The organism is Rhodococcus sp. JCM 9793 (assembly GCF_055380405.1).
In genome coordinates this window covers 744019-857613 of the sequence record NZ_AP043721.1, presented here as the reverse complement: position 1 = coordinate 857613, position 113595 = coordinate 744019, and the positions used below count along the sequence as shown (strand labels likewise).

Annotated in this window: 112 protein-coding genes, 1 tRNA gene and 3 pseudogenes (2 of these 116 cut by a window edge); 65 read left to right on the top strand and 51 right to left on the bottom strand. The window is 65.4% G+C overall.

Features of this window, described 5'->3' with window-relative positions; all coding sequences use genetic code 11:
• Both ACZ46K_RS06175 and ACZ46K_RS06170 read right to left on the bottom strand, forming a co-directional pair.
• On the bottom strand, positions 1-164 hold the start of the coding sequence (locus tag ACZ46K_RS06175; protein WP_054805492.1) for a LutB/LldF family L-lactate oxidation iron-sulfur protein. Its footprint begins 1345 nt before the window's first position; only the first 164 of its 1509 coding nucleotides appear in the window; it begins with the start codon at positions 162-164; its stop codon lies off the left edge, out of view.
• Positions 161-913 (bottom strand): (Fe-S)-binding protein, encoded by a 753-nt coding sequence (locus ACZ46K_RS06170; protein ID WP_054809781.1) that lies wholly within the window; start codon positions 911-913, stop codon positions 161-163. The genes ACZ46K_RS06175 and ACZ46K_RS06170 overlap by 4 nt, the downstream gene beginning before the upstream one ends.
• A gap of 206 nt (positions 914-1119) precedes the next feature.
• Between ACZ46K_RS06170 and ACZ46K_RS06165 the strand changes: the two genes are divergently transcribed.
• The 3 genes from ACZ46K_RS06165 to ACZ46K_RS06155 all read left to right on the top strand — a co-directional run bounded on the left by ACZ46K_RS06165 (position 1120) and on the right by ACZ46K_RS06155 (position 3663).
• Entirely contained in the window at positions 1120-2787 is a 1668-nt protein-coding gene (locus tag ACZ46K_RS06165) for an L-lactate permease (RefSeq protein ID WP_464747216.1), read from the top strand.
• Positions 2788-2821: 34 nt separating this feature from the next.
• The gene (locus tag ACZ46K_RS06160) at positions 2822-3535 is read left to right on the top strand and encodes a FadR/GntR family transcriptional regulator (RefSeq protein ID WP_054809780.1); all 714 of its coding nucleotides are present in this window, start codon (positions 2822-2824) and stop codon (positions 3533-3535) included.
• Between the two features lie 51 nt (positions 3536-3586).
• A tRNA-Met gene (locus ACZ46K_RS06155) sits at positions 3587-3663 on the top strand.
• Positions 3664-3787: 124 nt separating this feature from the next.
• On the opposite strand, the gene ACZ46K_RS06150 is transcribed toward ACZ46K_RS06155, so the two are convergent.
• Positions 3788-4258, bottom strand: coding sequence for a DoxX family protein (locus ACZ46K_RS06150; RefSeq protein WP_054805491.1), 471 nt, complete (start codon positions 4256-4258; stop codon positions 3788-3790).
• 204 nt (positions 4259-4462) lie between these two features.
• On the opposite strand from ACZ46K_RS06150, the gene ACZ46K_RS06145 reads away from it, so the two are divergent.
• The 4 genes from ACZ46K_RS06145 to ACZ46K_RS06130 all read left to right on the top strand — a co-directional run bounded on the left by ACZ46K_RS06145 (position 4463) and on the right by ACZ46K_RS06130 (position 8581).
• Positions 4463-5395 carry a metal-dependent hydrolase gene (locus ACZ46K_RS06145; protein ID WP_464747214.1) on the top strand — a complete coding sequence of 311 codons (933 nt, stop codon included), beginning with the start codon at positions 4463-4465 and terminating at the stop codon, positions 5393-5395.
• Positions 5396-5460: 65 nt separating this feature from the next.
• Positions 5461-6474, top strand: coding sequence for a PDR/VanB family oxidoreductase (locus ACZ46K_RS06140; RefSeq protein ID WP_464749248.1), 1014 nt, complete (start codon positions 5461-5463; stop codon positions 6472-6474).
• Between the two features lie 8 nt (positions 6475-6482).
• Positions 6483-7388 (top strand): alpha/beta fold hydrolase, encoded by a 906-nt coding sequence (locus ACZ46K_RS06135; RefSeq protein ID WP_054806473.1) that lies wholly within the window; start codon positions 6483-6485, stop codon positions 7386-7388.
• Between the two features lie 35 nt (positions 7389-7423).
• A complete protein-coding gene (locus ACZ46K_RS06130; protein WP_464747212.1) occupies positions 7424-8581 on the top strand; it encodes an AI-2E family transporter in 1158 nt (385 codons plus the stop codon).
• A gap of 16 nt (positions 8582-8597) precedes the next feature.
• Here ACZ46K_RS06130 and ACZ46K_RS06125 read toward each other — a convergent pair whose 3' ends face one another.
• Positions 8598-9242, bottom strand: coding sequence for a CoA transferase subunit B (locus ACZ46K_RS06125; protein ID WP_054806474.1), 645 nt, complete (start codon positions 9240-9242; stop codon positions 8598-8600).
• The gene (locus tag ACZ46K_RS06120) at positions 9239-9985 is read right to left on the bottom strand and encodes a CoA transferase subunit A (RefSeq protein WP_054806475.1); all 747 of its coding nucleotides are present in this window, start codon (positions 9983-9985) and stop codon (positions 9239-9241) included. Before ACZ46K_RS06120 ends, ACZ46K_RS06125 begins: the two co-directional genes overlap by 4 nt.
• Positions 9986-10136: 151 nt before the next feature.
• On the opposite strand from ACZ46K_RS06120, the pseudogene pcaD reads away from it, so the two are divergent.
• The 3 genes and pseudogenes from pcaD to ACZ46K_RS06105 all read left to right on the top strand — a co-directional run.
• A pseudogene (pcaD, locus tag ACZ46K_RS06115) lies at positions 10137-10941 on the top strand (3-oxoadipate enol-lactonase); the annotation flags it as partial.
• Positions 10907-11725: an IclR family transcriptional regulator gene (locus ACZ46K_RS06110; protein WP_464747210.1), complete on the top strand. Its 819-nt coding sequence runs from the start codon at positions 10907-10909 to the stop codon at positions 11723-11725. The pseudogene pcaD and the gene ACZ46K_RS06110, both read left to right, overlap by 35 nt.
• Positions 11726-11738: 13 nt before the next feature.
• On the top strand, positions 11739-12950 hold the full coding sequence (locus ACZ46K_RS06105) for an acetyl-CoA C-acetyltransferase (protein WP_464747208.1): 1212 nt from the start codon (positions 11739-11741) through the stop codon (positions 12948-12950).
• A 28-nt stretch (positions 12951-12978) separates the two neighbouring features.
• On the opposite strand, the gene ACZ46K_RS06100 is transcribed toward ACZ46K_RS06105, so the two are convergent.
• Positions 12979-14016 (bottom strand): NADP-dependent oxidoreductase, encoded by a 1038-nt coding sequence (locus tag ACZ46K_RS06100; protein ID WP_054806476.1) that lies wholly within the window; start codon positions 14014-14016, stop codon positions 12979-12981.
• A gap of 398 nt (positions 14017-14414) precedes the next feature.
• Positions 14415-15881 carry an NAD(P)/FAD-dependent oxidoreductase gene (locus ACZ46K_RS06095; RefSeq protein WP_464747206.1) on the bottom strand — a complete coding sequence of 489 codons (1467 nt, stop codon included), beginning with the start codon at positions 15879-15881 and terminating at the stop codon, positions 14415-14417.
• Positions 15882-16005: 124 nt separating this feature from the next.
• On the opposite strand from ACZ46K_RS06095, the gene ACZ46K_RS06090 reads away from it, so the two are divergent.
• From ACZ46K_RS06090 to ACZ46K_RS06080, 3 genes are all read left to right on the top strand, one after another.
• On the top strand, positions 16006-16920 hold the full coding sequence (locus tag ACZ46K_RS06090; protein WP_464747204.1) for a LysR family transcriptional regulator: 915 nt from the start codon (positions 16006-16008) through the stop codon (positions 16918-16920).
• 167 nt (positions 16921-17087) lie between these two features.
• The gene (locus ACZ46K_RS06085; RefSeq protein WP_054806477.1) at positions 17088-17285 is read left to right on the top strand and encodes a type II toxin -antitoxin system TacA 1-like antitoxin; all 198 of its coding nucleotides are present in this window, start codon (positions 17088-17090) and stop codon (positions 17283-17285) included.
• Positions 17282-17659, top strand: a complete 378-nt coding sequence (locus tag ACZ46K_RS06080) for a type II toxin-antitoxin system death-on-curing family toxin (RefSeq protein WP_054806478.1) — start codon at positions 17282-17284, stop codon at positions 17657-17659. The genes ACZ46K_RS06085 and ACZ46K_RS06080 overlap by 4 nt, the downstream gene beginning before the upstream one ends.
• Before the next feature lie 171 nt (positions 17660-17830).
• Here ACZ46K_RS06080 and ACZ46K_RS06075 read toward each other — a convergent pair whose 3' ends face one another.
• Positions 17831-18424 carry an alpha/beta fold hydrolase gene (locus ACZ46K_RS06075; protein WP_054806479.1) on the bottom strand — a complete coding sequence of 198 codons (594 nt, stop codon included), beginning with the start codon at positions 18422-18424 and terminating at the stop codon, positions 17831-17833.
• 244 nt (positions 18425-18668) lie between these two features.
• On the opposite strand from ACZ46K_RS06075, the gene ACZ46K_RS06070 reads away from it, so the two are divergent.
• Positions 18669-19829 carry an iron-containing alcohol dehydrogenase gene (locus ACZ46K_RS06070; protein ID WP_464747202.1) on the top strand — a complete coding sequence of 387 codons (1161 nt, stop codon included), beginning with the start codon at positions 18669-18671 and terminating at the stop codon, positions 19827-19829.
• A 40-nt stretch (positions 19830-19869) separates the two neighbouring features.
• Here the strand turns inward: ACZ46K_RS06070 and ACZ46K_RS06065 are convergent, their stop codons facing one another.
• A complete protein-coding gene (locus tag ACZ46K_RS06065; protein WP_054809610.1) occupies positions 19870-20877 on the bottom strand; it encodes an NADP-dependent oxidoreductase in 1008 nt (335 codons plus the stop codon).
• A gap of 27 nt (positions 20878-20904) precedes the next feature.
• Positions 20905-21291, bottom strand: coding sequence for a DUF1304 domain-containing protein (locus ACZ46K_RS06060; protein ID WP_464747199.1), 387 nt, complete (start codon positions 21289-21291; stop codon positions 20905-20907).
• Between the two features lie 78 nt (positions 21292-21369).
• Here ACZ46K_RS06060 and ACZ46K_RS06055 point away from each other — a divergent pair, with 78 nt between their 5' ends.
• Complete coding sequence (locus ACZ46K_RS06055; RefSeq protein ID WP_464747197.1) at positions 21370-22020, top strand: TetR/AcrR family transcriptional regulator; 651 nt, start codon at positions 21370-21372, stop codon at positions 22018-22020.
• A 36-nt stretch (positions 22021-22056) separates the two neighbouring features.
• Here the strand turns inward: ACZ46K_RS06055 and ACZ46K_RS06050 are convergent, their stop codons facing one another.
• Positions 22057-23715 (bottom strand): ABC-F family ATP-binding cassette domain-containing protein, encoded by a 1659-nt coding sequence (locus ACZ46K_RS06050; RefSeq protein WP_464747195.1) that lies wholly within the window; start codon positions 23713-23715, stop codon positions 22057-22059.
• A gap of 205 nt (positions 23716-23920) precedes the next feature.
• Positions 23921-24655, bottom strand: a complete 735-nt coding sequence (locus ACZ46K_RS06045) for an oxygen-binding di-iron domain-containing protein (RefSeq protein ID WP_054805089.1) — start codon at positions 24653-24655, stop codon at positions 23921-23923.
• 131 nt (positions 24656-24786) lie between these two features.
• Between ACZ46K_RS06045 and ACZ46K_RS06040 the strand changes: the two genes are divergently transcribed.
• Positions 24787-25635 carry an alpha/beta hydrolase gene (locus ACZ46K_RS06040; RefSeq protein ID WP_054805080.1) on the top strand — a complete coding sequence of 283 codons (849 nt, stop codon included), beginning with the start codon at positions 24787-24789 and terminating at the stop codon, positions 25633-25635.
• Positions 25636-25654: 19 nt separating this feature from the next.
• The gene (gene ygiD / locus ACZ46K_RS06035) at positions 25655-26500 is read left to right on the top strand and encodes a 4,5-DOPA-extradiol-dioxygenase (protein ID WP_054809612.1); all 846 of its coding nucleotides are present in this window, start codon (positions 25655-25657) and stop codon (positions 26498-26500) included.
• 4 nt (positions 26501-26504) lie between these two features.
• Here ygiD and ACZ46K_RS06030 read toward each other — a convergent pair whose 3' ends face one another.
• The 6 genes from ACZ46K_RS06030 to catA all read right to left on the bottom strand — a co-directional run bounded on the left by ACZ46K_RS06030 (position 26505) and on the right by catA (position 32577).
• Positions 26505-27488 (bottom strand): alpha/beta hydrolase fold domain-containing protein, encoded by a 984-nt coding sequence (locus ACZ46K_RS06030; protein WP_054805081.1) that lies wholly within the window; start codon positions 27486-27488, stop codon positions 26505-26507.
• A gap of 87 nt (positions 27489-27575) precedes the next feature.
• Complete coding sequence (locus tag ACZ46K_RS06025; RefSeq protein WP_054805090.1) at positions 27576-28712, bottom strand: alkaline phosphatase family protein; 1137 nt, start codon at positions 28710-28712, stop codon at positions 27576-27578.
• 92 nt (positions 28713-28804) lie between these two features.
• On the bottom strand, positions 28805-29896 hold the full coding sequence (locus ACZ46K_RS06020) for an acid phosphatase (protein ID WP_464749247.1): 1092 nt from the start codon (positions 29894-29896) through the stop codon (positions 28805-28807).
• Between the two features lie 267 nt (positions 29897-30163).
• Complete coding sequence (catC, locus tag ACZ46K_RS06015) at positions 30164-30445, bottom strand: muconolactone Delta-isomerase (RefSeq protein ID WP_054805083.1); 282 nt, start codon at positions 30443-30445, stop codon at positions 30164-30166.
• 41 nt (positions 30446-30486) lie between these two features.
• A complete protein-coding gene (locus ACZ46K_RS06010; RefSeq protein WP_054809609.1) occupies positions 30487-31614 on the bottom strand; it encodes a muconate/chloromuconate family cycloisomerase in 1128 nt (375 codons plus the stop codon).
• A 111-nt stretch (positions 31615-31725) separates the two neighbouring features.
• On the bottom strand, positions 31726-32577 hold the full coding sequence (gene catA / locus ACZ46K_RS06005; protein ID WP_054805084.1) for a catechol 1,2-dioxygenase: 852 nt from the start codon (positions 32575-32577) through the stop codon (positions 31726-31728).
• 206 nt (positions 32578-32783) lie between these two features.
• On the opposite strand from catA, the gene ACZ46K_RS06000 reads away from it, so the two are divergent.
• Positions 32784-33581 (top strand): IclR family transcriptional regulator domain-containing protein, encoded by a 798-nt coding sequence (locus ACZ46K_RS06000; protein ID WP_054805085.1) that lies wholly within the window; start codon positions 32784-32786, stop codon positions 33579-33581.
• A 34-nt stretch (positions 33582-33615) separates the two neighbouring features.
• Here the strand turns inward: ACZ46K_RS06000 and ACZ46K_RS05995 are convergent, their stop codons facing one another.
• Positions 33616-34551: an AraC family transcriptional regulator gene (locus tag ACZ46K_RS05995; RefSeq protein WP_464747191.1), complete on the bottom strand. Its 936-nt coding sequence runs from the start codon at positions 34549-34551 to the stop codon at positions 33616-33618.
• A gap of 197 nt (positions 34552-34748) precedes the next feature.
• Between ACZ46K_RS05995 and ACZ46K_RS05990 the strand changes: the two genes are divergently transcribed.
• From ACZ46K_RS05990 to ACZ46K_RS05980, 3 genes are all read left to right on the top strand, one after another.
• Positions 34749-35312: a flavin reductase family protein gene (locus ACZ46K_RS05990; protein ID WP_054809608.1), complete on the top strand. Its 564-nt coding sequence runs from the start codon at positions 34749-34751 to the stop codon at positions 35310-35312.
• A gap of 41 nt (positions 35313-35353) precedes the next feature.
• On the top strand, positions 35354-36967 hold the full coding sequence (locus ACZ46K_RS05985; RefSeq protein ID WP_464747189.1) for a 4-hydroxyphenylacetate 3-hydroxylase family protein: 1614 nt from the start codon (positions 35354-35356) through the stop codon (positions 36965-36967).
• An 84-nt stretch (positions 36968-37051) separates the two neighbouring features.
• Positions 37052-37543, top strand: coding sequence for a hypothetical protein (locus ACZ46K_RS05980; protein ID WP_054805086.1), 492 nt, complete (start codon positions 37052-37054; stop codon positions 37541-37543).
• 82 nt (positions 37544-37625) lie between these two features.
• Here ACZ46K_RS05980 and ACZ46K_RS05975 read toward each other — a convergent pair whose 3' ends face one another.
• Entirely contained in the window at positions 37626-38552 is a 927-nt protein-coding gene (locus ACZ46K_RS05975) for an AraC family transcriptional regulator (protein ID WP_054805091.1), read from the bottom strand.
• A gap of 163 nt (positions 38553-38715) precedes the next feature.
• Here ACZ46K_RS05975 and ACZ46K_RS05970 point away from each other — a divergent pair, with 163 nt between their 5' ends.
• The 10 genes from ACZ46K_RS05970 (at position 38716) to ACZ46K_RS05925 (ending at position 51751) form a co-directional block, all read left to right on the top strand.
• Positions 38716-39927 (top strand): cytochrome P450, encoded by a 1212-nt coding sequence (locus ACZ46K_RS05970; protein ID WP_464747187.1) that lies wholly within the window; start codon positions 38716-38718, stop codon positions 39925-39927.
• A gap of 1 nt (position 39928) precedes the next feature.
• A complete protein-coding gene (locus ACZ46K_RS05965) occupies positions 39929-40921 on the top strand; it encodes a 2Fe-2S iron-sulfur cluster-binding protein (RefSeq protein ID WP_464747185.1) in 993 nt (330 codons plus the stop codon).
• 303 nt (positions 40922-41224) lie between these two features.
• Positions 41225-42607, top strand: a complete 1383-nt coding sequence (gene benA / locus ACZ46K_RS05960) for a benzoate 1,2-dioxygenase large subunit (protein ID WP_054809611.1) — start codon at positions 41225-41227, stop codon at positions 42605-42607.
• Positions 42608-42621: 14 nt separating this feature from the next.
• Positions 42622-43125 (top strand): benzoate 1,2-dioxygenase small subunit, encoded by a 504-nt coding sequence (benB, locus tag ACZ46K_RS05955; protein WP_054805087.1) that lies wholly within the window; start codon positions 42622-42624, stop codon positions 43123-43125.
• A 33-nt stretch (positions 43126-43158) separates the two neighbouring features.
• On the top strand, positions 43159-44778 hold the full coding sequence (benC, locus tag ACZ46K_RS05950) for a benzoate 1,2-dioxygenase electron transfer component BenC (RefSeq protein WP_464747183.1): 1620 nt from the start codon (positions 43159-43161) through the stop codon (positions 44776-44778).
• Positions 44775-45572, top strand: a complete 798-nt coding sequence (locus tag ACZ46K_RS05945; RefSeq protein WP_054809607.1) for a 1,6-dihydroxycyclohexa-2,4-diene-1-carboxylate dehydrogenase — start codon at positions 44775-44777, stop codon at positions 45570-45572. Before benC ends, ACZ46K_RS05945 begins: the two co-directional genes overlap by 4 nt.
• A gap of 121 nt (positions 45573-45693) precedes the next feature.
• Positions 45694-47037 (top strand): MFS transporter, encoded by a 1344-nt coding sequence (locus ACZ46K_RS05940; RefSeq protein WP_054805088.1) that lies wholly within the window; start codon positions 45694-45696, stop codon positions 47035-47037.
• 11 nt (positions 47038-47048) lie between these two features.
• Positions 47049-49736 carry a helix-turn-helix transcriptional regulator gene (locus ACZ46K_RS05935; protein WP_464749246.1) on the top strand — a complete coding sequence of 896 codons (2688 nt, stop codon included), beginning with the start codon at positions 47049-47051 and terminating at the stop codon, positions 49734-49736.
• 14 nt (positions 49737-49750) lie between these two features.
• Complete coding sequence (locus ACZ46K_RS05930) at positions 49751-51013, top strand: benzoate/H(+) symporter BenE family transporter (protein WP_054809606.1); 1263 nt, start codon at positions 49751-49753, stop codon at positions 51011-51013.
• 27 nt (positions 51014-51040) lie between these two features.
• Positions 51041-51751 (top strand): polysaccharide deacetylase family protein, encoded by a 711-nt coding sequence (locus ACZ46K_RS05925; RefSeq protein WP_464747178.1) that lies wholly within the window; start codon positions 51041-51043, stop codon positions 51749-51751.
• 63 nt (positions 51752-51814) lie between these two features.
• Here ACZ46K_RS05925 and ACZ46K_RS05920 read toward each other — a convergent pair whose 3' ends face one another.
• From ACZ46K_RS05920 to ACZ46K_RS05910, 3 genes are all read right to left on the bottom strand, one after another.
• On the bottom strand, positions 51815-52177 hold the full coding sequence (locus ACZ46K_RS05920; RefSeq protein WP_464747177.1) for a hypothetical protein: 363 nt from the start codon (positions 52175-52177) through the stop codon (positions 51815-51817).
• A 208-nt stretch (positions 52178-52385) separates the two neighbouring features.
• A complete protein-coding gene (locus ACZ46K_RS05915) occupies positions 52386-54248 on the bottom strand; it encodes a DEAD/DEAH box helicase (protein ID WP_464747176.1) in 1863 nt (620 codons plus the stop codon).
• A gap of 111 nt (positions 54249-54359) precedes the next feature.
• Positions 54360-55085: a hypothetical protein gene (locus tag ACZ46K_RS05910; RefSeq protein ID WP_054806414.1), complete on the bottom strand. Its 726-nt coding sequence runs from the start codon at positions 55083-55085 to the stop codon at positions 54360-54362.
• Positions 55086-55272: 187 nt separating this feature from the next.
• Between ACZ46K_RS05910 and ACZ46K_RS05905 the strand changes: the two genes are divergently transcribed.
• Positions 55273-56280, top strand: a complete 1008-nt coding sequence (locus tag ACZ46K_RS05905; RefSeq protein WP_464747174.1) for an NAD(P)H-dependent glycerol-3-phosphate dehydrogenase — start codon at positions 55273-55275, stop codon at positions 56278-56280.
• A 10-nt stretch (positions 56281-56290) separates the two neighbouring features.
• Here ACZ46K_RS05905 and ACZ46K_RS05900 read toward each other — a convergent pair whose 3' ends face one another.
• Positions 56291-57130, bottom strand: coding sequence for an arylamine N-acetyltransferase family protein (locus tag ACZ46K_RS05900; RefSeq protein WP_464747173.1), 840 nt, complete (start codon positions 57128-57130; stop codon positions 56291-56293).
• Positions 57131-57339: 209 nt separating this feature from the next.
• Between ACZ46K_RS05900 and ACZ46K_RS05895 the strand changes: the two genes are divergently transcribed.
• Positions 57340-58017, top strand: a complete 678-nt coding sequence (locus ACZ46K_RS05895; RefSeq protein ID WP_054806418.1) for a nitroreductase — start codon at positions 57340-57342, stop codon at positions 58015-58017.
• An 81-nt stretch (positions 58018-58098) separates the two neighbouring features.
• Positions 58099-58683, top strand: a complete 585-nt coding sequence (locus ACZ46K_RS05890; RefSeq protein ID WP_054806419.1) for a sigma-70 family RNA polymerase sigma factor — start codon at positions 58099-58101, stop codon at positions 58681-58683.
• Here the strand turns inward: ACZ46K_RS05890 and ACZ46K_RS05885 are convergent.
• The gene (locus tag ACZ46K_RS05885; protein ID WP_464747171.1) at positions 58637-59824 is read right to left on the bottom strand and encodes an AAA family ATPase; all 1188 of its coding nucleotides are present in this window, start codon (positions 59822-59824) and stop codon (positions 58637-58639) included. The genes ACZ46K_RS05890 and ACZ46K_RS05885 overlap by 47 nt on opposite strands.
• A gap of 125 nt (positions 59825-59949) precedes the next feature.
• On the opposite strand from ACZ46K_RS05885, the gene aztD reads away from it, so the two are divergent.
• A complete protein-coding gene (gene aztD, locus ACZ46K_RS05880) occupies positions 59950-61182 on the top strand; it encodes a zinc metallochaperone AztD (protein ID WP_054806417.1) in 1233 nt (410 codons plus the stop codon).
• Positions 61183-61295: 113 nt separating this feature from the next.
• Here aztD and ACZ46K_RS05875 read toward each other — a convergent pair whose 3' ends face one another.
• Positions 61296-63116: an NAD(P)/FAD-dependent oxidoreductase gene (locus ACZ46K_RS05875; RefSeq protein ID WP_464747166.1), complete on the bottom strand. Its 1821-nt coding sequence runs from the start codon at positions 63114-63116 to the stop codon at positions 61296-61298.
• Positions 63117-63330: 214 nt separating this feature from the next.
• On the opposite strand from ACZ46K_RS05875, the gene ACZ46K_RS05870 reads away from it, so the two are divergent.
• Complete coding sequence (locus ACZ46K_RS05870) at positions 63331-64548, top strand: GAF domain-containing protein (protein ID WP_054806420.1); 1218 nt, start codon at positions 63331-63333, stop codon at positions 64546-64548.
• A 267-nt stretch (positions 64549-64815) separates the two neighbouring features.
• Positions 64816-66039: a glycosyltransferase 87 family protein gene (locus ACZ46K_RS05865; RefSeq protein ID WP_464747164.1), complete on the top strand. Its 1224-nt coding sequence runs from the start codon at positions 64816-64818 to the stop codon at positions 66037-66039.
• On the opposite strand, the gene ACZ46K_RS05860 is transcribed toward ACZ46K_RS05865, so the two are convergent.
• Together ACZ46K_RS05860 and ACZ46K_RS05855 are read right to left on the bottom strand one after the other, a co-directional pair.
• The gene (locus ACZ46K_RS05860) at positions 66009-66338 is read right to left on the bottom strand and encodes a branched-chain amino acid transporter permease (protein WP_054810169.1); all 330 of its coding nucleotides are present in this window, start codon (positions 66336-66338) and stop codon (positions 66009-66011) included. The two genes, ACZ46K_RS05865 and ACZ46K_RS05860, sit on opposite strands and share 31 nt — an antisense overlap.
• On the bottom strand, positions 66331-67029 hold the full coding sequence (locus tag ACZ46K_RS05855) for an AzlC family ABC transporter permease (protein WP_054810170.1): 699 nt from the start codon (positions 67027-67029) through the stop codon (positions 66331-66333). Before ACZ46K_RS05855 ends, ACZ46K_RS05860 begins: the two co-directional genes overlap by 8 nt.
• A 58-nt stretch (positions 67030-67087) precedes the next feature.
• On the opposite strand from ACZ46K_RS05855, the gene ACZ46K_RS05850 reads away from it, so the two are divergent.
• Entirely contained in the window at positions 67088-67828 is a 741-nt protein-coding gene (locus tag ACZ46K_RS05850) for a M50 family metallopeptidase (protein WP_464747162.1), read from the top strand.
• Here ACZ46K_RS05850 and ACZ46K_RS05845 read toward each other — a convergent pair.
• Positions 67825-68478 (bottom strand): cyclase family protein, encoded by a 654-nt coding sequence (locus ACZ46K_RS05845; RefSeq protein WP_464747160.1) that lies wholly within the window; start codon positions 68476-68478, stop codon positions 67825-67827. The two genes, ACZ46K_RS05850 and ACZ46K_RS05845, sit on opposite strands and share 4 nt — an antisense overlap.
• A gap of 103 nt (positions 68479-68581) precedes the next feature.
• Between ACZ46K_RS05845 and ACZ46K_RS05840 the strand changes: the two genes are divergently transcribed.
• Positions 68582-69688, top strand: a complete 1107-nt coding sequence (locus tag ACZ46K_RS05840) for an IS630 family transposase (RefSeq protein ID WP_464747158.1) — start codon at positions 68582-68584, stop codon at positions 69686-69688.
• Positions 69689-69710: 22 nt separating this feature from the next.
• Here ACZ46K_RS05840 and ACZ46K_RS05835 read toward each other — a convergent pair whose 3' ends face one another.
• Entirely contained in the window at positions 69711-70526 is an 816-nt protein-coding gene (locus ACZ46K_RS05835) for an acyl-CoA thioesterase domain-containing protein (RefSeq protein ID WP_464749245.1), read from the bottom strand.
• 66 nt (positions 70527-70592) lie between these two features.
• On the opposite strand from ACZ46K_RS05835, the gene ACZ46K_RS05830 reads away from it, so the two are divergent.
• A complete protein-coding gene (locus ACZ46K_RS05830; RefSeq protein WP_054807752.1) occupies positions 70593-71681 on the top strand; it encodes a nucleoside hydrolase in 1089 nt (362 codons plus the stop codon).
• A 34-nt stretch (positions 71682-71715) separates the two neighbouring features.
• The gene (locus ACZ46K_RS05825; protein ID WP_054807751.1) at positions 71716-72123 is read left to right on the top strand and encodes a histone-like nucleoid-structuring protein Lsr2; all 408 of its coding nucleotides are present in this window, start codon (positions 71716-71718) and stop codon (positions 72121-72123) included.
• Here the strand turns inward: ACZ46K_RS05825 and ACZ46K_RS05820 are convergent.
• A complete protein-coding gene (locus ACZ46K_RS05820) occupies positions 72062-73552 on the bottom strand; it encodes an FUSC family protein (protein WP_464747156.1) in 1491 nt (496 codons plus the stop codon). The two genes, ACZ46K_RS05825 and ACZ46K_RS05820, sit on opposite strands and share 62 nt — an antisense overlap.
• A 70-nt stretch (positions 73553-73622) precedes the next feature.
• On the opposite strand from ACZ46K_RS05820, the gene ACZ46K_RS05815 reads away from it, so the two are divergent.
• On the top strand, positions 73623-74135 hold the full coding sequence (locus ACZ46K_RS05815; protein ID WP_054807314.1) for a MarR family winged helix-turn-helix transcriptional regulator: 513 nt from the start codon (positions 73623-73625) through the stop codon (positions 74133-74135).
• 96 nt (positions 74136-74231) lie between these two features.
• Here ACZ46K_RS05815 and ACZ46K_RS05810 read toward each other — a convergent pair whose 3' ends face one another.
• Together ACZ46K_RS05810 and ACZ46K_RS05805 are read right to left on the bottom strand one after the other, a co-directional pair.
• Positions 74232-74705, bottom strand: a complete 474-nt coding sequence (locus ACZ46K_RS05810; protein WP_054807313.1) for a hypothetical protein — start codon at positions 74703-74705, stop codon at positions 74232-74234.
• Positions 74706-74760: 55 nt separating this feature from the next.
• Positions 74761-75573: pseudogene (locus ACZ46K_RS05805) on the bottom strand (DUF72 domain-containing protein).
• Between the two features lie 121 nt (positions 75574-75694).
• Between ACZ46K_RS05805 and ACZ46K_RS05800 the strand changes: the two are divergent.
• The gene (locus ACZ46K_RS05800) at positions 75695-76282 is read left to right on the top strand and encodes an HdeD family acid-resistance protein (RefSeq protein WP_054810603.1); all 588 of its coding nucleotides are present in this window, start codon (positions 75695-75697) and stop codon (positions 76280-76282) included.
• 23 nt (positions 76283-76305) lie between these two features.
• Here the strand turns inward: ACZ46K_RS05800 and ACZ46K_RS05795 are convergent, their stop codons facing one another.
• Positions 76306-76713: a pyridoxamine 5'-phosphate oxidase family protein gene (locus ACZ46K_RS05795; protein ID WP_054810602.1), complete on the bottom strand. Its 408-nt coding sequence runs from the start codon at positions 76711-76713 to the stop codon at positions 76306-76308.
• Positions 76714-77076: 363 nt separating this feature from the next.
• Between ACZ46K_RS05795 and ACZ46K_RS05790 the strand changes: the two genes are divergently transcribed.
• Positions 77077-77397 carry a GYD domain-containing protein gene (locus ACZ46K_RS05790; RefSeq protein ID WP_054807312.1) on the top strand — a complete coding sequence of 107 codons (321 nt, stop codon included), beginning with the start codon at positions 77077-77079 and terminating at the stop codon, positions 77395-77397.
• Here the strand turns inward: ACZ46K_RS05790 and ACZ46K_RS05785 are convergent.
• The 7 genes from ACZ46K_RS05785 to ACZ46K_RS05755 form a co-directional block, all read right to left on the bottom strand.
• Positions 77376-78530, bottom strand: a complete 1155-nt coding sequence (locus tag ACZ46K_RS05785; protein WP_054810601.1) for a CoA transferase — start codon at positions 78528-78530, stop codon at positions 77376-77378. The genes ACZ46K_RS05790 and ACZ46K_RS05785 overlap by 22 nt on opposite strands.
• Positions 78527-79771 (bottom strand): acetyl-CoA C-acetyltransferase, encoded by a 1245-nt coding sequence (locus ACZ46K_RS05780; RefSeq protein WP_464747152.1) that lies wholly within the window; start codon positions 79769-79771, stop codon positions 78527-78529. Before ACZ46K_RS05780 ends, ACZ46K_RS05785 begins: the two co-directional genes overlap by 4 nt.
• Positions 79764-81458, bottom strand: a complete 1695-nt coding sequence (locus tag ACZ46K_RS05775) for an AMP-binding protein (protein ID WP_464747149.1) — start codon at positions 81456-81458, stop codon at positions 79764-79766. Before ACZ46K_RS05775 ends, ACZ46K_RS05780 begins: the two co-directional genes overlap by 8 nt.
• Positions 81455-82315 carry an alpha/beta fold hydrolase gene (locus ACZ46K_RS05770; RefSeq protein WP_054810114.1) on the bottom strand — a complete coding sequence of 287 codons (861 nt, stop codon included), beginning with the start codon at positions 82313-82315 and terminating at the stop codon, positions 81455-81457. The genes ACZ46K_RS05775 and ACZ46K_RS05770 overlap by 4 nt, the downstream gene beginning before the upstream one ends.
• Entirely contained in the window at positions 82312-83058 is a 747-nt protein-coding gene (locus tag ACZ46K_RS05765; RefSeq protein ID WP_054806087.1) for a hypothetical protein, read from the bottom strand. Before ACZ46K_RS05765 ends, ACZ46K_RS05770 begins: the two co-directional genes overlap by 4 nt.
• The gene (locus tag ACZ46K_RS05760) at positions 83055-84251 is read right to left on the bottom strand and encodes an acyl-CoA dehydrogenase family protein (RefSeq protein WP_464747147.1); all 1197 of its coding nucleotides are present in this window, start codon (positions 84249-84251) and stop codon (positions 83055-83057) included. Before ACZ46K_RS05760 ends, ACZ46K_RS05765 begins: the two co-directional genes overlap by 4 nt.
• 88 nt (positions 84252-84339) lie before the next feature.
• Positions 84340-84942 (bottom strand): TetR family transcriptional regulator, encoded by a 603-nt coding sequence (locus tag ACZ46K_RS05755; protein ID WP_054806086.1) that lies wholly within the window; start codon positions 84940-84942, stop codon positions 84340-84342.
• A 124-nt stretch (positions 84943-85066) separates the two neighbouring features.
• Between ACZ46K_RS05755 and ACZ46K_RS05750 the strand changes: the two genes are divergently transcribed.
• Genes ACZ46K_RS05750 through ACZ46K_RS05740 form a run of 3 tightly spaced genes read left to right on the top strand, consistent with a single transcriptional unit; the run spans position 85067 to position 87545 of the window.
• The gene (locus ACZ46K_RS05750; RefSeq protein ID WP_054806085.1) at positions 85067-85564 is read left to right on the top strand and encodes a nuclear transport factor 2 family protein; all 498 of its coding nucleotides are present in this window, start codon (positions 85067-85069) and stop codon (positions 85562-85564) included.
• Positions 85561-85932, top strand: coding sequence for a DUF485 domain-containing protein (locus ACZ46K_RS05745; RefSeq protein WP_054806084.1), 372 nt, complete (start codon positions 85561-85563; stop codon positions 85930-85932). The genes ACZ46K_RS05750 and ACZ46K_RS05745 overlap by 4 nt, the downstream gene beginning before the upstream one ends.
• Entirely contained in the window at positions 85929-87545 is a 1617-nt protein-coding gene (locus ACZ46K_RS05740; protein WP_054806083.1) for a solute symporter family protein, read from the top strand. The genes ACZ46K_RS05745 and ACZ46K_RS05740 overlap by 4 nt, the downstream gene beginning before the upstream one ends.
• Positions 87546-87583: 38 nt before the next feature.
• On the opposite strand, the gene ACZ46K_RS05735 is transcribed toward ACZ46K_RS05740, so the two are convergent.
• A complete protein-coding gene (locus ACZ46K_RS05735) occupies positions 87584-88114 on the bottom strand; it encodes a DinB family protein (protein WP_054806082.1) in 531 nt (176 codons plus the stop codon).
• Positions 88115-88175: 61 nt separating this feature from the next.
• A complete protein-coding gene (locus ACZ46K_RS05730) occupies positions 88176-88358 on the bottom strand; it encodes a hypothetical protein (RefSeq protein WP_054806081.1) in 183 nt (60 codons plus the stop codon).
• Positions 88359-88476: 118 nt separating this feature from the next.
• On the opposite strand from ACZ46K_RS05730, the gene ACZ46K_RS05725 reads away from it, so the two are divergent.
• Both ACZ46K_RS05725 and ACZ46K_RS05720 read left to right on the top strand, forming a co-directional pair.
• Entirely contained in the window at positions 88477-88935 is a 459-nt protein-coding gene (locus ACZ46K_RS05725; protein WP_054806080.1) for an SRPBCC domain-containing protein, read from the top strand.
• 10 nt (positions 88936-88945) lie between these two features.
• A complete protein-coding gene (locus ACZ46K_RS05720; protein ID WP_464749244.1) occupies positions 88946-89260 on the top strand; it encodes an ArsR/SmtB family transcription factor in 315 nt (104 codons plus the stop codon).
• 15 nt (positions 89261-89275) lie between these two features.
• Here ACZ46K_RS05720 and ACZ46K_RS05715 read toward each other — a convergent pair whose 3' ends face one another.
• Positions 89276-89755: a TspO/MBR family protein gene (locus tag ACZ46K_RS05715; protein ID WP_054806078.1), complete on the bottom strand. Its 480-nt coding sequence runs from the start codon at positions 89753-89755 to the stop codon at positions 89276-89278.
• A gap of 134 nt (positions 89756-89889) precedes the next feature.
• Here ACZ46K_RS05715 and ACZ46K_RS05710 point away from each other — a divergent pair, with 134 nt between their 5' ends.
• Complete coding sequence (locus tag ACZ46K_RS05710) at positions 89890-90885, top strand: MBL fold metallo-hydrolase (RefSeq protein ID WP_464747144.1); 996 nt, start codon at positions 89890-89892, stop codon at positions 90883-90885.
• Here ACZ46K_RS05710 and ACZ46K_RS05705 read toward each other — a convergent pair.
• A complete protein-coding gene (locus ACZ46K_RS05705; protein ID WP_464747142.1) occupies positions 90882-93242 on the bottom strand; it encodes an FdhF/YdeP family oxidoreductase in 2361 nt (786 codons plus the stop codon). The genes ACZ46K_RS05710 and ACZ46K_RS05705 overlap by 4 nt on opposite strands.
• 314 nt (positions 93243-93556) lie before the next feature.
• Between ACZ46K_RS05705 and ACZ46K_RS05700 the strand changes: the two genes are divergently transcribed.
• The gene (locus ACZ46K_RS05700; RefSeq protein ID WP_054806077.1) at positions 93557-94303 is read left to right on the top strand and encodes an SDR family NAD(P)-dependent oxidoreductase; all 747 of its coding nucleotides are present in this window, start codon (positions 93557-93559) and stop codon (positions 94301-94303) included.
• A 195-nt stretch (positions 94304-94498) separates the two neighbouring features.
• On the opposite strand, the gene ACZ46K_RS05695 is transcribed toward ACZ46K_RS05700, so the two are convergent.
• On the bottom strand, positions 94499-95368 hold the full coding sequence (locus ACZ46K_RS05695) for an alpha/beta fold hydrolase (RefSeq protein WP_054806076.1): 870 nt from the start codon (positions 95366-95368) through the stop codon (positions 94499-94501).
• Positions 95369-95458: 90 nt separating this feature from the next.
• Between ACZ46K_RS05695 and ACZ46K_RS05690 the strand changes: the two genes are divergently transcribed.
• Positions 95459-95956 carry a CGNR zinc finger domain-containing protein gene (locus ACZ46K_RS05690; protein WP_054806075.1) on the top strand — a complete coding sequence of 166 codons (498 nt, stop codon included), beginning with the start codon at positions 95459-95461 and terminating at the stop codon, positions 95954-95956.
• A 56-nt stretch (positions 95957-96012) separates the two neighbouring features.
• Here the strand turns inward: ACZ46K_RS05690 and ACZ46K_RS05685 are convergent.
• Positions 96013-96201: pseudogene (locus tag ACZ46K_RS05685) on the bottom strand (winged helix-turn-helix transcriptional regulator); the annotation flags it as partial.
• A gap of 156 nt (positions 96202-96357) precedes the next feature.
• Between ACZ46K_RS05685 and ACZ46K_RS05680 the strand changes: the two are divergent.
• The 5 genes from ACZ46K_RS05680 to ACZ46K_RS05660 all read left to right on the top strand — a co-directional run bounded on the left by ACZ46K_RS05680 (position 96358) and on the right by ACZ46K_RS05660 (position 100255).
• Positions 96358-97050, top strand: a complete 693-nt coding sequence (locus ACZ46K_RS05680) for an oxidoreductase (protein WP_464747136.1) — start codon at positions 96358-96360, stop codon at positions 97048-97050.
• A gap of 23 nt (positions 97051-97073) precedes the next feature.
• Positions 97074-97229 (top strand): aldo/keto reductase, encoded by a 156-nt coding sequence (locus ACZ46K_RS05675; protein WP_464747134.1) that lies wholly within the window; start codon positions 97074-97076, stop codon positions 97227-97229.
• Between the two features lie 65 nt (positions 97230-97294).
• Positions 97295-97897 carry a TetR family transcriptional regulator gene (locus tag ACZ46K_RS05670; protein ID WP_054810222.1) on the top strand — a complete coding sequence of 201 codons (603 nt, stop codon included), beginning with the start codon at positions 97295-97297 and terminating at the stop codon, positions 97895-97897.
• A gap of 85 nt (positions 97898-97982) precedes the next feature.
• Complete coding sequence (locus tag ACZ46K_RS05665) at positions 97983-99176, top strand: MFS transporter (protein WP_054810223.1); 1194 nt, start codon at positions 97983-97985, stop codon at positions 99174-99176.
• Positions 99177-99715: 539 nt separating this feature from the next.
• On the top strand, positions 99716-100255 hold the full coding sequence (locus ACZ46K_RS05660; RefSeq protein WP_054810224.1) for an HNH endonuclease: 540 nt from the start codon (positions 99716-99718) through the stop codon (positions 100253-100255).
• A gap of 169 nt (positions 100256-100424) precedes the next feature.
• Here ACZ46K_RS05660 and ACZ46K_RS05655 read toward each other — a convergent pair whose 3' ends face one another.
• The 3 genes from ACZ46K_RS05655 to ACZ46K_RS05645 form a co-directional block, all read right to left on the bottom strand.
• Complete coding sequence (locus ACZ46K_RS05655; protein WP_464747130.1) at positions 100425-101084, bottom strand: TerD family protein; 660 nt, start codon at positions 101082-101084, stop codon at positions 100425-100427.
• Positions 101085-101175: 91 nt separating this feature from the next.
• Entirely contained in the window at positions 101176-102261 is a 1086-nt protein-coding gene (locus ACZ46K_RS05650) for a DUF475 domain-containing protein (RefSeq protein ID WP_054806576.1), read from the bottom strand.
• A gap of 116 nt (positions 102262-102377) precedes the next feature.
• On the bottom strand, positions 102378-102953 hold the full coding sequence (locus ACZ46K_RS05645) for a TerD family protein (RefSeq protein ID WP_132476222.1): 576 nt from the start codon (positions 102951-102953) through the stop codon (positions 102378-102380).
• 241 nt (positions 102954-103194) lie between these two features.
• On the opposite strand from ACZ46K_RS05645, the gene ACZ46K_RS05640 reads away from it, so the two are divergent.
• The 8 genes from ACZ46K_RS05640 to ACZ46K_RS05605 all read left to right on the top strand — a co-directional run bounded on the left by ACZ46K_RS05640 (position 103195) and on the right by ACZ46K_RS05605 (position 112552).
• Entirely contained in the window at positions 103195-104316 is a 1122-nt protein-coding gene (locus ACZ46K_RS05640; RefSeq protein ID WP_464749243.1) for a hypothetical protein, read from the top strand.
• Positions 104317-104345: 29 nt separating this feature from the next.
• Positions 104346-105503, top strand: coding sequence for an HpcH/HpaI aldolase/citrate lyase family protein (locus ACZ46K_RS05635; RefSeq protein ID WP_054810225.1), 1158 nt, complete (start codon positions 104346-104348; stop codon positions 105501-105503).
• A gap of 17 nt (positions 105504-105520) precedes the next feature.
• On the top strand, positions 105521-106810 hold the full coding sequence (locus ACZ46K_RS05630) for a phosphoribosyltransferase family protein (RefSeq protein ID WP_464749242.1): 1290 nt from the start codon (positions 105521-105523) through the stop codon (positions 106808-106810).
• A complete protein-coding gene (locus ACZ46K_RS05625; RefSeq protein ID WP_054806574.1) occupies positions 106807-107913 on the top strand; it encodes a cysteine protease StiP family protein in 1107 nt (368 codons plus the stop codon). The genes ACZ46K_RS05630 and ACZ46K_RS05625 overlap by 4 nt, the downstream gene beginning before the upstream one ends.
• A gap of 56 nt (positions 107914-107969) precedes the next feature.
• Complete coding sequence (locus tag ACZ46K_RS05620; protein ID WP_464749241.1) at positions 107970-108767, top strand: HAD family hydrolase; 798 nt, start codon at positions 107970-107972, stop codon at positions 108765-108767.
• A gap of 48 nt (positions 108768-108815) precedes the next feature.
• Entirely contained in the window at positions 108816-110039 is a 1224-nt protein-coding gene (locus tag ACZ46K_RS05615; RefSeq protein ID WP_464747128.1) for a TerD family protein, read from the top strand.
• A gap of 11 nt (positions 110040-110050) precedes the next feature.
• The gene (locus ACZ46K_RS05610) at positions 110051-111562 is read left to right on the top strand and encodes a TerD family protein (RefSeq protein ID WP_464747126.1); all 1512 of its coding nucleotides are present in this window, start codon (positions 110051-110053) and stop codon (positions 111560-111562) included.
• An 87-nt stretch (positions 111563-111649) separates the two neighbouring features.
• Positions 111650-112552, top strand: a complete 903-nt coding sequence (locus tag ACZ46K_RS05605; RefSeq protein ID WP_464747124.1) for a metallophosphoesterase — start codon at positions 111650-111652, stop codon at positions 112550-112552.
• On the opposite strand, the gene ACZ46K_RS05600 is transcribed toward ACZ46K_RS05605, so the two are convergent.
• Positions 112549-113595: the 3' portion of a helix-turn-helix domain-containing protein gene (locus tag ACZ46K_RS05600; protein ID WP_054810748.1), read on the bottom strand. It continues 579 nt past the right edge of the window; the window shows 1047 of its 1626 coding nt (coding positions 580-1626); the start codon falls outside the window, past its right edge — the gene reads right to left on this strand; its stop codon occupies positions 112549-112551. The two genes, ACZ46K_RS05605 and ACZ46K_RS05600, sit on opposite strands and share 4 nt — an antisense overlap.

Here is a 113595-nt window from a genome sequence, read left to right as displayed (position 1 = left end):
TTGAGCCGCTTTGTGCGGATGGTATGGGTCGCTTTGCCGATGTTGCGCCGCAGCTGCCCGTTCGCGAGCTCGTGATGTGCTGCGGCCGGGAAGGTTTCGGTTCCGCGCAGATTACCGAACCCGCGCGGCGGGATCGACGGCAATCCGAGTGCCGTGGATGTCATACCGGAACCACCTTCGACTCGGTGGCGCAGAGTATCTCGGCGAGATGGATTGTCCGGGTTCCCGTCTGCAACCGCGACATACCGCCGCCGATGTGCATCAGACAGGACGAATCGCTCGCACTGCAGAACTCGGCGCCCGTGGTCGATACGTTACGGATCTTGTCGGCCAGCATCGCGGTGGAGGTCTCCGCATTCTTGAGTGCAAATGTGCCGCCGAAGCCGCAGCACGAGTCGGCTTCGGGGAGTTCGACCAGGTCGATTTCCCGGACCGCGCGCAGCAGCTGGAGGGGTTTGTCGCCGACACGCAGCATCCGCAGTGAGTGACACGTGGGGTGGTAGGTCACGCGATGCGGGAAGTAGGCACCGACATCGGTGACGCCGAGGACGTCGACGAGGAATTCCGACAATTCGTAGGTCTTGGCCTTGACCGTGTCCACGCGACCACACAGGCTCGGGCTGCCGTATCGCGACGCGACGATCTCGTGCTGGTGCCGAACCGAACCGACGCAGGACCCGGACGGTACGACCACGGCATCGATGGAGGCGTCACCGAACGTGTCGGCGTAGTTCTCGACGAGGGGCAGCGCGTCGGGCTGATAACCGGTGTTGACGTGCATCTGGCCGCAGCACGTCTGAGATTCGGGGAAGACGACCTCGTGCCCGAGCCTGGCAAGCAGGAGGGCGGTGGCTTTGACTGCATTCGGGAACAACGTGTCGCCCAGACACGTGGCGAACAGCGCGACTCGCATGGGGAACTCCGCATCGGCTTGTGTGGTCTGACCACACCCTAGCCGATCCCCGTGGACGCCGTCACAAGATTTCGAAATTTCCCGATTTCGTACCGGGGACTCGATTGTGACCCGCATCATGGTGTAGCTTCCCTGTGGTCTGACCACGTGGTCAGACCACACAGCCAGTCGCCGCACACTGCGGCCGCGACCTCAGGAGCCCTCTTGTGGAAACCGACCTGCTCGCGGTGACCTTCACACCGTCGACGACCGCCGTCGCCGGTAGCCTCACTGCCTCCGCACTGCTCGGCCTGGTGCCGCTGCTGACCTTCTTCGTCCTACTTGCCGGGTTCAAGCTCAAGGCCTGGTATTCCGGACTCGGCGCGCTCGCCGTTGCTCTGATCATCGCGGTGGTCGGATTCGGAATGCCTGCACCGCTCGCCGGGCTGTCGGCACTGCAAGGCATCGCGTTCGGTCTGTTCCCCGTGATGTGGATCGTGGTCACCGCGATCTGGTTCTACGAACTCACCGTCGTCAGCGGCCGGTTCGAAGACCTGCGGCAGGTGTTCAACTCGGTCGGCCGCGGCGACATGCGCGTACAGGCGATGCTCATCGCATTCTGCTTCGGCGGCATGCTCGAGGCCCTCGCCGGATTCGGTGCACCCGTAGCCATCACCGGCGCCATGCTGATCGCGATCGGAATGCCCCCCATCCGCGCCGCCGTCACCGTCCTGGTCGCGAACACCGCACCGGTCGCCTTCGGCGCCATGGCAATTCCGATCACCACCGCCGGCAACCTCACCGGCATCCCCGCCACCGAGATCGCGGCCGTCGTCGGACGCCAGACCCCGTTGCTGGCACTGTTCGTGCCGATGCTGTTGCTGTTCCTCGTAGACGGTCGTCGCGGCTTCCGCCAGGTATGGCCGATCGCGCTCGTCACCGGTGCCGCGTTCGCGCTTGCCCAGTTCTGGTGCTCGAGTCACTTCTCGTACGAGCTGACCGACGTCGTCGCCTCCCTCGTGGGTCTGGCCGCCGCAGTGATCATGCTGCGCTTCTGGGGTCCTCGCACCCCGGACGACCAGCTCTCGCAGGCGTCGGCCGAAGCCATCGGCCCCACCCGCACGATGTTCGCCCTGTTCCCGTACCTGCTCGTCATCGTCGTGTTCGGCATCGCCAAGCTGTGGACGATCGGAGTCGACATCCCGAAGTGGCTGGCATCCACCGACATCAAGATCGAATGGCCGGGCCTGTACGGAAACCTGCTCAACGAGGACGGCTCGGCGTCGACTGGCGCGATCTACACCCTGCCGTGGCTGTCCACTCCGGGCACGCTCCTGCTCATCTCGGGCGCCATCGTCACCCTCGTCTACGCGGTGTGGACCCACGCCGGCAAGTTCCCGATGACCGCACGTCTCGCCGTGGTCACCTTCGGCAGCACCACATGGAAGATGCGCCTGGCCATCGCCACGGTGGCGACGGTGCTGGGACTGTCGTACGTGATGAACCAGTCCGGACAGACCGTCGCGATCGGCACCTGGCTCGCCGGCACCGGCGCGATCTTCGCGCTGTTCTCACCGATCCTCGGCTGGCTGGGTACCGCCGTCACCGGGTCCGACACCTCGGCCAATGCGCTGTTCGCTCGCCTACAGCAGGCCGCGGGTCAGACCGCCGGTATCGACCCGACGCTGCTGGTCGCGGCGAACACCTCCGGTGGCGTGGTCGGCAAGTTGATCAGTCCGCAGAACCTCACGATCGCGGCGACCGCCGTCGACCGGCCCGGCAGTGAGCCGGAACTGTTGCGCAAGGTCGTCTGGTACAGCGTCGGCATGCTCGCGATCCTGTGTGTGCTGGTGTACCTGCAGTCGACGCCGGTGCTGTCCTGGATGCTGCCCTGACCTGCCCCGACGCAGAAGCATAGGCTGTCGAGTCATGTCGCCACAGTCCGAACCACGCGCGTGGGAACACGTGCTGAACCATCTCGAGCAGATGCTGGTATCCGGGGAGCTCTCCCCGGGCCAGCGCCTGCCCGGCGAACGTGTGCTCGCCGCCGAGCTCGGAGTCGGACGGTCGTCGGTGCGGGAAGCACTGCGCGTGATGGAAGCGATGGGTCTGCTCAAATCTCAGACCGGGTCGGGACCCACCTCCGGCGCGATGATCGTGTCGCGGCCCACGGGCGGGATGGCGATGCTCATGAGGATGCAGGTCGCGGCCCAGAGCTTCCCGGTCTCCGATGTCGTACAGACGCGCCTCGTCCTCGAAACCGAGGTGATGCAGTTGCTCGCCACTCGCAACCCCACACCGGATCTGGGCAATGCGGAGGAGTTGCTCGACGCGATGGACGACACCGAGCTGGCGGCGAACGAGTTCCTGGTGCTCGACTCGCAGTTCCACATCGCGATGGCAGACGCCGCAGGCAACCAGGTGATCGCGGCGATGATGGCCGGGTTGCGTGAGTCGATCGAGGGCTACGTTCTCGCCGGGGCGCCACTCGCGATCTGGCCGACGACGTGCGGGCGGCTGCGGCACGAACACCGTGGGCTGGTCGAGGCGGTGCGTGCCGGTGATCCTGATCTCGCACGGTGTCGGATCGAGTCCCATATCCGCGGGTACTACTCCGAAACGATCGGCTCTCCGCGCCGGTAGAACCGCCCTGGTAATCGCACCCCGAAACATCGTGTACTGTTAGCAATGCAACGCGGGGTGGAGCAGCTCGGTAGCTCGCTGGGCTCATAACCCAGAGGTCGCAGGTTCAAATCCTGTCCCCGCTACCACCACCGGCCCGGACTCATTCGAGTCCGGGCCGGTTTGCTGTCGGAGCCCACCGGTGCGGGCGCACACTACCGCCCGATCCGGCGGAACGGCACTGAGCGTCACCTATTATTTCAGCAGCTGCGGTCAGCGAGCGGGCCGGCCGCTTCGGCGGCGTCCGGCGATCAGATGATCGATCCCCACTCGACCGGAGCCGAAGGCGGCGAGCATGAGCGAGAGCAGACCGAGCGCGATGACCAGCTCCGGGCCGTTGTGATCAGTCGCGTAGAGCCCGCTGGTATGCACGAAAATCCATGCTCCCGCCATATTCACCGCCATCAGGACCCCGACGAGGCGCACAGCCAGCCCGAGGATCATGGCGACACCGCCGACGAATTCGAACAGCACGTTCGCCGGTCCGGTGATCGCCGCGAGAGGGATATTCGATTGCTCGAACAGCTCCCCTACACCGGTGATGCTGCCGCCGGCGAAGTCGTATTCGAGCTTCGCGTGCGCGATCATCAAGATTCCCAAACCGATACGTGCAGCCAGCAATATCCCATCGCGAGCGACGAGGGCGGCCGTGTCGGTGGACGGCACCGATGTGTTCGTGTTCATCGTGGACGGCCCCCTTCTCTCTCTTCACCATCCGTCGTCATCGTCATGCACATTGAGACTCCTGCATGAACCGGAACTCATCGCCGCCCCGGGTGAACTTCCCCTTCGCCTCGGCGAACGCGGGCGGGCCACGGCTGTCCGGTCAATGTCGGCCCGCCGGAACCCACTTATATATGACTTCGAGTTACGGTAACCTTCGCTCACATGAACACCTGCAGCCGCGTGCACGGTCCTGCTTCCTCCGTGAGCACTGTGACGTCCACCGCACCAGATCGAGTTCTCCTGCACGCCCGCGACGTCCATTTCGACTGGAGCACGCTGCCCGCGCATTGGGTCCCCGGTGATCCGTTCAGCACCCACGTGCTCAACGTGCTGCATCTACTCCTCCCCGCCGGGGAGGAGTGGTTCGTCGAGACCTTCGAAGAAGCACTCCCCCACATCCACGACGAGGAACTCCGCGAAGACGTCCTCGGCTTCATCGGGCAGGAAGCGGTCCACGCCAACGCGCACCGAGGTGTTCTCGAGCACCTCCACGCTCGAGGCCTCGACCCCACGCCGTTCACCGACCAGATCCACTGGATGTTCGGGCGACTCCTCGGACCGCGACCCCTGACCGGTCTGCGCGCGGAGAACTACCTCGTCGAGCGTCTCGCCATCATCGCGGCGATCGAGCACGTCACGGCGTTCCTCGGCGACTGGGTGCTCAACGCGCAAGGACTCGACGCAGCGGGAACGGATCCCACGATGCTCGATCTGCTGCGTTGGCACGGCGCGGAAGAAGTCGAGCACCGCAGCGTCGCGTACGACGTGATGCGCTATTTCGACCCTGGTGAAGCGCGACGCCTGCGGACGCAGATAATCGTCGCCCCCGTTCTCACCTGGTTGTGGATTCGCGGCACCCGGTTCCTCATGGCAAGCGACCCACAACTCGCTGATGGTTCCGGGCGTACGCGCACACCGCACGTCTCCGACTGGCTCGCCGCAAGCCGGCGCGGCACCATGCCCGGGCCGCTCGACCTCGCCAAGCGACTGTCGCGGTACTTCCACCGCACGTATGCCCCGAGCCACGAGGGCTCGACCGCTCAGGCCGTCCGCTACCTCGCGACCTCCCCCGCCGCCCGGGGAGCAAACCGGTGACGCGCCTCCTGGACCGCCGGGACGGTCCGCGCGACCTCCGCGGACGTAGCCGTCCCGACCGTGGGATGAGCGTGCTGAAGGTGCTGGTCGACCGGTACATCGGCGTGGTCGCCCCGCTGGGCACCGGGACCGACAACGTTGCACGGCCAGACCCGGAGATTCGACTCATTGTGTCGCACAAGGAGGTCGTGGCTGCCGACGAGGATGTGGTGCGGCTGACGCTACAGGCGCCGGACGGCACCGCGCTACCGTCGTGGCACCCTGGTGCGCACATCGACGTGCACCTGGAGTCCGGACGGCGCCGGCAGTACTCGCTGTGCGGAGACCCCGCAGACGCCGGCAGCTACGTCGTGGCGGTGCGCCGTGTGCCCGACGGCGGTGGCGGCTCACTCGAAATGCACGCGCTCCAACCCGGTGACACAGTGACGGTGCGGGGACCTCGCAATGGATTTCCGTTCGTCGCGGATGGGCCGGCACTCTTCGTCGCGGGCGGCATCGGGATCACGCCGATCCTCGCGATGACGCGCGCTGCCGAACTCGCCGGAACCGACTGGCTCCTCGTGTACACAGGCCGGAGTCGCAGCGCGATGCCGTTCGTCCGTGAGCTCGAACAGCGCTACGGCGCCCGGGTTTTCATCCGCCCCGACGACGAATACGGCATCCCCACCGCCGCCGACCTCCTGGCCGCCGCACCCATCGGAGGCGCCGTCTACTGCTGCGGTCCTACATCGATGCTCGATGCCGTGCGAACCGGATTCGACGACACCGACGCCCGCGCACTGCATTTCGAACGGTTCGGCGCACCACCCATCGTCGACGGCCGTCCGTTCGAGGTGCAGCTGGCGAGCACCGGCGAGGTCCTTCCAGTGTCCGCCGACGAATCGGCACTCGACGTGATCCGCCGACACCGCACCGATGTCGCCTACTCCTGCCGGCAAGGGTTCTGCGGCACATGCCGCACACGCGTCCTGTCCGGCAACCCCGACCACCGCGACAACCGCCTCACCGACGACGAACGCCGCGAGGAGATGCTCGTCTGCGTCTCCCGCGCCGACGGCCGCCTCGTACTCGACCTCTGAGGAACCACATGCGCACACGTACCGTCACCAACGGACCTATCCGCCTTCACACCGTCGAAGAAGGAAACCCCGACGGTCCGACATTGATCCTCGTGCACGGCTGGCCCGACACCCATGCCCTGTGGGACAGGGTCGTGCCGCACCTGACCGACGAATTCCGCATCATCCGGTTCGACAACCGCGGCGCGGGGGCCTCCACCGTTCCCCGCAGTGTCGCGGACTACCGTCTGGCACATCTCGCGTCCGACCTGTTCGCGGTGATCGATGCGGTGAGCCCCGACGAACCCGTTCACCTCCTCGGACACGACTGGGGCGCGGTGCTGTGCTGGGAGGCGGTATGCGAACCGGGCGCCGCCGCGCGGATCGCGTCGTACACCTCGGTGTCCGGTCCCAACCTCGACCATCTGGGAATGTGGATGCGACGACGGCTCAGGGAGTTGCGCCCCCTGGGGCCGCTCGAGCAGGCGCTGGCGTCGGCGTACACGGTTCTCTTCCAGATACCCGGACTTCCGGTGCCCGCGCTGCGGTGGTGGTTCTCGCGGCACTGGCCCGGCTTCGTCGGTGCCTTCGACCGAACCGACCCCTCCGTGATCGGGCCGGTTGCGCCGACCGTCGCCGACGACATGGTGCACGGCATGAAGTTGTACCGGGCGAATGTGCGGCGTCATCTGCTGCGGCCGCGAGAACGCCGAACCGATATTGCCGTGCAGCTCGTCCAGAATCTCCGCGACCTGGCCGTACGACCCGTCGGATACGAGGACACCGACCGGTGGGTGTCCGATCTTCATCGCGTACCCCTCGACGCCGGGCATTGGTCGCCACGGTCGCATGCCGATGAACTGGCCGCTCTCACAGCTCGGTTCATTCGGGCCACCGAGGTCGGTACCGCCGCGCCGCGGGTGACCACCGGGTAGATTCCGCGTCATAGCCGATCGCCCGGGGAGGTGCGATGAGCAACGACGTGACCGCAACCGATCGTCCGCGCGCGCCCCGCTGGGTGCGCCCGACGATCATCGCGGTGCTCTTCGCAGTCGCGTTCTACCAGATGTCGGGGTGGCTGTTCCACAACTTGAAAGGCTTTCTCGGCCTGCTGTTCCTGGCATGGCTGTTCAGCGTCACGATCGAGCCGATCGTCGACTTGCTCGAGCGGCGCGGCCTACGACGAGGTGCGGGCACCGGGATCGTGCTGGTCAGCCTCTTCATCCTCGTGGTCGGGTTCTTTGCGCTGTTCGGTGCGCTCCTCGCCGAACAGGTAGCGCAGCTGCTCACCACCCTTCCGGACGCATTGTCCCGCGTGACGGACTGGGCGAACCAGACATTCGATACCAACTTCAAGACCGGCGACGATCTACTCCACATCACGCCCGATACGATCCGCGATCTCGCGCAGCGATTCACACCGGGTGTGCTCGGCGTCGTCAGCACCCTCGTCGGCGCGCTCTTCCAGCTGTTGACGATGCTTCTGTTCGTCTTCTACATGTCCGCGCAGGGACCGCAGATGCGGCGGATGATCTCGAGCTGGTTTCCCGCAAGGCAGCAGAAGGTGATTGCGCAGGTATGGGAAACGTCGGTCGACAAAGCCGGCGGTTACGTGGTCTCACGGCTTATTCTCGCCGCGTTCAGCACCTTCTTCACGGGCATCTTCCTGCTGATCATCGGTGTGCCGTACTGGTTGCCACTCGCAATCTGGACCGGCGTGGTCTCACAGTTCATCCCCACTCTCGGTACATATCTGGCCATCGCTCTACCCGCGATCATTGCTGCCGCAGCGCAACCACTGGACGGGGTGTGGGTGATCGTGTTCGGCACGCTCTACCAACAGGTGGAGAACTATGTGCTGCACCCGCGCATCACAGCGCGTACGGTGGCGATCCATCCCGCCGTGGCTTTCGGATCGGTGATAGCCGGGGCGACACTGTTCGGACCGATCGGAGCGCTCGTCTCCGTCCCGGTGGTGGCAATTCTGCAAGCGCTCGTCGAATCCTATGGAACGCGCTACACACTCGTCGAGCACTCCCCCGAGTCGGAGAAGCCGGACGAGTCGGAGAAGCCGGACAAGTCGAAGAGCGCAGTGCCTCCGGACCCAGAGGATCCGGAGGCACACTGACGCCGAAGCGGCAGAGTCAGACGATGAGCTTCGCGGCCGTATTGGCAACCACTTCTTCGGTGGTGACGCCCGGCGCGGTCTCGACGAGCTTCAGTCCCTCGTCGGTGACATCGATGACGGCGAGATCGGTGATGATCCGCTGCACGCAACGCCTACCCGTGAGGGGAAGTGCACACTCCTCGAGAATTTTCGGCTCACCCTTCTTCGTCACGTGATCCATCATCACGATGACGCGTTTGGCGCCGTGCACGAGGTCCATCGCGCCGCCCATGCCCTTGACCATGGCACCCGGAATCATCCAGTTGGCGATGTCACCCTTGGCCGACACCTGCATCGCGCCGAGCACTGCGACGTCGATCTGACCACCGCGGATCATGCCGAACGACTGCGACGAGTCGAAGTACGAAGCACCGGGAATCGCGGTGATCGTCTCCTTACCCGCGTTGATGAGTTCGGGATCGAGCTCATCCTCGGTGGGGTACGGGCCTACACCGAGCACTCCGTTCTCTGCGTGCAGGATGACCTCGATGCCGGGCTCGATGAAGTTCGGCACCAGCGTCGGCATCCCGATACCGAGGTTGACGTACTGGCCGTCGCGCAGTTCCGCGGCGACCCGCGAGGCCATCTGTTCGCGGGTCATGCCCTTGGCGGTCTGTGTCATGAGCGCACCGTCCGATTCTCGATTCCGACCTCGACCTTGCCGACGGGCACGACCCTCTGCACATGGATGCCGGGAGTGTGGATCTCGTTGGGATCCAGTTCGCCCGGCTCGACGAGATGCTCGACCTGCGCGATCGTGACCCGGCCCGAGGCCGCGGCGGGCGGGTTGAAGTTGCGGGCCGAGGCCCGGTAGACGAGGTTGCCGTGCCGGTCGCCCTTCCAGGCGTGCACGAGTGCGTAGTCGGCGGCGATGCCTCGTTCCATCACGTAGGTCTGGCCGTCGAACTCGCGGGTTTCTTTCGGCTTCGACGCGAGCTTGATGCCGCCGTGTCCGTCGTAGCGCAGCGGCAGGCCGCCCTCTTCGACGGCAGTGCCGACACCCGCGGGGGTGAAGAACGCGGGGATGCCCGCGCCGCCGGCACGCATCCGCTCGGCGAGTGTGCCCTGCGGCGTGAGCTCTACTTCGAGTTCACCCGAGAGGTACTGGCGGGCGAACTCCTTGTTGGCACCGACGTACGACGAGATGGTGCGTCGGATTCGGCCCTTCTCGAGAAGCAGGCCGAGACCGAAACCGTCGGTACCGCAGTTGTTGCTGACAGTCTCCAGGTCGGTCGCGCCCTGTTCGAGAAGCGCGTTGATGAGGATCTCGGGGATGCCGACCAGGCCGAATCCGCCGACGGCGATGGTCACACCGTCGGGAATGTCGGCTACGGCCTCGGCGGCGGAGGCAACGACTTTGTCCATGCATGCCAGAATAACCGGTGACGTGCGTAATGTGAACCCTCGTCCGCTATGCGAACAGATCCGATTCGAACCGTTGCCTCACGCGCCGGTCCGTTCTAGCCTTGTCCGCATAGCGTCCATCCGTCCTCATTGCGAACAAATGGAGCATGAATTGACTGTCACGCTGCACTACGAACAGCACGGAGACCCGTCGGCGCCGTCGGTGCTCTTCCTCGGCTCGCTCGGATCCGACCTGTCCATGTGGCAGCCGCAGATCGATGAACTGTCCGCGAACTGGCACGTCATCGCCGTCGACCACCGCGGTCACGGCTCCTCGCCCACACCGCAGGGCCCCTACACGATGGGCGAACTGGGCGCCGACATCATCGCGGTACTCGACTCCCTGAACGTGCAGAGCGCGCACTACGTCGGGCTCTCCCTCGGTGGTGCCGTGGGCCAGTGGCTCGCAGCCCATCACCCCGACCGCATCCTCTCGCTGACACTGCTGTGCACGTCGTCGGCATTCCTGCCCGCGCAGCCGTGGCTCGATCGCGCCCAGACCGTGCGCGCCGACGGACTGGCGTCCATCGCCGAGTCCATCGTGTCGCGCTGGTTCAGCCCCGGCCGCCTGGAATCCGACCAGGAACTCGTCGACCGGCACGTTGCGATGGTGAAGAGCACCACCGACGAGGGCTACGCCGCATGCTGTGAAGCCCTCGCGACCTGGGACGGACGCGACGACCTCGCCCGCATCACCGCCCCCACCCTCGTGATCGCCGGCGAAGAAGACCCCGCCACCCCACCCGCAACGATGCAGACCCTGGCCGAGGGCATCGCCACCTCCGAGTTCCACGTCGTCGCGCCCGGCGCGCACCTGGCAAACGTCGAACAGGCCGACAAGGTCACGCAGCTGATCACCGACCACCTGAAGAAGAACCAGTCGTGACAGACATCGACGCGCGGTCTTCCGTGAAGGACCTCCCTGCCAAGGACGCCTCTCCGGACTACGTCCAGTCGCTTGCCCGCGGCCTCTCCGTCATCAAGGCGTTCGGCGTCGAGAATCCGCGTCGTACCCTGTCCGACGTCGCGCGCGCGACCGGCCTCACTCGCGCGACCGCGCGCCGTTTCCTTCTCACGTTGACCGAACTCGGCTACGTGCGCACCGACGGATCCCAATTCTGGCTCACCCCAAGGGTCCTCGAACTGGGATACAGCTATCTGTCGGCGCTGTCACTGCCCGAGGTCGCGCGTCCGCATCTCGAGGCGTTGGCCCAGAAGATCCACGAGTCGACGTCGGTGTCGGTGCTCGATCACGACGACGTCGTCTATGTCGCCCGTGTTCCCGTCAATCGCATCATGACCGTCACGATCACACTCGGCACACGGTTCCCCGCCTACGCCACGTCGATGGGTCGCGTCCTGCTCGCCGGTCTGCCCGAAAGCGAACTCGCCGACTACCTTGCTCGCGCCGACCTGGCACCCATCACCGGTACCACCGTGCAGACCCGCGACACGTTGCGCGCCGAGCTCGACAAGGTGCGACACGACGGATTCTGCATCGTCGACCAGGAACTCGAAGAGGGATTGCGGTCGCTGGCTGCACCGATCCGCGACGCATCCGGCACCGTGGTCGCCGCGGTGAACATCTCCACCCACGCTGCCCGCTACCCCATCGAAACCCTCCACGACCGGCTGGTCCCCGCCCTCGTTTCCACCGCGGACGAGATCTCGTCGGATTACGCCCGCACCCAGACCAATTGATCGGAGAGAATCAATGACCGACGTAGTGATCTGCGAACCGCTTCGCACCCCGGTGGGCCGCTTCGGCGGTGTCCTGAAAGACATCGCACCGGAAGACCTCGCCGCCACCGTCATCCGCGAGATCGTGTCGCGCAGCGGCATCTCGGGATCCGACATCGACGACGTCATCCTCGGACAGGCTTCCCCGAGCGGGGAGAACCCGGCGATCGGACGCATCGCCGCACTCAATGCCGGTCTCGGCGTCGAGGTTCCGGGAATCCAGGTGGATCGACGCTGCGGCTCCGGTCTCCAGGCGATCCTGCAGGCCGTCATGCAGGTACAGACCGGCGGCAGCGACCTGATCCTCGCCGGCGGCGCAGAGTCCATGAGCCAGGCGGAGTTCTACGCGACCGGGATGCGCTGGGGCGTCAAGGGTGAGGCAGTCGCCCTCAACGACCGGCTCGCGCGTGCCCGTGTCACTGCCGGTGGCCGCGACTTCCCCGTCCCCGGCGGCATGATCGAGACCGCCGAGAACCTGCGCGCCGAATTCTCCATCAGCCGTGAGGATCAGGATGCGCTCGCGGTGCAGTCGCACCAGCGTGCCGTCGCCGCTCAGAAGAACGGTGTGTTCGCGCAGGAGATCGTGCCCGTGACGGTGCCGCAACGTAAGGGTGAAGCGCTGGTCGTCGACACCGACGAGCATCCCCGCGCCGACACCACCCTCGAGACACTCGCAAAACTGCGTCCGATCCGCGGCAAGGTCGATCCCGAGTCCACCGTGACTGCCGGGAACGCGAGCGGCCAGAACGACGGAGCTGCCCTGAGCATCGTCACCACCGCAGACAAGGCCGCAAAGCTCGGCCTGCGTCCCCTCGCCCGGCTCGCGAGCTGGGCTGTGGCCGGAGTTCCGCCGCGCACCATGGGAATCGGCCCGGTCCCCGCCACCGAGAAGGCGCTCGGCCGGCTCGGCCTGACACTCGCCGACATGGATGTCATCGAACTCAACGAAGCGTTCGCCGCGCAGGCCCTCGCGGTGATCCGCACCTGGGGTATCGATGCGGACGACGCCCGCCTCAACCCCAACGGTTCCGGCATCTCACTCGGTCACCCCGTCGGCGCGACCGGCGGCCGTATCCTCGCGACGCTGCTGCGCGAATTGGACCGTCGCGAGGGCCGTTACGGTCTCGAGACGATGTGCATCGGCGGCGGACAGGGCCTCGCTGCGGTATTCGAGCGCATCGCCTGATCGGTGCCAGGTCGCGCCGGCGCGGACATCACCGCTCCGGCGCGACCTGTACCAGCAGCTTCCCGAAGTTCTTCCCTTCGAGCAGACCGATGAACGCCTCGGGGGCATTCTCCAGACCGTCGACGATGTCCTCGCGGTACTTCAATTTGCCGCTACGCACCCAACCCGACGCGTCGCGCAGGAAGTCGCGGTACATCTCGGATACGAACTCCGATTGGATGAACCCCCGGATCGTGAGGCTCTTGACGAGCACGAGCGAGAAGAATCCGGGCAGCCGGTCGCGGCGTTCGAGGTCGGCGCCGTTGTACTGGGCTACCAGACCGCACACCGGAATCCGCGCATAGAGATTCAGCAGCGGCATCACCGCGTCGGCCACGTGCCCGCCGACGTTCTCGAAGTACACGTCGATACCTTCGGGTACCGCGTCTGCAAGCTTCTGCGCGAAGTCGGGGTCGCGGTGGTCGATGGCGGCGTCGAACCCGAATTCGTCGATCAGGGCTCTGCATTTCTCCGGCCCACCCGCGATACCCACTGCGCGAGCACCCTTCAGTTTCGCGATCTGACCGACCGCAGATCCGACAGGCCCGGTCGCAGCCGCGACGACGACCGTCTCGCCTTCCTTGGGCTGCCCGATCTTCAACAGTCCCGAGTAGGCCGTGAAGCCCGGCATCCCCAGCACGCCGACTGCCGTGGACAGCGGCGCGGCGTCGGGGTCGAGCTTGCGCACCTCATCACCATTGATGACGGCGTGCGATTGCCAGCCTGCGCCCGCGAGGACATAGTCGCCCACGGCAAGGCCCGGGTATCGCGATTCGACGACCTGGCAGACCGTGCCACCGACCATCACGTCGTCGAGTTCCACTGGCTCGGCATACGACTTCGCGGTACTCATGCGGCCGCGCATGTAGGGATCGAGAGAGAGGTAGACGGTCCGCAGCAGGACCTGCCCGTCGGCCACGGCGGGAAGGTCGACGACCTCGGTACGGAAGTTGTCGGCGGTAGGTGTTCCGTCGGGGCGAGACGCCAGGACGATTCGTGTGCTCTGGTTCTTCGACGATGCACTCATACTCCGGCAGTCTGCCTTACCACCGGGTCGACGTCAGGCAGCTCCGGGTCGATCGCCCCGCGGCGGCTCGTAGTTCGAGAACAGGCGAGAATGGATGGCCTCGGTGAACGATGGACCGTCGTGCTCGACGGTGCGGTGTGGACGCGGCTGCTGAGGCTGGGACCTGGCCGCAGTACTGGACGTGGATCGGATCGACACATCGACTCCTCTCGGATGCTGGGAGGAGAGTGCTGACCACCGAACACCGTGCGTGACCTGGTGCGCGCCCCCCCCTTTGCATACATATACCCGGTCGGGTCCCAGGGCGCACACATCAGTCCCGGGCGTCGCGCGCAACGAGGCCCGACCTGTGTGGTCGGGCCTCGTTGCGTGAAAACTTTCGTTCAGATACCGGACTCCTACGAGACCGGGACAGGCACGCGCGCGGCGGCCGCGGCCTTCCTCTTCGCCCGCTTGCTCGGGTGCTTGGTCGCGTCTGCCTTGGGCGCCCCGGTCTTCGATACCCCGGCCTTCGCTGCGTCCGTCTTCGGCGCGTCGGCCGGCTTCTCCGCCTCGGCAGGGGCTACCGGTTCGAGTTCCTGCGCGTAGTAGAAGTGCGGACGACGGTGGCCGAGGAACGATCCGCACCACGACATCACTGCGATGTACCGGTTGCGGAATCCCACGAGGTACACCAGGTGCACGGCGAGCCACAGCACCCACGCGATGAATCCGGTGAGTTCGATCTTGCCGACGCGGGTGATCGCGCGGAAGCGGTTGATGATCGCCATGCTGCCCTTGTCGCGATACTGGAACGCGGTTCCCGCGGGCACCTTGCCGAGGATCATCTTCGCAACGTGCCGGCCGCCTTGCATCGCGAACGGCGACTGCGCCGGCAGGTTGTCGAGCGTGACCATGTCGCCGATGGCGTAGATGTTGTCGGCGCGTCCGACGGTGAAGTCGTTGTCGACGAGAAGTCGCCCGCTCCGGACGGTCTCGCAGCCCGTCCGCTCGGCGAGCACGTCGGCGAAATCGTTGGCCTGGATTCCGGCCGACCAGATGATCGTCTCGGCCGTGAGGCGACGGGTCTCGCCGGTGTTCGCCGTCTTCAGGGTGGCGCCGTGTTCGTCGATGTCGGTGACCATGGTGCCGACGACAACGTCGACGCCGGCCTTCTCGAGAGACACCTTCGAGTACTCGCTGAGCTTTCCACCGAACGGCGGGAGAACCTTGTCGGCACCCTCGACGAGCGTGACGGTGACGTCCTCGCCCTTGATGTTGCCGATCGACTCCGCGAAGTAACGCTGAGCGAGTTCCTTGATCTGTCCGGCCAGCTCGACGCCCGTGGGGCCCGCGCCTACGACAATGAAGCTGAGCAAGTTCTTACGCAGTTCGGGGTCGGCGGTGATGTGCGCTTCCTCGAAGCAGCGGATGATCTGGCGACGCAGGCGCTCCGCGTCGTCCACGGTCTTGAGGGCGAACGTCAGGTCGGCGAACTCGTCGCGGCCGAAATACGCCTGTCGCGCTCCGGTAGCGGCGACCAGGTGCTCGTAGCCGAGGGTGTGCCGTTTCCCCGCCGCCTCGTACACGACGGTGTTGTCGTCGGGGTTCACGTCGACAACGCGGCCGAGCCGTACGTCGGCGTTCGGGTACTTCGCGAGAATCGCGCGGACGGACGGCGCGATCTCGCCGGGCGAGATGACACCCGTCGCCACTTGGTAGAGCAAGGGCTGGAACAGGTGCTCGGTGGTCTCCGAGATGAGGACGAACGGCGTGCCTGCCTTGCCCAGCTTCTTCGCTACGGCAAGAGCTCCGAATCCGGAACCGACGATCACTACCTCGGTCCGGTCGACGACGGTCGTCTCTCCCTTGTCTGCACCACCCATGCTGCCGATACCTCCACATTGAAGTTCTTGTATGACTTCAAACCTAGGTATCTACATCCCTTGGAATCCAGTAACCTGGGATATTCGAAAAACTGTTATCTGTTTCGCTCATAAATGGGGTTTGATGGACTTCCGGCAACTACGCTACTTCCTCGCAGTCGGTGAGGAGTCCAGCTTCTCCCGTGCAGCCGAGCGGTGCTTCATCTCGCAGTCCGCGATCAGCCACCAGATCGCGAAACTGGAGCATGAGCTGGGCACGAGTCTGTTCGACCGGTCCACCCGATCGGTCAAGCTCACCGCCGCCGGCCTGCGGCTGATGCCGATCGCCTCGGAAGTGCTCGGCCTCGAAGCGCGCGCGTTCGAAGTGGCGACCGAACCCCGCGACAGCATCCGGATCACCGCGAACATGAGCTTCGCGACGCAGAGCCTCGACGCGATCTCCCAGGTCCGCGAGCGATACCCCCACATCGACGTCGAGTTCGTCATCAAGGACTTCACCGACCGCGTCAACGCCGTCGCCTCCGGCGAAGCCGACCTCGCCCTCATCCGCGGGGAGGTGGACCGGCCGGGGCTCGAGACCGTGAGGCTCGGGATCGAGGATCTGGTTGTGGTCACCTCGAGTCAGCATCCGCTGTCGGCGTTCTCGACCGTCGACCTGGGCGAGCTGGCCCACTATCCGCTACTGCTCCCTCCTCGCAGCAGCCAGGTTCTGTTGCACCGTGTCATCGAGGATGCGTTCGTCGAGGTGGGCAGACGTGCACGCTTCGGTCCGTCGATCGCGAGCGATCACACAGCAACCCTCGAGGTCCTCACCAACCCGCGCGCCTGGACGGTGCTCTACGCCAGTACCGCCGCCGAGACTCCGAGCAAAGGGCTCAAGTTCATGCGCGAGAAACGACACCTGCTTCGGGTGCCCGTGTGTGGAGTGGTGCGCACCGGAACGGTCCCGACACCCGAGCTCGAGTTCCTCGTCCAGGCCCTCGCGCACTCGATCGTGCCGGCGGTCGACACGCCGCCCGTGCGGGGTTCCGGGAACTGACGTCTCAGACACTGCCCATCGTGTCCTACCACAGTGACAACGTCGGGCACAGGTGTCGGGTGCATCCTCTTCGTCGGTCACCGACGCGCAACGACAGACGAGGTCGGCGTGGTGCCGATACTCCCGCGGGTACCGCATCCGGTACCTGAACAGGTACCGTTGGGAGTATGCCCGGACTCAACATCCAGTTCACCGACGACGAGCAGGCATTGATCCGCGACGCCGCCGAACGCGAGGGGGTCTCCCTCAAAGCATTTGTGCACAATGCCTCGCTCGACGCAGCCAGCAGCCGTAAGCACCTGCGCAGTGAACTGCTTGCCGATATATTCGACAAGTCCGCCGAACTCAACGCGCGACTCGCGTGACGTTCTACCTCGATCGCAACGATCTCCTCACGATCGCGGCGCGTGTCAACGGCGGGTCGCCCGCTGTGCGCGAGATCGGCCTGCTGGACGCAGCGATCGCACGCCCACAGAGCACGGTGTTCGGTGTCGATGCATATCCCACACTGTTCGAGAAGGCAGCCGCGCTGCTTCACTCCATCGCCCGAAACCACGCCCTCCTCGATGGCAACAAGCGCACCGCCTGGGCCGCGACATGGCTGTTCCTCGGTTACAACGGTATCCGTCTGCGCCGCGGCTTCGATGTGGATACTGCCGAAGCGCTGATGAATGACATCGCCACGGGCGCTCACGACGTCGCCTCGATCGCTGCAGCTCTCGCGACGTTCGTGGCCTGACCGTCACCGACACGCTGCTTCGGGTGCTGGAAAGTGTTCGCCGTTCACGCGCCGCGGGGCACGGCTTGTCCGGATCGGTTCCCGGGTGCGTGTGGTCGGCCGGGTGTTCCTGGGAAACGGGGTCTACATCCACGTCGGTTGTGTCAGCTATCGGAGTCCACCAACACGTTCTCAGCGACGCGTCAACCGCTCGATCTCGGCGACCACATGCCTGCCGTGCGGCGACTGCGCGGCACGATAGGCATGCGACGCGGTCGCGGATGCGCATGCGCATGCGCATGCAGCAGCATTCATGCCGTCGCCGGTAAGGCCTCCGGAAATCGCGGTGACGGGAATATCGCCGAGTGCGGGTGGATTGTCGCGCCACGCGGCGATCTCGTCGAGAAAGGTGCGAGCCTGCGCTCGTTGAGTACGGAATACCCTGGATTCGAATGCTTCTCGCTCCATGTCCGCGCGGACATCGGCCGGGCATGCGTCGAGGAGGAAACCGAACGTGTGCCTCAGCACGCGCAACCGGGAGAGTCCGATCAGTATCGGGATCGAGATCTTCTCGAACGTCCGGAAACCCCTACCCAGCAGGACGTCGGAGGCTTCGTCGGCCGGGTCCACGGGTGAGCGCCCGAGTCCGGATCGGTCGTACACGATCGCGCGTATGAACCGGGCAACCCGAGATTGCACGGGTGCCCAACTCGACCTGTCCGCGGCCGCGCCGGCTTCGAACACGACCGTCGGTGTGTCGGTCTCATCGGGGGCTGTGCACACCATGCTGAAGAGCCGCCGCCCGTCGCGGGTCTCGACCCACTCCGCGGTGCCCAGAGTGTGTGACCGGCCAGTACCCGTCGCGTCGCCTCCGAATCGGTCGTTGTCACCGCTCGCTCCCCTCAGTCGACCACACCGAACGCAAACGTAAGTTCGCCTCACCGACCGGTCAAGGCCTGCGTTTCGACGATGCACCGCACAAGGCGTGTCCCAGTTCATACTCGTCCGCCTCGGGTGACATGATCCGAGCATGACTGCACCCATCGCACTGCCGCGCACCATGCGCATCGGCGGCGGAGCCGTCCGCGAGATCGGCGAAGTCGTCGCGAGCCTCGGCCTGTCCCGCCCACTCGTGGTCACCGATTCGTTCCAGGTCGGCACCGGCGCGGCCGAGAAGATGCTCGACAACCTCGAGGCCGCCGGCGCCGCCGCGCGCCTGTTCGCCGACGCCGTGCCCGACCCCACCACCGACTCCCTCGAAGCGGGTGTCGCCGCGCTCGCCGAACACGACGCCGATTCCGTCATCGGGTTCGGCGGCGGCAGCCCGATGGACACCGCGAAAGCGCTCGGCATTCTCGGTAGGCAGGGCGGGCAGATGCGTGACTACAAGGCCCCGCGCAACAACATCGGGCCTGCCCTCCCGATCATCGCCGTGCCGACTACAGCCGGAAGCGGTTCGGAAGCAACCCAGTTCACTGTCATCACCGACAGCGCGAACGACGAGAAGATGCTCTGTCCCGGTCTGGCGTTCCTTCCGGTCGCCGCGGTGATCGATTACGAACTGACACTGTCGATGCCGCCTAGACTCACCGCCGACACCGGCGTCGACGCACTCACCCACGCCATCGAGGCGTATGTCAGCCGCAAGGCGAATCCGTTCTCCGACAGCCTCGCTCTCGTCGCCATCGGCACTATCGGTCGCATGCTGCGCCGTGTGTATGCCGACGGCAGCGACGCCGAAGCACGCGAGCAGATGATGCTCGCCGCCACCCAGGCCGGCATCGCGTTCTCCAACTCGTCGGTGGCACTCGTGCACGGCATGAGCAGGCCCATCGGTGCGCATTTCCATGTCGCGCACGGGTTGTCGAACGCGATGCTCTTTCCCGCGGTCACCGCCTTCTCCGTGAGCGCCGCCGAAGTCCGCTACGCCGACTGCGCTCGTGCACTCGGAGTCGCCACACCCGGCGACACCGACGCTACCGCCTCGAACAACCTGGTCGTGGCACTACGCGAGCTGTGCCGCGACGTGCAGGTCCCGACACCGAAGGTATACGGCATCGACAAGGCTCAGTGGGACGAATTGATTCCGCTCATGGCCGAGCAGGCCTTGGCATCAGGGTCGCCGAACAACAATCCGCTGGTCCCCACCGAAGCGGAGATCCGAGACCTCTACGCTCAGGTCTATGGCTGACGGCCTGGCCGGACAACCGACTCCTGAAGCGCACAGGTGACTACGCGACCTTCACCAGCATCTTTCCGACGTTCGCGCCGCGCATGAGCTGAAGGAACGCATCGACAGAATTCTCGATGCCGTCGACAACGGTCTCGTCATGGACCACGGCGCCGGAGGCGAGCCAGGGTCCCATCTTGGCGGCGAACTCGGGGAAGATGTGCGTGTAGTTTCCAAGGGTGAATCCCTCGAGGGTGAGCCCCCGGCTGATGATGTTCATCATATTGTCGGGGCCAGGTGTGCGCTCGGTGGCGTTGTACGCGGAGATGGCACCGCAGAGCGCGGCCCGGCCGCCGTTCCGCATGACGTCGAGTGCGGCTTCGAGGTGGTCGCCGCCGACGTTGTCGAAGTAGACATCGATACCGGCGCAGGCGATCTCGCGCAGTTGCTCGCGCACCGGTGCCTGCTTGTAGTCGAAGGCGGCGCTGTACCCGTACTTGTCGGCGAGTAGCGCGACCTTCTCTGCGGAGCCGGCAGACCCGATGACCTCGGAAGCACCCTCGAGCCGGGCGATCTGCCCGGCCGCAGTCCCCACCGCGCCCGCTGCCCCGGAAATGAACACGGACTCGCCCGGCTGCAGGTGGGCGACATGCACGAGTCCCACGTACGCCGTGAGCCCGGTCAATCCGAGGATCCCCAGGTGTGCCGAGATCGGCACTCCGGGAATCTCTTCGACGACACGGAACGCCGATGCGTCACCCTGTGCGACATCGCGCCACCCGAGGTCATGGACCACGACGGAGCCGACCGGGTGCGTGACGGTGGTGGATTCGACGACCCGACCGACGGCCCCGCCGGTCATCGTCTCGCCCAGCACGAACGGCGGGATGTATGACTTCACATCGTTCATCCGGCCGCGCATGTACGGGTCTACCGAAGTGAATGCGTTGGCCACGCGCACCTGGTCCGGCCCGAGGCCTGGCAACTCGACGGTGACGGAGCGGAAGTCGTCATGAGTGGGCCAACCCACCGGCCGGTTGATCAGCTGAATCTGGGTGCTCGACGTCATCGAGATGTCCTTTCGATATTTCTGCGGTCACAGCGCCAGCCCGAGTGCGAGGAGGAGTACGGCAAGTAGCGGAAGCGTTCCCTGCGTGATCGCCGCGCGAGCCTTATCGGGTGACGACAGCAGGAGCACGAGCGCCGCGAGAAGCATGGATCCCGCGCCGGCGAAGACGAGGGCCGCGCCGAGTGCTGTCGAGCCGATGATCACAGCGACGATGCCGACCACCGTCATGATCGCCAGGAAGAGGTTGTAGAAGCCCTGATTGAAGGCAAGCTCTTTGGTTGCATTTGCCTCTTCTGCACTGGTCCCGAACGTCGCTCGGGTACGCGGTGCGGTCCAGAGGACGGACTCGAGCACAAAAATGTACACGTGAAGCGCACTGGCGAGTGCGGCAAGAACAAGACCCGCGGCGACCATGGAACCCCTCCTCATTCTGAACTGGTCATTTCAATATATACTGAAATGGTCGTTTCATAACCGGGGATGAGGATCGCCATGGCTCGCACGCAGGATTTCGACACGGCCGAAGTAGTCGGCCGCGCTCGCGACCTGTTCTGGGACAAGGGCTTCGAATCCACATCGATACCCGACCTCGAACGCGCCACTGGTTTGAACCGATCGAGCCTGTACAACGCATTCACCAGCAAACGCGGACTGTTCGACGCCGCCGTCGACGACTACCTCGACCGCGTGGTGCGCCCCCGGCTCCGCATTCTGACCGACGAGCCGACCCGCCACGACGCCGCCGCACGCTACTACCGGAGCCTCGCCAATGTGCTCGCGTCCCTCTCCGTCGACGCCCCGAGCCGCGGCTGTCTCCTGCTCAACAGTGCCGCCGGATTCGCCGCGCACGACGATACGCAGCGGGCCGTAGTCAACGCATATCAGCGCGAGCTGACTCGGGCGCTCACCCACGCACTCCGCGCCCACGACCCGGAGGCGTCGACCGCGACGCTGTCCCACAGGGCCCGACTCCTGACGTCGCTGTCCGTCAGCGCACTCCTGCTGTCACGGGTCGACCGGGACGAGGCCGTGGCGGTTGCGAACACCGCCATCGAGCAACTCGAGGAATGGAATCCCTTGCCCGCCGATGCCTCGGCACTGCCGCTGCAGTCGTCCACCTCGGCGAACTCGCCAGGCGAGTGAGACACCCGATGGGGGTAGCGGACGAACTGCAGCCGATCAAGCCCCTCCTTCATGCCGGCCGATCAGCGCGAGATGCGGCCAGTCGGCGATATCTCGTCGCAGCTGCCGATCGTGTGTCGCGAGGACGACCACCGCGTCGGTCGCACCGAGCGCGTCGGTCAGCTCGTCGACCAGCGTGATCGACAGGTGGTTGGTCGGCTCATCGAGAAGCAGGACGTGCGGTCGTGTGGCGAGCACCATCGCGAGGTCGAGCCTCCGTTGCTGCCCCATCGACAGGTCCCGGACTCGTTGACCGAGATCATGTTCGGTGAACAGACCCAGATCTTCGAGTGCCACCGCTTCCTCGCGCGGGACGATGCCTGCAGATTCGAGCGCGCCGACATGCCGCTCGTAGACTTCCCGGACGCGGGCTGCTGGGGGCGCGGGCGATTCCTGAGCCAGGCGTCCGACCCGCACGAGTTCCGCGATGTCCAGGTCCCCGGACGTGGGTGTCAGTTCGCCGGCGAGTACGGCGAGGAACGACGACTTTCCGGCTCCGTTGGGCCCGGTCACGGCGAGCCGTGCGCGCGCACCGAGGGACAGCGAGACCGGGGTGGTGAGGCGCCCCGACACCGTGACGTCCTCCGCTCGGATCAGCGGCTCGTCACGATCGATCCCGTCGAGTTCCGCACCGAGCGCGGGCATGGAGAACCGCAACGGCGGTGGTGGAGTCGTCACCGCATGCTCATCGAGCGCTTCCTGCCGCCGATGCACCGACTGCACGAGCGCCGGTGCGCGGGTCGCGCGCTGATGCTTGCCGGTGCCCTTGTCGGGCCGCCACCCCGTGACGAGCCGGTCCTGGGCTGCTTCGAGGTCGACAGCGAGACGCGCATGCTCGGCCTGTTGACGTGCGTACTCGGCGACCCACCGCTCGTACTCCGCGACACGTCCCTTGCGGTAGCCGGCGTAGCCGCCGCCGTACAGGCGGGGGCGGCCGTCCACACTGGGATCCAGGTCGAGGATCGATGTCGCCACATCCGTGAGCAGTGCACGATCGTGGCTGACGAGGACCACACCGCTGCGCGTCTGCTGCAGCCGTTCGGTCAGATATTCGAGCCCCGACGCGTCCAGGTGGTTGGTCGGCTCGTCGAGGAGCAGGAAATCGTGCTCCGCGCCGAGCAAAGCGGCCAGCCGGACGCGGTAGCGCTGCCCCACCGACATCTCGGCAAGGAGACGCGACCGGTCGGTCACCGCGCCCAGCGCTTCGAGAGCGGTATCGACGCGCCGGTCGGCGTCCCACGCGTCGAGTTGTTCGGCCGCATCGAGGGCGTCGGCATATGCATCCGACGCACCGGGTTCCTCTTCGGCGAGAGCAACTGTTGCCTCGTCGAGCAGGCGCAACACCTCACGGACGTGGACGAGTTCGATGTCGATGAGGTCGCCCACGGTGCGGCTCTCGGTGACGGCCATTTCCTGCTCGGCGACACCGAGCGAGCCGAAACGCCGCACCGTGCCCTGATCGGGTTCGAGCCGGCCGGCAAGCACATTGATCAGCGTCGTCTTGCCGCGACCGTTGTCGCCGACGACCCCGAGCCGCGAACCGGGTGTCACCGCAAGATCGACACCCTGCAGGACGGGACGACCGCCGCGAGCAATGTGCACGTCATGGGCGCCGAGTTGGGCGCGAGCGCGCTGGGGCAAGGTAATGATGGTCATTCTTCCTCCGGTGGAGGCGCACTCGTCCCACGACGGACGGGACATGCGCTTCTGACGAACGGCCATGAGAGCAGGCCGGTGGACACAACTCGACCCGTCGCCTCGGTTACGTCACGAGGTGCGGATCGGTGTCGTCAGTTGAAGAGAAGCGCTTGAATCACGTCGTCCAGGATACCGATCCCCGCGACGACGTCAATCGAATTGCTCACGCAGTCGGGCGAGCGCTGTCGAGCGCAGCGGTGAATCGTTCTTCGTAAGCCGCAGCGAGGTTGCCGAGAGCCTCGTGGCAATCACCCTCGTACGCAGGTGCATGCATCGGGGCGAGCACACGCGGCTGCAGGTCGGCGAGTGCACGGATGGTCGGAGCCAATTCGGGAGTCAGGCACGTCGCGTGTCCCATATCTTCCGCTGCCAATGCGGGGCCGACTATCTCGCTGTCCGTCCGTGCCGGATAACTGCCGAATGCTGTGAACAGGTCGCCGCACAGCAGCGTCGACGTGGTCTCCTCGAACATCAGGCCGGCGTCCCACCCGTGTGGAACATGAGGCGTGTCGATGTGGCGGACTCGGCGCAGGCCTGTATCCAGCACCTCGCCGTCCTGCAGCGGCTGCGGCGGCCGGTCGGCGAGGTCGTTGACCTGAACGAAGCACGCCATTGCGCCGTGCGCGACTTCCGCGGCCGGCGCTACGGCGAGCCACGAGTTCATCGAGCCGCATTCGTCGGCCTCGACGTGGCCGAACGTGATCCACCGCAACCGATTCAGCGGGATCAGTCGTGCGACCGCGTCGGAGACGGAAGGGAACAACGACCGATATCCGGTGTGGAACAACAGCGGCTCGTCTCCACCTATCAGGAATTGGTTCATCGTCAGGTTTGCCTCGTCGACGAACGTGGACAGGCGGTAGACGTCGGGAGCAATTTCGGTGATGACTGTGTCCATCACGATTCCTCTCACTGTGAGGTCCCCTTTCCGAGGTTCCTCCGGTCTCGTCGAGTCCACAAGCCCGGAAGGTGTCCTCGTGGAAGGATGCGTGAGACGGCCATGTGACCACCCCCCGGTAGGAGATACCCATGCAGCGCACCGAGTCCTCGTTCAGCGGGGGCAACTGCACTCGGATCGTGTACGACGTGTGGTCGCCCGACAACGGTGAGGTCACCGGGGTGCTGGTGTTGGCGCACGGACTCGGTGAGCACGCCCGCCGCTACGATCACGTCGCTGAGCGGCTGGGTTCACTGGGCCTGGTCGTGTTCGCGCTCGACCATCACGGTCACGGCCGTTCCGGCGGCAAGCGCCTGCACGCGCGCGAGATGTCGGAGTTCACCGACGACCTCGACCGGCTGTTCGATATCGCGACGCAGGCCTATCCGGGTCTACCGGTCTTCCTGCTCGGGCATTCGATGGGTGGCGCGATCGCGCTGGCGTACGCGCTCGACCACCAGGACCGTCTGACGGCGCTCGCACTGTCCGGACCCGCAGTGGTGGTCACCTCCGGAACGCCCGGCCCGGTTGTGGAAATCGGCAAGGTGATCGGCCGTTTCCTCCCCGATCTGCCGGTGCAGAAGCTCGACAGCAGCGCGGTGTCGCGCGATCCGGCGGTCGTCGCGGCGTACCAGGCCGACCCATTGGTCCACCACGGGCTGGTTCCCGCTGGGATCGCACGGGTATTGATCGATAACGAGCAGAGCCTGGCGCAGCGTTTGCCGTCCCTCACGTTGCCGGTGCTGGTGCAGCACGGCACCGCCGATGCCCTCGCCGATCCCGCGGGCGCTCAGCTGATCGCCGACCGCGCAGGCTCGGAGGATCTGACCCTGAAGCTGTACGACGGGCTGTTCCACGAGGTGTTCAACGAACCCGAGAACGACCGGGTTCTGGGCGATCTCGTCGACTGGTTGCGCCCTCGCATCGCCCCCGGAAGGTGAGACGCTCATGACGACACGCATGCCCGTCGCATTCATCGGCCACGGCAGCCCGCTCAATGCACTCGAATCGAACCGGTACACGCAGGCGTGGGCCGCGTTAGGGGCGTCGATGCCGACACCGCGCGCGATCCTGTCCATCTCGGCGCACTGGTTCATCAACGCCACCGCGGTCACTGCGATGCCGTCGCCGCGCACGATCCACGACTTCTTCGGGTTCCCGCAGGAGTTGTTCGACGTCGAATATCCGGCGCCCGGGCTCCCCGAGCTGACGGAGGAGATCGCGGATCTCGCACGACCGAAATGGGTGGGCGGCGACGTCGATTCGTGGGGTATCGATCACGGTACGTGGTCTGTACTCACCCACATGTTCCCGGATGCGAACGTGCCGGTGGTGCAATTGAGTCTCAACGCGTACAAGCCGCTCGAGTATCACGTCGAGCTCGGAGCTTCGCTGGCGTCACTCCGTGATGCCGGTGTGCTGATCGTCGGCAGCGGCAACATCGTGCACAACCTCCGCAGTATGGATTCGTCGAAGCCGACCGAAGGGTTCGACTGGGCCCAGCGTTTCGACGAGGCAGCCGGCGAAGTGCTGCGCGACCGGCCCGGCGATGCGGCCGTATTGCAGGAGCATCCCGACTTCGCGAAAGCCGTTCCGACGCCGGACCATTTCCTTCCGATGCTGCATTTCGCAGGCCTGCTTGCCGCGTCGGGTGAACAACCGGATGTTCTCGTCGGCGGGGTCGACTACGGGTCATTGTCGATGACGGCGTACACCGCCGGTGCGCAGTGCCCGTCCGGTGCCGAGAACGGCGGGCACGGCGCGAGGCTTTCCGATTCGACGGATCCGCCGAACACGAACCTGTAATGCGTCAGGCGGCGCGACCGTCACCGACTGCGACGACGGCGCGGCGCGCGAACCGCGTGCTCAGCCCGATGAGTTCCATCGCCTCGGGCAATGCTCGCGCAAGGACCGGCCACGCGTGGATCTGCTCGCGCCACAGGTGTGTTTCCACTGTTCTTCCCGCGTCTGCGAGTCGCTCGGTCATGTCCTCGACGTCGGGTCGGGTCAACTCGAATTCGGCTGCACTCAGGAACATCGGAGGGAAAAGCGCCGGGTCGGCGTCGACAGGGTTCATCTCGCCCTCGATCGCCTCCTGCCCCGCCAGCCAGCGCGGCCGCAGCTTTTCGAGTGCCTCGATGGGCAGGTAGGCGTCCTTCTTCATGTATTCGAGGTCGTGGCCGGAGTCGTCGAGATCGAGGCTCAACAGCGGCGAGTAACCGATGACGGCAGCCGGTCGCTGGATGCCGCGGCGAGCGGCGATCTCCGCGACCTTGACGGCGAGGTATCCACCGGCCGAGTCGCCGCCCACGATGATCCTGGTGGGATCGACGGCCGTCTCGAGCAGAGCGGTGTACGCATTCATTGCGTCGTGGACCGATCCCGCGATCGGAACAGCGGGGACCTGCCGGTAGTCCATGGAGTACACCGGCGCTCCCGAATCGAGCGCGAGTTGCACGCACAGCTGCCGATGTGTCGAAGGCCCGCAGAAGATGAAACCCCCGCCGTGGAAGTACAGGATGGTGGCGTCCTCGAGCGGATCGTCGACGGGCTTGGGCGAGATGATGCACTCGCCCGGCACTCCACCGAGATCGGTGTCGACGATCTCCACCGACCGCGGTCTGGGCGTGACCTTGTCGACCACCCACGAGAGCCGGCCGAGGATGCCGATACCGAAGTCGTTGCTCGGCCAGATGCTCAGGATCGGTTTGACGAGGATCCGGACGACCCAGAGCAGGATCAACGCGATCCGACTCGTCCGATCGTGCCAGGTCACAGAAGCACTGGAGCTCATGTGCACACACTATGCGACAAATTCGATTGCGGGTACGCGACGTTGCACACGTCGTGACCCGTTTTGCGGCTCACCGCACCCGGCCTGTCATTGGAGACGCAGAAGTGGCACGAACAGTTCGTCGTCGGTGAGCGCACCGTGTTGCCCGGGCAATTCCGACATCACACGCTCCCCGTCGGTGCGGATCACCGACGACTCCCCTCTCCCGATCGCGACGATGTCGCCGATGCGGCCGACCAGCGACGGCGTGGGCTCGGGACCGAACAGACCGGCAGCGAGCACGTCGTCGCGGGTGCCGACCCACATGTCGTCGCCGAGTTCGTTCCGCCAGCGTTCGAGCACCGTGTCGACGCTGCCGGTGTAGACGTGCCGGCAGCGAGGTTCACCGGCGATGACGCTCACCTCCTCACCGAGCCCGGGGGTGTGGTCGAAGTCCACGCGGCGTCCGCGGGAGGCATCGACCATGCCGTGATCTGCGGTGACGAGCAGGCGGGCGTCGCGGGGAAGCGCCGCGGCAAGTTGCTCGACGAACCGGTCGACGATGGTCAGCTGCGCGAGCCACGCATCCGATTCGGGCCCGTACACGTGGCCGAGCGTGTCGACCTCGCCGAGGTAGCAGTAGACGAGGCTGCGTTCGTCGGCGCCGATGGCCGACACCACGCGGGCGAGCAGGTCGCCGTAGGCGGAAACCCCGACGAACGCGCCGCCGCGGAGAACTGCGCGGGTCAGGCCACTACCCTCGAAGTGTTTCGGAACGACGGTCGTGACGGCGATCCCCGCGACACTTCCCCGTTCGAACACCGTCGGATGCGGTTGCACCTTCTCGGGGACCAGCTCGTCGCGCTTGTCGATGGCCGTACCCGCGAGCGTCCAGCGCAACCAGTTGACGGGCGCTTCGATCTCGTCGACGTACGACTGGTAGCCGGTGATCCCGTGACGACCCGACGGTAGGCCGGTGCCGAGCGACGCGAGGCTCACCGCGGTGGTGGTGGGGAACCCGGCGCGGATCGAGTGTCCGGGGGCGGAGGTGAGGAACGGTGCAGCCTTCTTGTTCCGTTGCAGTAGTTCCCACCCCATACCGTCGACGAGCAGGACTACGGTCCGGGAGCACTCGGCAAGTCCGAGGCGGTTCATCTCGCCGGCAACACCCGCGGAGGCGAGCACCGACGGCAGGAGGTCTGCGAGGGTGGGCTCGGCGTACACGTCACGAAGCGGCAGGCTCATACCCTGAGTATGGCCTGAACTGCCGCGCCCTGTCCGCATCCGCACATCAGAATCCGTGCGCATGACGGACGTCGACGATCCGAACCGAGTGGTTACAGTGCGCCGTAGGCGGCAGGGAGATCGATGCGAAGCCATCCTCCGTCAGGACCGGCTTGATCGAGTGGGTAGCCCGCGGGAATTGCAGTGCGCCGCAGTATGTCCAGTCGCTGCCCATCGGTCAGGTCAGGCGCGACGCCCCGCATCAGTACAGCAGCTTCGGCGGGGATGTCGTTCACCATTGTCGGGTCGATGAAATCGAAACCGTACGTCATTCGTGCGCGGAAATCGTCGCGTGCCGCATCCGACCGGCGATACGGGGCGTCGGTAGCGATGTAGTCACCGAGCGGGACACCGACGGACCGTTCGAGTTCAGCTCGAAGCTCGGCTTCTGCTTCGTCGACCAACCGCGCGAAGGCGGGATCGTTCAATCGCTGCGCGGCCGCGACCTGCCCCATGATGCGGCCGCCCATCACATCGAGCGGATAATGAACCCCGAGCACGATTCGGCTGTTACCCACCTCCGACGTGCGGGCGAGGATCTGAGGCGCCAGTTCGGGCAGCATGTCTGCGAGCAGGATCCCGTTGAGATACGACCCCGAGGTGTGGCCCGACGGATACGAACTCGTGCCGCCGACCTCGGCATATGGGTCCGCGGCGCCACTGACACCATCACCGAAATAGTATTGGATGCGGTCGGGTGCAAGTTCGAACGGCCTCGGATTGTTCCAATGCTGTTTTTCCAGGAGCGACAGGTTCGTGACGCCTACGGCCCGCCCCACCTCCCCTCCGAGCAACGCTTGCACCTTCGGCAGCCGGCCTTCGGCGAGCGCGTCCCGGAACACTTTGCCGAGTCCTTCACCGAGGCCGTCCGACAACGACAGCAGGCGATCGTGATCGGCATCGAACAGCGCGCGCTGCTGCTCGATCGGCGTCGCGCTGTTGTTGATCTCGACGGTTCGGTCGAGGTTACGTTGCACCAGGTCCGGACGGGTGTCGCGGATCGCGGTGAATCCATCCAGCACCGAGATGTGATTGCCCCGCGCGGGAAAGTCGGACGGGTACGGACCGACCAGTTCCTGGAGAGAGTACGACTCGACCGGGGGCGCGGGATCGGCATATGCGAGCGGCGCCGACACGGTCATCATCGCCGTCACGGCTACTGCACATCGGAGGAACCTCATCGAACTGCCCTTCCCCGTCCTGGACATTCGATCAAGAGAGTACATACAGCGGGCATGTCTGTATATACGTGGCGCACTTGCAGAATCTCTTCGGTCCATCAGCGGCGTAAGGCCCGCTACCCAGCGTGGCCCGAGTCGACCGGTTGAACGGAACTTCCACAGCACAAATAGACATCCGCGCCCACCCGGAAAGAGCGCAGATGTCTATTACGTCGCGAATCCGTCAAACGGCTACTTGACGTCGGATCCGTGTTTCGTCAGCGCCATGACCTCGATGTCCATGTACGGGAACAGCGGAAGGTTGAACAGGATCTCGTGCAACTCGTCGGCCGAGTCCACGTCGAAGATGGAGATGTTGCTGTACTTGCCGACGATGCGCCAGATCTCGGGCCACTTACCGGCCCGCTGGAGTTCCTGGCTGTATGCCTTCTCCTTGGCGATGGTCTCGGCGCGCACCTCGGGGTCGAGGTCGCGCGGAATGTTGACATCCATCCGAACGTGGAACAGTGCCATGGGTTTTCTCCTTCGGCTGTGGCGGAAAAATGGGTACGACGTCAGTCGCGGGCGTACTTCTTCACGACATCCATGTCCAGCTCGACGCCGAGGCCCGGACCCTCGGGCAGGTGCACCTGCCCTTCGGAGTACTCGAGCGGCTTCTTCAGCAGCTCGACGGCGAACAGCTGCGGGCCGAACAGCTCGGTGCCGTAGTTGATCCCGGGCTCGGAGCATGCGAAGTGGATGGACGCGGCGGTTCCGATGGGGCCTTCGATGGACGTCGCACCGTGGCAACGCAGACCGGCGGCCTTCGCAACCGCGACGACCTCCTTGCTCCGCTGCAGGCCACCACATTTGGTGGTCTTGAGGGCGATGACGTCGGCCGCGGCGAGTTTGGCGACCTCGTATGCGTCGTGCGGGGTCTGGACGGATTCGTCGGCCATGACCGGCGCGGAAACGCGGCGGTTGATCTCGGCAAGGACGTCGAGCTGGTCGGCCGGGGTGGGCTGCTCGATGAGTTCGACGCCGCCGTCGACGAGTTGCGGAACGTGTCGCAGTGCGGTGAAGCGATCCCAGCGGGCGTTGACGTCGATGCTGAAACCGACCTTGCCGTCGAACGCTTCCACGATCTTCACGACACGCTCGGTGTCGACAACGGGATCGAGAGCACCCATCTTGAGCTTGAAGGAGAAGTTGAGGCGCTGCTCCATCTTGTGGGTGACCTCCTCGACGATTTCTTCGAGAGGTGCCGCGCCGAGCGCCCAGCGCACGTCGACTCCGGTGCGGAAAGCACCGCCGAGCAGCGACGCGACCGGGATACCGAGGCTGCGACCCCACGCGTCGTGCATGGCCACGTCGACCGCGGCCTTCGCGAAACGTGCGTTCGCGACGATCCGTTCGATATCGAGCATGACGCCGCTGATCTCGTCGACACCGCGACCGATGATGTACGGGCCGATGTAGCGATCGACGATCTGCTTCATCGTCTCGACGGATTCGCCTCCCCACCACGGGCCTCCGGGCACGACGCCTTCGCCGTAGCCGGTGACTCCTCCGGCGGTGGTGACGGCGACGAACAGGATCGGCTGCACTTCCGATGTCGTGGTCGCGAACTTGTGCGGACGAATCAGGGGTACGTCGACGATCGTCGATTCGACGGAGACTATCGCCAGATCGGGGTCGGACATCTTCGGTCAGCTCACAATCAGTTCTGGGTGTGACGGTCGATACGGTGCAGGTGCTCTCGCGGCGAATGCCGGTGCCCATGTAGGACACCGGCATTCGAGTTCAGATGTGGATCACGCTTCGGGATCGAGGGCGAAGTTGTACGTCACCTCTGCGATGCCGTCGGCGTTCGTCTCCGGATCCAGGATCAGCTCCGGCTTGGTCGCGGTCGCGACGTCGTTCTCGACCCACTCGCCACCCTGGAAGTAGAGCTGAGTGGTGACGGCACGCTTGCCCGGGGCCGACACCAGCAGGTGCAGGTGGGCGGGACGCCACGGGTGACCACCGTAGGACTTGATGAACCAGCCGGTCGGGCCGTCGTTCGGAATCTGGTAGGGCGCCGGCTTGAGTGTGGTGATCTCGTAGTTGCCGTCTTCGTCGACCTCGATGGTGCCGCGCAGGTTCCACTCCGGGATCTCGGGGGCGAACTGCGAGTAGAAACCGTCCTCGTCCGCGTGCCACAGTTCGACCGTGGCACCGGGGATGCCGTTGCCTTCGAGGTCGGTCACCTTGCCCTTGAAGATCAGCGGAGGCGCAACCTTGTCCTTCTCGCGCATCGGCATGGTGCACTTCGACGGCAGCTTCGGAGCGTTCGGCACGTAGTACGGGCCTTCGATCGACCCCTTGGTTCCGGTGAAGTGCTTGCGGTTGTAGTGCACTTCCTCGACCTCGTGCTCGAGAAAGACGTCCAGCCACAGCGGCCACTCGCCGTACTCGCCGACGTCGATCATCCACTGCTTGAGCACCCGGTACTCGTCGTACGTCACCTCGTGCTTGTGGACGATGCCGGCGAGAGCCTCGAGCACGTCCTTGTAGATCGCGGCCGCACGCTCGACGGACGTGTCGGACGTAGCCCGCTCGGACTTGAACTTGTCGGTGGCGGCATTGCCGGAACCGTGAGCGGTGGGGTTCTCGGTGGTGGTCATGGACTCTCCTCGTCGGGGCTGAGAACGGTGTGGAAAGCAGGTCGCTAAAGCACTGGTCCGGTCGGTTCCGGGGCTGCGGACTGACCGAAAGTACGCTGTGCGTACTTGTGGATCGCAGTGCGTACACCACATACTGTGCGTGTTGTCACATCGCTTGTCAACACCGAATAGGGCAACATCGACAAGTCCCGCAGGTAGGAGATGCAATGCCGAGCACCGGCCTAGGCAACAACCGGAGTAACGACCGCGACTTCGTTCAGAGCATCGAACGCGGATTTGCGGTATTGCATGCCTTCGACGACAAAGATCCGAAACCGACGTTGGCCGAAGTTGCAACCAAAACCGACCTGTCGCGGCCGGCAGTGCGTCGAATCCTACTGACGCTGCAGCGGCTCGGTTACGTCACTTCGACCGGAACGCGCTGGTCACTGACTCCGCGCGTCCTGAGCATAGGGCAGCACTACACGGCTTCGCACACTCTTGTGGATTCCGCTCTGCCCAAATTGGTGGAGATCGCCGACCACACACACGAATCAGCGTCGCTCGGTGTGCTCGATGGGGCCGAGGTCGTGTACGCGGCACGCGTACCGGTGCGACGGATCATGAGCATCAACGTCTCGGTCGGCACCCGTGTACCCGCATATGCAACCTCGATGGGTCGTGCCCTGCTCGCCTGGTCACCGCGCGAACAGGTCGACGCCGTGATCGCGGAGACCCGATTCGAGAAACTCACCCCCACCACCATCGACAACGCCGACACATTCCGCGTCGAACTCGCGGAGGTGCGCAGCCAGGGTTACGCGATGGCATCCGCCGAGCTCGAAGAGGGGTTGATCTCGCTCGCAGCACCCGTGTTCGACCCTGCCGGCCATGCGGTGGGCGTACTCGCGTGTTCGACGTCGACGGGACGGCACACCCTCGATTCGTTCCGGGATCTGTGCGCGAAGCGAGTGGTCGACTGCGCGGAGACATTGAGCGCGGAACTCGGCTACCGACACCGCTGACCAGTACCGATACCGAATCAGGCGCCTCTCGATTTCAGGAACGCAGCGTGGCGGAAGGCGCTACTCCATACTTGCGCTTGTACGCCGCCGAGAACCGCCCGGTGTGCGTGATTCCCCATTTCAATGCCACATCCGTCACCGACAGGTTTCTACCGGATCCTGCTGAGAGTTCCTCGTGGATGCGCGCCAACCGCAGATCGAGCAGATAATCGCGCGGGCAGATACCGAGGTACTCCTGGAAGCCCTCCTGCAGACGCCGCACGCTCACACCGGCGACCTCGGCCATGTCTGCCGACGTCCAGGGCAAGGACGGGTCGTCGTGCACTCGATCGAGGACCCGCTTGATGATCCGAGGTCGCGCGCCTCCCGTCGGATCGGCGTCGTCGGGCATCGCCGCGAGAATGAACGACGAGGTCAGAGCGCCGGAGAGCTGATCGGCGACCAACGGATTACCCCAGAGCGATTCGTCGGACTTGAGCTGCTCGATGATCGAACGCAGCAACGCCATCCAACTCTTCCCCGCGTCGGTCGACAGGTCGACCTGAGGAGGTAGGTGCAGGTCGGGGCGCCCGAGGATGCGTGCCATCTCGCGGTGCAGGTAGTCGCGCTCGAGCTTGACCCCGACGATCTCGCAGTCGCCACTCCACCGACGGATCGTCGCGTCGATATCCGGCTCGAACACGGTTGCCTGCCCCACACCGGACGCGGTCTCGACGCCGCTGGCAATCGACTCGATCGTGCCCGACAGGGGAATGTTCACGGCATAGGCACCCGGGTGCGAACTGCGCACCGACGCCTCGGCACCCCAGCCGATCCGGGCCAAACGGATCGGGCCCAAAGGCAATGTGCGCAGCTCGAGGCGGGGTTCGACCTTCTCGAGGGGAGTGAGCTCATGCGAGAAGTACGCATGCGACACCACCTCTTCCACCTCGTCCCAGTCGGACGGGTGCCGGGTCGAATCCTCTCTCATCTGCGATCCACCCTCGTTTCGGATATCGGGGACCTTGATTCCAGTGTGATCAGGGACACGGTCCCTGGCAAACAAGGACTTTATACCTACCCGCCGCGTTAGGCGGATAGTGGCCGCGCTCACTGGATCGCACACCCGTTCCGGAATCCATATGGTCTGTGTCACACCAGATCGAACCGGACAGGGAGGACGCAGAAATGGAATCGCGAGACCTGCGAAACATCTTCGGACAGTTCGCAAGTGGCGTCACCGTCATCACCTGCGCCAACCGGGACGGTGAGCCACACGGCGCCACCGTCACCGCCTTCACCGCGGTCTCGCTCGAGCCGCGCCTGTGCCAGGTCACCCTGACACGCAAATCCAAGGCCTGCGGATTCCTATCGGGTGCGCCGTTCGCCGTGAACGTCCTCGCGGCCGACCAGGTCGACACCGCACTGCACTTCGCAGGTAGGCCGCAATCGCCCGAGCCGACATGGGAGGACGGCCCCACCTCTCCCGTCCTAGCCGGCACCGCCGCGACGATCTCGTGCATCCCGTGGCGCGAGTACGACGGCGGCGACCACGTCATCTACATCGGCGAGATCGTCGACGCCTCCAGCCGCGACGTCGATCCTCTCCTCTTCTTCCGCAGCACGTTCCACGATCTCGGCGCTCCCAGCGCATCCGCTGCGTGGAACGGCTCGATGGACGATCCGCACAGCGGATGGTTCGACGCTCAGACACGCTTCACCCCGTTCCACCTGGCTCCGGCCCCGGCCTGACACCCACCCCTTTCTCTGCCCCATCGGACGAGGAGAACTCCATGACCACCACCGAATCCCGCCCCGACGAAAAACTCGACCGCTCCAAGGTCAACGTGGCTGCGCAATGCGAGGCGAACCAGACGCAGAACTTCGCAACACGTCCCATGACGGGCGACGAGTACATCGCGTCGATCGACGACGGCCGGGAGATCTATCTGCACGGCGAGAAGGTCAAGGACTTCACGAACCATCCGGCCTTCCGCAACTCCATCCGGATGACCGCGCGGCTCTACGACGCGATGCACACCGGTGAGCACGTCGACGCGCTCACCACACCGACCGACACCGGCAACGGCGGCGTCACGATGCCGTTCTTCCGCACCCCGAAATCCTCCGCCGACCTGATCAAGGACCGCGATGCCATCGCCACCTGGGCACGCCTGACCTACGGCTGGATGGGCCGCTCCCCCGACTACAAGGCCTCCTTCCTCGGCACGCTCGGCGCGAACGACGAGTTCTACAACCCGTTCCAGGACAACGCGAAGCGCTGGTACCGGGAATCGCAGGAGAAGGTCCTGTACTGGAACCACGCGATCATCAATCCGCCGGTCGACCGCCAGCTGCCCCCGGACCAGGTCGGCGACGTGTTCATGAAGGTCGAGAAGGAGACCGACGCCGGCCTCATCGTCTCGGGCGCGAAGGTCGTCGCGACCGGTTCCGCCATCACCAACTACAACTTCATCGCCCACTACGGCCTGCCGATCAAGAAGAAGGAATTCGCGCTGATCTGCACGGTGCCGATGGACGCACCGGGCATCAAGCTGATCTCCCGCGCCTCGTACTCGCAGAACGCCGCGGTCGTCGGCAGCCCGTTCGACTACCCGATCTCGTCGCGCATGGATGAGAACGACGCGATCTTCATCTTCGACAAGGTCCTGGTGCCCTGGGAGAACGTCTTCATGTACGGGGACGTCGAGAAGATCAACAATTTCCTTCCGGGTTCCGGATTCCTCCAGCGTTTCACCCTGCAGGGCTGCACGCGTCTCGCGGTCAAGCTCGACTTCATCGCCGGCCTGCTCATGAAGGCCCTCGACGCCACCGGCGCCGGCGGCTTCCGAGGAGTGCAGACCCGCGTCGGTGAGGTCATCGGCTGGCGCAACCTGTTCTGGTCTCTGACCGACTCCATGGTCAACAACCCCGAACCGTGGATCGGCGACACCGTCATCCCGAAGCTCGAATACGGCCTGACGTACCGAATGTTCGCGATGCAGGGCTACCCCCGCATCAAGGAGATCATCGAGCAGGACGTCGCCTCGGGCCTGATCTACCTACCGTCGTCTGCAGCCGACTTCAAGAACCCCGACGTACGCCCCTACCTTGACAAGTACGTTCGCGGCTCCGACGGAATCCAGGCCGTCGACCGGGTCAAGGTCATGAAGGCACTGTGGGATTCGATCGGATCCGAGTTCGGTGGCCGCCACGAGCTCTACGAGCGGAACTACGCCGGCAACCACGAGAACGTCAAGGCGGAACTGCTGTTCGCCGCCGAGACCCGCGGTGATGTTGCCTCCATGAAGGGCTTCGCCGAGCAGTTCATGAGCGAGTACGACCTCGACGGTTGGACCGTGCCCGATCTCGTCGGCAACTCGGACGTCTCGGCGTTCTACAAGTAGAAGCCTGACTACCGCGCGCAGGCGGACGACCCCCCTCCCGCCTGCGCGCGGTTCCCACCACCATCACGCGAAGGAGCGTCCGAGATGTCCGCCGCCTCGAATTCCGGTGCCCCCGCCCCCATTCCGGAGTTCGACGCCGTGATCCTCGGGCGCTCCTTCGCATCCCAGCGTGCAGCGGTCCGCCTCCGCGACGACCTGCATCTGTCCGTCCGCGAGTTGGTCAACGCAACCGCTGCAACCTACGACGACATCAACAATCGCTGGGAGATCCATGTCGGAAGGTTCGTCATCGCCCGCGCCAAGTTCGCGATCGACGGCGACGGGAAGATCCACCTGCAGGGTCGCGAAGCCGCCGCCATCGATCCGGCCGCCGTGACCGCGCACGGCTTCCCCAACCTGTTCCGCCCGGCGGGCACCGACCGCAGCGATTCCCTCGGCTACACGGTGGCGTGCATCGAGTACATGCGCACGAACGGCCACGACTACGCGGAACGACGGTTGCGGACACCGGTCGCCGACGACGACTATCCCGAGTTGTCCTTCGACCGCCCGACCCCGACCATGTGGGTCGGGTAACGCAGATACATACCTTTGGGACAGATACACACCGAAATTCGGTGTGTATCTGTCCCATTCGGTTGCCCCTGTCGGCAGACGTTCATCGCTGCCGTAGCGTCTCCGCCGGCGCCGTTCCATACCGCTTGCGGTATGCCGTCGCGAATCGACTCGGGCTGCTGAAACCCCACCGGAACGCGACGTCGGTCACCGTGACGCCGGAGCCCCCGGCCGCGAGTTCTGCGTGCGCGCGGTCCAATCTGATGTCGAGCAAGGTCGCGGACGGACTGCTTCCCACATAGTCGGCGAATGTCTCCTGCATACGCCGCACGCTGGTGCCGGCGATCTCCGCCATGTCCGCAGCGGTCCATGGGCGTGACGGGTCGTCGTGCAACGCGTCGAGGACCCGTCGGACCATCCCCGGCCTCGGCGCCGGAGCTGCCTCTTCGGACGGGGGAGACACCGCCAGCACGAACGCGGTGGTGACGGCACCCGCAAGCTGCTGCGACACAAGGGGGTTGGTAAGCGACCCTGCACCTTCGAGCTGATCCGACAATGCGGCGACCAGACGGCGCCAGTCATCGGCCGACCCCGTGAGATCGATCTGGTCGGGCAGCACGAGCCGGGACCGCAGCGGTGCACCCAGAATCCGGTCGGCCTCGCGTTCGAGATGGTCGCGATCGAACTTGACACCCAGCACCGAACACGTTGCATCCCAACGTGTGATCCGATTCGGTGTGTCTGCACTGAACACCGAGGCCTGACCCCGACCGGAGACAACCGCACCACCGTCGCCCCGAGATTCGAGCACGCCCGCGAGCGGGATGTTGATCTCGTACGCCCCGGGATATTCGCACTCGATGGCCACATCGACACCCCAGGTGAGCCTGCCGATCATCACGGGACCGAAATCCACCGACGACAGCTGCAATTCAGGCCGATCGGTACCGGAGAGAACGGTCAATTCGTGCGGGAAATACACGTCGGCGACCACTCGGGAGGCGTCCTCCCAGTCCTCGAACTCTGCCACCTTCTCACCTCCCGACTCCTGCTCGGCAACATTTCCGCGCGATGCGTACCGACTCCGCGCAATCGGCATAGAACCCCGAGTGACCTGGATCATATGGTCCTCATCACAGCGTACGGAAGGCCCCCACGAGACAGGGCCCACGACCCACCCCGAGGAGCATCCCATGACGAGCACTCTCTCCTGGATCGACGAAGTCACCATGGCCGAACTCGAACGCAACCCGTACCCGGTCTACGAGCGACTGCGGGCCGAAGCACCCATCGCATTCCTGCCTGTGCTCGGGGCATACGTCGCGTCGACAACGGAAGCGTGCCGCACGATCGCGAACAGTGACGACTTCGAAGGGATCATCACTCCGGCCGGTGGCCGCACATTCGGGCATCCGGCGATCATCGGTGTCAACGGCGATATCCACAAGGATCTGCGGTCGATGGTCGAGCCGGCGCTGCAGCCGAGCGAAGTGGACCGGTGGGTCGAGAATCTCGTCCGACCGATCGCCCGCCGCTACCTCGACGCATTCGACGCTACCGGTAGGGCCGACCTGGTCACGCAGTACTGCGAGCCGCTGAGCGTCCGGGCACTCGGAGACCTCCTCGGTCTGAAGGACGTCGGCTCGGACACACTTCGCGAATGGTTCCACAAGCTGTCCGACTCGTTCACGAATGCCGCAGTCGATGCCGACGGCAACTTCACCGATCAGAAACGATTCGACGAGGGTGACGCGGCAAAGGCCGAGATCCAGTCGATCGTCGATCCGCTGATCGACCATTGGATCGAGCATCCGGACGACAGCGCCATTTCGCATTGGCTGCACGACGGCATGCCCGAGGGGAAGACCCGCGACCGTGACTACATCTACCCGACGCTCTACGTGTTCCTCCTCGGCGCCATGCAGGAACCGGGGCACGCCATGTCGTCGACACTGGCCGGCCTGTTCACGCGCCCCGAGCAGTTCGAGGCCGTCGTCGACGAACCCGATCTGATCCCCCGTGCCATCGCCGAGGGAATGCGCTGGACGTCACCGATCTGGTCGGGAACCGCCCGAATCGCCAAGCGCGACACTGCGGTCTCCGGCATCGCGGTCGCCGAAGGATCGGTCGTCATCCTGTCCTACGGATCGGCCAACCACGACGCCGACACGTTCGAAGCTCCCACCGAGTACGACATGACGCGACCGCCGCTACCCCACCTCGCGTTCGGTACCGGCAACCACGCCTGCGCGGGCATCTACTTCGCGAACCACGTCTGTCGTATCGGGCTCGAAGAACTGCTCGAAACCATCCCCAATCTCGAACGTGACACGAGCGAGGACGTCGAGTTCTGGGGCTGGGGCTTCCGTGGTCCCACCTCGCTGCACGCAACCTGGGAGGTCTGACATGTCGTACACCGTCACCACCGGCGCCACATCGGTCGACTGCGGCCCCGATCAGCCCCTTCTGGACGCGTTCCTGCGCAGCGGCGTGTGGATGCCCAACTCGTGCAATCAGGGAACGTGCGGCACGTGCAAGATCAAGGTCCGCTCGGGTTCGGTCGACCACCGGACTTCGCCCGAGAACACACTCCCTCAGCACGAACGCGTCGCAGGATTCGCACTGGCCTGCCAGGCCACGCCCTGCAGCGATACCACGATCGACCCCCCGATCGCAGAGGAGCCCACGTCGACGCACGTGTTGCACGACTTCGTCGCCACGGTCTCCGAGGTGCGCGATATCGCCGCCGATACACGCCGCGTGCTGTTGACCCTCGACGAACCACTCACGTTCTCTGCGGGGCAGTACGTCGATATCACCGTGCCGGGAACCTCGACGAAGCGCCAGTACTCCCTCGCCAACCCGCCGACGGAACCGAAACTGCTCGAACTGCATGTCCGCCGGCAGCCCGGCGGAGTGGCCTCCGAATGGCTGTTCGGACCGATCGAGGTGGGCGACCGTATCGACATGACCGGCCCGTACGGAGATTTCACGTTCGACGAGGAGAACACAGGCCCGATGGCTCTGCTCGGCGGCGGGACCGGACTCGCACCACTCAAGGGCATCGTCCGTCATGCGCTCACGCTGAACCCGGATCGGGAAATCCTGCTCTACCACGGGGTACGCACCTGCGCCGACGTGTACGACGCCGACTTCTTCCGCGAACTCGCGAGCAGGCATTCCGGACTCCGGTACGTCACCTGCGTGAGCCGCGAGAACGGTGGCGATCGGGAAGGCTACGTCACCGACGCCTTCGTGGAGGACGTCGCCTCGGCGAAGGAGTTCACCGGCTACATCTGCGGCTCGGAGAAGTTCGTGGACGCTTCGGTGAAGTCGTTCAAACGGCGCCGGATGTCGCCGCGCCGGATCCGGCGCGAGAAGTTCTCCGCCGCCGGGTAAGGTCCCGCTCCCCAGACGACCGAATGTCGCCTTCATGCTGCTCGAGTGCATGAAGGCGACATTCGGCCATTCTGCTCGTCCAGAGCACTTCGGCCCTCGAGCCTCGGGTCCTAGGTATCACTAGGCATTTACCCGGTGTGACCGTGGACACAGGATGTCAGGGTAGTAACAACGCCGGACACAGCCCGTCCGAGCCGCATCGGACACAGCCAGTCCACAGAGTCCCGCACGACAGCTATGTACGAGCCGGAATCGGACATCAGCCCTGTACGTCCCGGGAACTACGCCGACACTGGAGGACCCATGACCGACATCGTGGAGCACGTGCGCACCCACCTCGACAGAGCACTCGTCGAAGATCCCGACACCGGACGGCACCAGGTCCGTCGCGATGTCTTCACCGACGAAGAGATCTTCGAGCTGGAGATGAAGCACATCTTCGAGGGCAATTGGGTGTACCTCGCGCACGAGAGCCAGATCCCGAATGTCGGCGACTACTTCACCACCAGCATCGGTCGTCAGCCCATCGTCATCAGCCGCGACAAGGAAGGCGAACTGCACGCCCTGATCAACGCGTGCAGCCACCGCGGAGCGATGCTGTGCCGCCGCAAGACCGACAACCGCACGACCTTCACGTGCCCGTTCCACGGCTGGACCTTCCGCAACAACGGCAAGCTGCTCAAGGTCAAGGACCCGCGCGACGCCGGCTACCCGGAACAGTTCAACACCGACGGCAGCCACGACCTGACCAAGGTCGCACGCTTCGAGAGCTACCGCGGATTCCTGTTCGGCAGCCTGAACCCCGACGTCAAGACGCTCGCGGAGCATCTCGGCGACTCCACGAAGATGCTCGACATGCTCATCGATCAGTCCCCCGAGGGCCTCGAGGTGCTGCGCGGATCCTCCACCTACACCTACGACGGCAACTGGAAGTTGCAGGCCGAGAACGGCGCCGACGGTTACCACGTGTCGGCAACGCACTGGAACTACGCGGCCACCACCGCCCGTCGCGGCGCCGGTGAGTCCGCCAACGAGACCAAGGCCATGGACGCAGGCACGTGGGGCAAGCAGGGTGGCGGCTACTACTCGTTCGAGCACGGCCACCTGCTGCTGTGGATGTGGTGGGGCAACCCGGAGGACCGTCCGCTGTACCCCCGCAAGGACGAACTCGCGAAGGAATTCGGCGAGAAGAAAGCCGAGTTCATGGTCGGGGCGTCGCGCAACCTGTGCCTGTACCCGAACGTCTACATCATGGACCAGTTCTCGTCGCAGATCCGGCACCTCCGCCCGATCTCGGTGGACAAGACCGAGGTGACGATCTACTGCATCGCACCCAAGGGCGAGAGCGCCGAGTCGCGCGCCAACCGCATCCGCCAGTACGAGGACTTCTTCAACGCGACCGGAATGGCCACCCCCGACGATCTCGAGGAATTCCGGTCCTGCCAGAAGACCTACCTCGCGACCGCCGCCCCGTGGAACGACATGAGTCGCGGAGCCACCCACGTCCTGAACGGCCCGGACCAGGTCGCGAAGGATCTCGGTATGGACGGCGTCCTGTCCAGCGGAGTGAAGACCGAGGACGAGGGCCTCTACCCGATCCAGCACGGCTACTGGCTCGAGACGATGCGCAAGGCCGTCGACGCCGAAGCCGCGGCAGCCGCCGCCGGCGAGCCCACCGCGCTCTGAGAGGAACCGGAATCATGACTACTGCAACAGAGTTGACGCAGACCGACATCGAACAGTTCCTCTACAAGGAGGCGCGCTACCTCGACGACCGCGAGTTCGAGAAGTGGCTCGAGTGCTACCACCCCGACGCCGAATACTGGATGCCGGCGTGGGACGACAACGGTAAGACCACCGAGGATCCGCAGGCGGAGATCTCGCTGATCTACTACTCCAACCGGGGTGGGCTCGAAGATCGCGTGTTCCGTATCCGCACCGACCGTTCGTCGTCGACGTCGCTGCCCGAACCTCGTACCGGTCACAACATCACCAACGTCGAGATCCTCGAGCGCCGCGGTACCGAGATCGACCTGCGCCACAACTGGTTCTCGCTGTACTTCCGTTACAACACGACGGACACCTACTTCGGCACGACGTTCATCACGCTCGATGTCTCTGGTGACCAGCCGGTGATCAAGAAGAAGAAGATCGTCCTGAAGAACGACTACATCCATCACATCGTCGACGTCTACGTCGTCTAGTACCCCCGAATCACGAAAGGAGGCTTGGACACCATGACGTACCAGGTGGCATTGAGCTTCGAGGACGGGGTCACCCGCTTCATCAAGGTCAAGCCGAACGAGACCGTCGCCGATGCGTCGTACAAGGCGCGGATCAACATCCCCCTCGACTGCCGCGACGGCGCGTGCGGGACCTGCAAGGCGTTCTGCGAATCCGGCACCTTCGACGGTGGCGACTACATCGAGGACGCCCTGACCGACGAGGAAGCCGAAGAGGGCTACTGCCTTCCGTGCCAGATGATGCCGGAGTCGGATCTGGTCGTGCAGATCGCCAGCACGTCGGATGTCGCGAAGACCGCGGCCGCCTCGTACACCGCAACGATCACCGAACTCAACCGCTTCTCCGAGAGCGTCGTCGGGTTCACCGTGGAGATCGAGAACCGGGACGACCTGGTGTTCCTGCCCGGGCAGTACGTCAACATCGGGGTTCCCGGCAGCGACGACGGCACGGGCAAGCAGGCGACGCGCTCGTACTCGTTCAGCACCGGCCCGCACGACAACTCGCTGGCGTTCTTGGTGAAGATCACCGAAGGCGGCCTGATGTCGGAATACCTGCGCGATCGTGCGCAGGTGGGCGACACCCTCGAGTTCACCGGGCCGTTCGGCAGCTTCTTCCTCCGCGAGCGCAAGCGTCCGTCGCTGCTGTTGGCCGGCGGCACCGGGCTCGCCCCGCTGCTGTCGATCCTGTCGAAGGTGAAGACCGAAAGCACCGATCATCCGGTGCACCTGATCTACGGCGTCACGTTCGACCACGATCTCGTCGAGCTCGAGAAGCTTCAGGAGTACACGAAGTCGCTGCCGAACTTCACGTTCGACTACTGCGTCGCGGACAAGAAGTCGTCTGCGCCCAACAAGGGCTACGTCACCGGCCTGTTCGAGCCGCAACACCTCAACGACGGCGACGTCGACATCTACCTGTGCGGCCCGCCGCCCATGGTGGAAGCGGTACGTACTCACTTGTCGGACAACGACATCACGCCCGCGAACTTCTACTTCGAGAAGTTCAACACGTCCGCCACCCCGGGCGGCGCGACCGCATCGGCACCCACCGAAGCGGAGAAGGCCGCCGCTGAGAAGGCGGCCGCGGAAACAGGCCGGCCCGTCGCACTCGAGACCCCCGCATCGCCGGGCAACTACGAGATCGGCGAGGAGCACCCGCCCGTCGCGGAGTCCGACGAGCAATTCGACGCCCGCATGGCACTCGAACTCGGCGTTCTCGAACTCACCATCGGACGGCTCACCCCGGAACAGCTCATCGAGTTCCGGATTCTCGCGGAGGCGTCCGGCGCGTCCGTCGAGGGTGACCACTTCACCGACGCCGAAGCGTTCACCGACACCACCGCCGCATTCCACGAGTTCCTGTTCCGCTGCTGCACCAACCCGGTGCTGCTCGAGGCCTACAACCGTCTCGAGGTGACGCAGCTGATGTACCAGGTCCTGCGTGATGCGCACTGGATCGAAGGGCACATCGTGGACGAGCACCTGCAGCTCGTCCAGGCCTTCGAGAAGGGCGACAAGGCTGCGGCACGCGAGCTGATGATCGCCCACGCCGGCCACGCCAAGGAGACCATGCGACGGGCGATCGCCGAGGGCGCGACAGCAGGTGCGCGATGAGCGAGACGAAGATCTTCCCCGGACGATTCGACGGCAAATGCCTGACGATCACCGGTGCCGCCCAGGGCATCGGTCTCACGGTCGCGACCCGCGTCGCGGCCGAAGGTGGGGAGGTCGTCCTCGTCGACCGCGCCGAACTCGTCCACGAGGTCGCCGAAACCCTGAGTGCCGACGGCGGCAAGGCACATTCGGTGACCGCGGACCTCGAGACCTTCGAGGGCGCCGAGAAGGCACTCGCGTTCGCGGTGCAGGCAGCCGGACGACTCGACGTGCTCATCAACGTGGTCGGCGGCACCATCTGGGCCAAGCCGTACGAGCACTATGCGCCCGACGAGATCGAGAAAGAGATCCGCCGGTCGTTGTTCCCCACCCTGTGGTCGTGCCGCGCGGCAGCGCCGTACCTCATCGACCAGGGGTCCGGGACGATCGTCAACGTGTCGTCCGTGGCTACCTCCGGCGTCAATCGTGTTCCGTACGCCGCAGCGAAGGGCGGCGTCAATGCGATCACCTCGGCGCTCGCGCTCGAGTTGTCCCAGTACGGCATCCGTGTGGTCGCCACCGCCCCCGGCGGTACCGTTGCCCCCGAGCGGCGGGTCGCACGTGGTCCGGCCCCGCAGTCGGAGCAGGAAAAGGCCTGGTACCAGCAGATCGTGGACCAGACCGTCGACTCCTCGCTTCTCAAGCGGTACGGCACGCTCGACGAACAGGCCGCAGCAATCACCTTCCTTGCCTCCGACGAGGCTTCGTACATCACCGGTTCGGTACTCCCCGTTGCCGGAGGCGACCAAGGCTGACAGCCGGAGCAATCCGACTGTCTCCAACATCGACGGGCCTCACCAGTGAGCCTTCCCTGCTGGTGAGGCCCTCCTTCTGCCCGAATTCATTTGTGACCCCCCACACAAACCGGAGCACGTCATGACCCAAACCACACAGACCTGGGCCAGTCCACAGCACAAGCGAAGCGTCATCTGGATCGTCGCCCTCGCCACCCTCGCGATCATCTTCGACGGATACGACCTCGTCGTGTACGGGACAGTTCTTCCCACGCTCATGGCCGATCCGACCCAACTCGGTGAGATCTCGGCGCAGCAGGGTGGTGCTCTCGGCTCCTACGCCCTGATCGGCGTCATGGTCGGCGCTCTCGTCACCGGCGCATTCGGCGACCGGGTCGGCCGCCGCAAGATGATGCTCATCAACATCGTGTGGTTCTCGGTCGGCATGGGTGCCGCAGCGTTCTCCACGAGCATCGCCATGTTCGGTGGTCTCCGGTTCTTCACCGGCATCGGCGTCGGCGGCCTGGTCGCCACCGCGGGTGCCGTGGTCGCGGAGTTCGCCCCTCCCGGCAAGCGCAACCTGTTCAACGCCATCGTCTACAGCGGTGTGCCTGCCGGTGGTGTGCTCGCCTCTCTGCTCGCGATCCTGCTGCGCGACGCCATCGGGTGGCGCGGCCTGTTCCTGATCGGTGCCCTGCCCCTGGTGATCCTGCTGCCGATCGCACTGGTCAAGCTCCCCGAGTCCCCGGCATGGCTGGTATCCCGTGGCCGCGTCGACAAGGCGCAGACCATCTGCGACAAATTCGGATTCCCGATGCCGACGGCCGCACCCTCGCACCCCACCGAGAAGATCGGATTCGCTGCGCTCGCCACCAGGAAGTACGCGCTCGGCACCGGTCTGCTGGGCATGATGAGCTTCGCCGGTCTGCTCCTGACCTACGGCCTGAACACGTGGCTGCCGAAGATCATGGCCGATGCCGGCTACAACGCCGACGGCTCGCTCGCATTCCTGCTCGTCCTCAACGGCGGTGCGATCGTCGGCGGCCTCATCGCCTCGAAGATCGCCGACGGCCGCGGACCGCAGTCCGTCATCGTGACCACCTTCTTCCTCGCTGCTGTAGCCCTGGTGATGCTCACGCTCGGATTCCCGCTGCCCGTGCTCCTCACCGCCGTCGCGATCGCCGGTGTCGGCACGATCGGCACCCAGGTGCTCGTCTACGGGTTCGTCTCCAACTACTACGACACCCCCGCTCGCGCAGCCGGTGTCGCATGGTGCGCCGGATTCGGTCGACTCGGCGGAATCTTCGGCCCGATCATCGGTGGCCTGTTGATCGGCGCAGGATTCGCGAACAACGTGAATTTCTACATCTTCGCGGTGATCGCTCTCGCCGGTGGTCTCGTCACCCTGTTCGTTCCTCGGCCGCTGCAGCACAACACGCGGATCGACGTTCCGGGCACCTCGACCGGGACTACCGTGGATGCGTGACGGACAATTCGATGTTGGTTGGACGTGAGAACGAGCTTTCGCAGCTCGACCGACTCCTCGACGGGGCGCGCGCCGGGTCTCCCGTGCTCGCCCTCGTCGAGGGTCCACCCGGCATCGGAAAAAGTGCTCTCGTCCGGTCTTTCACGAGTAGGCACCGTGATGTCCATGCACAGATCGCTTCCGGGGCACCGTGGGAGTCGAACCATCCGTGGGCGGTGCTCGAACAGTTGACACACGCCCCGGCACCCGAGGCCGACCCCATCGATGCGGCCCATGCGTACTTGGACACGATCCGCGGCACCACGATCATCGTCGTCGACGACGCCCACTGGTCGGATATCGAGTCGTTGCAGTCGCTTTCGTCGATGATCCGCCGCGCACACCAACGCCCGATCCTGATGCTGTGGGTGATCCCCGATGTCCTGCCCGACGGCATCGACGACACCACCGCTCGAATCCTGTCGTCGCATCGGGCCGACACCGTCCATGTCCGCGCACTCACTTCCGGCGATGTCGCCCAGCTCGCACTCCTCCGCGCGGGCGTGGACCTCTCGCCCTGGACGGCTCAACGCCTGCACGAACACACCCTCGGGAGTCCTCGACCGGTATTGCAGCTCCTCGACGAGATCCCGCGCGCCCAATGGCATCGGTGGCAGGCACGGTTCCCGGCACCTGCGCAACACGCCGCGGCAGTACGACGAGCCCTCACCGCCTGCTCACCCGAGACACGCGCCCTCATCGAAGCGGCGGCGATCCTGGGCACCGGATCACCGCTCGCTCCGGCCTCTGCGCTTGCCGAAGTCGACGACCCCACACCGCTGCTCGACGAAGCACACACGGCTGGTCTGCTGACGATGCGGGAACGACAGGGCATCGTCACCCTGTTGTTCCCCGACCCGATGACCAGCGCCGCCGTCACCGACGAGATCGGGCCGGCGCGGTGGCGTGAACTGCACGCACGAGCGGCCACACTTGTCGACGACGAGGGCGACGCCCTGTTCCATCTGGTGTCGGCCACACCCGCCGCCGACGGCACCCTCGCAGACAAACTCGATCGGTTCGCTCGGCAACGCGCTGCGGACGGCGCGTGGGCGCAGGCCGCCGAGGCGCTCATCACCGCAGGCCGCATCACGCCCGAACGAGACCTCCGCACACAGCGTTTGATCCGCGGGGTCGACGCACTCACGGGCGCCGCCGATCTCCCCCAGGCTCAGACCTTCGTTCCCGAGATCGAAAGCGCCCCCGGAGGTCCGATGCGCAACGCGGTCCTCGGCTACCTCGCCATCCAGCGAGGGCGCGCTGCCGAAGCGCACTATCTACTGTCGGAAGCCTGGACCATGGCCAACGAATCGGAGACCGACCCCGAACTGGCAGCGATGATCTGCCAGCGGATGGTCCTGCACTCACTGGCCAGGATGCGTGGCGACGAACTCGTAGCCTGGGCCGATCGCGCCTCGTCGCTGGTCCCGGGCGACGCACCCGCCGTCGTGGAGTCCAACGCCATCCGAGGCCTCGGTCTGGGCATGACCGGACACATCGACGAGGCCCGTGCTTCGTACGCCGGCCTTGCCGACCACGTCCGCCTCGGGGCACAGAGCCAACGCATCCGCATGGCAGAAGGCTGGCTTGCGTTGGCGTTGGATGCGCCCGATCGTGCCCGTACCGAACTGGAAGCCTCCGAACCCACCACGTTCCGCGGTGGCTCCCTCCGGATCTCCCTGTGGGCGCAAGCATGGCTCGCCCGCACACAGTTCACCCTCGGCGCGTGGAGCGATGCCCTGCGCACCGTGGATCGGGCAGCCGCACAACTCGATTCGACCGGACTGGATCTGCTGCGACCGCTCGTTCACTGGACGGGGGCCCAGGTGCATGCACTGCGCGGTAATTGGGATGCCGCGCGCGAACACCTGCGGCACGGCCGCGCCGGCAGCAACGACTACACGCTCATGCTCGTCCCCTCCTGCATCTCCGCAGCCCAGTGCGCAGAAGTAGCAGCAGATTACGACGGGGTGCTCCGCCAACTCGACCCCCTCGTGACCCTGCGGCACAGAGAAGCCCTCGATGAACCCGGGTTCTGGCCCTGGCCCGACCTCTACGGCAACGCGCTGGTGATGACCGGCCGCGTCGACGACGCCGACACCTTCCTGCGCCCCCACGAAGAACGCGCCGCCGAGCGAGGTCACCGTTCCGCGAAGGCACGACTCGGGTACGTGCGCGGACGCATTCACGGCGCGCGCGGCGACATCGACTCGGCCCGCGACTCCTTCGAGAGTGCATTATCCGAAATCGCCACCCTCCCATTGCCGTACGATCGCGCACGCATCAATTTCGCGTACGGACAGACGTTGCGCCGCGCCGGACGGCGACGCGACGCCGACAGCGTGATCCGCACCGCACGGGAGCTGTATGCCGTGCTCGGCGCAGGCTCGATCGTCGCGCGCTGCGACCGCGAGCTCAAAGCAGGCGGGTTGAAGTCCGGTGACGCCGTGAGCACTCGACGTCATACCGACGTGTCCACGTTGACACCGCAGGAACGTGCGGTCGCCACACTCGTCGCGTCGGGCCACACCAACAAAGAGGTGGCGGGAGAACTGTTCCTCTCGGTCAAGACCGTCCAGTACCACCTGACCCGTGTCTACGCGAAGTTCGGCATCCGCTCACGCAGCGAACTCGCCGCACGCTTCCGGCAAGAAGAATAAGGAGACAGGCCCCGATGACTGCCGTCGACGACGCCACGCGCCCCGATTCCGACCTGTTCGAGCGACCTCCTCGACCATGGATCCGGCCCTCGGAAGTATTGCGCGACTTCGGCCCCAAGTACGCGTCGAACGGGCTCATCGGGCTGATCTTCTCGTGCACGGGCCCCGTTGCGGTGATCCTCGCCGCCGGCGCCACCGGCGGACTGTCGCAGGCGGAGCTGGCCTCGTGGATCTTCGGGGTCTTCGTCCTCAACGGCATCCTCACGATCGCCATCAGCCTCGCCTACCGGCAACCACTGGGCTTCTTCTGGACCATCCCCGGCACGATCCTCGTCGGCGGTTCCCTCACCCATCTGAGCTGGGCCGAAGTGGTCGGAGCATTCTTCGTCACTGCCGCGCTGATCACCGTGTTGGGAGTGACCGGCCTCGTCCGCCGCGTCATGGAGGCACTACCCATGCCCATCGTCATGGCGATGGTCGCGGGTGTGTTCCTGTCGTTCGGCACGAACCTGGTGAAAGCCCTCGGCGCCGATTTCGCGATCGCGGTACCGATGATCGTGATATTCCTGCTGCTCAGCACTGTGGGTGCACTCGGTCGGTGGATGCCGCCGATACTCGGTGCCCTTGTCGCCGGTGCCATCGCGGTCGCGTTCTCGGGCCGGTTCGAACCCGAACCGGGTAGCGGAAACGTCCTCGCCGCACCGGTGTTCACCTCGCCGGTCTTCACCTGGTCGGCGATCGTCGAACTGGTGCTCCCCCTAGCGATCACCGTCATCGTCGTGCAGAACGGGCAGGGCGTCGCGGTGCTGCGCTCGGCCGGACACCACCCTCCGATCAACGTCTCAACGATCATGTGTGGCCTGTGGTCGCTCCCGGCGGCGTGTGTCGGCGCGGTGTCGACCTGCCTGACCGGACCGACCAATGCACTCCTGACCTCGTCGGGTGAGCGGTCACGCCAGTACACCGCGGCATTGACGTGCGGAGGGCTGGCAATCGTCTTCGGCATGTTCGCCCCGCTGTTCGTGCGGTGGATGATCGCGGCGCCCGCGGCGTTCGTCGCAGTCCTCGGTGGCCTCGCGATGCTCAAAGCGCTGCAGGGCGCGTTCGTCGCCGGATTCAGTCGCCGCTACACGATGGGCGCGCTCATCGCGTTCATCGTCACCGCGTCCGATGTGATGTTCTTCAACATCGGTGCAGCATTCTGGGGGATCGTCGGCGGTGTGGTGGTGTCATGGCTTCTCGAGCGCCACGATTGGACGGATCCTCACGGCGAATAGGCCCACCCGCTCTGGCACCATGCCCGCATGACACCGCGCGCACGAACCACGACGCTGATCGCGTCGATCGTCGTCCTGGTTCTGATCGTCGCAGCCTTCGCGACCTATCGGCTCATGGACTCACGGACCTACCAATTGTTCGGCACCCTCGTCGACCGTGTGGACACCGAGGAGAAGGTGGTCGCGCTGACGCTCGACGACGGACCGAGCCCCCTCACACCCGAAGTCTTGCAGACGCTCGCGGACGCCGACGTGCCGGCCACGTTCTACGTCACGGGCAGTGAGATGGTCGAGCGGCCCGAGTTGGGTCGCGCGATCGTCGAGGCCGGTCACGAACTCGGGAACCACACCGCGACGCATCGCAGGATGGTGTTCATCGGGGGCGACACCGTTGCGCAGGAGATCGAGAGCACCGACCGCGCGATCCGCGACGCCGGCTACGCCGGCGAGATCACTTTCCGCCCGCCCTACGGAAAGAAACTTGTCGCGCTCCCCCGCTATCTCGACGAACACGACCGGACCACGGTGATGTGGGACGTCGAACCCGACTCGGCCTCCGCCGATACCGACGAGATCGTCCGGATGGCCCTCGACCGGACACACCCGGGCTCGATCATCCTGCTGCACGTGATGTATCCATCGCGGACATCGTCGCTCGAAGCGATCCCTGGGATCGTCGACGGTCTTCGCGCCGAGGGCTACCGGTTCGTGACGGTGTCGGAACTACTCGGTCGGTGACCTCCCGCCCTGGCCCGGACATCACGATCCGACCGGGCACAGCGAAACGGAGCGGCTTCGGTGTCATTCCCCGTAGAACCCGGCCGCGTGGATCTCGGTCAGAGCAATCCAGTCCGGTTCGGTGACAGCCGTCCTGGCCGAACGACCTCTCCCTCCCCCCTCCCGCAGCGCAACCGCAACCGCCGGTTCCTCGTCGACTCTCTGAACCAGGCCGTACAGCACCGCGAGGTGGTGCACGCACGGGCTCCGGCGACCCGAGCACCCGCACGTTGCCGTGCATTCGGCGGTCGGCAATGCCACCATGATGTCCTCGGCCGAGAGATCTGCGACCAGGGCGTCGGGTAGATCACCGACGCCCCCCGGCGGTCCTGGGCACCCGCACGATCCAGTATCCGGCGCACCACCCCGGCCTCCTTCCTCGTCCACACCGGCACCTCGACGGCCACCGGAAACGCTTTGCCGCGCACGGTCACCACTGCCACGATCCGCCCGCCCCTGATGGTCTCCAGGCGCACAGCCCCGCTGCGAGCGAGGGAACGCGCCTGGGGAAGCGCAGGATTCGGGGCAGACGCGGACGGCGACTCGACGGTCCGCAACCACGCCCTGCCCCACGCGGTGACACCGAACTCGGCGCTCATACCCCGATCGCGTCGAGGTCGAGCAGGGCACGCAGCTCGGTGTCCGGCAGATCCGCCAGCTCCACCTCGGTGTTCCCTGTAATCGATTCGGCCAGAGCACGTTTCGATTCGTGCATGGTGGCGATGCGGTCTTCGATGGTGCCCCCGGTGACGAGGGTGTACACGTTGACGGTCCGTCGCTGACCGATCCGGTGCGCACGATCGGTGGCCTGGGCCTCCACGGCCGGATTCCACCACCGGTCGTAGTGCAGCACATGGCCGGCCCGGGTCAGGTTGAGCCCGAACCCGGCCGCCCGCAAGCTGAGGATCAGAACGGGCGCCGCATCCGACCCGGTCTGGAAGTCCTCGACCAGCCGGTCTCTCCGTTCCACACTCAGGCCACCGTGCAGGAACGGGATCGTCCCCGCTCCCAGTTCGGCGGTCAGGTGCGCCGACAGCAATTCACCCATGCCGCGATACTGGGTGAACACCAGTGCCCGGTCGCCGTCTGCGACGATCTCCGCGAGCATTTCGGTTGCACGATCGAACTTTCCGGACCGTCCCGCCAGTTCAGCATCGTCGCCGAAGCCTGCCTGCGCAGGGTGGTTGCACACCTGCTTGAGCGTTGTCAGCAAGGCCAGTACATTGCCGCGTCGGGCGATGCCGTGACACAGACCGGTCGTGAATGCCTCTGCGACAGCAGCGCGGTACAACCGGGTCTGCTCATCGGTCAGCGTGCACGCGACCGTCGAGAACTGTTTCGGTGGAAGCTCGGTCGCGACCTCGGACTTGGTTCGTCGCAACACGTACGGCTCGATGACAGTCGTCAGACGGTCCGCGGCGGTCCGTGAGCGACCCGATTCGATCGGCGTCGCGAACCGCTGCCGGAACCGTGCGCGGGTGCCGAGCACTGCGGGGTTGCTGATGTGGAGGAGCGACCACAGTTCGTCGAGTCGGTTCTCGACCGGGGTTCCGGTCATCACGATCTTCAGCGTCGCAGACAGTCGAGCGGCGGCCTTGGCAGCCAGCGAGGTCGGGTTCTTGACCTGTTGGGCTTCGTCGAACACCACGCAGTCCCACGCGACGGCCGTCAGATCCTCCGTATCGGTACGGAGGACGCTGTAACTGGTGAGCACCACCGGGGCGTCCGAGACGTCATCCGGCAAAGCTCGGCCGGCGCCGTGATACACGACCACACACAGATCGGGAGCGAAGCGGCCGAGTTCGCGCCGCCAGTTCCCGATCACCGAAGTCGGGCACACCACCAGATGTGGTCCGGAGCCCCGCCGGGTCGCCAGCAGCGCGATGGCCTGCAGCGTCTTCCCCAGTCCCATCTCGTCGGCGAGGATCCCCCCACCCTCACTCTCCAACGCACGCAACCACGAGACCCCGTGAATCTGATAGGGACGCAACGTCGCCCGGATATCCGCGACAACCAGCTCACGCCCGGTGCGGGCCACGGCGGCGAATTGACGCAGCGCCGACGACGCTGTCCCGATCGCGGTCTCGTCCTCGCGCAGGCAGGCGTGCGCGGCAGGCGGCATCGACGCCGCCAAGTCCGCCCACACCGCGGCGTCGCCGTCCATCAGCAGCGCGGCCCGGCGCCACGCCCACACTGACGCACCGAGGTCGCCGGAGTCCAGCCTGCTCAACGCGGGTAGCACGGCGGCAAGGTCCGCCACCCGAACCTCGACCGTCTGCGGAGCAACGGTGCCGGCACCCACTGGCACCGCGAGCCGGCACGTGGTGGCGGTCCCCGTCGGGAGGCCCAGCGCGGTCAACGCCGACTCCACGTCCGTGACGCCCCACCACACAAGAGTGGCGAGGGCTGGGACGAAGGTCGCCTGCAGGCGTCCGGGGTACGGACTCGGCTCACTCATATCCGCCGAGAGTAGCCACGCGGTGTCTCCACCGCCAATGAAAATTCGCAGATCAAGTGTGGTTTTTCTGACATTGACGGGTATCGGACCATCTGACCTGCGTCCGCAGATTCACGCGAGTCCGAGCGCGGAGTTGCGTGTGGCGTTCACCGCCTTGTCGGCCACGGCGACGCCCTGCGCAGGCTCGATGAACGGCGCATCGGGATGCGGCGGCGTGTGATATCCGCCGACGATGATGTACCGGTCGTATCGCGCGGTCGTGTAGCTGTCGGAGCCACCGTGCGCGAGATAGTTGCCCGACTGGACGGAGAAGGCATCACCGTCGGTGGGCTCCCCGGGACCACCCCACAGTGTGTTGTTCGGCGACACGGACGGGACCACCAGCCCGTCGACCGGCACCTCGCATCCGTAGGTCAGGTTCTTCACGGTCTCGAATGCCGTGTCGGCGGCCTCAGCCGTGGCGTATTCGAACACCTCGGCGCCGGCCGTTCCTGGTGGGCCGCTCAGTTCGTGCGCGGCGAAACCGTCCACCGCGTAGGTCCGGGCGCGGTGACCGGTCGGGTCGCCGTACTGCGTGTACACCTCGCGTGGTGCGCACAGACTGCCGTACCGAGTCGGTATCCCCACCATCTCGGACTCGATCCGCGGCGTGAGGAATCCTGCATAGCCGAGGACGGCATCGGGCATGGATTCCCGTGGGACGGTACCCGCACCTCCGTCGCGCACGGGCGGTTCCTGCGCAGTCGCAGGTGCCGCACCGATGAGGGCAGACACTGCGATGGCGCCTGCACCGAGCGCGATCCGGGTCAGGGCTCGTCCACGTTGTGCTGTAGCCATATTCGGTACGTCGAAGGTCTCGGCTATCGCGTTACCCGAGAAAATGCCCATTCGAGTCCGGAAACGCACTCTCAGCTGGACTCATAACGATGGGGACACCACGACGAAGTCGGGCAAACACACCTCGTGGTGAGACCGCAACTGCCACTCTGGATTGGCACCACCGTCTACGAACTCGAGGATCACCATGGCACGTCCGGTTCACGTCGTCGTTCTGGGCTCCGGCTCCTGGGGCACCACCGTGGCCGCGCTCGCGGCACACAACACACCGACGCTGTTGTGGGCGCGCGATCCGGACACCGTCACGGAGATCAACGAGCGGCGACGCAACAGCAGATATCTCGGCGACCGTGAGCTTCCGGACGGGTTACGCGCCACAACGGACATTGCCGAAGCTGCCCACGAAGCCGATGTTCTGGTGGTGGGCGTGCCCTCGCACGCGGTGCGCACGACGCTCGAACAGATCGCCGACCGACTGCGCGCGTGGGTGCCGATCCTGTCACTCGCGAAGGGCCTCGAACCTGGAACGCGTCTGCGACCGACCCAGGTGGTATCCGAGTGCCTGCCCGGGCATCCCGTCGGATTGCTGTCCGGACCGAACATCGCCGGTGAGATCGCCGACGGCAAGGCTGCGGCGACGGTCGTCGCGATGCAGGACGACTCCGTGGCCACGGCACTTCAACCGCTGTTCGCGTCCAAGGTATTCCGGGTGTATCGCAACACCGATGTGCTCGGGTGCGAACTCGGTGGCGTACTCAAGAACATCGTTGCGATCGCCGCAGGCATGGCCGAAGGACTCGGGGTGGGCGACAATACACGCGCGATGGTCCTCACTCGCGGTCTCGCAGAGATGACACGTCTCGGGGAGGCGATGGGCGCCGACCCGCGTACGTTCGCGGGCCTGACCGGAATCGGGGACCTGATCGCCACGTGCACGAGCCCGGCATCTCGGAACCGGCGGGTGGGCGAGGCTCTTGCGCGTGGCCTGACCCTGGAGGAAACGCTCGCCGAACTCGGTCAGGTCGCCGAGGGCGTGAAAACCGCACCGACAGTGATGGAACTCGCGCGCGAGTACGACGTCGAGATGCCGATCGCAGCAGAGGTCGAGGCCGTGGTCGCGGGCCGTCGTTCACCCGCCGAGGCGTACCGCGGGCTGCGGAAGGTCGCGGCCGGGCATGAGCAGGACATCGTCTGACGCCGTCGTTTCACGTACCGTTCCGCAGTCGCGTCACGACGGCGGTCAACGCGTCGATCTCCTCCGCGTCCAGCATGATTCCGAGTTCGCGTACGGTGTCGACGACTTCGGCGACCGACAGCTCGGCGTGCTCGGTGGGCTTACCGGGAGCACGGATCGTCCGCGCCTCTTCAGTGAGAGTGACGTGGGCATACGGCATGTGTCGCATCACCATGAGGTGATTCACGAACGGAGAATTCTCCTCACGCGATGTGACGAAGTGCCCGGCCCTGACGTCGGCGGGATGGACCGGACTCTCGTCGGCATAGTGCTCGGCATTTCCGCCGCGCGTGAGCGCCCAGACGGTGTTGCCTTGATCGGTGAGTTCTCGCACACCGAATTCTCGAACTCCCTCGACGCGCGCAGCACCGTCCTTCAACGCGATCGGTCCGGTGATACTGAATCCGAATCCCGGGTCGCACAGCCATCTCTCTCCGTCGACCTCGACGTGGACCGTCATATGGGTACGGGTGTTGGTGAGCTCATGCACCCGCCCCAGCGCCCGACGTAGGGAGAAACCGAGGTACTCCAGCGTCGCCGCGAATATCTGCGAATGCTCGAAGCAGTAGCCGCCTCGACCTCGTCGCACCAACTGATCCTGGACGGCATCGGGTGCAACGCCGGGATGGGTGCCGAGCAACACGTCCACGTTCCCGAAGGGAAAAGTACGCACGTGCTTCCCGTGCAGCTCCTCGAGCAGTTCGAGCGTCGGTTCGGCGGGGTGGACGCCGACAGCGCGCAGATAGGCCGGGATGTCGAAGAGGTCGGTGCGCCACGACTCCCCGAGCAACGGCTGATCGGTCTTTCCCACTCATGCAGTCTCACACGCCGCTGGGCGACAAGCGCGGAGGGTGGCCATCGCGGACTATCTCCATTTCTCGACAATCAGATAGAAAGTATTAGAGAACGCAATCGTGCTCGAACCGGGTCGGCGCACCGGCGTGATGTCCGCCGACGAATGTCGTCGCTGCACCACCCCTGAACGAGCGCTAACTCCTCGCTTGTGCCATCGTGGTCGGCATGACCAGCGATGCCCAGACACTGTCGGCACTCCTCGACTCCCGCTACAGCTGCCGAGGCTTCCTCGACAAGCATGTTCCGCGCGAGGACATCGAACGCATGCTGCAGATGGGTCAGCGCACCGCGTCATGGTGCAACTCCCAGCCGTGGCGTGTGCATCTGGTCGGCGGAAAGGCCGTCGAACGACTCGGGCAGGCCCTCTACGCGCAGGCGACCTCGGGCGAGTTCGATCCCGACATCCCGGGACCGGTCGAGTACCGGGGCGAGTACGCCGAACGGCGCCGCGGCGCCGGATACGCCCTGTACAACGCGCTCGGCATCGCCCGCGACGACTACGCGCGCCGCACCGAGCAGATGCTCGAGAACTACCGGTTCTTCGGTGCACCGCACGTCGCGATCATCACCACCGACAAGGCTCTCGGCGTGTACGGCGCAGTCGATTGCGGTGGATACGTCTCGACTCTGCTGCTCGCCGCAGAGTCCCTCGGCATCGCTGCCGTCCCTCAGGCCGCCGTACCCATGGCCGGTTCCTCGTTGCGGCGCGAACTGAACATCGGCGACGACCGCGACGTCGTCTGCGCCATCTCCTTCGGGTACGCCGACGACGCTCATCCGGCCAATACGTGCCGCACCGATCGGGCATCGCTCGACGACACAGTGGAGTGGGTGGACGAATAACCCACCCGAGGGTCGGTGTTGCGCGGCCACGCCGCGGCGGAAGGTGGTGTGACATCCACACCACCCGAGAGGACCACCGCCGTGGCCGACAAGAAGACCGAACTCCTGCTCCGCCACTGGGTGCCGCGCGCCGTCGCCGGTGAACCGCACGCCGTCGGCACCGTGGTGAGGTGTGTACGCCCGCACGTCCTGAACTTCTGCACCGCCCGCATGGACGAGCAGACCCGGGCTCACACACCCGCTGAAGACGTCGCGCAGGAGACCTGCCTGGCCCTGGTCCGTGCACTCCCCCGATACGACGATCGGGGTGGGTCGGTGTTGCGGTTCGCTTTCGCCATCGCAGCAAACAAGGTCGTCGATGCCCGACGCAATGCATCGCGTCCGGTGGCGCAAGTACACGAGGTGCACGAACCCGCGCCCGACGATGATGTACTCGACAGCGAACTCGCCTCCACTGCACGTCGTTTCGTCGACCTGCTACCGGAACAGCAGCGGCAGATCGTGATTCTGCGGATCTTCCGCGGCTACAGTGCCGAACGCACCGCCCTCATGCTCGGTACCACACCCGGCGCGGTGCGCGTGGCCCAGCATCGCGCACTGACGCGACTACGTGCGCAACTCAGTCTGCTTGAGCACGAAGATACTTCCCGAAGTGCGGCACGGTGAACCCGATGAAGCCTCGTTCGGCGGAATAGATCAAGCCCTTCTTGATGAGACCGTCGCGAGCCGGCGACAGCGACGCCGGCTTACGTCCGAGCTCCACGGCGATCTTCGAGGTGGGGACGGGGCCATCATCGCCGGACAGTTCGGCCATCGCACGCATGTACTCGCGTTCCGCCGGAGTGGCGCGCTCGTAACGGGAACCGAAGAAGCCGACGGCGAGCTCCTCCTCGGCGTCGGGTGAACCGACTCGCACATCGTCGGGGGTGATCGGGCTGGCGGCGGCGACGTCCCACGTGGCCTTCCCGTATGCCTGCACGAAATATGGGTAGCCGTCGGCCATTTCGTACAGGACATCGAGTGCTTCCTGCGTGAACTCGACCTCTTCACGTTCCGCGGGTGCGATCAGTGCATGGTCTGCAGCCTCACGGTCGAGCCTGTCGATGCGGTGATAGGTGAACAACCGCTCGGAGTACGACTTGGACGCCGACAGTACGGCGGGCAGGTGCGGCAGCCCGGCTCCGACGACGATGAGCGGTGCGGCATCCTGACTCAATTCGTGGCACGCGCCGCAGATCGCAGAGACGTCGTCCGGGTCGAGATCCTGCATTTCGTCGATGAACAGGGCGATGCCGACGCCCACGTCGCGGGCGAGTCCGGCGGCGTCGACGAGGAGCTCGACAAGGTCGATCTCGATGTCGCCGGAGTCGGCGCGACCCTTGACCGCGGGCGCGTCGATGCCGGGTTGCCAGCGTTCACGCATGCCCTTGTCTGCGGTGGCGCGCAGCGCGAACGACTTGAGGACGCCGAGGAAGTAGTCGACCGATTCGGGGTCGGGATGCCCCGCGGCGATCTCGCGGACGGCCATGTGGAGCGCAGACGACAGGGGGCGACGCAGACCTTGATCGGGGCGGGCTTCGATCTTGCCGGTGCCCCAGCTCTTTCCTATCGCGAGCGAACGCAGGTGGTTGAGCAACACGGTCTTGCCGACCCCTCGGAGGCCGGTGAGCACGACACTGCGTTCGGGTCTTCCTCGTGCGATGCGTTCGAGCACCACGTCGAAGGCCGTGAGCTGCTTCTCTCGGCCGGCGAGTTCGGGTGGGCGCTGCCCCGCGCCGGGGGCGTACGGGTTGCGGACCGGGTCCATCGGTCGATGGTAACGATGGCGTCGGCGGATTCTGGGTTTCTCTAGCGCGTGTCTTAGATACATGAATGCACAAGTACGCATTATCTACTTTGACATTCATTTTCGTTACTGGCTGAATTCCCGCCATGAAACCGATCCACCACGGCGGCCTCGCGCTGTCAGCAGCGCTCGCAGCCGCACTGGTCGCGGGATGCTCCTCGTCGACCGATCCCGCCGATGCCGCACCGAACAACGCAGCACCGACCGTCGCACCGGCCGTCGAGGTCACCTCACCCGAGCCGCGATTGGCCCTCACCTACGACGGCGGCATCCTCGTCGTCGACGCGACAGAACTCGACGTCGTCGCGAATCTGCCACTCGACGGATTCAACCGACTCGGTCCCGCGGGCGACGACCGCCACGTGTTCGTTTCCACCACCGGAGGCTTTCGCGCCTTGGACACGGGCAGTTGGAGCGACGCCCACGGCGACCACAGCCACCACTTCGCAGGAACACCGGCGCTCACCGACCTGACGTTTCCCGCCGACAAGCCCGGCCACGTCGTCGCCCACGCGGGCACCACCGCACTGTTCGACGACGGCACAGGAAATATCGCACTGTTCGATTCCGACGAACTCGACCCCAGCGGCCCACGCCCCGACACGGATACGTACACGACACCCGACGCCCACCACGGTGTCGCCGTGCCACTCGAAGACGGATCACTCCTCGTCACCGAGGGCGACAGCGAAAGCCGCAGCAGCGTTGTTCTTCTCGACGTCGACCGCAACGAAGTCGCGCGAACCGACGAGTGCGCCGGAGTCCACGGCGAAGCCGTCGCAGCCGACTCGGTCGTGTTCGGATGTGAGGACGGCATGGTGATCTTCCGCGACGGCACCTTCACGAAGGTCACCGCACCCGATCCGTACGGACGGCTCGGCAATCAGGCCGGCTCCGAGGAATCTCCGATCGTCCTGGGCGACTACAAAACCGACCCCGACGCCGAGCTCGAGCGCCCCGAACGGGTCGCGCTCGTGGACACCCGCTCCGCACAGATGCAACTCGTGGATCTAGGGACGAGTTACACCTTCCGGTCGCTGGGACGGGGACCGCACGGCGAGGCACTGGTGCTCGGCACCGACGGCGCGCTGCACGTGATCGATCCTGAGACCGGTGATGTCGTCGAACGCATTACGGTTCTCGACCCGTGGACCGAACCCGATGAGTGGCAGTCGCCGCGACCGGCTTTGACGGTGGAGGGCCACACTGCGTACGTCACCGACCCGGCGAACGACGAGTTGCACGCCGTCGACCTCGAGTCGGGCGGCATCCGCACCGCGACCTTGCCGCACACCCCCAACGAGATCAGCACCTCCTGACCTCCACAGTCGGGGCGAGCGAAGCGACGGGGAAGTGCAACCGCGCGGTGCGGTGGCAGACGCACCCTGTCAACAGGCGGTATCTGCCACCGCACCGCGCGGCTGCGTGTCCGTCAGCTCAAGTGGTGGACTTCCTGGAGCCCGTAGACCGGCGTCGGGATTCCCTCGTACCGTGCCTTGAGCTGGAGGGCGAGATAGAGCGAATAGTGCCGCGACTGATGCAGATTGCCGCCGTGGAACCACAGTCCGTCCTGCTGCGTGGGCTTCCACATGTTGCGCTGCTCGCCCTCCCACGGGCCGGGGTCCTTGGTGGTGTCCGAGCCCAGGCCCCAGCATTTTCCGACCTTGTCGGCGACATCCTGACCGATCAGGTCGGCGACCCAGCCGTTCATCGACCCGTAGCCCGTGGCGTACACGACGAGGTCGGCGTCGAGTTCGGTGCCGTCCTCGAGGATGACGGAGTTCTCCGTGAGCTCACGCACGTTGCCGTGGGCGAGCTTGACGTCGCCGTTCGCCACGAGTTCGGAGGCACCGACGTCGATGTAATAGCCGGAGGCGCGTCGCAGGTACTTCATGAACAGGCCCGACCCGTCGTCGCCCCAGTCGTGGAGGAAGCCGGCCTTTTCCAGACGCTCGTAGAAGTCGGCATCGCGTTCGGCGATCTTCTGGTAGACGGGGATCTGGAACTCGTGCATGATCCGATACGGCAGCGACGCGAACGTCAGATCCGCCTTGTGTGTGGTGACGCCGTTGGCCAGCGCGCGTTCGGAGTAGAGGTCGCCGAGCCCGAGGTCCATGAGTGAATCGGATTTGACGATGTGCGTCGACGAGCGCTGCACCATCGTCACATCGGCACCGACCTCCCACAGTGCGCCGCAGATGTCGTGCGCGGAGTTGTTGGCTCCGATCACCACAGCCTTCTTGCCGGCGTAGGCGTCCGGTCCGGGGTGCGCGCTCGAATGATGCTGGTCGCCCTCGAATCGGTCCATACCGGGAAAATTCGGGATGTTGGCCTTGCCCGACATACCCGTCGCCATCACCAGCTGCTTGGGCCGCAGCACGAGCGGTTCTCCGTCACGCTCGACGTTCACGGTCCACTCGCCGGCCGCATCGTCGTACGACGCCGACGTGCACAGCGTCTTCGACCAGTACGGCACTTCCATGATGCGGGTGTACATCTCGAGCCAGTCGCCGATCTTGTCCTTCGGCGCGAACACCGGCCAGTTCTCCGGGAACGGCAGGTACGGAAGGTGGTCGTACCAGACCGGGTCGTGCAGGCACAGCGACTTGTACCGTCCGCGCCACTGGTCGCCGGGACGGTCGTACTTGTCGAGCACCAGCGCCGGAATCCCGAGCTGACGCATCCGCGCGCCGAGCGCGATGCCGCCCTGACCCCCACCGACGATGACGACGTACGGCTGCGTCTCGTATCCCAGCTCGCGCTCCTCTGCCTCGCGCTGTTCCGACCAGGTGATGCGGTGGCGGTCGGCGCCGTGTTTCGTGCCGCGCGGGCGACGCTCCTTCTTCCCCTCCTCGTGTCCCTTCAGCTCCTGGAGCGTGGTGAGCAGGGTCCACGCGCCCTCGTCGCCCAGACGCAGGTGGCCCTCGCCGCGACCGACGGCGGTCTCGAAGGCGATCCAGGCGCTGACCACTCCGTCGTCTTCCGTGGGTGTGTCCGTGGTGCGGAATCCGCTCGGGTCGGTGTCGTCGAGACGCTCACGCAGCATGCCGGCGACACCGTCGCGTCCCTCGACGGTCTTGAGGTTCCAGGTGAAGGAGACGAGGTCTCGCCAGAAGCTGTCGGTGGCGAACATGCCCGCAGCGACCTCCACGTCACGCGCAGCAAGTGCCGCTTCGAAATCTCGCAGCCACGCATCCACCCGCTGCTGCGGGTCGGTGACGTGATCGGAGGGGTGCTCGAGAATGTCGGTCATGGCCGATCCTTTCCGGTCGTTGATGTGATCCAGCACACTCTCGATGCGACACCGAGGCAAGCGTTGCATCACGTTGCGTGTGGCGTGCAACACAGTGTGGGACCTATGCTGCGGAGACCAGCAGGAATACGGAGGGACCGTGACACCGCAGGACAGGAGCACGTTCAGCGTGATCACACCCGGCACCGATCTGTCCCGATACGCCCGCGATCTGATGCGGATGCACGACACGGTCATCGGTGGCGGTACGCCGACGATGCAACCGCGCAGCGTCGTCGCCCGGTCGTGGTCGCGAGTCCTGCGCACCGGCCTCGATCCGGTGGGCAGCAACGCACGCGTTCCGTACTCCCTCGAGGAAATCGAACAGCGTCGACGTTCCTCGCCGCTCGCCGCCATCATCGGCGACCTCGAACAGGTGATCTCGCCGGTCGCCGACGCATCACAGATGCTGCTCGTCGTGACGGACGCGGATGGCGTCATCCTGTGGCGCAGCGGTTCGGCGCGCGTACGGTCACGAGCCGACACGCTGGGGTTCTGCGTAGGTTCCGTCTGGACGGAAGAGAAGGTGGGCACCAACGCGATCGGCACCGCACTGGCGGAGACCGCGCCGGTACAGCTGTTCTCCGGCGAACATTTCGAGCAGTCGCAACACCCCTGGTACTGCACGGCCGCGCCGATCCACGATCCGATCAGCGGCGACCTGCTGGGCATCGTCGATGTCAGCGGTCCGGCCATGACGCTGCACCCTGCGATCGGGGCGCTGGTCGACACCGCGGTGCGCCTCGCCGAGTCGCAGTTGTGGCGGCAGCACGAGCACCGGCTGGACCGTCTGCGCACCGAGGCCGCACCACTGCTCGCCTCGGTCAGCGGGCCGGTTCTGCTGGTCGACGACCACGGATGGGTCGCGCACGCGTCCGGTGTCGCCGCGACCCGTCGCATCGGGGCTCCCCGCACGGATCGGGCGCTGACGGTCCCCGGTCTCGGACTGTGTGTACCGGAACAGTTGCCGCACGGCTGGTTGATCCGGCCGTCCGAATCCACGGCGACGATCCGTATGACGCTGCAACTGTCGTCGTCGCCGACGGTCGAGGTGACGGGCACCGGACGCCAGTGGCGCAGTGCTGTGACCGTTCGGCACGCCGAGATCCTGCTGCTGTTGCACATTCGTGGCCGCATCGGGATGTCGGTGACGGAATTGAGCCACACGCTGTTCGGCGACGCCGATCACGCCGTCGCCGTGCGCGCCGAGGTGTCCCGGCTGCGTCGCGCGTTGGGTTCGGTGGTGGAGAGCCGGCCGTATCGATTGGCGGAGTCGGTGGAGTTGTCGCTGGATCTCGGCGGTACCGAGCACCTCAGCGAGTGCGCATTCGTGCTGCACTGTGCGGGCGTCGGCGTCCGAGCCGCGATTTCAGAGAGATATTCGGCAATCTAGCGATATACCAATAGATCAGAATATTAATGGGACGAACGCGCTCGATTCGGTTCTCTACGGATGTCTACCGGTCGTGCGAGAAACCGAGATATACCGGATACACACCCATCCACGGCCCTCCTGAAACCCACCAAACGGGATGAACCGACCATCTTATGCGGAAGAAGCGGTCCGGACCCGGCTGCGTCGTACAACGTTTGTGTAACGTGACCACGGGGTCGCCCCGACGGGATCCCGAAACGTCGTCGTCCCCCGGAGGTCTACCCCGTGCTGTTGTCCGAAGTCCGCGCAAGGCCCGTGCACTCCGCACTGATCGCCATCGGACTCCTGGTCACGGCGTACGCGGTGGCCGGATACGTCCAGGACGCGTTCACGGAATACCTCATGGATCTCGATGTCTTCCGCGACGCCGGGTACGCCTTCCTGCACCACACCCCCCTGTACACGGAGGGTTTCTACAGCCACTCCGGCTTCCGATTCATCTACCCGCCGGTCGCTGCTTTCCTGTTCGCGCCGATGGCATTGATCGGCAGCACGACACTGCAAGTGCTGTGGACGGCTCTACTCATCGCCCTCGTGTGGTGGATCCTCAAAGTCGTCTACCAGCGCCTCGACGTCACCCGCGCAAGCCTCGTCGCATCCGCCACCCTCGGTGTGGTGCTGCTGCTCGAACCGTTCCGATCGAACTTCGCGTTCGGCCAGATCAACATCATCCTCATGGCACTCGTCGTCGCCGACGTCCTCGGCGTGATCCCCTCACGCTTCCGCGGCGTCGGTATTGCGTTGGCTGCGGCGATCAAGGTGACGCCCGCAGCCTTCGGCCTGCTGCTCCTGCTCCGCAAGGACATCCCGTCGGTGGTCCGCGCGTTCGGGGCGTTCATCGCGACCGTCGCGTTCGGCTACTGGCTGCGACCGGACTCCTCGATCTACTTCTGGACCGACGAGTTCTTCGCGACCGATCGCGCCGGCGACCAGGAGTACTTCCGCAACCAGGCACTCACCGGCCTGATCGCCCGGTTCGGCCTATCCGAGGACACCAGCAAGATCCTCTGGATCATCGGTGCCGCGCTCATCGTCACCGCGACCGCGTGGGCCGCGCACCGCTTCCTGCGCGCCGGTGAAACTGTGCCCGCCCTCGCGCTGGTCGGTCTCGCGACGCTGCTCGCCGCACCGATCGCCGTCACCCACCACTGGGTGTACTCACTGTTCCTGGTGCCGCTGCTCGTCGCCCCGCGCTACCGCAGCTGGTGGCCCGTACTCGTGCCCGCCACACTGATCTTCCTGTTCGGACCCAACAAGCTACTCACCGACGCGTCGTCGCGCGGCTGGGTCGAACACGTCGTGCTCGAGGCGCTCGGAAACTCGCAGGCCATCATCGCCGTCGTCGTGTTCGTCGCCGCAATCTTCGCTGCGCGCAGCCGACGCGGCGAGATCATGACCCCGATCCCGCCGGTGACAACTCAGCCCCAGACCGTCGACGCCGCCAAGTAGAGCGCGGTTCCCACCACGGTGCTCAGCGCCGCGTTGCGCCGCCACAGGTGCACCGCGACCGTGCCGCACACACCGATCGTCGCGGGAAGCCACGTCGTCTCACCCACGTCACGCAGCGTGTACATGACGAGGATGATCATGACGCCGACCGGCATCGACGTGCCCAGAAACTTGACGACAGCGGAGTCCTTCAACGCCGACAGCGCCAGGAACGGCGCAGCGCGCAGCGCGACCGTCACGACGAACATCACCAGCAGCGCCCCGAGCACGTATCCGACACCGGGTACCGATTCAGGCACCGGCAGTCCTGTTTCGATAGACGAACCGCGCGAGCAGACACGCGACGAACAATCCGAGTCCGACGACAAGCATCTGATCCTTCGCAAGCAGCATCGCCACCAGACCGCACACCACCGCGAGCACCGCGGCGGGCACGTCGCGGTTGGCGCGGAACGCGTCGATCGCGAGCACTGTGAACAGTGCGGTGAGCGCGAATTCGAGGCCGGTGAGGCCGGCGGGCAGCACCGCACCGATGAGCGCGCCGATCGTCCCCGACACCACCCACATCACCTGGCACAACACCTGTACGGTCAGCACACGGGTGCCGGACAGATCCTGACCGGCCTTCGGCGCGACGATCGCGTAGGACTCGTCGGTGAGCGCGTAGACGGCGTAGAGGCGGCCGATCCTGCTGCGAATCGAATGCAGCGGAAACGACAGTCCGTAGAACACGTGCCGGAAGTTGACGAGCAGCGTCGCCGCGGCGATCGATGCGAACGGTGTCACCGCGCTGACGAGACCGATCGCCAGGAATTCCATCGAGCCGGCGTAGATGACGATCGAGAAGATCGGCGCCCACCACCAATCGAAGCCGCCCTGGGTGAGCACCACCCCGAATGCAAGGCCGAGCGGAATCAGTCCGAGTCCGACGGCCCACGAGTCCGCGATGCCCGCGCGGACAGCGGTGGCACGACGGTCAGGCATGCTCATGAGGCTAGCGGGGCCGACAACGTGTCGTGCCTCACCTGCACCCGACGAAAGGTGATCAGTGGCGTCGAGCCTCGACTCGTTCACGAACACGGTGGAATCCGCGTGGCAGGCCGTCTCTGCCGTCGACGAACCCGCGTCGACAGCACTGGTGGTGATCACGGCAGCGATCGCGTTGATCCTCGTGACAGTTCGGCCGCTGTGGCTGAAGACCCGCCACGTGATCACGCAGGCACACGAGGGTTCGCATGCGCTCGTCGCGGCGTTGGTGGGACGCAAGCTGTCGGGCATCCGATTGCACAGCGACACGTCGGGGGTGACAGTGTCGTCGGGGAACCCCCGCGGTCCCGGCATGGTCGCGACAGCGTTCGCCGGGTACACCGGTCCGGCGGTGCTCGGCTTCGCCGCGGCCACACTGCTGACCCTGAACCGACCGGCAGCGGTGTTGTGGTCGATTCTCGCGGCGCTGGCGCTGCTGCTCCTGCTGATCCGCAACCTGTACGGATTCTTCTCCGTCGTGGTCGCGGGTGCGATCGTGGGTGCCGCAGCCTATCTCGGTGATCCGGTCGTGCGATACGCCGCGGCATATCTGATCACCTGGGTGCTGCTGCTCGGCGCGACGCGTCCGGTATTCGAACTCGCCCGTACCCACATGCGAGGCCGTGGCCAAGGCTCGGACGCAGACCAACTGAGGTGGCTGACGAAAATTCCCGCAGGGGTGTGGATCGTCGTGTTCGGTCTGATCACAGCAGGAACCGCGGTGTACGGGACGGCACGTGTCGTGGTGACGCACCTGCCCTAGAACAGCTCGACGTGCATCGCCACCGCACGGACGGGCGCCCCATCGGCGCCCTCGAGCGGAATCGGCAACAGGTTCACAAGCGGATCCGGGAAGTCGATCGCCGCGAGGTTCGTCAGGTTCTCGCAGATCACGCCGCCCGCGGCAGCGAACACGTGGTGCGCGGCAAGCTCCTCGTCGCCCGTGGGGTCGATGCTCGGCGCGTCGATGCCGACGGTGCGCACTCCGCGGTCGAGCAGCCACCGGCACGCGTCCGCGCTCAGCGCCGGATGTCGGAAGTACTCATCGGTGCCGAAATGCTCCGACCAACCGGTGTGCACGAGGGCGATGTCGCCCGAGCGGAATTCGGCCTCACCCCACAGGTCCGGACCGATCAGCTCGCCCGGTCCGACGCGGCCACGTGCGTCGAAAACCACTCCCCTTCCTACGAATGTTGTGGCCGGGAGCAGTTCGACGGAGTCTCCGTCGTCGCGGATGTGTCGCGGTGCGTCGACGTGGGTGCCGGTCTGCGATCCCATCGCGACGTGCAGCAGGTTGTAGCCGTCGCCTGCGATGGTCGCGTGCGGAGTGAACACGGGCGCCGGGTCGCCCGGGTACACCTGTGTGCTCGGTGACACCGGGTGGCTGAGGTCGACGATCCGCACTACTCGCATGGCGCACATGCTAGTGGCTCGACACAGATCGTTGACCGGGTAATCTCCGGCTGACCGACACGTCCACGGCAGACTGTCTCCGAGTCGAGACAAGGAGGTGGTCGTGGCACGCAAACCGAGCGTGTTCGTCCGATCGTTGAGCATGGAAGAAGGCCGACGGCTGCAGAAGATCAGCCGCACCGCCAAGGACCCGATCAAGCTGCGACGCGCCATCGTGGTGCTGATGTCCGCGCAAGGCCAAACGGTCAAGGACATCACCTCGTTGATGCAGGTCAGCGACGATTACGTCCGCGATATCATCCACGCGTTCAACGAGCACGGGTTCGAGGCGTTGCACCCAAAATGGAGAGGGGGACGCCCGAAGACGATCGATGAGCAGACCCGTGAGCGGATCTGCTTGATCGCCCGGACGTCCCCCGCCGATTGGAAGATCACCGCGTTCTCCACGTGGAGTCTGACCAAACTCGCCGAGCATCTGATCGCGCAGAAGGTGGTGCCGGCGATCAGCCGCGAGACGCTGCGCCGCATCCTGCGCGACGGGAAAGTCACCTGGCAGTCCACCACCACGTGGAAGGCCTCCACCGACCCGGACTTTCTGTCGAAGATGCACGCGATCCTCGCCCTCTACGACAATCCGCCAGCCGATGGGCGGGTCGTGTGTGTCGACGAGTTCGGGCCGTTGAATCTGCAGCCGCGTAAAGGGAAATCGTGGCGACCGGCCGCGCATCCGCTGCGGTTGTGGGCGACGTATCACCGCTATGACGGTGTGATGCACATGCTTGCCGCCCTCGATTTGTCCAGCGGCAGAATGTATTACCGGATCCGCCCGCGCAAGCGTGCGGGTGAGTTCCTCGACTTTCTGAAGGTGTTGCGGGCTCGGTGGCCTGGGGAGAAGTTGTATGTGGTGCTCGACAACTTCTCCCCGCACCGGCACCAGAGTGTTCGTCGGTGGGCCGATGACAACGATGTTGAGTTGGTGTTCTTGCCGACCTACGGGTCGTGGCTCAACTGGATCGAATCGGAGTTCGCGGCGTTGCGGTATTTCTCGTTGAACGGCACCGACCATCGCAGCCATGCCGAGCAGAACGCTGCGATCGCGGCATACGTGCGGTGGCGCAACACCCGTGCCGAACCAAAAACCCGCTTCGCCCCGGACTCACCGATCCGGTCGTGGACCGAGTACCCGCATTACACGGCCAAGGTTGCTTGACGAGGCACTAGTTCGGAAAGGTTCATGCCCCGCCGAAATCGACCTGCCGGTGCGCATCAGCGAGTGCGGTCACCGTTCCGGAACCGAAGGGCCCTAGACGATCGAAGAGCACCGAGGTGCCGACCGAGATGCCGGCGGCGCTGATGTGGTGGTCGGCCTCGACACCCACCTCCGGCCCGACGGGCAACCGCGACAGGGTCAGGGTGAGGTCGGCGTTGATGAAGCCGACGCCACGGTCGCTCCAGTTGGTCACCAGGCTGGTCGCTTCCCCGACCGTCGCGGTGCGCACGAACGGCGACATTTCTTCTCCGACGACGACGGGCAGCTGACGTGCCCACAAGCGCTTGCGGCTCGCATTCTGGTGCTCGGATCGGTTCGTCGACCAACCGTCGGGGTGATCGTCGCTACCGAACCAGGTGGGGAAGACGAATCCGGTCTCCGGGTCTGCGGGGGTTTCCGCGGGCGGTTCCGGACGGTCATCGCGGACCCATACCGTGCCCGGCGGCTGCTCCGACGGCCGCAGGAAGACGACGGACGCGCGGGCGGAGACGTCGCCGCCCTGCATCAGCAGCGCATCGGCGACACGGATCCGCTTGCCGTCGCGGATGCGCGTGGTTGTGAATCGGATCTCGTCGTTGCGAACGGGCTTGAACAGGTCGACGGTCAGGCGCGCAGGCAACATCCCGTCGTCTGCGTGCTGGTTCTCGAGTTCGCGGGCGATCAACCCGCACACGCACGGGCCCGCGAGCATCGTGGACGACCATGGGCTCACCGCATACTCGGTGGGCCGATACGCACCGTCGGCATCCGTGAAAAAACCCCAGGCTTTGTTCTGCATCATCGAATGTTCCCAAGCCGAGGTTCGGCAGTCGAGTGGGACCCCGTGGTGCGCGACGCGGACGCGATGTCGCAAGATGTGTGCGTGGGCTCCCCCGACCTCCCGATCACATCGACTCGACTTGTCGTCGACGTGGACACCGGCATAGACGATGCACTCGCGCTGCTGTATCTGCTGGCGAGTCCGGAGGCCGACATCGCCGCGGTGCTGTGCACGGCCGGCAATGTACCAGTCGATCAGGTGACTTCGAATACCCTTGCGGTGCTTGATATGTGCGGTCGAACTGACATCGAGGTCGCGGTCGGGGCGCAAGTCCCGCTGGTTTCACGGCTGATGACCACCGAGGATACCCACGGGCCACTGGGTGTCGGGTATGCCGAGTTTCCGGCGACGTCCCGGTCGCCGTCGTCTCGCACCGCGGCCGAGGCATGGGTCGAGCTCACACGCGAGCATCCGGGCGAGCTGACCGGGCTGGTCACCGGACCGATGACGAATCTCGCGCTGGCCGTGAGGATGGACCCGGAGCTGCCGCAGCGACTGCGGCGCCTGGTCATCATGGGCGGCTGCTTCAACCATCCCGGCAACACGACACCGACGTCCGAGTGGAACGTGGCGGTCGATCCGGAGGCCGCGCGTGAAGTATTCGATGCGTTCTCCGGTCTGCCCGCCGCGCAGCATCCGATCGTGTGTCCGCTGGACATCACCGAGACCATCGAAATGCATCCCGTGCACGTGGACCGCATCGCGGAGGCGGCGGAAAGTACTCCCGCCGAAGCATTGTCACCCGACCACCCGCGAGGGCAACGGTCACGCGCGTCGAATCAGATGGTCCGGCACCTGTCGGATGCACTGCGCTTCTACATGGAGTTCCATCGCGATCAGAATCTCGGTTATCTCGCTCACATCCACGATCCGTTCGCGGCGGCCGTGGCGCTGGGCACCGTTCCGTACACGACGACACCCGCGACGGTGGACGTCGAGCTCGAGGGGCGGCTCACACGGGGCACCACGATCGCAGACTGGACCGGCATCTGGCGGCGTGAACCGAATGCCGCTATCGTCACGGCGACCCATCCTGAAGTGTTCTTCGAACACCTCACTGTCCGGGTTGGTGCATTCGCCCGGAATTTGAAGCTACCCTTCAGTAACAACTAGCGTCTAGTTGAAAGTTCGGGGACAAGGAGACAGTGTGGCACAGCAGGTTCGTGTCGAATATTACGACGACATCGACGGTGAGCCGATCACCGATGGTCTGGCGCAATCGTTCAGGATCACCGTCGACGATATTGAGTACGAAATCGATCTTCGCCCCTCCAACGCGGACAAGTTCTGGGCTGTCCTGCAGCCGTGGCTGAACGAGTCGAAGCGCAACCGGACACCGAAACTGCCGAGCATCCCTCCGACAGCGCATGCAGCCACTGCCACCCCCACTCCGATTCGGACGCGAAAGCCCCGTAACCGCAAGGTGATTCCGGGACGCTCCCCCGAGCAGCTGGCCGCAGTGCGCCACTGGGCGCGAGGTCAGGGATTCGACGTCAGCTCACGCGGACGCATTCCGTCGCACATTCTCGAGAGTTTCGAGGCCGCTCACGCGTGACCTCCGTCAGGTGAGCACGGTCGCCGCGCTGAATGGTCAGCGCGGCGACGACCACACCGACCACCGCACCGATGAGTGTGTCGCCGACACGACTGGCTGCCACACCCGGCCCGATACTGCTACCCAGCCCAGTGAGCATCAATGCCATGGCGGTGACGAATACGGACGCGACCGCGTAATTGCGCGTGACGACCATTTCTGTGGCGGTCTGTAGCACCACGATCACGACGACCAGCGGCCAATAGCCAAGATCGAGAACCAACAGCACCACTGCGAGCACCGCACCGAGCGCGTTGCCGATCAGTCGCTGGATCGCACGCTGAACGGTCTGCCGATAGTTCACACCCTGCAGCGTCGCCATCGCCCCCATCGTCGCCCAGAGCGGATGTGCCATACCCAGTGCCGCGGCGATCCACCCCGCAAGCAACGACGCCGCCACAATCCGCGCGACACCGATCAGAATCAGCCGATCACCGAGCAGCTTCACACCCTCGCCGAAGAATCCGAAGAACCTGTCGGCCCAGCCCACACTCGGAGCTTCGTGGGCGGGCGCTCCGGCCCGGGGAATGTCGATGTCGCGCCGTACCTTGCGTAATTCCGTTTCGAGGTGACGGAAGTCGGCGCTGCGCGCACGCTCGGTGTCGTGCGCACCACTATCGACGACTTTCTCCGCCGCATCGAGCAGCGCGAGGAGTTCGTGACTGTGTGACCGCATCCGGCGATCACCACCGAGCGCGATCACCTCACGTGCGCGGGCGATGTTCTGGCGAGCCGCCGCAACGCCCGCTGCGCCCTGAGACTCGAGCGCGGCGACCGAGGCCAGCGCACGGGCGACCGCGATGCGCGCGGGGCTCTGCGGATGAGACAGCGCGGGAAGCATGGCAACGATCCAGCCGACGACCGACCCGATCGCGGCTGCCGCGGTGACGAGACCCACCTCGGCGGCACTCTCTGCGAAGCCCGCGGCACCGGCCGCGGCGAAGATGAGGATGACGGGGCCCGGTCCAGTGATCCGGAACGCGGTGAGCAGCCAGAACGACACCCCTGCACCCACGGAGAGCAGGAGGATCTGCAGCCACATCGTCAATCCGACGGCACCGAGCAGGGCGCCGAACGCGGTGAAGGCGGTGACACCGAGGCCGACAGCCGCCAGCTTCGTGGCGAGCCGAGGGAACGGTTCGTAGCGCAGAAAGGCCGAGGACAGCGCACCGAGCGCGGCGAATCCCGCGACTTCCTGATGGCCGAGGAGGCCCCCTCCGACCAGCGCGATCAACGTAGCCACGCCGACGCGAACCGCCACGGCGATCGTGGGATCAGCGCGGCGCATCTCGAGAGACTCCCGCCACGCGGTGGCCGACAGCGAATGCGCCAACGCGCCGCCCGAGTAGCGGAGGCGGTTGCGATCAGTGCGGTCAGGCGTTCGTTGCATCCTTCGATTCTAATATTTCGTATGTAAATTATCTATGAACTTGTTGGATTCGGACCGTTAGAATGCACACATGCCCACGTCCTCTGCTCGCTCCGACTACGTCGAACGCATCCGCCACGCGTGGGCGGCCCGCTATCCCGAACTCGATCTCCGGCCGATCGACGTGATCGGCCGGATCACTCGCATCAGCTCGCTCGCTCTCAACCGGCTCGACAGAGAACTCGAATCGAGCGGGATCGGCCGCACCGAATTCGAGGTGCTCAGCGCCCTCGCGCGCAGCGACTTCCCATTGCGCGCGAGCGAGGTCACCTCCGTCACCGGCATCTCCGGGGCGTCCACCACCAAGCACACCGAACGGCTCGTGAAGATCGGTCTGGTCGAACGTCAGCGTCTCGAACGCGACGGACGCGTGGTGCTGCTCTCCCTCACCGATGCGGGCCGTGAACTCGTCGAACGGGCACTTCCGCGACGCATCGAGAGTGAAAGACAGATGCTCGACGGACTCAGCGACGACGAACTCGACGTGCTCACCGAACTGCTGCAACGCATCGCACGCAACGTCGAAGACCGGACGCTACCCTGACCTGCGGCGCGATGAGTTTCCCCCATCTCCACGGGTTTCCGTGAGTCGTCGATCCACGGAAACCCGCAGGAGCCGAGGAACGTTCAGCACGCTACCTCAGGGCATCTCGACGGTTTCGGCCCGCTCGATCTCGGCGACCGCGCGTCGCAGATAAGGGCCCGGAGCGGATGTGCGCGCGGCGAGGAGATCGGCGAGTACCAGCAGACCTGCCGTCAGATAGTCGCCCGGTCGCACCTTCGGGGCCTCGTCGTCGTGTACACCCAATGTGCCGGTGAGCACCGCGACCACCGCGTCGGGTTGCAGCGACGGCAACCAGCGCATGCCGTTCCGAAGCGCTCGCTCGAGCACTGTCTGCACATCCTCGCCCGTCAGCCCATCGGGGTGCAGTTCCTCGAGCAGCTCCCGCAGCATCCCCGCGTGTACCGCGGTGACCTGCTCGTACGGCAACGTGACCAACTCCGCGAGTGCGTCGTCGAACACCGGCACCGTCTCGTCACGAACCGCGGTCAATGCAGTGTCGGTGGACGTCGCGATGCGGCGGGTGATCGTCGGCCAATGATCGGGCCACACGGAAGGCTCCTCGTAATTCTCGGATACAGCAGTAGTTCCAGGTCGGGCACAACAATCACAAGCGACGCTGCAACTCCAGAGCGTCGTGCGGTGCAAATCCTTTCATGTCGTTGTCGAAATACACGTAGACGTCCAGCCCGTCGCCCAGCCATCCCTCGATACGTTCGGACCAACGATCGAGCGCTTCGGATGTATAGCCACTCGCATACAATTCCTTGTCTCCGTGCATCCGCACATACACGAAGTCCCCGGTGACCTCGGTCAGGAACGGATACCGCCCCGCGGTGTCCGCGACGACGAGAGCGATGTCGTGCTTCCGGAACATGTCGATCGCAGCGGACGTCGCGAAGTCGGGGTGGCGCACTTCCACCGCGTGCCGCAACGGCCGGTCGGCATCTGTGTCCACCCAGGCCCGGTCGTCGGGCACCTTGTCGGTGCGACCGCGAGCCAACTAGACGGCGTTCGTCGTCGTCCGCGGCAGCAGGTCGAAGAACCCGGAGAGCCGGGGCTCGTCGAACCCCAATGTGGGCGGCAACTGCCACAGCAGCGGCCCCAATTTCGGTCCGAGAGCCAAAATGCCCGACGCGAAGAAGTTTGCCAGCGCCTCGTCGACGTCGAGAAGTCGTTTCATGTGGGTGACGAACCGGCCGCCCTTGACCGCGAAGACGAAATCGTCAGGCGTCGCGTCGAACCACGCCCGGTAGCTGCTCGGTCGCTGCAGCGAATAGAACGAACCGTTGATCTCGATCGTGCCGAGCCGCTCGGACGCATACTCGAGTTCACGACGCTGTGCCAGGCCCTTCGGATAGAAGTCGCCCCGCCAACCCTGATATCGCCAACCGGAGATTCCGATCCGTGCCGATGCCACGTTCCGAGGATACGACTCATCCACTTACGGGCGAGTGACATCGATTCCCGCGCGAATCAACGTAACCGGTCCTATCCTGTGAAGGCCGTCAAGATCGCGAAGTCATACGCAAGGAGCCGCTATGTCCGCGAACCGAGAGCCTTCGGTCGACCCGTTCCGCTCGTTGTTCAAGACAGTCTGGTGGGTGGTGCTGATCCGCGGCATCCTCGCAGTGCTCTTCGGCATCATCGCCCTGGTGTGGCCCGGAATCACGGTGTGGGCGCTCGTCGTCGTGTTCGCGGTGTACGCCATCGTCGACGGCGCCGTGCTCGTCTGGCATTCCATCCGAGATCGCGCAACCCTGGACGGCTGGGGACTCTGGCTGGCCATGGGCGTCGTGTCCGTCCTGGCAGGCCTGGTCGCGCTGTTCTGGCCCGGGATCACCGCGCTGGTGCTGCTGTACCTGATCGCCTTCTACGCCATCTTGTTCGGCATCATCGGTATCGTCGGTGCCCTGCGGTTCCGGAAGGTCCCGGATTCGGGATGGGTGTGGTCGCTGGTCGCCGGTGTCGTCGCAGTGATCTTCGGCGTGATCCTGCTGATCTTCCCGGGTTCGGGCATCCTCGGTCTGATCGTCCTGCTCGGCATCTACGCGATCCTGTTCGGCATCCTGCTGATCGTCATGTCGTTCCAGGTACGCAGCGCGGCGAAGAAGGCCGGCATCATGTGAGCCGGCCATCTCCGTGCGGCGGGTCAGGCGTTCATCAACCGGCCCCACGCGTGCCAGCGCTCGATCTCGATCCACGCGCTCACACGCTTGCGGTCGCGGACACCGTAGGGCTGCCCGGTGTAGTGACGGGCGATCCGATCGATCTCGGCCAGGTCGGGGTCGTCGACGAATTCGACGACCCTGCCCTGGAGACTCACGTGCGTGACCCAGTCCTCCGGATCCATCGCACTCAGAGCCACACGCGGGTCATTGCGGAGATACTCGAGACGCTTGCGACCCTCGTCCATGTTCACGAGGATCCGGCCGTTCTCGTAGAGGTACCAGGTGGGCACCGACACGGGTTGGCCGCTGGCGCGCAACGAGGTGATCGTCGCGTGGCACGGCCGTGCCAGCAGCTCGGCAACAGCATCGGGGAGCGGGGGCTTCGGCACAGTGAACTCCTTCGGGACGGTGTTCTGTTCGAACTCGAATTCCGAGCGTAGCGAACGTCGGCCGGTAGAATCCTGGACTCGTATCGAGTCTCAGGATGAGGCGAGACGTGCCGAACACGATCTTCGCGTCTGTGGTGATCGAGCGCATCGCCCGAGGGCATGCCCTGGGACGGCACTTCCGAAGAGTTGGTTGACGAAGTATCCGTTTACGCACCGTCTCCTCTGAGAACCCTGTCCAGCGCATTGTCGGTCACAGCGGCGACTTCCGAGAGGCCCGAACATTTACCCGAAAGCACCACGCATCGCTCGGAACCGTCCGACCATGGAAGACGACAGCAACACCGCTCGACGAAAGCAGGAACCATGCCGAAATTTCTGTGGCAGGTCACCTACACGACAGAGGGCGCACAAGGACTGTTGAGCGACGGCGGCAGCGCCCGCCGCGACGCTATCGTCGCGATGGTCGAAAGTGTCGGCGGCAGCGTCGAGTCCGTGCACTTCGCACTGGGCGGACACGACCTGTACGTGCTCGGCGAGGTGCCCGACGAGATCGCCGCCGCCACTTTGGAACTCCGCACCATCGCCTCCGGTGCCGCGCGGTCGAAGCCGATCGTGCTGCTCACCCCGGAGCAGGTCGACGAAGCCGCGCGGCGGGACGCGTCCTATCGAGTACCCGGCAGCTGATCCGCTCCGAGTACCTCGTCGGTGTGCTGCCCGTGCCGAGGTGCAGGTCGCGCGGCGGTGTAGTGACCGTTCCAGCGCAACGGCGAGCGCGCGGTGAGCACCGGACCGATGTCGGGCTGGTCGACGTACTGCACTACCGAATCGGAACGGGCCGCGAGGTCGGCTGCGACCTCGTCCATCCTCCGATACGGCGCCCACAGCACGCGCCTGCCCGCGAGGTCCGCTTCGATCTGCTCGAGGGTCCGCGAGGAGAACCACGGCGCGAGAATCGCGGTGATCGCGTCTCGTGCCGCATAGCGGTCGCCTTCGTTCTCGAAATCGAGACCGCGCTGCGCGGCGAGTGCGGTGAACACGTCGGCGGTGCCGGTGACCTCGACGAGTGCCCGCCACTGCCCACGCGTCAGACCGATAATCATGACGTAACGACCATCGGCAGTGGAGAATTCGGAACCGTAGCTGCCGTACAGCGCATTGCCATGCAGCTCCCGTCCCGATCCTCGCGCCTGGGCCTCGGCCAGCCAACCCATGCTCGCGACTGCGGAGTTCGCGACGTCGTCGAGGGCGAGTTCGAGATACGCACCCTCACCGGTCTGTTCGCGGCGCCGGAGCGCAGTGACGATACCGAGCGCCGCATGCACACCGGTGAGCAGATCCCACGCGGGCAGCACATGGTTGACCGGTGTACCGAGACCGGTCGGGCCTGTCATCAGAGGAATCCCTGCGGCAGCGTTGACGGTGTAGTCGACCGCGGGGCTGCCGTCGGCATTGCCCGAGATGTGGAGGTGGATCAGATCAGCGCGGCGTTCCCTGAGCGTCTCATGGGCAAGCCACGGCGCGTGCGCGGCGTTCTCGAGGACGATGCCGGCATCGGCGATCAACTCGACGACACGGGCACGCCCCTCGTCGCTGCGCAGGTCCGCCGCGACCGAGCGTTTCGCCTGGTTGAGGCCGGTCCAGTACAGGCTCGCCCCGTCATCGGTGAGCGGCCAGCGACCACCGTCGACAGCGCCGCCGATCGGGTCGACGCGGATGACGTCCGCTCCGAGTTCCGCGAGCATCCTGCCCGCGGTGGGTCCGGCGACGAAGCTGGACAGATCGATGACGCGGATTCCGTCCAGCGGACGCCCGGTCACGCGACCCTCTCGAAGATCGCGGTCAGGCCCTGGCCACCGCCGATGCACATCGTCTCGAGGCCGTAACGGGCGCCGCGACGATCGAGTTCACGCAGCATCGTCGCGAGGATCCGCACGCCGGTTGCGCCGACGGGGTGTCCGAGGGAGATCCCGGACCCGTTGACGTTGGTGCGCTCGAAATCCGCTGCGGTGAACTTCCATTCGCGCGTCACGGCGAGGGCCTGTGCAGCGAATGCCTCGTTGAGTTCGATGAGATCGATATCCGACAGGTTCAGTCCCGCACGATCGAGTGCCTTCGCGGTGGACGGCACCGGGCCGATCCCCATCTCGGCGGGCGCCACTCCGGCGGCAGCCCATGTGACGAGCTTGCCGAGCGGGCGCAGACCGAGCCGGTCCGCGGTCACGCGGTTTGTCACGATGCAGGCTGCGGCGCCGTCGTTCTGCCCGCTGGCGTTGCCGGCGGTGACGGTGGCGTCGGGATCCTGCTCGCCCATGATCGGACGGAGTTTCGCGAGCGTCTCGACGGTGGTGTCGGCGCGCGGGTGCTCGTCACGGTCGATCGTCCTCGGGTCGCCCTTGCGCTGCGGCACCTGCACGGGCACGATCTCGTCGGCGAACTTCCCCGACTCGATCGCGGCGACTGCGCGTCGATGCGATTCGACAGCGAGTTCGTCCTGCTCGAGGCGGGAAATATCGTACTTCCGCCGCAGGTTCTCAGCGGTTTCGAGCATGCCGCCGGGCACCGGGTAGTTGCGGCCACCGGCGGTGACGCGGCCACGTGCCAGGCGGTCGTGCAATGCGGCGGGCGCACCCTTGGCTCCCCAGCGCATCGATTCGGTGTAGTACTCGGAGCGGCTCATCGATTCGACACCACCGGCGATGACGATGTCGGCGACACCGGTCTGCACGCGCATCGCCGCGTCGAGCACCGCCTGCAGACCCGAACCGCAGCGACGGTCGAGTTGCAGACCGGGGACGGTGACGGGAAGGCCTGCGTCCAGCGCCGCGACACGGCCGATGGCGGGTGCCTCACCGTTGGGGTAGCACTGGCCGAAGATGACGTCGTCGATACTCGAAGGGTCGATTGCGGTGCGCGACAGCAGCTCGGAGATGACCCGTGCGGCGAGATCGGTGGCAGGCACGTCGATGTACATGCCGCCGTAGCGGCCCACGGGCGTGCGCAGCGGCTCGCAGATGACCACATCGGTGGCGGAAGCGGGAGAAGCGGTGGAATCAGTCACGACGGTAATCCCTTTCACTGTCGGTCCAGTTCTGCGCCCATTCGCGCAGTTCTACGGCCCGGATCTTCGAGCCGTTGCCACCCACGGTGGTCGGCATGCGGTCGATGACATGGATGGCGGACGGCACCTTGAACGCCGCGAGTTCTTCCTTGCACCAGGCCTTCAGAGTCTCGGCGTCGGTGTCGTCAGGTGCGTCGTCGGTGGGGACCACGAACCCGACGGCCTGCGTGTAACCACCGTCGCCGGTGATGCCGACGACCTTCACGATTCCCACACCCGGATGCTGAGCGAGGCGACGCTCGATTTCGGCGGGGTCGACGAGGAACCCGCGTAGACGCAGAACGTCGCCCATGCGGCACACATACCGATAGCCGCCGCCGCCGAGCGACACTGCGAGGTCTCCGCTACGGAACCATCCGTCGTTCGTGAAGGCGCGCGCCGCAGCCTCCGGGTTGCCGAGATACGCGTCGACGACGTTGGGACCGCGGAACTGCAGTTCACCCTGTTCACCATCGGCGATCGGGGTGTCGTCGAGCGGATCCGCGACACGCAGCTCGATCGCGGAGTCCACCGCGCGGCCACCGCCGTTCCAGCGCACCGATTCCGGGTCATCGGCATTCCAGAGCATCGCGAGGGCGAACACCTCGGACGATCCGAACACCCCGGAGGTGTGGGTACCGAACTCGTCGCGGGCCCACCGCGCGATCTCCTTGGACCGGCCCAGGAAGTCGGCGATGCCGAGCCAGCGAAACGACGACAGATCGGCACGCTCGCCGGTATGCCACTCGTCGTACAGGCGGCCGAACAGGTCGTCGGCGCCTACCCCGTGTGTGACCTTCACCTGCTGCATGCGGCGCAGCACAGCTGCGGGATCGAACACCGTCTCCATGAGCAGCGCGCCGCCACCGGCGATCATCGCCATCGCGGCGCTGAACCCGAACACGCCCGAGACCGGGAGGACGCACAATCCCACGTCGCCGCTGCGCACCTGCATGATCGCCGCGTCGGCATGTCCGTGTCGGACGATGGCGCTGTGGCGATGTGCGGCGAGTTTCGGGACGCCGGTCGATCCGGAGGTGGTGAACGCGACGGCGAGGTGATCCTGCGGGTCGTCGTCGATTCCGGCTGCGGTGAGCGTGACCTGGTCGGGTGTCTCGGGGACCTCGACTCCTGTGGTGTCGCCGCTCCCGGCGACCCATGCTCCCCCACCGAGGTCGAATTCTTGTGCAGTCGTATCGGTTTCGGATGGTCCTCGCACCACGGCGACGGCCGGGGCCGCGACATCGGGAACCGAGGCGGCGGCTTCGCTCAGACGGCCGAACAGATCCAGGCCGTGAAAAGCCGCCGGGACGGCAACCACTGCGGGTCGCGCGGCGGTGAGGATATGCGCGACCTCACCGGTGTTGTAACGGGTGTTGACGCCGATCACGTGCGCGCCGACGGAGGCGGCCGCGAACTGCCAGACGAGGGCGTCGGACCAGTTCGGCAGCATCACTGCGAGGCACTGCCCGGGTCGGACCCCGACCGCCTCGAGTTCTGCGCGCAGGGCCTCGGCGCGGTCGCGGATGTCGGACCTACGGCTGACGATCACATCGTCGTCGACCACGTCGTACGTGATCGGTGCTGCGGCGTCGTCGTCGACGAGGGTGTCCAGCAATGCCGACAAAGTTTCGGTTCGTGTTGTCACAGCGCTACCTCCTCGGCCTGTACCGATGCCTTCAGTTCGCCGATCCACGTGTCGACGAGCGTGGCGAAGTCGTCGATCTCCTCCATCGGGTAGTGCCCGATGCCGTCTATCGCCGTGAATCGTGCACGCCCGGGCACGGTCTCGTTGACCGTCTCGGCGATACGGGCGATCTCGTCCACGACGATCCACGGGTCGTCGCGCCCCGCGACCACATGTAACGGGGCAGTGACCTGATGCAGACGATCACGGACGTCGTGGGTTCCCCAGCCGATCAGGTCGGACGACGAGATCTCCGGGTCTTCCCGCTTGTGCATGAGTGCCACGACGTGGGCTTTCGCTTCGGGCACGGAGCGTCCCACCGAGGCGAGTGTGCCGAGGTAGGTGCGCTCTGCCCGGGCCGGGCCGGCGACGTCTTCGAGTTCGCGGCGGAGCCCGTTCACATTGACCCGGCCGGGTCCGGCTTCGGCTTCCATGGCGATTACGCCGGACAGCGTCCGCTCGGGTCGGGTCGCGAGTTCGAGGGCAAGCTTGCCGCCGATCGAGCACCCGATCACGTAGGGGCGCTCGATACCGAGGGTGTCGAGGATGCTGCACAGCCAGTCGCCGTAGTCGACGATACTGGTCACCGGGCCGCAGGGGGCGGGTTCGGAGCGTCCGTGGCCGGGCAGATCGGGCACGATCACTCGGTAGCCCCGGTTCGCGAGATCGCGGGCGACGTGCCGCCACTGCACGCCGCTCTGGCCTGCGGTGTGGATGCACAGGATCGCGGGCAGTGCCTCGACGTCGAGGTGGTCGGGGGTGACGATCTCGACGAATCCGAGCGCTCCCCCGACTTCGAGATAGCGGGCCTCGATCATGAGTTGGCCTTTCGTGCGATGAGTCGCGCGTGCGCGATGATCGTGTTGAGCGGCTTGGTCAGTCTCAGGTACTCGTATCCGTCTCCGGTGGAGGAGAACTCGCCGCTGATGGCGCGTCGCATGAAGTCGTCGGTATCCGACAGGACGAGGTCGACCCAGGTGTGGGCGGGCGCAACGAACGTGAAGGTGGCGCCGTGCGGGGTCCGTCGGCTCACGTCGACGATGTCTCCCTTGTACATGCGCAGATGTAGTTCCCGATCGCCGCACCGCAGTCCGATGGTGCCGTCCCAGGTGGACAGCGACGACGTGAAGCCTCGATCTCCTTCGAGGCTGTCGCTCAGGAGATTGCCCCACTCGACGCTGCAGAAGTCGAGCTCCGGAGCTACCGGTGCGTCTGCCCGGTCGTCGAGACACCAGGTCTCGGTGCCGCTCTCACGGAGAGCGCCATTCGCGTCGCGCAGGGCTACGTGTCGCTCGACACGATCGCCGGTGATGCGGGTGATCACCGTCTCGACGGAGACACTCTCGGTCGATTCGACGAATTGCTCTGCATTCCATCGAGTTCCGATTCGACGTGCGCCCGGAACAGCGGGTGCTGTCACATCCGCGGTGGCAGCACCGATCAGCGCTGAGCGGGCAGGCAGGGACACTCCTGCGGCGGTGAGGGTCTCGGCAACGACCTGCGGCCGAGTCGCAGTTCGGTTTCCGACGGCGACGAGTTCTCGAGTAGCTTCGGTGCTCATGCTTTTTCCGGCCTTCCGAGCAGCTCATCGGAGATGATGCGCATCTGGATCTCGCTGGTGCCTTCGAAGATCTTCGTCAGGCGAGCGTCGCGCCAGTGACGCTCGACCTGGAAATCCGTGGTGTATCCGGCGCCGCCGTGGATCTGCACGGCTTCACTGGTGACCTGCTCGGCCATCTCGGTGGCGACGAGTTTGCACATCGATGCCTCGAGCGAGCAGCGCCGTCCGGTGTCGATGTCTGTGGCGACCGAGTACATGAGCTGACGGGCAGCTTCGATGTCCGCGGCCATCTTCGCAATCTTGAAACGCAGATGCTGGAAATCGCCGATGGGACGGCCGAATTGACGGCGGGTGTGTACATATGCGATCGAGTCCTCGAGGGCGGCGCGGGCCAGGCCGATCGCGCGGGCCGCGGTGTGCGCACGACCCACTTCGAGACCGGACACCGCAAGATAGAAACCCTTGCCTTCCTCGCCCAGCATCTTGCCCGCGGGGATGCGGAAGTTGTCGAACGACAATTCCCAAGTGCTCCAGCCGAAGTAACCGATCTTGCGGATCTTCGTGCCCGAGATTCCCGCGGGGAATCCTCCACGTTCCTTCTCGACGAGGAACGCGCTGATTCCGCGGTGAGGCTTGGCCGGGTCCTTGTTCGGATCGGTGCGGGCGAACAGCACCATGTAGTCGGCTTCGTCGGCGTAGGTGCACCACATCTTGGTGCCGTTGACAACCCATTCGTCGCCGTCGCGCACCGCGCGGCAGGAAATGTTGGCGACGTCGGAGCCGGCTTCGGCCTCGGACAGCGCGTAGGCGCCGAGGTATTCTCCGCGAGCGACCTTCGGGAGCATGGCCGCTTCTTGCTCGGGGGTGAATCCACCGCCCATCCCGTTGCCGCGGGCGAGCAGGCCCGACACGCTCATCCACGCACGGGAGAGTTCCTCGGCGACGAGGCAGTATTCGAAGACGCCGAGGCCGAGGCCGCCATATTCTTCGGGAATCATGATGCCGAAGAAGCCGATCTCGGCCATTTCCTTCTTCAGCGAATCCGGGATGGTGCCCTGGACCGGGTCGAGCTCGTTCGCCACGGGCAGGACCCGGGTCATCGCGAAGTCGCGGGCCAGGTCGCGGATCTCGAGCCGTTCCTCGGTGAGGTAGCGCGGCGAGTCGGTGCGGGGCTGAGACGGGCGGTGAGTCATGGGGGTACTCCCTCTATGGACCGGAGTAGGTCATTAACGCTTGTTCACCAAGTAGACCATGACACCCATCACTCGTCAACGCCCGGACTCAGACTTTCCGGTATCCCACCAGGTTGAGCGCGTAGCGGCCGTAGTCGTCGGCAACCTCCTGCGCGGTCAGCGGCCCGTCCGGACGGAACCACAAGGGGATCCCCGAGCACATCGTCAACACTGCCGTGACCGCCTGATGCACCCTCGGGAGCTCGAATACACCCTGTTCAACGCCATTTTCTGCGATCTCGACGAACAGCTGCTCCTGCGCGTCCCGCGACCCCACGACACGCCTGCGATTCAGATCGTCGAGGTACCGCAACTCGGTGTTCGCAACGAGACAGGCACGCGGATTCCGCGCGGTGAACAGCGCGTGCGCGACGACGGCCACCCGCCAGCGTTCGGCAGGATCGTCACCGGCCTTCCGCAGGGCATTGCGAGTCGCGGTGAACTGCTCGTCGCTCGCGCGACGCAGGATCTCGACCAGCAGTTCGGACTTGTTCTCGAAATGGTTGTAGACGTTCGCAGCGCTACAACCTGCACTGTTGGCGATATTTCGCATCGTCGCCCCGTAGAAACCGGACGCATAGAACTCGTCGAGGGCCGTCTCGAGAATCCGCTCTCGAACGGACGGTAGAGCCGCCGTTGACCGCATGTTCATCTTTCGAAGGGTAGACGCACCTGTACCGACCAGCAATAACTCCATCCTTGACCGCCCCAAATCTCCTTGTTATGGTTCGGGTCACATAAACGCTCGTTAATCTCGCCTTACTCGGAGGCTTCCCGTGACCAATCTCGAATCCGATTGCTCCCTCGCCGAGCGCGTCGCTCGCCTCGAGGATCTGGAGGCAATCCGCACGCTCGACGCCCAGTACTGCCGCCACCTCGACGATGGAAACTGGGATGCGCTGACGGACCTGTTCACCGACGACGGCGAGTTCGACGGACTGTCCCATCCCAAGGGCAAGACCGAGATGAAGACGTTCTTCGCCGGCCTCGCCGACGGCGGACTCACCTCGTTCTGGCACTTCATCACCAACCTCGAGATCGACCTCGACGGCGACCGCGCCACGGTCCGATCGTTCCTGTGGCAGCCATGCGTCACCGACGGCACCGCAAGCATCGCGGCCGGCCGATACACCGACGAAGCCGTCAAGGTCGACGGCCGGTGGTTGTACAAGGTCAAGCAGGTTCGGTTCCACTTCTTCGGCCCGCTCGAGGCCGGGTGGGACCAGAACCTCTTCGCGCTCGACACGGCGCGTCGGGCGGCGGTGCGGGCATGAACGGCACCGTCTCCGACAAGGGCACATTCGCCGCCGACGATCTGATCTGGTCGAGAATGCTCCAACTTCCTGAGGTAACCGAGCTTCGACATCGCCGCAAGATCGTCACCAACACACTCGGCGGCATCACCATCGTGTTGTTCACGAGCTTCCTCGTTGCCTGGATCGGATTCCCCGACCAGCTCGGTTCGACATCCGTCCTGGGAATCCCACTCTCGCTCTGGGTCGTTCTGAGCCAGTTCGCCGGCACCTGGGTGATGGTGTGGGCATATTTCCGGTTGTCCCGCACATACATTCAGCCCGCCGCCGACGCCGCGATCCGCGCCGTCGCCGACAATCGGCCCGACTCCGAGGAGGTCGTCGCATGACCGGCGATGCCGATTACCTGGCCATTGCGATCTGCAGTGCCGTCATCTCGCTGACCCTGTGGGTGACGTTCGCGGCGTCCCGTCGAGCCAAGAGCGCCGACGGCTTCTTCGCGGCAGGTCGCTCGATCTCGAGTTGGCAGAACGGATTCGCCATCGCCGGCGAGTTCATCTCCGCCGGCAGCTTCCTCGGCACCACGGGCCTGATCTTCTCGAAGGGCGTCGACGGCACCGTCATCCTGTTCACGTCCGTCATCTCCTTCCTGCCCGTGCTGTTCCTGCTCGCGGAGAAGATGCGCAACCTCGGCAAATACACCCTCGCCGATGTGCTCGTCTTCCGCACCGAATCGCGCAACGTGCGAGTCGTCGTGGCACTCAGCACGATCACCACCGGCACGTTCGTACTCCTGGCCCAACTGGTCGCGGCAGGTGTCCTGCTCGAATCGGTATCGGGAATTCCCTTCTGGCTGTCGGTGATCGTGGCCGGTTCGCTCATGGGCATCTACGTCTTCGTCGGTGGCATGCTCGCCACGACCTGGGTCCAGGTCATCAAATCGTCGATCCTGTCGGTGCTCGCGCTCATCGTGTGCTTCGGCATCCTCGCTCAGTTCGGCTTCAGCTTCCCCAAGGTCCTCGGTGACGCCACCGATAATGCCGTTGCGGGCGAAGCGATCCTGTCGCCCGGCCTGATCTTCGGCGAGACCAGCGCGATCAACCTCGTCTCATACGCCCTGGCGTTCGCGCTCGGCACCGCAGGCATGGCGCACATCCTCATCCGGTTCTTCACCGTCCCCGAAGCACAGACAGCACGACGCTCGCTCGGCTGGACCGTTGCACTGTGCAGCATGTTCTACCTCATCGTCATCGTGATGGGCTTCGGCGCTGCAGCACTGCTCGGCCCGAACGGCACCGATCTCGTCGGCCCCGGTGGCAACCTCGCCGCCCCGGTCCTCGTCACCGAACTCGGCGGCGGCATCGGCACCACCGGCGGCTCCATCGCGCTCGCGCTCGTCGCAGCGGTTGCCTTCGCGTCCATCATCGCGGTCGTCGCAGGTGTGGTCATCTCCGCCGCAGGCACATTCGCACGCGACGTATGGCCCACCCTGACCCGCAAGGAACCCGTCGAGCACCTCGACGTCGAGGACCGCAACCGCGAGGAGAACGCACAGGCACGCATCGCGCGCTACGGTGCGGTCGCCTTCAGTGTCATCGCCATCGGCCTGACCATGCTGATCGGCGACGACACCAACATCACGTTCTTCATGGGCATGGCGTTCATGGTCGCAGGCAGCGCCCACCTCCCCGCCCTGGTCCTGAGCCTGAACTGGCGACGGTTCAACAGCACCGGCGCGGTGTGGGGCGTCCTCACGGGCCTGGTCTCGACCGTCGTGAGCCTGATGTTCACCGAGGCACTGTGGATGGGCAGCGGCCCCGCGCCGCTGACCATCCAGCTGCCGGTGATCTTCACGATGCCGCTCGGCCTGGCCGCCTGCGTCATCGGCTCGCTCGTCGCAGAGAAACGCCGCGGTCGCGGGGTCCACGACGACGAGAAGTTCGCCGAGATGCTGGTGCGCGCGGAGACCGGTATCGGCGCGGAGGTCGCCGGCGCTCACTGACGCCGACACACCCGCTATCCGTCCCGAGCAAGTGAAGATCAGTCGAAGGTCATGCCGGCATCAGCGCCGCGTTGCATGGTGGTGTTCGCACCATCGAGCGACTCGCGAATGATGTCGGCATGACCGCTGTGGTGGGCTGTTTCGCGGATGATGTGCAGCAGCACCTTTCGCGCACTCCACCATTCCCGCTCCGGCGCCCACGGTGCGGTCGGGAGCGGAACCTGCAGGTCGAGGTCGAGGCCTGCGACGAACTCCTCGGTGGCAGCCGCCACCTTCGAGTACTCGTCCAGCAAGCCGGCGAGGGTCTCGTCGTCGCTCATGTAGTACGACACCATCGCCGAGTCCATATCGAAGACAGCGTTCTCGTCCAGTTCACGAATCCTGTCGATCCAGCCGCTCTCGGTGGCCGATACGTGCTTGATGAGACCACCCAGGGTGAGGTCGCTGGCGGTGCTTCGGGCGCGAGCGCCCGCTTCGTCGAGTTCGCGCACGGTGATGAGGAGCATCTCTCGTTGTTCCGCGAGCATGGCCAGAATATCGGCGGCTTCGACGGTCATGTTTTCGGTCATGCAGACAATGTAAGAACAATCGAGGTCAGTTTCGGTCCGCAATGACGGGATTCGATGAAATTTACGCCGCGAACCCGACCGCGCCGATCACCGGGATGACCGTCATGAACACGATCGCGATGACGAACAGGGCGATCGTCAGCTTCCTGTTCCACTTGGCGCGCGCTCCGCTCGCGGCGGCCAGGAAGAACACGAAGCCCACACAAATGGACGCGATACCGACGATCACGGATGTTTCGAGCATGGCTCCATCATCACCCACCCGCGATTGTTCGGACCCGCGCACCCCAAATGCAACCGAGGGGTTGCGGCAGAGTTCGGTGTCATGCAACTATGGAGTTGCACATCGACAAGGAGGCATCATGACCGACGAACTCGACCGCATCGAACGACAGATCACCATCGACGCACCGGCCGCACGAGTATGGGATCTCGTAGCCGAACCCGGGTGGTACATCAACAACGGCCGGATCATCGAGCACCGACTTGAACACGACGGCGATCTCACTGTCGTCCACGATCCTGTCCACGGCACCTTCACATTCCGCACCGTCGCACTGGACGAACCGAACTACGCAGCATTCCGCTGGTTGTCCGACCACGCTGAACCCGACAGCCCGTCCACGCTCGTCGAGTTCCGCCTCGATGCCGTCTCCGACACGTCGACCGTCCTGAACGTGACGGAAACCGGATTCGCCTCACTCCCCGGCGACGCCGCCGACCGCCGCGCAAAGTACGAGGGGAACGTCGAAGGCTGGACCCTCGAAATGGATCTCGCGAAAACTCACTTGGAGAGGAGGAAAGCGGTTGCCTCACAGTGATCTGAGCGAGGTGGCCGACGTGACCCGCGTGTTCGCTGCCCTCGCCGACGACACGCGATGGCACATCCTGCAGCGCCTCGGACGATCACCCGCATCTGCTTCGGCTCTTGCCTCGGAGTTCACGGTGTCGCGTCAGGCGATCGCCAAGCACCTGGCTGTACTGCAGGCCTGCGACCTGGTGACCTCCGAACGCGTCGGTCGCGAACTCCGGTTCTCCGCCGCGGGTTCGAGATTGAGCACGGTGGGCCGAGCACTCGACGCCGTGGGCTCGGGGTGGGACCGCCGGCTGGAGGCCATCAAGAATGCTGCCGAGCGAAACCGGTGACCTCGCCGCACTGCATCACCGATCGAGTTGTGCTATCCGTCCGCTGAGCAACGTCGCGAACGATGTCCACACCGGGTAGGGCGCCAGCGCCAGCCCGGCGACAGGGTTCGTCGATGCGGTGCGACGCGCGAGATCGACACTACTCGCGGAGAGCAGTGCGGCGACGACCGTCGCAGCCACGGGCCGGTGCCCCTTGAAGAACACCCACGACCACGCCCCGTTCAGCACCAAGTTCGCCACAAGCGCACCGACGTAGTTCCGGCGTTCCTCGGCGGCACCCCGCTCGGTCAACTCGTCGATCGTAATTGCGGACGTGACCGCGATGTCGGCGTACAGGGTCGTCCACACGACCGGAAAAACCGCCGCCGGAGGCTGAAAATCCGGCTTGCGCAACTTGCGGTACCACCGTGAATCGACGTCGCGCGATGCGATCGACCCGATGAGCGCGGTCGCCGCCGTCGCCGCTACGGTCCCCAGAACGGTTGTAAGCTTCATCCCCGGACACACCTCTTCCCGATCCACTGTCAGCGTGTGGGTACCCGGGAGCACGAGTCCGAAACACGGCGCACGCCGGAGGAAACACGGCGCACGCCGGAGGCCGTGAACGTTCAGTAGGCAGCGGGGAGCACATGGAACAGAGCGGACTGACACAGCTGGGCGACGGAGTATGGGCATTCCTGCGCCCGTCGGGAGGCTGGGGCGAAGCAAACACCGGGCTCGTCGTCGCGCCCGGAGCCGCATCGCTTGTGGTGGACACTATGTGGGACGTCGCATGGGCGAAACGTGTCGCCGACGTGCAGCGACCGCTGGTCGCGGACGCACCGGTCACCGAGGCCGTCAACACGCACTCCGACGGCGACCACTGGTGGGGCAACCACACACTGCCCGCAACAGCGCGCATCACGACCAGTGCCGCCGCGTTGGAAGGGATGCACGAGGACCTTCCGCCCGCAGTATTGACGGCGCTGGCGACGGCAGGTGAACTGATCGGCCGCCTCCCCGGACCGGTCGGGGCAGCCGCGACCTACATGTCGCGAGTGCGGGGCGATGCCCGGTTCCCGCGCCGCACACCACGCTTCCCGGACCACACGTTCGACGAGACCCATCGCCTGACGATCGGAGACCGGGCGGTCGACCTCGAGCGGCTCGGACCGTGCCACACCGCGGGCGATCTCGTCGCGCACGTGCCGGACGCGGGCGTAGTGTTCGCCGGCGACATGCTGTTCATCGGAACTACTCCGATCCTCTGGCACGGACCGCTCGAGAATTGGATCGCCGCACTCGACCGGCTCCTCGCATGGGACGCCGACGTCTACGTGCCGGGTCACGGGCCACTGTGCGGCACCGACCAGATCCGCGATCTGCGCGCGTACTGGATCTGGCTACGCGACGCCGGACGCGCACACTACGACCGCGGGACTGAAACCCGGGAGGCAGCACGAGAGCTGGTCCGCAGCAATGAATTCGCGCAATGGAACCACTGGAGCTCACCCGAACGGATCGTACTGAGCCTGAGCACCCTGTTCGACCAGTGGCACGGCAACCCGCCCGGACCACCCGTGGTGACGCGGCGTGCCCGGGCATTCGCCGACGCCGAGACTCTGTTGCGCGAAGGCGTGTTCTAGGAGAGATGCTCCGGCTCCGGATGCGACTTGTGCGACCGGTCCGACCCCACCGGCTGCCGGCTGTGCACGTCAGGGCACGTGTGGTCGCGGGTGCCCGCGGCTGCGAGCGAGATGACGATCGACTTGTACGTCGGGCAATTGCTGTGGAGTGCAGTCGAATCCAGCGGAACAAGCGTGTTGGTCTCCGGGTAGTAGGCAGCGGCCGATCCCCGCGGGACGTCGTATTCGACGATGCGGAAGTTCAGCGCGCATCGCACCCGCTCGTCGCCGTCCCAGCGCGTGAACAGGTCGACCATCGCACCGTTGTCGAACCCGAGGGCGGCGATGTCGTCGCGGTGCAGGAACACCACCCGTCGCCCGCCCTCGATTCCCCGGTACCGATCGCTCAGCCCGTAGATCGTGGTGTTGAACTGGTCGTGACTGCGCAGTGTCTGCAACAACAGGTGCCCCTCGGGCACATGCAGGACCTCGATCGGCGAGACCGCGAATTCTCCTCGTCCCGAATCGGTCTGGAACGTCCTGCTGTCGCGGGGCGGGTGCGGGAGGATGAATCCTCCTGGCCGTCGCACGTTGACCTCGTACCCTTCACAACCGGCGACGACCCGGGAGATGTGGGTGCGGATATTCGCATAGTTGTCGCGCATCGCCGCCCAGTCGATCCCGTGCCGGTCACCCAGGGTTGCCTCGGCGATGCCGGTGAGGATCGCCACCTCGGACCGCAGGTGCGTGCTTGCCGGTTCGAGGGGCCCGCGCGACGCGTGCACCGCGCACGCCGTGTCCTCGACGCTGATGAACTGCTCACCCGACGCTTGGACATCCTTCTCCGTGCGACCGAGCGTGGGCAGGATCAGCGCGGTGTCGCCGCAGACCAGATGCGATCGGTTGATCTTCGTCGAGATGTGCACCGTCATGGAAGTCCCCGACAGCGCTTCGGCGGTGACGGCGGTGTCGGGTGCGGACTGCACGAAGTTCCCCCCGAGCCCCAGGAAGAACCGGGCCTTGCCGTCTCGCATCGCACGAATGGAATCGACCGTATCCCAGCCGTTCTCCCGGGGCGGATCGAAGCCGAACTCACTCTCGATGGAGTCGAGGAAGTGCTGCGGTGCCCGTTCCCAGATACCCATCGTGCGGTCGCCCTGAACATTGGAATGTCCGCGTACCGGCATCAGCCCGGCACCTCGTTTACCGATGTTTCCCTGCGCCAGAGCAAGATTGACAACTTCCTTGATGGTTGCCACCGCATTGCGATGCTGCGTCAGGCCCATCGCCCAGCAGAATACCGTCGCGTTCGACCGCCGCAGCATCTGCGCTGCTTCCGTGATCTGCTTGCGCGACAGGCCGGTCGCCGATGTGACGACGCTCCAGTCCAGGGTTTCGACGTGACGCCTCCATTCGTAGAAACCCTGGGCATGCCTATCGAGGAAGTCGTGGTCGAGCGCATCCCATTCGACGAGCAGCGCACCGAATGCCTGCAGCAGCGCAAGATCACCGTTGATCGCGACAGGCAAGTGCAGATCTGCCAAGTCGGTGCCGCGGCCCAACACTCCCCGCGGGGTCTGCGGGTTGTGGAAATTCATCAGGCCCGCTTCGCGCAAGGGATTGATCGAAAGAATCTTCGCGCCGCGTCGTTTCGCCCTCTCGAGTTCGGTGAGCATGCGCGGATGGTTGGTGCCGGGATTCTGCCCCTGCAACACGATGAGTTCCGCATTGTGGACGTCGTCGAGCGTCACGCTCGCCTTGCCGATTCCGATGGATTCCTGCAGCGCGATGCTGGTGGATTCGTGGCACATGTTCGAACAGTCCGGAAGGTTGTTCGTCCCGTAGGCACGGGCGAACAACTGATAGACGAAGGCGGCCTCGTTCGATGCGCGACCCGACGTGTAGAAGATCGCTTCGTCCGGACTGTCCAGCGACTTCAACTGATCGCCGATGAAGGCGAAGGCCTCATCCCAGTCGATCGCGGAATAGTGCGTCGCACCGGGCCGTTTGATCATCGGATGCGTGATGCGTCCCTGCTGCCCCAGCCACAGTTCGCTGTGATCCGCGAGATCGGCGATGCTGTGCCGGGCGAAGAAGGATGGGTCGGCGCGGTCACGGGTGGCTTCCTCCGCCACGGCCTTGGCACCGTTCTCGCAGAATTCCGCGATCTTCCGGTGTCCCGGATCGGGGTCGGGCCACGCGCAACTCATGCAGTCGAAACCTTCGGTCTGATTCAGCTCGCGTAGTGTCTCAGCGGTCCGGACCAGACCCATGTGTTCGTAGGAACGCTTCAGTGCGACGGCGACACCTGGGACACCGGCCGCCCACTCCTTCGGCTCCCCGACCTTCAGATCACGTTCGTCATAATCGTCGCGCATCGAATGCTCCTCACCGGACCGGCACGCAGTCCACAGACTGCGTACCCATGCGGCCGGTGAGGAAACATCCGTAGGTTCCCATTTACGGTCGGGACTCCACCGGGACATCGGAACGATCGGTCTTGGTGCTTCCGACGATCCTGCCACACAACGCAATCCGGACTCTGCTGGCTGGCGTTTCGATTGGTGGTCGAGTTCGCATGTGGACGTGCCATGGGGCCACGACCCGGGTTCTTTACCGAAAGGTCCATAACCCCTATAGTGGACCGCACGGTCAAGAACGCCGTACCGCAACGACAGGGAAGCAGGAAGCCATGGGAAAGCTGGACGGCAGGGTCGCGATCGTCACGGGCGGATCGCGAGGGATCGGGGCAGCATCGGCACTGGCACTGGCCGACGAAGGAGCCGACGTCGCAATCAGCTACTCGTCGTCGGCAGACCGCGCCAAGGACGTGGTCGCCGACCTGGAGGCGAAGGGAGTGCGCGCGGCGGCATTCCAGGCCGATCAAGCGGACTCGACGCAGTCGGCAGGCTTGATCATCAGCGTGGTCCAGCAGTTCGGAAAGCTGGACATCCTTGTCAACAACGCAGCTGCGGGTGGCGGCAGCCCTGTCGACAGCGAGACCCCCGACCGGGCCGCTATCGAACGGCAACTCGCCGTCAACTACACCGGCGTGGTGGCCGCGATCCAGGCAGCGTCCGCGCTGCTGCCCGATGGCGGGCGGATCGTCAACATCAGCTCGGGTGTCGCTTCACGCGCGGGATTCCCCGGGATGGCGTACTACACAGGAACGAAGTCGGCGCTCGAGGGCTTCAGCCGGGGAGCAGCCCGCGATCTGGCACACCGGGGCATCACCGTGAACGTGATCCAGCCCGGGTTCGTCGACACCGAAGGCAACCCTGCCGACGGTCCCGGCGCATCACTGTTTCTCCCGACAACGGCGATGGGCCGGTACGGGAGGCCGGAGGAAATCGCTGCAGGCGTTGTCTTCCTCACGAGTCCAGAAGCCTCGTACGTCACCGGTGCGGTGCTGAGGATCGATGGCGGGTACGGCGCGTAGCGCGAACGGCCCTGTTGCCCGCGGGTCGCCAAGGTCGCATTCCCCCCGGGGATGCCTCGAGGTAGGGGTACTTTCGCGAATGGAATGACGGGAGATCGGAGCATGCTGCGAACTTCGGAGACCATGCTCCGATCCCCCGTCCGACTGCGCTAAGAGCACTTGGAGCCGTCGCCTCGACTGATTTGTCCGTGCATTTCAGCAGGTAGGAGTCTCACTGCTCCACTCCTCGATGATGCGGACGACGTCATCGAGGTGAGACTCGAGAAGGAAGTGGCCGCCGTTCATCAACTCGACGCGCGCATGAGGTACGTCGTTCCGGAAGGCTTCGGCACCGGCAGAGCCGAAGATCTCGTCATTCTTTCCCCACACTGCGAGTACGGGGATCTGAGTGGTGCGCAGCCAGTCGTGGACCGCGGGGTACAGCCGTCGATTGGTTGTGTAGTCGGCGAACAGGTTCAGCTGAGCGCGGTCGACCCCCGGGCGACCAAGTAGTGCGAGGTCGTGTTCCCAGGCGTCGGGGTCGATGGCCGTCTCGTCGGCGACCCCGTGCTTGTACTGCCATTCCACCGCCTCTCGTTCGAGGGCGGGCCGCAGGGCCTCTTCGTTCTCGACGGACCGGTCGGCTCCGTAGTTCCAGATCGGTTCCCAGAACGCCGGTACGAAGCCTTCCTCGTACGCATTACCGTTCTGTGAGATGACAGCCTCGACGGACTCCGGCTCAGCCAGTGCCAGGCGCCAGGCGATCGGCGCGCCGTAATCCTGCACGTACACGGTGTACTTCGCGATACCGAGCTTCGCAAGGAAGGTGCGTGTCACCTTCGTGAGGGACTCGAAGGTGTAGTCGAAGTCGTCCACTGAGGGAGCCGACGAGCGACCGAACCCGATGTGGTCGGGCGCAACGACGCGGTACCGGTCCGCAAGGGCCGGAATGAGATGTCGAAACATGTGCGAGCTGGTCGGATACCCATGCAGCAGAAGAAGAACGGGCGCATCCGGGGACCCGGACTCGCGGTAGAAGACCTCGAAGTCGCCGACGGCGACGGTGCGGTGGTGCACAGCAGGCATAACTAACCCCTTAACGTAGTTTTAGTGGTTAGTTCGACGGTAGCATGGGACGGATACGGTAGCGATCGAGTGGCCGGCGAAAGGGCGCACATGGTTCAGGACGAGGATCTGCTGTTGGCGTTGCTGAACAGCGCACCGATCGTCGACGGAAAGAAGGTCGACGGCCTGCAAGGTTCGGCCGGTCGCGAGTTTGCCCAGCGGTTCGGCGGAACGGGCTCGAAGACCGAGATCGCGCACCTCCAGCAGATGCGGAGCGCCCTGCACGAGGTGATTCGCGACCGGGGCGACGCCTACGCCGCCCTCGGTTCACTGATCCGCGACGCGATCCTCGCACCCGAGGTCACCCCCACCGGTATCCGATGGGAACTGCACACTCCCCCGGCCGAGAGACTTGCGGTTCGTGCGGCGATGGCCTGGTCGAACGTCACTGAGAGATTGCCCGGCCGGCTTCGCCCCTGCGCCAACACCGAGTGCAATCTCTTCCTCATCGACCACAGTCGCCCCGGCAGCGCCAAGTGGTGCTCCATGACCACTTGCGGGAACCGGATGAAGGTGCGCACCCACGCGCACCGCAGACGGGAACGGTAGCGCCCCTCCGATGGCCGACTCGCCGCCCGGGCCAATGGCAACAATGCCGCCGATGGTCAGACATCGCGCTCGTCGTATGCGGCTCGGTGAGCGAGGACCTGAGGCATGTGGTCTTGTGCCCAACTTCTGAGGCCGCGTGTCATCTCGTGGAGGGCGCGGCCGAGGTCGGTCAGTTCGTAAGAGACGGTGACCGGAACCGTCGGCGTCACGGTGCGCGTGATCATGCCGCCTCGCTCCAACGCTCGCTTCTGAGCCGCACTCGTCGTCGCCACTTCGACCACGCCTTCCCTCGGGTAAGTTACGCACTTCCAGGTGCCTACTTCCCCGGGGGAAGCGGTTCCCCAATGCTGGTCCTGGGTGGCGATAAGCGCCACCCAGGACCAAGGAGTAAAGCGAACACGATGGAAGCATTGAGCACTTCACTTCCCGGCGGAAACTGGACTCTCGGTGACGTTCCCGTCACCAGGTTCGGTTACGGGGCAATGCAGCTTGCAGGCCCGGCCGCCATGGGGCCGCCCGCCGACCAGGCCGGCGCTCTGGCCGTACTGCGCGAGGCCGCCGAGGCTGGGATCACCCATATCGACACCAGCGACGCGTACGGGCCCACGGTCACAAACGAGCTGATCAGCAAAGCCCTCCGCCCCTACCCCGATTCGCTGCTCGTCGCCACCAAGGTCGGGGCGAACCGCGACGCGCAGGGCGGCTGGCCCACCGCTCGGCGGCCCGAAGACCTGCGCAAGCAGGTCCAGGGAAATCTCCGATCCCTCGGGGTCGAAGTCCTCGATCTCGTCAACATGCGGATGGGCGACGCGACCGGACCGCAGCCCGGCTCCCTCGCAGAAGCGTTCGGGACACTCGCCGAGCTTCAGGCGCAGGGTTTGATCCGACACCTCGGGGTCAGCAACGTCACCCCCGAGCAGGTCGCAGAAGCCCAGAACATCGCCCCGATCGTGTGCGTGCAGAACATGTACAACCTTGCGCACCGCTACGACGACGCCCTCATCGACCAACTCGCCATGCAGGGCATCGCCTATGTCCCCTTCTTTCCACTGGGAGGCTTACGCCGCTGCAGTCCGAGACGCTCTCCGCGGTAGCCGAACAGCTCGAGGCAGCGCCGATGTCGGTGGCACTCGCATGGCTTCTGCAGCGTTCCCCGAATATCCTGCTCATCCCCGGCACATCGTCGTCGGCACACTTGCGCGAGAACATCTCCGGCGCCGGCCTTTCCCTCCCGGAAGAGGCCGTGGCCGAACTCGACAGGATCGGTCGCTGACGCCCGACTGCGTGGAGGAGGAGGGTTCTGGACATTTGAGTACATAATTGTGTAGCGTGGCGGTCATGGGCAGGCCGAGAGGGTTCGACGAGGTGGCAGTTCTGGATGCTTCCGTCAAGCAGTTCCGAGTTCACGGGTTCGCGGATACCTCGACCGAGCAGCTGTGCGACGCGGCCGGCGTACGCCGGAGCAGCCTCTACAACACCTTCACCTCGAAGGACGAGCTGTTCGTCCGCTCCCTGGAACGAAGCGTTTCCGTTGCCAGGGAGCAACAGGAAGCGATCCTGACAGATGCGGAACTGTCAGGAATCGAACGCCTGGCGGCGCTCTTCAACCTCGTCCTGGACGAAGAAGACGAAGCCAGAAACAACGGGCACGCCGCGGGCTGCATGATCGTGAGTTCTCGCATGGCGCCCGACCTCGGCGCCCGCGAGCCCCGCGTGAGGAACATCCTCGACCGCTTCCTCCACGACCAGCTCTCGCTCGTGGCCGACGCAGTTCGAGCTGGGCGACTGGATGGCACCCTACGTGCGGAGGTCGCACCGAACGAGGCTGCACTGATGGTGGTGTCGGCGATCTCCGGGATACGTGTTCTCGCGCAGGCGGGCACCATGCCCGCCGAGCTGTGCAAAGTTGCAGATCTACACATCGACTCCTTGAAGGCATAAACGTTGGGGGACAACGTTGTCGATCTGTCTTCGAGTTTTGTACTTTAAAATCTATAATCTGCAGTCGATCATCGAAGGAAGTCCGTTGAAGAAACACCTGTACCTGTTGATGCTGACCATGATCATCGTGGTCTCGAGTGAGCTACAAGTGCCCGCGATGATGTCCGAAATGGCCCAAGACCTTGGGGTGGACACAGGAAAGGTCGGGCTTCTCGTCTCGATCTTCGCGCTGGGTATGGCACTCGGCGGGCCAGTGATTGCTTACGCTTTGCGGCACCGCCCGCCCAAGCAGGCACTGCTCACTGTGGTCGCAGCCTATGCGGTCCCCGAGATACTTGTACCCGTCGTGCACGAGTACTGGTGGGTAGTACTGATGCGAATCTTGACTGGTTGTCTCGCGGGAGCGGCCGTAGGGTTGTCGATCGTCTACGCCACCAGACTTGCGCCGAGCACGGACGAGATCGGCGAGTCCGTCTCAATCGTGCTGAGCGGCATCATGGTCGGCACCGTGGTAGGACTTCCCGTTTCCCATTTCATCGCCGGCCGCTGGAACTGGCAGGCCACTTTCTACATTCTCGGCGCTGCGGCCCTTGCCGTCTTTGTGGTCAGTCTCCTCACGCTCGCTCCGAGGAGCGCAGCCAGTGCTGCCGACAGTGCACAGGACTTGCGCAATCTTCGCCTCCCCACTTTGTGGTCGCGCTACCTCGTGAGCTTCCTGACCATCGGAGCCGCATACGCGGCGTTCTCCTACTTCACTCCTCTCCTGGAAGACAGCGCCGGATTCAGCGCGGATGCGACGACGCTGATACTCCTCGCGTACGGGCTCTGCGCCCTCGTCGGCAATCTGGTCGTCGGAAAGCTCGCAGACAAGCACGCTGTCGGCGTTCTGCGATTCGGCCACGCCTTGCTCTTCGTCTCACTCGGTGTACTCGCACTCGCAGGACAGATCCAACCTCTGGTCCTCACCATGGTGCTTGTCGTCGGGCTCGCTGGGGTCACCATGAACCCGCCGCTGGTGACCCGCGTCGTCGAGATCGGGGGCACGGGAAACCTTGTCAGCACTTTCCACACCTCGGTCATCACTTTGGGCATCACCGCCGGAACCGCGTTGAGCGCCTTTGCAATCAGCACTTTCGGAAACGACCCCGCAGTGGCAATGTGGACCGGCAGTACGTTCGCGCTTCTGGCTGCAGTCACGCTCGCCCTGCAGAGAAACCGCAAGCAGACTCGGAACGACGAACCTGGTCGGCCGACCGACATCAAGGTCCGCGTCAGCTGAACCTTCATGTCGGCCCTCACCGACACCGCATCGGGCAGCGCAGGCCGGCGGTCCAGATCCACGTCCCTCACGGCTACCCGAGACATCCTGCGATGCCGCGGGCTCGACCGTGCCCCACACCGACACTTCAGATGCAGGACAAGAGTGCGGGACGGCTCCACAGCGCCGGACATTACGTTCGGCCTTCACCACGCCATCAGACTGGCGATCGGCAAGAACAACCCGCAGTACTTTCCCGCCGCGGTATGGCACACTGGGCGACCGGTAGCAGCCACCTACGACCAGGAAGGACACTCGAATGCACACCAACTCGTACCCGCAGCGCATCTCGCATCCGACGATCCAGCTCCTGGACCGGCTCGCCGAACACTCCGGAACGACCGCCGGATTCTGCGTCTACTGACGCCCTCCTCTCGGGGCGTGCGCGCCCCGACCTCCAGTCACCCATGGCGACTTCCTGGCCTTCCTCGGCCGTAACGGGACGATCACACCTCGAGAACCCGCCACTCCCCTGTGAGAGAACGAGGTTGTCGATTGTCATGCGCCGCCCACCCACCGCCACTACCGCCCGCACGTGGATGAACACCCGTGTACGGGTTCTCAACGCCACCTACGAGGACTTCGACGTCATACCGGCCGCCAGGGCGGTGGTGCTGCTCGCCGAGGACCTCGCCATCACCCTGGTCGAACACACTCCGCGGTTCGTAGTGCGTTCCCAGCACGTGGCGATCCCGCTGCCGCGCACCATCCAACTGCTCGAGTACGTCCATACGCCACCGCGACCGGTCGTCGACGACGACACCCGCGCGAGCTTCACGGTAGTGCTCGCACGTGACCACCACCGGTGCGCGTACTGCGGCGACGCGGGCGCTACGACGGTAGACCATGTTTACCCACGTAGCCGCGGCGGCGGAGACAATTACGGCAATCTCGTCGCGGCGTGTGCGGACTGCAATGGCCGCAAGGCGGACCGCACCCCGGAGGAGGCCGACATGCCGCTTCTCTGGGTTCCCCGCGCACCCCGAACCGACCATAAGCGCCAGCACGCCATCTGGCGCGAGCTGACCCTGAGCAACTGAGACGCCGTGGGAGTCGTATGCCGATGAGGACCAAGATGACCTCGGCCGATCTGCTCGCTGATCTCCGAGGACACCGCAGATTACAAGTTGCCGCCTGCCGCGGACGTGCGGACCCGAACGCCCGCCACAGCGACATATGCTCTGGCGGGCGGAAAACGGGTGAACGCGCCTACTTGCGGCCTGCCTGCCACTGCATGCCCCAGCCGTACTGACGGTCGAGGTCGGACTGGCTGCCGTTGACGTACTCGACGAGACGCTGCACGGTCACGCCCTGCCCGGTGCTCTGCAGCATCGCGATGGCACAGATGCGGGCACCATTGTTCGGCGAATCGAGACGTACCTCGATCTCCGGTCCCGACGGCTGGGTGAGGGTGACGACACCGTCGACGGCAGCCCAGTTGGGAGCCCCCTCGTAGATCATGGCGAAGATCAGTACCCGCTTGATCAGTTCGGGACGTTCGAAGTTGACGTGCATGTTCTCGCCGCCCTGGGCGGAACCCGTGCGATCGTCGCCGTCCAGGTGAATGTACGGCGGGGTGTTCAGCGCGCCGAAGCTGTTGCCGAGCGCCTGGATGACGCCCTTCGAGCCGTCTGCCAACTCGTACAGGCACCCGAGGTCGAGATCGACTCCGCCGGCTGCGCCGGTGAGCTTGGCGAGGAATCCCTTCTTCTGCTCACCGCGCGACCAGTTGAGATTCACGCGGATCACACCCTGTCCCGCACCGCCCTTGCTGAGGCTGACGGTCGGGGATTCCTTCGTCAGGTTGATCTTGCTGAGGTTGACTCCGCCGGAGCCCTGCTCGGGCTTCTTGTTGTAGTCGATGGCCATGTCATGCCCTTTCGCTAGGTGAATCCCGGATATGCAGATGGGAGCCTCCGGCCCGAGAACTGGGTCGAAGACTCCCATCGGTTCAGCTCGATCAGACGGACACTTCCGCCTGTGCTTCCTTGCGGTTGCGGTAGATGCTCGACCCGAACGCCGCACCGATCAGGACGATGCCGACCAGGCCGGTGATGAGCTCCGGCACGTGCGTACCGATCGAGTACAGCAGGATCAGCGCGAGCGCACCGATCGCCCAGTGCGCGCCATGCTCGAGGTAGACGTACTCGTTCAGGGTGCCCTTGCGGACCAGGAAGATGGTCAGCGAACGGACGAACATGGCACCGATGAAGCCCAGACCCAAAGCGATGATGATCGGGTCGGACGTGATCGCGAATGCGCCGATGACACCGTCGAACGAGAACGATGCGTCGAGGACCTCGAGGTAGAGGAACAGGAAGAACCCGGCCTTACCCGTAGCCTTCGCGAGGCCGCTCGGCCCGCCGCTGGGCTCCTCGCCCTCTTCGGGGATGTGGAACATCTCACCGAGGCCATTGACGGCGATGTACGTGATCATGCCGAGCGCACCGGCGATCATCACAGTCGACACCTCGCCCTCCGGTGCGATGACCGTGGCGGTGACGAGGAGTAGAACGATCGCGATGACGACCTCGAGCTGATCGAGCTTGCCTGCCTTCGCGAGCGGGCGCTCGAGCCACGCAAGCCACTTGATCTCACGCTCTTCGAGGATGAAGTGCAGGAACAGCATCAGCAGGAACATGCCACCGAAGCCGGCGATCTGCGGGTGCGCGTCTGTGATCAGCGTTTCGTAGCTGGGATCACCGTTGGGGAAGTACGCGGCGCCGTCCGGCGGAGGATTCAGCGCCAGGTCGAGTGCGGCGATCGGGCCGAGACCCGACGCAACCCACACAATGGCCAGCGGGAACACCAGGCGCATACCGAAGACGGCGATGAGAATGCCGATGGTGAGGAAGATCTTCTGCCAGAAGTCGCTCATCCGCTGCAACACGGTCGCGTTGATGACCGCGTTGTCGAAGGAGAGCGACACCTCGAGGATGCCGAGGATCACGCAGAGGAAAAGTGCCTGAGGGCCGCCGTAGAGGAACGCGACGACCAGAGAAACGACGGTGACGGCGAACGACGCACCGAATATTCGCAGTACCACGAAGCGTGGCCTTTCTTTTCGAAGTCAGGTCTTTGCAGGGTGGTTACTGCAATACGACAGATGCGGATCCGGTCCCCGGCATCGAAGCCCAGGACCGGATCCGATCCGGATGGTTCTTAGACGTTGACGCCGTAGTCGCGGGCGATACCCGACAGACCCGAGGCGTAGCCCTGGCCGATCGCACGGAACTTCCACTCGGCGCCGTTGCGGTAGAGCTCACCGAACACCATGGCGGTCTCGGTGGAGGCATCCTCGCTCAGGTCGTAGCGGGCAAGCTCGGTGCCGTTGGCGCGGTCGACGACGCGGATGTATGCGTTGCGGACCTGACCGAACGACTGGCTGCGGGCGTCGCCGTCGTAGATCGACACGGGGAAGAAGATGGACTCGATGTTCGCCGGAACGGCAGCCAGGTCGACGTTGATGACCTCGTCGTCGCCTTCACCCTCGCCGGTCTTGTTGTCGCCGGTGTGCTCGATGGATCCGTCGGGCGACTTCATGTTGTTGAAGAAGATGAAGTGCTGGTCGGAGACGACCTTCTTGTCGGCACCGGTGGCGATGGCGCTCGCGTCGAGGTCGAAATCGGTGCCGGTGGTGGTGCGCACGTCCCAGCCGAGGCCGACTGCGACGGCAGTCAGGTTCGGGGCTTCCTTCGTCAGGGAGACGTTTCCACCCTTGGTCAAGCTGACGCCCATGCGGGGTCCTTTCGATCGGTCGTCGACGCACCAGGGAGGTACGTTCGGTTTTCGCGCGTGTTCCACCACAGTAATGGGTGGGAATGAAGTACGCTCCTGTCCACTATGCCCAGTGTTGCGGCCCACGGTGGCGAACACTGAACGACCAGTACCATTCGGTCTTGTGGCGAGCCGATGGACGCGCCGCCTCTTCGGCGGCGGGCACACCGAAGATCCCGCGGCCCGTCGTGCCCATGACACGATGGTGGCCGCTTTCCTCGACATGGACCGACGTCAATCCGTCGCCGAGGCCGGAGTCGCCGAATCGGACGAGATCGCACCCGAGCGAAATCTGCTCCGGCAATGGGAACCGATCCGTCAGACCTGCTACACCGCTGCCGAAGGTTATCTGCAGCTCGCACACACCGAACCCGACCAGGAATTGGCACCCGCGCAAGACTATGAACACGTAATACGCCAGATAGGTGATGCAACAAGAATTCTCGATGAATTCTACGAGAACAATCGCGCGCATCTCGAACACGCGGCCGCGCTCGCCCAGACCGCTCCTCAACTGGCTCACCGTGTTCGGGCGGATGCACAGGTCGCCCTCGAGGCCCTGCATGCACCCGAACGTGCGCCTTTTGCGCACTATCGGTCGGTCCGCACGGCCACCGAGTCGCTCGACGCTGCGCTGCGTTCCCTGGACTCCGCTCGCGGCACCGGCGCCCTTCGCACGGGAGCACACGAGGTCGAGGAAGCCACGAAGGTTCTACGGCAGGCCCTTACCGACGCACCCGGGCGCCAGAGTGAAGCGCGCAACACCGTGGCGTCGGTCACCACCCGGTTGAACGCGGTGCGCACCCGAACAGATGCCCTGCCACCTGCATTTTCGTCGTTGCTGCGCGAGTTCAACGCCGCGAGCTCGGCCGACCTGTCCGGTAACGCTCACCAGGCCGAGGTACTCCTCGAGCGCGCCGGTGCCCGACTCGAGGAAGCACGCCGAGCCGTCGGCGACGCCCGGCCCGAGCTCGCACTCGATCTCGCCAACGAAGTCCGCGTCGACCTTGCTGCCGCCGAAGAACTGGTCGATGCCGTGACCGAACGACTGGCGACATTGCGTGCGGTCCGGAAGAATCCGGGTGCCAAGGTCGACGAAGTCCGGTTCCGCCTGCGAGATGCGCAGCTCCTTGCCGTACAACGCGACCTGACAGCGGAGTGGGGGTCGGTTCTCGACGCCCAACTGAACCGAATCGACAGAGCCGTCGACGCGCTCACCGGCGTCCACCCGGACTACTGGGCCTACGTGCGCGATCTCGATGCGGTATCGGATTTCATCGCCGGAGTGGTGGATCGAATGAGAGGACGGGCCGACAGGCAATGACGGGGGCAACCTTCACCGAGGCGCAGACGATGCGTCATTTTCGTCACTTGGATCGAACGACCCTCGACAGGTTGTTCTTCCAGGTGCCGCAGCCGTTCGGTGACGGCGATGACCGCGACCGCCTCGCGGTCGCACTGGGTGCCACGCTGTACGTGCCCGCGACACGCGGTGACCTGACCGCGACGATCCTGCGTCGAGCCGGCGAGGGCGTCACGTCGATGGTCCTCGATCTCGAAGACGCCGTCGCCGACGACGAAGTCGAGCAGGGCCTGTGCAATGCCGTCGCCACCCTCGACGAACTGGCAGCACAGGGCGACGCCCCGATGCTCCTGTTCGTCCGCGTCCGCACAGCCGACGGCATCGACCGCATCGCGGCCGCCCTCGGCGAAGGTGTGCGGGTGCTCACGGGGTTCGTACTACCGAAGTTCACCTCCGACAGCGGCCGCGAATTCCTCGCTGCGGTGACCCGCGCATCCGAACAGCTCCGTAAGCACCTGTACGCGATGCCGGTGATCGAATCCACCTCGGTCGTGCACCGCGAGACCCGCGACGAAGAACTACGCGCCATCTCGCAGCTTCTCGCCGAGTATCGACCCCAGGTGCTGGCCGTGCGGGTCGGCGCGACCGACATGTGCGCGACCTTCGGCATCCGACGCGACCGCGACCTGACCATCTACGACGTGCGCGTCGTCGTCGACGTCATTGCCACCATCGTCAACTACCTCGGCCGCACAGACGGCACCGGATTCATCATCACTGGCCCTGTCTGGGAGTACTTCGCCGACCACGAACGCATGTTCCGTCCGATGCTGCGCGCCACCCCGTTCGAAGAGCACGACGCCGTGCTGTTCCGGCAGCAACTCGTCAGCCGCGACCTGGACGGACTGCTGCGCGAGATCGCACTCGACCGCGCCAACGGCATCCAGGGCAAAACCGTCATCCATCCGTCGCACGTCGCCGCGGTGCATGCGCTGTCCGCGGTGACCCACGAGGAGTACCACGACGCCGTCGACATCCTCGACGCCGATACCGGTGGGGTGCGCGCGTCTGAGTACGGAAACAAGATGAACGAACGACGACCGCACCGCACGTGGGCACAGCAGACCCTGCTGCGGGCGTCGGTGTTCGGTATCACCAACAAGGGAGTTTCGTTCGTGGACCTGCTGACGGCCCTGGTGGTCCGGTGACCGACACGCTGAAGCCCATGTGGGCAACAGAGGAATTCGGGCTGACCCTGCACCACGACACCACGTCGACCGGGTACACCGTGCCCGAGCTGATCGAACCCGGCCTGCGCCGCAATCCGCGGCGCGCACACCTGTTGGTCTCGACGGTGCTCGGCAAGCACCTGCCCACCGACCCCGCGGTGGTGCTGGCCGCGGGCCACCGTCTCGGACAGCTCGTCGCGGAGACCCTCGGGCCGGACATCGCCGACGCGGTGGTTCTCGGGTTCGCCGAGACCGCAACAGGACTGGGTCATTGCGTCGCCGAGAGTATCGGCGCCGCGTGCTATCTGCACTCCACGCGACGGCACGTGCCCGGTGCCGATGTCTTCGCCGGCTTCGAGGAAGGCCACTCGCACGCGACGTCGCACCTGCTGCAACCCACGTCGCCCGAACTCTTCGCAAACCCGGCGCCGCTGGTGCTCGTGGACGACGAGATCTCCACCGGCGCCACCGCGCTCGACGCGATCCGGGCCCTCCACCGGCAGCAGCCGCGGACACACTACGTCGTGGCATCCCTGGTCGACATGCGTTCGGATGAGCATCGACTGCTCACCGCTACCGCCGTCGACGAACTCGGCGCCCGCATCGACCACGTGAGTCTCGCCGGCGGACACACCGAGATCCCCGACGGGCTGACCGCACGCGTCACGGCACTCCCGGATCCGGAACTGAATCCCGTTGCACGGCAGCGGGGAGAGGTCCGATTCGTGATGCTACCGTGGCCCGACCATGTCCCCGACGGTGGCCGCCACGGGGTGCTGAACTCCGATGTCGCAGGTTTCGATGCCGCCGTCGAGGCCGCCGTCGACGCACTTGCGGACGTACGCGATGCCGCACGTCCGGCGATCGTCATCGGCCACGAGGAACTGATGTACCTGCCGCTGCGACTCGCGGACGCGCTCGCCTCCCGAGGAACACCGGCACGGTTCCAGACCACGACCCGGTCCCCGGCGTACGTCCTCGACGTCCCCGGATACCCCTTGCAGCGCGGATTCACCTTTGCGGCACCGGAATACATCGCAGCCGAGCTCGAGCCCGAGACGCCCAGATTCCTGTACAACGCGCAGTGGACCGGTATGGACACCCGACCCGAGTTGATCCTGACGATCGACAGCCCGGCCGACACCGACCGCTTGCGCGCACCCGGAGGCGTGCTGGACGTCCTCACGGCCGCAGGGGAGGACGTCCTCGTCGCCGTCGTACCGTCCACGAACCCGGTGACACTGCGCGAATCCAGGGCACACCGCCCCAGGGAGGAAAACAAGTGACCACACCGTTGACCGGACCCGAGTTCGGATCGTATGCAGCCGACGAAGTGCGCTGGCTCCTCAAAGACCTCTCACACCTCGACCTCGAAGGCGGCATCGCCGAGCGCGAAGCCCGGATCCAGGCCGGTCTCGCGCACTACGCGGAGTCTCTCCCCGTCGAATACCAACCCGACGCCGCCTACCGGGAACTGTTCGACAAGGCCCTCGCCACCACCGCGCCCCGCCTCGCGCAGGCCGTCGGCACCGTCACCGAGTTGCTGCTCGCCGAACGCGGCACCGATCTCACGCTCGTGTCGCTGGCGCGCGCCGGCACCCCGATCGGGATCCTGATCCGACGCTGGGCCCAGCAACACCACGACCTCGATCTCCCGCACTACGCGGTCTCGATAGTGCGCGGACGCGGAATCGACAGGGCAGCACTCGATTACATAACGGACCACCACGACCCGAAATCCGTGGTGTTCGTCGACGGCTGGACCGGCAAGGGCGCCATCGCACGGGAACTCGCGGCAGCGCTCGCCGAATACAGCGCCTCCGGCGGACCCACCCTGTCGAGTGATCTCGCAGTGCTCGCCGACCCGGGGCACTGCGTACGCACGTACGGCACACGCGACGATTTCCTCATCGCGTCGGCCTGCCTGAACTCGACTGTGTCGGGTCTCGTGTCGCGCACCGTCCTCAACGACGACTTCATCGCACCGGGCGAGTTCCACGGCGCCAAGTTCTACTCCGAACTCGCCGCCGACGATGTCTCCGGAGTCCTCCTCGATACCGTGGCAGCCGAATTCGGTGATCGCCGTACCGCCGTCGCGCAGGCCCGGAAGGTCCTCGACTCCGACCGCGAACCCACATGGGCCGGTTGGGAATCGGTCGAGAAGATCCGTATCCGATTCGGCATCTCGAGCGTCAACTTCGTCAAACCCGGCGTCGGTGAAACCACCCGTGTGCTCCTGCGCCGCGTGCCGTGGAAGGTGCTCGTGCACGACATCCACGCCGACGAACACGCGCACATCCGGATGCTCGCCGCAGCCCGCGATGTTCCCGTCGTGGAAGTGCCCGACCTCGCCTATTCGTGCATGGGCCTGATCAAGGACATGCCTTGACGAATTCTCCGACCTCCCCGGCCACCGCACTCATCGCCACCGATCTCGACCGCACGATGATCTACTCGCGCGGCGCGATGGGTGAGACCCGGTTCGCCGAGGGTGAGCTCCTGTGTGTCGAGTACTACGAGGGCGCGCCGCTGTCGTATGTGTCCGAGGGCGGCGCACGCAGGTTGCGCGACCTCGCCGCGGCGCACCCCGTGGTACCCACCACGACCCGCACTCCCGAGCAGTTCAACCGGATCGACCTGCCCGGTGGGCCGTGGCCGTACGCGATCACGAGCAACGGGGGCGCGATCCTCGTGGACGGCCAGGCCGATATGAGCTGGCGACGCGGCATCGACGCCACCGTGCGCTCTGCCTCCGCGAGCCTCGACGAGGTCACCACCGAACTGCGGCGACGGATCTCGACCGAGTGGGTGTCGAAGTTCCGGATCGCCGAAGACCTGTTCTGCTATCTGGTCGTCGACGTCGACGCACAGCCCCGCGACTTCATGAGCGAGTGGAGCGCGTGGTGCATCGACCACGGATGGAACGCCTCGCAGCAGGGCCGCAAGGTCTATTCGATGCCCGATCCCGTGTGCAAGAGCCGCGCGGTCGCGGAAGTACACCGACGACTGACCGACGCGGGCCTACTCGCTCCGGGCTCCCCGGTGTTCGCGGCCGGCGACGGGGCGCTCGACGCCGAGATGCTTGCGGCCGCCGACGCAGCTATCCGCCCGCGACACGGCGAACTCGAGTCCATCGACTGGCAGCATCCGACGCTCACCATCACGGAACACACAGGCATCGCGGCCGGTGAGGAAATCCTCGACTGGTTCACCCGCTCCGCTTCCCTACCGGTGGCTTCGTAGAGTTGATACCCACCGTCCACCTATCGCCGACACAGTGAGGTCTTCGATTTGTCCAGCTCGCTCGCCAAAGGCCAGAACGGCCCCCTCAGCGCACACGACGTCGTCATTTCCCTGGAGCTGACGACACCGGCAGATCTGTCTGCACTGCTGGTCAAGTCCGACGGCAAAGTACGGTCCGACGCCGACTTCGTGTTCTTCAACCAGCCCACGGGCCCCGGTGTGAACCTCGTGCCCGGCGCACCCGGGCAGGCCGCGTCGCTGGCAGTGTCGCTGGGTGCGGTGCCGGCCGACATCGAGCAGGTGCGCGCGGTCATCACGCTCGACGACGCGTCGAGCAACTTCGGACGCTTCGCTCCACCCACGGCGCGAGTGTCCGACGCGAACGGCACCGTGCTGTACGAGTACCGGGTCGAGGGTCTGAGCAGCGAGTCCATCGTGATCGCCCTCGAGCTGTACCGCCGCCAGGGAGCCTGGAAGGTTCGGGCGGTCGGGCAGGGATATGCCGGCGGGTTCGCGGCGCTCGTGACCGATCACGGCGTCTCCGTCGACGATGCACCGGCACCGGCCGCCCCCGCCGCGCCGCCTGCGCCGCCCCAGCCTGTTGTGCCACCCCAGCCTGTTGCCCCACCGCCGCCCGCGCAACAGTTCAACCAGGCGCCGGCCGGCCCGCCCGAGGTGAACCTGACGAAGAGCCGCCCCGTCAGCCTGGTGAAGGGCCAGAAGGTCACGCTCCGCAAGGACGGCGGTGTCGCGCTCACGTTCCTGCGGATGGGCCTCGGCTGGGATCCGATCAAGAAGAGTGGCCTGTTCGGCAACCGCTCCGCCAACGTCGACCTCGACGCGTCGGCTGTGCTGTTCGCCGACCAGAACATCGTCGACGTCGCGTACTACGGGCAGCTGACGTCGAAGGACGGGTCTGTCCAGCATCAGGGCGACAACCTGACCGGTGAGGGCGCAGGCGACGACGAGGTCGTCCTCGTCGACCTCACGCGTATCCCCCCGCACATCAACACCGTGATGTTCGTCGTCACCTCGTACAAGGGCCACACGTTCGAGCAGATCCAGAACGCCTTCTGCCGACTCGTCGACGGCACCACCAACGACGAGCTCGCCCGCTACACGCTGCAGGGTGGCATGCCGTTCACCGGCATGGTGATGGCGAAGGTGTACCGCCAGGGCAGCGAATGGAAGCTGCAGGCCATCGGTGAAGGCATCCAGGCCAAACACCCGGGCGAAGCTGCACCACAGCTCGGCCGTTTCTTGGTGTCGTAACCGTGAACGGAGTGTTCTCACCGGGGCAGAACGCTCCGCTGACGGCTCAGACCGTCCGCTTCACGACTTCGGCCGCAGTACCGGTCGACCTGTGCGCATTCGTCGTCGACGACCGCCTGCAAGTCGCGTCGTCGGACGACGTGGTGTTCTACAACCAGCCTCGGACGCAGGGTGTTCGACTCGACGGCGACGCGATCGTCGTCGAATTGGCCGCCCTGCGCACCGGCGTTCGCGTGTTGTGCGCGGTGGGAACGGATTCTGTCGTCTCCGTCTCCACCTCGCTGACAGATCCGTCGGGTGCACCGCTCGCGGCATTCGAGGTGGAGCCGTCCGGCGCCGAAACCGCACTGTTGTGCTGGGAGATCTACCCGCACAACGGAAACTGGAAGCTTCGGGCACTCGGCCAGGGCTATGCGGGCGGCTTCGGCGAGATGTTCGCTGCACACGGCGTCGAGGTCGACGACGACCCTGTGCTGGTGGAGCAGCAGCAGCCCGCGACGATACCGAGCGATCTCACACCGTCCTTCGAGTGGTTGTGGAAGATCTTCGAGGACGCCGCCCGATCCGCGACGGCCTACCTGTCGGCGCACGAATACGCACAGCACCGTCTCGACGATGAGCTGTCCGCAGCCGTCGCCGACCCCGCGACCCGCACCGGCCCGGCAGCCGACGCCGCACGCGCTCGCGCACACCAGCGGTGCGAGGAACTCAACGCTGCCGCGGAGCAACGACATCGCGACGACACCGCGCGGCTCACCGACGAACTCCGCGCGATCGACAACCAACTGCCTGCATCGTTGGCGACATGGGCATCTCCCGTCTGGAACACCCTGCGCACACCGAGCGACGGAATCCGAGTCGGGGAACTGTCGTCTCCCGAGCGCGGGCCTCTTCGGGTGCCGCTCTGTGTGCCGTTGCCGATGCGCCGGCCGTTGTGGATCGACAGCCGCGACTCGGAGATGCAGCAGGACTCGGCGACACAGCAGGTCGTCACCGCACTCGCATTGCGCCTGCTCGCCGCGCAACCCGGTACGCGCATCGACATCGTCGATCCTTCCGGAGCGCTCACCGAACTACGGTCGCTGACTACTCCAGTATTTGCCGGCCCTCCCGTCCTCGACACCAGCGGCGTCTCAGCGAAGTTGAAGGGGTTGGCCGACAGCGCGGAGCTGACGACCCTCGCGATGTCCACTGATCCCACTGCGGCACAAGTGGAACCGCGCGTCCTCGTACTCGCCGGCGTACCCCACGGGTACAACAGCGACGATCTCATGCAGGTCGTCCGTCTCACCCGACTTCCCGGCGCGCAGCACATCTCGATCGTGATTGCCGGCGCAGCCGACACGGTGGTGGACGATACGGCGTTTCAGATTCTGTTCGAGCAATCCCAACATCTGCCGACGACGGACGAGGGGCATTTCTCCGACCCGTGGACGGGAAACGACTGGACCTTCACGCCCGAAATTCTTCCTGCCGATGCCGTCCTGCTGCAGCGGGTGGTCTCCACTCTCGGGGCTGTCTGACCACTCAACGGGCAGCTTCGATCTTCCGTCATCTGCACGCAACCCTCTGTATCGCAAGCCGCAGTGTGCGCGACGTTGACTGAACCTATGACAGAGACGTCCCGGATCGCAGAACACCCCCGCCCCACCCACACGCTCGTCCAGATCAGCGACACGCACTTCACCGCTGGGTCCGCGCCGCTGCACGGAGTCGTGGATTGCGAGCAGAAACTCTGCGACGTCCTCGACACCCTCACCGCCACCGGCGTTCCCGTCGATGCGCTGCTGCTGACCGGCGACCTGACGGACGCCGGTGATCCCGGGGCGTACCGACGCCTGCGGGAGCTGGTGGAGCCCACCGCCGCAGCCCTCGGCGCGCCGGTGTTGTGGGCGATGGGCAACCACGACGGCCGCGCCGCGTTCCGGGTGAATCTCCTCGACGCCGAGCCCACCACCGAACCGATCGACGTGGTGCACGACGTGAACGGCCTGCGCGTCATCTGCCTCGACTCCAGCATCCCCGGCGAGTCCCGCGGCGAGGTCACCGCCGAGCAGGCGCAGTGGCTTGCCGACGAACTGTCCGTTCCTGCCGAGCACGGCACGATCCTCGTGATCCATCACCCGCCGCTTCCGGTGACGTCCGAACGGGCAGTGCTGTGGGAATTGTGCGAGCAGTGGCGCCTCGCCGAAGCCGTGTGCGGCACGGATGTGCGCGCGATCGTATCGGGCCACCTGCACTACACGGTGTCCGGGATGTTCGCCGGCATTCCGGTGTCCACCGCGACCTCCGTCGCGTACTCGGGAGACCTGTCGGCGCCGGCCGACGCTCAGCGCGGTGCCGACGGTGGGGGCGGGTACAACCTCATCCAGGTCTACGACGAGACCGTTCTGCACACCGCGGTGCCATTGCTGGGCGAGTTCGCGACGGTCGGACCGGTGCTCACACGCGACGACATCGCAGCCGAGATCGAGCGCAAGGGCGTACGCGAGCGCGAGCGCGAATCGGTCTAGAACACGATCCCGAAATCCCGAACCTTGCGGTAGATCGTCGCGCGCGACATCCCCAGCGAGCGTGCAGCAGCAGCCTTGTCGCCACCATGGAGTGCCAGCGCATCTACGACGGCATCTCGTTCGAGCGCCTCGAGTTGGGTGAGATTGCGGCGCGTCGTCGCGCGACATTCCGGCGGAAGATCCTGCGGTTCGATGACTCCCGAACGCCGTCGGCGGCCGATCTCGTCGAGGATCAGGCGTAAGTGTGCGACGTTGCCGCGCCAGGAAAGCCGCATGAGCTGGTTCGACGCGGCCACCGACATCGACACCTTCCCGTCCGTGACCTTCTCGAGGAGGTGCGCCACCAGTTCGGGGACGTCTTCGAGATGGTGTCGCAACGGCGGAACGACGATGGTCTTGGGGAACAACCGCAGGATCGGGTGGGTGTCCGGCACGCCGTGCGACAGGTGCATCGACAGCGCGACCCACGGCTCGTCGGACGGAGAGTCCAAACTGACGGTCTGGAGCAGTTCGCTCAGCGCACTGAGGCCATCGCTGTCCAGGACGTGTGCGTGCAGCACGGCGACATCGGACCCGGTGTCGAGTGCAGACGCGACCCGCTCCAGCAGTTCGACGACGTCGAGCGCCGCAGCATCGAGCACCGCGAAGTCGTGACCATCGCGCACGTGTGCGTGCGCGGCGCGCAGCAGCGCGGTCTTGCCCACACCCGGCTCACCGTCGAGCACGAGCCATTCGCGGCGCGTACAGACGTCGACGACGCTACGCACCGTGTGCCTCCACTGGGCACTCGAACCGACGATCGAACGCAGCGCAAGCGGCCGCCCCACGTCGAAGGCGTGGGCTTTCTCGACCTGTTCCCGGACCCGGACGATGCCGCCGGCGAGCCGCCCGTCGACGAAGGTCGGTTGGTAGGACAGCCGCGCCGTGATGCCGCTCGGGAGGTCGGCGAGGATGGTGAACGCCTCTGTCCTGCCCCGAGAATCGCGAGTGCGATCGATGATCGCGGCCTGATCGCGAGAATCGAATTTCTGCTGGGTGTGTGC

Coding starts and splice junctions, on each gene's coding strand:
- ACZ46K_RS05655 (WP_464747130.1), bottom strand. CDS start 101,084: ATGGCCATCGACTACAACAAGAAGCCCGAGCAGGGCTCCGGCGGAGTC.
- ACZ46K_RS06000 (WP_054805085.1), top strand. CDS start 32,784: ATGCCGAGCACCGGCCTAGGCAACAACCGGAGTAACGACCGCGACTTC.
- ACZ46K_RS05970 (WP_464747187.1), top strand. CDS start 38,716: ATGACGAGCACTCTCTCCTGGATCGACGAAGTCACCATGGCCGAACTC.
- ACZ46K_RS05695 (WP_054806076.1), bottom strand. CDS start 95,368: ATGCCTGCTGTGCACCACCGCACCGTCGCCGTCGGCGACTTCGAGGTC.
- ACZ46K_RS05620 (WP_464749241.1), top strand. CDS start 107,970: ATGATCTACTCGCGCGGCGCGATGGGTGAGACCCGGTTCGCCGAGGGT.
- ACZ46K_RS06075 (WP_054806479.1), bottom strand. CDS start 18,424: ATGGTGTGCACAGCCCCCGATGAGACCGACACACCGACGGTCGTGTTC.
- ACZ46K_RS06055 (WP_464747197.1), top strand. CDS start 21,370: ATGGCTCGCACGCAGGATTTCGACACGGCCGAAGTAGTCGGCCGCGCT.
- ACZ46K_RS06050 (WP_464747195.1), bottom strand. CDS start 23,715: ATGACCATCATTACCTTGCCCCAGCGCGCTCGCGCCCAACTCGGCGCC.
- ACZ46K_RS05745 (WP_054806084.1), top strand. CDS start 85,561: ATGAACGGCACCGTCTCCGACAAGGGCACATTCGCCGCCGACGATCTG.
- ACZ46K_RS05885 (WP_464747171.1), bottom strand. CDS start 59,824: ATGGACCCGGTCCGCAACCCGTACGCCCCCGGCGCGGGGCAGCGCCCA.
- ACZ46K_RS05870 (WP_054806420.1), top strand. CDS start 63,331: ATGCGGATGCACGACACGGTCATCGGTGGCGGTACGCCGACGATGCAA.
- ACZ46K_RS05990 (WP_054809608.1), top strand. CDS start 34,749: ATGGAATCGCGAGACCTGCGAAACATCTTCGGACAGTTCGCAAGTGGC.
- ACZ46K_RS05815 (WP_054807314.1), top strand. CDS start 73,623: ATGCCCACGTCCTCTGCTCGCTCCGACTACGTCGAACGCATCCGCCAC.
- ACZ46K_RS05910 (WP_054806414.1), bottom strand. CDS start 55,085: ATGGCTACAGCACAACGTGGACGAGCCCTGACCCGGATCGCGCTCGGT.
- ACZ46K_RS05980 (WP_054805086.1), top strand. CDS start 37,052: ATGTCCGCCGCCTCGAATTCCGGTGCCCCCGCCCCCATTCCGGAGTTC.
- ACZ46K_RS06140 (WP_464749248.1), top strand. CDS start 5,461: ATGAGCGTGCTGAAGGTGCTGGTCGACCGGTACATCGGCGTGGTCGCC.
- ACZ46K_RS05905 (WP_464747174.1), top strand. CDS start 55,273: ATGGCACGTCCGGTTCACGTCGTCGTTCTGGGCTCCGGCTCCTGGGGC.
- ACZ46K_RS05855 (WP_054810170.1), bottom strand. CDS start 67,029: ATGAGCATGCCTGACCGTCGTGCCACCGCTGTCCGCGCGGGCATCGCG.
- ACZ46K_RS06025 (WP_054805090.1), bottom strand. CDS start 28,712: ATGAGCCTGCCGCTTCGTGACGTGTACGCCGAGCCCACCCTCGCAGAC.
- ACZ46K_RS05965 (WP_464747185.1), top strand. CDS start 39,929: ATGTCGTACACCGTCACCACCGGCGCCACATCGGTCGACTGCGGCCCC.
- ACZ46K_RS05725 (WP_054806080.1), top strand. CDS start 88,477: ATGACCGACGAACTCGACCGCATCGAACGACAGATCACCATCGACGCA.
- ACZ46K_RS06130 (WP_464747212.1), top strand. CDS start 7,424: ATGAGCAACGACGTGACCGCAACCGATCGTCCGCGCGCGCCCCGCTGG.
- ACZ46K_RS06020 (WP_464749247.1), bottom strand. CDS start 29,896: ATGATGACCGTGTCGGCGCCGCTCGCATATGCCGATCCCGCGCCCCCG.
- ACZ46K_RS05705 (WP_464747142.1), bottom strand. CDS start 93,242: ATGCGCGACGATTATGACGAACGTGATCTGAAGGTCGGGGAGCCGAAG.
- ACZ46K_RS05875 (WP_464747166.1), bottom strand. CDS start 63,116: ATGACCGACATTCTCGAGCACCCCTCCGATCACGTCACCGACCCGCAG.
- ACZ46K_RS05740 (WP_054806083.1), top strand. CDS start 85,929: ATGACCGGCGATGCCGATTACCTGGCCATTGCGATCTGCAGTGCCGTC.
- ACZ46K_RS06135 (WP_054806473.1), top strand. CDS start 6,483: ATGCGCACACGTACCGTCACCAACGGACCTATCCGCCTTCACACCGTC.
- ACZ46K_RS05735 (WP_054806082.1), bottom strand. CDS start 88,114: ATGACCGAAAACATGACCGTCGAAGCCGCCGATATTCTGGCCATGCTC.
- ACZ46K_RS06170 (WP_054809781.1), bottom strand. CDS start 913: ATGCGAGTCGCGCTGTTCGCCACGTGTCTGGGCGACACGTTGTTCCCG.
- ACZ46K_RS06060 (WP_464747199.1), bottom strand. CDS start 21,291: ATGGTCGCCGCGGGTCTTGTTCTTGCCGCACTCGCCAGTGCGCTTCAC.
- ACZ46K_RS06120 (WP_054806475.1), bottom strand. CDS start 9,985: ATGGACAAAGTCGTTGCCTCCGCCGCCGAGGCCGTAGCCGACATTCCC.
- ACZ46K_RS06095 (WP_464747206.1), bottom strand. CDS start 15,881: ATGGGTGGTGCAGACAAGGGAGAGACGACCGTCGTCGACCGGACCGAG.
- ACZ46K_RS05790 (WP_054807312.1), top strand. CDS start 77,077: ATGCCGAAATTTCTGTGGCAGGTCACCTACACGACAGAGGGCGCACAA.
- ACZ46K_RS05700 (WP_054806077.1), top strand. CDS start 93,557: ATGGGAAAGCTGGACGGCAGGGTCGCGATCGTCACGGGCGGATCGCGA.
- catA (WP_054805084.1), bottom strand. CDS start 32,577: ATGACCACCACCGAGAACCCCACCGCTCACGGTTCCGGCAATGCCGCC.
- ACZ46K_RS06085 (WP_054806477.1), top strand. CDS start 17,088: ATGCCCGGACTCAACATCCAGTTCACCGACGACGAGCAGGCATTGATC.
- ACZ46K_RS05710 (WP_464747144.1), top strand. CDS start 89,890: ATGGAACAGAGCGGACTGACACAGCTGGGCGACGGAGTATGGGCATTC.
- ACZ46K_RS05730 (WP_054806081.1), bottom strand. CDS start 88,358: ATGCTCGAAACATCCGTGATCGTCGGTATCGCGTCCATTTGTGTGGGC.
- ACZ46K_RS05675 (WP_464747134.1), top strand. CDS start 97,074: ATGTCGGTGGCACTCGCATGGCTTCTGCAGCGTTCCCCGAATATCCTG.
- ACZ46K_RS05770 (WP_054810114.1), bottom strand. CDS start 82,315: ATGATCGAGGCCCGCTATCTCGAAGTCGGGGGAGCGCTCGGATTCGTC.
- ACZ46K_RS05925 (WP_464747178.1), top strand. CDS start 51,041: ATGACACCGCGCGCACGAACCACGACGCTGATCGCGTCGATCGTCGTC.
- ACZ46K_RS05645 (WP_132476222.1), bottom strand. CDS start 102,953: ATGGGCGTCAGCTTGACCAAGGGTGGAAACGTCTCCCTGACGAAGGAA.
- ACZ46K_RS05660 (WP_054810224.1), top strand. CDS start 99,716: ATGCGCCGCCCACCCACCGCCACTACCGCCCGCACGTGGATGAACACC.
- ACZ46K_RS05800 (WP_054810603.1), top strand. CDS start 75,695: ATGTCCGCGAACCGAGAGCCTTCGGTCGACCCGTTCCGCTCGTTGTTC.
- ACZ46K_RS06030 (WP_054805081.1), bottom strand. CDS start 27,488: ATGAGCTCCAGTGCTTCTGTGACCTGGCACGATCGGACGAGTCGGATC.
- ACZ46K_RS06090 (WP_464747204.1), top strand. CDS start 16,006: ATGGACTTCCGGCAACTACGCTACTTCCTCGCAGTCGGTGAGGAGTCC.
- ACZ46K_RS05915 (WP_464747176.1), bottom strand. CDS start 54,248: ATGAGTGAGCCGAGTCCGTACCCCGGACGCCTGCAGGCGACCTTCGTC.
- ygiD (WP_054809612.1), top strand. CDS start 25,655: ATGCCCGTCGCATTCATCGGCCACGGCAGCCCGCTCAATGCACTCGAA.
- ACZ46K_RS05640 (WP_464749243.1), top strand. CDS start 103,195: ATGGTGGCCGCTTTCCTCGACATGGACCGACGTCAATCCGTCGCCGAG.
- ACZ46K_RS06125 (WP_054806474.1), bottom strand. CDS start 9,242: ATGACACAGACCGCCAAGGGCATGACCCGCGAACAGATGGCCTCGCGG.
- ACZ46K_RS05985 (WP_464747189.1), top strand. CDS start 35,354: ATGACCACCACCGAATCCCGCCCCGACGAAAAACTCGACCGCTCCAAG.
- ACZ46K_RS05630 (WP_464749242.1), top strand. CDS start 105,521: ATGTGGGCAACAGAGGAATTCGGGCTGACCCTGCACCACGACACCACG.
- ACZ46K_RS05690 (WP_054806075.1), top strand. CDS start 95,459: ATGGTTCAGGACGAGGATCTGCTGTTGGCGTTGCTGAACAGCGCACCG.
- ACZ46K_RS05765 (WP_054806087.1), bottom strand. CDS start 83,058: ATGAGCACCGAAGCTACTCGAGAACTCGTCGCCGTCGGAAACCGAACT.
- ACZ46K_RS06100 (WP_054806476.1), bottom strand. CDS start 14,016: ATGAGTGCATCGTCGAAGAACCAGAGCACACGAATCGTCCTGGCGTCT.
- ACZ46K_RS05935 (WP_464749246.1), top strand. CDS start 47,049: ATGTTGGTTGGACGTGAGAACGAGCTTTCGCAGCTCGACCGACTCCTC.
- catC (WP_054805083.1), bottom strand. CDS start 30,445: ATGGCACTGTTCCACGTTCGGATGGATGTCAACATTCCGCGCGACCTC.
- ACZ46K_RS05760 (WP_464747147.1), bottom strand. CDS start 84,251: ATGACTCACCGCCCGTCTCAGCCCCGCACCGACTCGCCGCGCTACCTC.
- ACZ46K_RS06065 (WP_054809610.1), bottom strand. CDS start 20,877: ATGACGTCGAGCACCCAGATTCAGCTGATCAACCGGCCGGTGGGTTGG.
- ACZ46K_RS05605 (WP_464747124.1), top strand. CDS start 111,650: ATGACAGAGACGTCCCGGATCGCAGAACACCCCCGCCCCACCCACACG.
- ACZ46K_RS05945 (WP_054809607.1), top strand. CDS start 44,775: ATGAGCGAGACGAAGATCTTCCCCGGACGATTCGACGGCAAATGCCTG.
- ACZ46K_RS05755 (WP_054806086.1), bottom strand. CDS start 84,942: ATGAACATGCGGTCAACGGCGGCTCTACCGTCCGTTCGAGAGCGGATT.
- ACZ46K_RS05995 (WP_464747191.1), bottom strand. CDS start 34,551: ATGAGAGAGGATTCGACCCGGCACCCGTCCGACTGGGACGAGGTGGAA.
- benC (WP_464747183.1), top strand. CDS start 43,159: ATGACGTACCAGGTGGCATTGAGCTTCGAGGACGGGGTCACCCGCTTC.
- benB (WP_054805087.1), top strand. CDS start 42,622: ATGACTACTGCAACAGAGTTGACGCAGACCGACATCGAACAGTTCCTC.
- ACZ46K_RS05820 (WP_464747156.1), bottom strand. CDS start 73,552: ATGCAACGAACGCCTGACCGCACTGATCGCAACCGCCTCCGCTACTCG.
- ACZ46K_RS05830 (WP_054807752.1), top strand. CDS start 70,593: ATGTCGCAAGATGTGTGCGTGGGCTCCCCCGACCTCCCGATCACATCG.
- ACZ46K_RS05680 (WP_464747136.1), top strand. CDS start 96,358: ATGGAAGCATTGAGCACTTCACTTCCCGGCGGAAACTGGACTCTCGGT.
- ACZ46K_RS05930 (WP_054809606.1), top strand. CDS start 49,751: ATGACTGCCGTCGACGACGCCACGCGCCCCGATTCCGACCTGTTCGAG.
- ACZ46K_RS05895 (WP_054806418.1), top strand. CDS start 57,340: ATGACCAGCGATGCCCAGACACTGTCGGCACTCCTCGACTCCCGCTAC.
- ACZ46K_RS05940 (WP_054805088.1), top strand. CDS start 45,694: ATGACCCAAACCACACAGACCTGGGCCAGTCCACAGCACAAGCGAAGC.
- ACZ46K_RS05635 (WP_054810225.1), top strand. CDS start 104,346: ATGCGTCATTTTCGTCACTTGGATCGAACGACCCTCGACAGGTTGTTC.
- ACZ46K_RS06150 (WP_054805491.1), bottom strand. CDS start 4,258: ATGAACACGAACACATCGGTGCCGTCCACCGACACGGCCGCCCTCGTC.
- ACZ46K_RS06040 (WP_054805080.1), top strand. CDS start 24,787: ATGCAGCGCACCGAGTCCTCGTTCAGCGGGGGCAACTGCACTCGGATC.
- ACZ46K_RS06010 (WP_054809609.1), bottom strand. CDS start 31,614: ATGTCCGACCCCGATCTGGCGATAGTCTCCGTCGAATCGACGATCGTC.
- ACZ46K_RS06105 (WP_464747208.1), top strand. CDS start 11,739: ATGACCGACGTAGTGATCTGCGAACCGCTTCGCACCCCGGTGGGCCGC.
- ACZ46K_RS05670 (WP_054810222.1), top strand. CDS start 97,295: ATGGGCAGGCCGAGAGGGTTCGACGAGGTGGCAGTTCTGGATGCTTCC.
- ACZ46K_RS05845 (WP_464747160.1), bottom strand. CDS start 68,478: ATGCGAGTAGTGCGGATCGTCGACCTCAGCCACCCGGTGTCACCGAGC.
- ACZ46K_RS05835 (WP_464749245.1), bottom strand. CDS start 70,526: ATGCAGAACAAAGCCTGGGGTTTTTTCACGGATGCCGACGGTGCGTAT.
- ACZ46K_RS06160 (WP_054809780.1), top strand. CDS start 2,822: ATGTCGCCACAGTCCGAACCACGCGCGTGGGAACACGTGCTGAACCAT.
- ACZ46K_RS05715 (WP_054806078.1), bottom strand. CDS start 89,755: ATGAAGCTTACAACCGTTCTGGGGACCGTAGCGGCGACGGCGGCGACC.
- aztD (WP_054806417.1), top strand. CDS start 59,950: ATGAAACCGATCCACCACGGCGGCCTCGCGCTGTCAGCAGCGCTCGCA.
- benA (WP_054809611.1), top strand. CDS start 41,225: ATGACCGACATCGTGGAGCACGTGCGCACCCACCTCGACAGAGCACTC.
- ACZ46K_RS06070 (WP_464747202.1), top strand. CDS start 18,669: ATGACTGCACCCATCGCACTGCCGCGCACCATGCGCATCGGCGGCGGA.
- ACZ46K_RS06045 (WP_054805089.1), bottom strand. CDS start 24,655: ATGGACACAGTCATCACCGAAATTGCTCCCGACGTCTACCGCCTGTCC.
- ACZ46K_RS06145 (WP_464747214.1), top strand. CDS start 4,463: ATGAACACCTGCAGCCGCGTGCACGGTCCTGCTTCCTCCGTGAGCACT.